We start from the raw sequence: 112,008 nt of genomic DNA, 5'->3' as shown, positions 1-112,008 counted from the left end.
ATTCGGTGTCCGCGACTTACTGAAATCTTTGTCCGGGACTTTGTGAAACCCGCACGATTGTGACCAAGCGGAAGATCTCTGGCGGCACGATGAGCCGAGACGGTCGCATTGCACGCGATACAATGCTCGGTCTGATGCAGACGTGCCGGAAGCTCGGCATCTCATTTTACGACTATCTTGGCGACCGGCTCGGCATTGGTGGCGAGGCCATCCCGCAATTAGCAGGCCTTGTCGCGGCGAGAGCCTGAGCGTTGCTAACGGCTGCCGGGCTTCGTGAATGGCAGCACGCGCCCATCCTTGGGCGTCAAGTCCTCCAAAACATTCCGCCCGATCAGCCTAACGAGCGTTGGTGAGACATTCCAGTGCTTCTCGTCATCAGAATGGATCGTCACGGTCTTGCGATTGCGACGGATGACGATACCCGTGATCGTTCTGCCGTCGTGTGTCTCGAACATCACAGCACTGCCGATTTTGATCTGCTGCAACGCTTGGTCTGTCTTTTGCCGATGCAGAAGATGAAGCCGTTCGACGATACGCTCGTTCAACGCTAGCAGTTCGGTCTCATCGAGCGTGTCGATATCGATGTCGGTCATGGCGCAGATCCATCCTCCAATGGCAGTCTTCTTCAAGGACGATGCCGATTATGATAGAAGAAAGTCAGCGACACAATTGCCTGACAAACCGGCAGCGCCACCAAATCTGCCCCACGTACCGAAATCAAACGTTATTTATGCGTATTCCCGGCGCCTAGTAAGTTGATTTTACAAAACACACGGCATTTGGCGGCATTGAATATGATCTTTGCTTCCGTAACCAATTATTAACCATAACCGCGTGTCTAACCATCGATAAGTCTCCCTTATCGAACATGAGCCATCTGGCTCTCTAATGTTGCCATCTTGCCCGCCAAGGGCTATGTTTACGTCAACAGTCGTCGAGGATCACCATGTCCGAACCCCAGCTTTCCATCCGCAGCGCCAAGGCGCGCGACTTGGCCCATGCGCTCGCCCGGCGCACCGGCCAGCCGATCAACAAGCTCGTCGAGCAAGCGCTCGAGCGCTACGACCAGGAACTGCGCGAAAAACAAGCCAAGACGCCGGCCGATATCCTTTGGGACCTGATGGCGGAAGGGCGCCGCTCGGTGCCGGCAGGTACAACGTCGGCTCATGATGATCTCTATGACGAAAACGGCCTGCCCAAATGATTGCTCTCGATACGTCAGCGATTGTCGCCACAGCGCTGGGCGAGCCTGAGGCCGGACTTTTCCACGCCCTTATGAGCCGCGAAGAAATCCTCGTGGGTTGGCCAACCCTTCTCGAGGCTCGGATGGTGTTGGCGGGAAAGCGCTTTCCAGGTGCTGCGGCCGTCATCGCTCAGTTGGTCGTGCTGCCCAATGTCACCGCCGTCGCGTTTGGTGAGCGCCACTATCATGCCGCAGAGCTCGCGTTCGAGCGGTTCGGAAAGGGGCACCATCCAGCGAGCCTCAACATGGGTGACTGCTTCTCCTATGCGGTGTCTGCGGTGGCTAAGGCGCCGCTCCTGTGTAAGGGCCGGGACTTTTCGCAATCCGACCTGAAATTGCATCCGGCGTCATCGACGGCATGAGCGGAACAAGCGACAAGGCCCTGAACCGCCGGCTCGAAGAGCTCGACACGATCGCCGCCGTCCTGCCGATGGGGCGACGGGACGAACACGCCGAAATCCTGTCGGATGAGGACGTCAAAACCCTTCGCCATCTGGTCAATGAAGGCATGGGTGCCAACTCCTTGCGCGCCCTCACCTCGGACCTCGCCTATCTGCAGGCCTGGTCGCTTGCGGCCACCGGCAAATCCCTCCCCTGGCCAGCCCCAGAGGCGCTGCTCCTGAAGTTCGTCGCCCATCATCTCTGGGATCCGGAAAAGAGACTGACCGATCCACAGCATGGCATGCCGATCATCGTCGAAGAGATCCTTCGCAGTCAGAGCTTTCTCAGAGTGGTGGGACCACATGCACAGGATACCGTTCGCAGACGGCTTGCCACATGGTCGACCCTGACCAAATGGCGCGGACTGAGTGGCTTGTTTGCCTCCCCTTCCCTGAAGTCGGCCATCCGACTGGCTGTTCGCGCCAACCCACGACCAAGAAAACGCAAGAGTGCCCAAGCCGTTACATCAGATGTGCTGGCAAAACTGCTCAACACCTGTCGCAGCACAAGTCTTCGCGACGTCCGCGACCGGGCCATCCTGATGGTGGCCTTTGCCTCCGGCGGTCGGCGTCGCAGCGAAATCGCCGGATTGCGGCGCGAACAGTTCACGATCGAGCCTTTGATCGCCGTTGAAGGCGCCCCTCCCCTCCTGTCGCTCTCCATCCATCTTGGACGTACCAAGACCAGTAGTGCCGACACCGATGAGGTCGTGTACCTCACCGGCCGGCCGGTCGATGCTCTGAATGCGTGGCTTGAAGTGGCACGGATCGACAGCGGTAGTGTGTTTCGGGCCATTGATCGCTGGGGCAATATATCCCGTCGCGCGCTTGATCCGAAGGCAATCAATGATATCGTCAAGCATCGAGCGGCGCTCGCCGGACTGGATGCTGGGGAGTTTTCGGCGCATGGCTTGCGATCAGGCTATCTGACCGAGGCTGCCAATCGCGGCGTCCCCCTTCCCGAGGCCATGGAACAGTCGAGGCATCGTTCGGTCCAGCAGGCATCAAGCTATTATAACAATGCGACACGGCGCACCGGACGGGCCGCCAGGCTGCTTTAATAGCGAGCCGTTCAACGAGCATATTGCGGACGGGTGATTTCTGTCCAGGCTATCGTGAACTCCGTCGAATCTTTGCAAATGCGAAGAAATCATAACCTGTCGAAACTACCCACCGCTCTTTGAGGCAGCCTCTTAGCAACCCCTCACAGAGCTTTGGATGGTCAAGATGCGTGCCGGATCTGTGCCGTGTTGTGGAGACTATTTATTTAACACGTACCTATACCATGGATGATCAATTAATTCTTTAGAATGCAGATATATACAGGAACCAAATTTGTCTCTGGTGGCAAGGTCACATTTTGCTGCTTTGTCTGGAGTCTCCCATTCAGCAAAACAATCGTCGCACGAGACAAATAAATTACCACTCGCACTTTCTTTTGAAACAAATTGAGTGCCCTGCCCACAACATGGGCAATTTTCACCGATCTTGGCAGAGTGAATGTATTTCATGGCTTAGTCGTCTTTATCAAAGGTGTGCGCTTGCCAGGATAGGCCTCATCCAGGGCCTCATGTTCTCGTTTCACAAGCCAATTGATAGCTTGTTTTGCAATTTTCTGGGTTTCCGCAAGCTGTTCATCATCATTTACGGTGAATTTAATTAATTCGAATCGCCCTTCGAGGTTGGTGAGAAATTCACGGATGTCGCTTTCTTCAACGGCAACAACTACCATTTCTGCCTTTTGAACCGCCCGTTGCAGCTCATCAGCGGAGACCCGCCCTTCTAAGTGCTTCGAGCATGCGGTCCTCAACTCAGTTATTGCGGCTGGATAAATTAAATTGGAGCTCATCGCGAGCTATTCCTTAAAATCGTAATTATTGTTCTAGTGACCTGCCACTGAAGTTTCATCCGGCTGCGATTTGTGATTCGGCATACAGAAATGACCCTATCAACTTGAGGAATAACAAGCGTTTATCATGCGTATCGGCATCGGGACCCCTCGCCGATTTACAGATAAATTATCGGCGATATTTCCAGCACAAACGGAATGTTTGCAACAGAGCCGGCCAAAATCACATTGCCAAACGGGCGCCATCCAGACATGACGATGCCGCCACATCTAATTGACAGCCACACTCGCGATATCAGCAGTTCAATCAAGAATACTAGGTCGTGAACTCATAAACGGGCGGCGAGGCAATTATGGGCGGCGGTCCGCCTGTAAGTACCAAATAAAGCACATGCGGTCGCGGACGCTGCCACCGGTAGCTTCGTAAGCAGCAAAAGGGCCTGCGAATGCTTTGCGTCCTTCTGCGATAAAGTCGTAATATCGCGTGATATCAACCATCTGCCGTCGTGCGTTTTTGGCGGAAAGCGCTACGCGCTCGCTCCAGGTTAACCCGACTGGCTCGCCCTTCAACGCATTTACCTCAACCCAATAACATTCGCAGGTGCCTTCTGGCATAAGGGATTGCAGTTGCCCGCCAACGTTGAGAAGGCCCAATTTCTCGGCTTCATCGATCACCAGAGGTATTGTTTCAGGTTTCCAACCCCATTCACCGCCGTTGCGACAAGCAACGGATCGCAGCGTGTCGGGGAGGAGCATCTCAGGATCGTCTCTCATTCAACAAAGCTATACGTCTTCCACCAGCGGTCAACATCTGATTCAGTGTCGGCATGAGCCAATACGATCTGACCGACCCTGAGTGGCGCGTGATTGAGCCGCTGTTGCCCAACAAGCCGCGAGGCGTGCCGCGTGTTGATGACCGCCGCGTGCTGAACGGCATTTTCTGGGTTCTGCGATCAGGTGCTCCTTGGCGTGATGTGCCACAGCGATATGGCCCCTTAACTACCTGCTACAATCGCTTCCGACGCTGGATGAAAGCGGGAATCTGGGACGGTTTGATGGACGCCATCACCAGCGCATCGCATGATCGGATCACGATGATCGATGGCACTTCAATTCGCGTACATCATTCAGCGGCGACATTGAGGGCGGATCATCCAGATCGCTGCCTTGGAAGAAGTCGACGGCAGCGAGCGAACTACTCGATAATCTTCCGTCGGGTGCGATGCTTCTTGCGGACAAAGCCTATGATGCCAACTGGTTACGCTCAAAGTTGAGAGCGGAACGTTCATGGGCAAACATTCCGCCAAAGTCTAATCGAAGCGAGCCAATCGTCTTCAGCCCTTGGCTTTACAAAAAGCGCAATCTCGTTGAGCGCTTCTTTAACAAGCTCAAATATTACAGACGGGCTGCAACCCGATATGACAAGCTCGGAATGACGTTTCTCGCGATGACGAAGCTAGCTTGCATCCGCATCGTACTCCGTCATAACGAGTCCACGGCCTAAAGCAACTATCTGGCTTTAAGTCTTCCGGGCTCGCCACAGCATCCGCGCCTCAGTGAGACTGACCTTATTCGCGCCATTGACATATTGGGCATCTTCAGATTGCAGCGGATCATCTTCCCAACCACATACTTTGCAGACCTCATAACACCCAGGCTCAACAAGCGTGTCACAATCGCAGCATGGACACGCTGCGGAGCCTGATAGGGCATCTTCGCCAAGACGCCTTATTGCCGCGACTGTCGCAGGCGGCCTATCGTAAATCTTCCTTAGCTCTGTAAAGCGTGCAAATGCAACGGGATCAGTTTCAATTAAGACATCAAGTAAATTCTCAGTAATTATCTCTGCATAGTAGACACCAACCGCCCCTCCCTCAAATTCAACATAGCTTGTATTATAATTGAAATTTCCGTCCAATACATCACACTCTTCGAACCCGCAAGTTAAAAGACCCCTATACCCAGGAGGTGACGTATGAAAATACGAGCCATTATTGTGAACAACAACGCCATATACAAACAATTCTTGATTATCATCTATTTTCCGTATTTTCAATTTTGCACCATTAGTTATTTACTTGAAATTGGCAGATTTACAATCTTAACATCCGCAACAGTGCCGGTACTAGAATTATACTGATAGTGAACAGTTATCGCGGAGCCATTTGATAGAGTCGCTTTAGCTTCCATCTTCATCCAGCCCAAGCTCTGCGGGAAGACTGGATCGCCATTTAGATTCCCCAATGCCTTACCCGCCGCTGGATCGGCGAGCACTTTCTCCAGCACAATTTGCTGAGTAGGCTCTGTGCCTCGGCGGATTGACCTACGCCTGCCGTTGAGGACGTACCGTAGTTAAAATACCTCGCATTACCGTTGGCGTCGACAACAACGATACTGTTGTCACCGGCAACTCCCGACGGCGCATAATATCCACCATTGCCATCCGTGAAAACCGGTTTTCCGCTGCTGGTATATTGACCAGTGGCCGTCAGCCCATCGGGCGCAGCGTAAGTTGGCGCTGGAAGCACTTTTGGCGATGGGCCTCGGCCGCCTTTACGAGCGCCCGATCGAGAGCTTCCTTTTCGATCACGCTGATGCCGGCGATTCCGACGCCAGTACCGCCAAGCTCAGGAATAGAGGCGACGATCTCTTGGAAGATCAGATTAGCCTGTGCCGCGCAGGCCTGCGCTCCCAAGCGGCACATGGCGGCAAGCTCTTGCGCCACCGGGAGCGCTGCGGCGCCTCCGACCGCGATCATATATTCGACCTGGATGAGCTTGCCGGCCGATTGCGCGAAGGCCGCATTTGCCATCAGTCCGTCGACGTGTGCGGCGTTTTGAATTGCAAACTGCCGGAGCGCGGACTCGTTGGTGCCCGCTGTCGTCGAGATGGCGTTGGTGAGGCTTTGGAGAAGTTGGAGATAGGTCTGTTCCGAGCCGGTCAGCGCGTTTTCGAGACCTGTCGCGTTCCCCTGGCCCTGCTCGACCACACCGATAGCGTCCTTCAGGCCGTTCAGAACCGCTGATGCCTGGGTTGGCGTCGCGTTCTTAAGATCGTTGGTGTCGTTTGCGGCCGAGACCAGTGCTGCAACATAGTCCTTGCTCGAGGCCCGCAACGACGGGGTGCCGCTGGAAATGGCGGTCGCCAAATCGGCGGAGTGGGGCCGGCTCGAACAACTGGTCGCGACCGGTGCCCAGCTCAGCAATACGCTGGCGGACGATCCCTTGGCTCATGTCGGGCACGGATATCATCGCTTCCGCCGTTACGCGCCACGCATGTTGCGGTGCCTGAAGCTCAAGGCAGCATCGGTAGCCCAGCCCTTGATTGCGGCGGCAAAAGCCATCGGCGAAATGCAAGCGTCACCACCGGCGACCGACAGCTTCTTGCGGCCGGATTCGAAATGGCACCGACATTTGAGAGCACAACATCAGGGTGACAATCGCCTTCGGGAGGTGGCGGTCCTGTTTCACCTGCGGGATGCCTTCCGATCCGGTGACATCTGGCTCGACCATTCGCGCCGCTATGGCGATCTCAAACAGGTGTTGGTGCCTATGATTGCGGCACAAGCTAATACAAGACTGGCTGTGCCCCTCGATCCGCTGGGATGGCTGACTGATCGAAAGGCTCGGCTCGCCGATGGCCTGAAGAGACTTGCGCGAGCAGCGCGCGACGGGACCATCCCCCGTGGCAGCATCGAGGATGGGACGTTGCGGATCGACCGACTGACGGCTGACGTTCCGGACAGCGCCGAGGAGCTGATACTCGATCTCTATCGCCGGATGCCGCCAGTTCGGATCACCGACATCTTGTTGGAGGTCGATGCTGCGCTCGGGTTCACCGAAGCATTCACTCATCTGAGAACCGGGGTTCCATGCGGTGACCAGGTCGGCCTGCTCAATGTGCTGCTCGCAGAAGGGCTGAATCTGGGATTGCGGAAGATGGCGGAGGCCACGAACACGCATGATTACTGGCAGCTATCGCGCCTTGCCCGGTGGCACGTCGAAAGCGACGCAATGAACCAGGCGCTGGCGATCGTGGTGGCTGCGCAAGCAAAGCTGCCGATGTCCCGGTTCTGGGGCATGGGAACGACCGCATCGAGCGATGGCCAGTTCTTTCCTTCGGCCCGGCATGGCGAGGCGATGAACATGGTCAACGCTAAGTATGGAAATGAACCAGGCCTCAAGGCTTACACTCACGTCAACGACCAGTTCGCGCCGTTCGCGTCACAGACTATTCCCGCGACAGTCAGCGAGGCCCCGTACATCCTTGACGGCCTGCTGATGAATGATGCCGGTCGTCAGATCGGAGAGCAATATGCCGATACGGCCGGCTTCACCGATCACCTGTTCGGGACCAGCGGCATGCTCGGATACCGCCTTGTCCTGCGCATCCGCGAGTTGCCTTCGAAGCGCCTTTACGTCTTCAATCCCGCCGGGACACCCAAGGATTTGCGCAAACTGGTCGGTGGCAAGATCCGCGAGGAATTGATCATCGCGAACTGGCCCGACCTGTTCCGCTGCGCAGCGACATGGCTTCCGGCAAGATCAAGCCGAGCCAGTTGCTCCGCAAGCTTGCCTCCTATCCACGCCAGAACGATCTAGCGGTTGCGCTGCGGGAGGTTGGCCGGGTGGAGCGCACACTCTTTATTATGGAGTGGATCCTCGACACGGACATGCAGCGGCGTGCCCAGATCGGTCTCAATAAGGGCGAGGCCCACCACGCTCTCAAGAATGCGCTGCGCATTGGTCGCCAAGGCGAAATCCGTGACCGCACCACCGAGGGGCAGCATTACCGGATCGCCGGCCTCAACCTGCTCACCGCAGTCATCATCTACTGGAACACCCTCCATCTCGGCCATACAGTCGCAAAGCGCCGGAATGAAGGACTTGATGTGCCGCCCGAACTTCTGGCGCATATCTCTCCGCTGGGTTGGGCGCACATATTACTGACCGGCGAATATCTCTGGCCCAAGGGGGCAACGGCTTAGAGTGTCATTCCGCCCCCAGCCGGAACCGACCCCTCAAATGACGCCTCAACTTCTGGGGAAACGGATGTGCTTCCTGGATCCTCCCAGTTCAACATGGCATCAAATTTCTCAGCCCAGGTCCGAAGTTCGGTTGCCAAGCTCGGTGTAACGCCGAGGCTGACAGGGTCGATATCACCCATCTGACCATCCCGAGCATACCACACGGGATGCTCACTATCCCACCATAGCGGGTGGCAACCATAATCTGCCATGACTTTGATCGGTAGCGCCGTAGATGTTCCCATTATTGCATACCTTTCTTTCGATTACGGGTCAGCAATCGCCGTGCCACCTAGAAAGCATTTAACTCGGAGGTCCTCTCTGATAGTCCTCAAACTCCCATCGAAGATACCGAGACAGTTTTTCGGCGATTTCGCCCCATGTATCGCCTGAGGTTTTTGCGACTAAGTCCGCAATTATCATTTTTACTGCCTGCTCGTCGTACTCAGGTACAAAAACTATACCCCTAGTAAACGTTGCTTTGGCGAGTCTATTTTCAGCAAACCACTTTGGCGTACATATTTCAAAGCTAAAAATTTCAGCCCCGTCATTTTCGACAGGTCCAATCATGGCTTCCGCTGCTGCGCAGAAGTTCTTAACGTCGTCTGGCCAATAGTTCCAGTTTTCGTAGTCGATTAGCTCGATGGATTTTGCGGTGGCAATCATGGTGACACATCCATATGGCCATTTGCGCCCCACGCTCCGGTGGCACCCGATCTCTGCTCAAAGTTTGCTTGAGTGCCTGTCGTTGCCAACTGGCTGTTCGGTTTTGTCGACGGAGGTCTGAATTGCCTTAGCCCATCTACACTTTCATAGTATCCGCGCGAAGTCACGCGATACCCGGGTCCGACCCATGCTTCACCCATGGCCATAGTCTGCTCACGATTGAAAGTTCCCATACCAAAGTTGATCGGCCCTTCACCCTTAAGTGCCGCTGCAGCAGAATTTGAACCTTCACGCAAAGCGCCGCTCAATTCTGGCCAGTCAGTTTTACCTGAATAATTGGCCGTAATAGTTGCCGCCTTTTGTGCTTCGGCCACATCATCATAGATTGCGCTATTTGGCCCTGCAATGACAGTATTTCCTGCATCGTCAGTGACCCGGACATACCCTTGTGGTAGGCCCCCTACATCACTGGCGGCGGGTCCAGCAGAGGTCAGCGGCTTATACCCAGCGGGAACTATAACCGTTGTGCCATCAGATGCGACAATCGTGCGGGTACCGGCCGCTTTCGCTGCAGCGGCTGCGGATTGCTCGAGCTCGCCGGCGACCTTTGTCGCCGCTGTAGCCGTTAAAACACCCCCGGCGGTGCTCGTGCAGGCGATGGTTACCGTACAATCCAGCAGCTCCGTGACCGTGTTCGCGCATGCAGCGCTATTGGCTGCGCAGTAGGCGTACACCTCCGGACCAACCGTAACGCCCACAGCAACGAGCACGGCCAGTGCAGCGACGCCAGTTGTTATCTGCTGGTGCGTGATCAACGCCTGTTGGTATTGCGCGGCGATTTGATCGGATGCAACATGGCCTGCGGCCACATCGCTGAGCACGCCGAGCAGCAAAGCATCCGGCGTATTGACAGAGCTCGTGCCAAGAACGTGTTGCTGGAGCCCTGGTTCCTCGTCGACGGCGTTTGCAAGATCGGCTCTGCCAGCTACGCAGGCTGCACTGGAAAAGGATGCCGCACAGGCCTTTACTAAGGACGCGTTATTCGCGTCAGAGAGCTGCCGGTAGTAGGCTACGCTGAATTGCAGGTTGTCTTCGAGATCAGAAAGCGTCTGAGCCGAGCAGCCGTTGCCCAAGGACGCTTGGCAATTGGCAATCTTCTTTTGAAGGTCAGCACGCTCTTTGTTGGCCTCATCAAGTTCCTTGTGGGTGAGATAATTAAATTGATACTGCGCTCCGCCGTATGATGCTCCTTCTCCACCGCCGACGGCGCCAGCAACCGCTGAACTGAGGCTTGTTCCGATCAGATTGGCAAGCGTCTGCTTGTCTTGATCCGACAGGGTGCTGTCCTTCAGGATACCCTTGACGAGTGCGGCGATCGCCGGTGTAAGTAATGACGACGTTCCTGCACCGAGGGCACCCTTGATTGCCCCCTCCCAACCATTGACTCCGCCCAGGATACCGCTGCCGATCGCATGTAGCAGCGCCCGGCCTTCGCCACCTTCCTTCCAAAGATCAGCCGCTGCGTCGTCTCCACGTTGGAGAGCCTGCTTGTACAGGTTGCTGGAAATATCCCCGACCAGCCCAGCCATTGTTGCTTGTGCCGCCTGCAAATCAGCCTGCGTCTTGTACTGTTCGCGCAGGATATGCTCAAGATCCGGGAGGCCGGGTAGCGACGTATTGGTGTTGTCAGTATCGCGACGGATCGTGCCGATATCCTGTGTCTGGTGCGCCGGATCGGTGATGGTGATTGGGATATTGCCACCGATGGCCGAAAGCGCCTGACCGGTTTTGTTTTCGCTCTCTTTGACAGGAGGGGACGGCACTATGCCGCTAGTACCGATCGAACCGCCGTAGGTGTCGGCTTTCCAGGTCGAGTGCGTATCGATATCGGCGACCGTCAGCGTCCCGGTAGAGAAGCTGTTGCGTCCTTCCCCGGCCTCACTGGTGATCAAACCGCCAATGAGCGACGATTGACCGCTGACATCAATATCGAGGCCCCCCGCCCCCGCGTGAATGCCGGACTGCTCGGTGACCACAACCGCGTCGCCGCTGGCCTTCTGGGTAACGCCGGAAACGCTGGTCGAGCCGAAGCCGGTCTGGGCCGATAGACTGAGTTGGTCCGCCTTGGCCTTGGCGGTGTCTACCTGGCTTTCGATCGTCAGGTTCTTGACGTCGGCGGTGACCGAATTTCCGGTGATCGTGGCGCCGCGCAGGGTCAGGTCATTGGTGACGATTGTGATGTCACCAGTGCCATTGACGTGGGTGTTCGTGTGGCTGACGCCGCTGGTATCGGCGCTGCCCTTGCCGTAGCCGGCGTTGGCAACCAGACCCAGATCTTTGGTGCCTTTGCCTCCGCCGCCAAAAGTCGCACCGACACCCACCGCAGCACTCCAGGAGGAGTTGCTGCTCGCGCTGTCCGTCGTGCCTGTCGCAGCGTTGAGATTAATGTTGCCGTTGGTTGCCGACAGAAAGATATCGCCGGTCAGCGGATCGCCTGAAACCGTTGGTATGCCGTTCTTGTCGTAGCCGGCCAGGATCTGCGCACCGTCGCTCGTGATCGAGCCGTTCTCTGCCTCCATCGAGATCGACCGACCAGCACGAATGTCGGTGACGACGGGTGTCGAGGTGGAGGATGAGGACTGGCTTTCCTGATGGTTGGCGCCGACCGTCAGAGTGACGTTAACACCGATGTCGCCGGACTTTTGATATTGGCTGTAGACACCCGTCAGATCCTTGTAGGCCTGGTAAAAGCCAAGGCCAGCGATGGCGGTGTTGGTGACGGCATTGACGCCGCCGCTGTCCGACAGACGCTCGGCCGAGTTCATGATGCTCTGAGCTGCCTTGCCAACCTGGCTGGACACCGTAAGCGTCACGCCAGCAAAGGTCTTCTCGTGCATTTCCTCATAATTGGTGACGTCGTTGGCCGAGAGCAGGTTGATGTCGTTGCCGGCAAAAAGATTGACGTCACGCTCGGCAGACGCGCTGGTCGCCTGCGGGTTGACATTGTTGCCGGCCGAGATGTTGAGGTCGCGACCTGCTGACAGCGCCGACATGGCATTTGTGTCGGATTGCTGGGCCGAACTGTCCTTGGTCGACTGGGCGCCGATGCCGAGCGAGAAGCCGCCATTGCCGGACGAGAAGGCGAGACCAAAGCCGGATTTCTTCTGCTGTTCGGATTGCGCCGCACTTTCTGCCCCTGGCGTGACATTGACGTCACGGGCCGCCGACAGGTTGATGTCACGGTCGGCGGTGACCTGCGAACCCATGATGTTGAGATCGGTGGCGCGCGCCGTCAGGTTGACGTCTTGCCCGGCCGATAGCTTGGAGCCGACATTGTCGGTCGAGGATTGTGCGCCCTGCTTTTCGTTCTTGCCGTAAAGCGAGATGAAGCCGCCACCGGAACCGACGAAGAGGCCGGAATCCTTGCGCTGGCTGTCGGACTGGTGGTTCTCCTGAGCACCGATGATGCTGACGCTTTCGCCGGAGACATTCAGCGACCCATCGGCATTGACCTTCGAGCCGACGATGACGGCCGCCTTGCCGGCGTCGAGATTGACATCGCCGGAGGCGGAAAGCTCAGAGCCGACCGTCGTCTCGTTATAGCCCTGATAGCTGGAACTGCCGCTGCGCAGGAAACCCTTGCGCTTGGCACTGTCATTCTCGGTCTCGGTGTCCTTGGCCGAGGCGACAATGAGGTTGCCGCCGGTCTGGACGTTGAGATCCGAGGAATGGGTGGCGTCGCCAGCCGTCACCTTAGATGCCGACACGGTGGTATCGCCGCCGGAGATGATCGTCACACCATCCTTGCCGGAGAGCGTTGAGCCTGCCGCTGTAGTGGTCTCCAGATGGCCGGAGGCGTCCTTCTTGGTCGATCCGAAGAAGCCGCTCTTCTTGCTGGAGCTCTTGGTGTCGAGCGTATAGCCATCGGTGGCTTCGGCGATGGTGACGTTGTTTTTCGCCTGCAGGCCGAGTATGCCGTCGGCTGCCAGCGTCGAGCCGATGACGTTGATGTCGTTGTTGGATTTTGCGACGAGATCACCACCGGCGGTGATGGTGGAGCCATTGTTCGTGATCGACGATGACGAATTCTTTCCGAAGACAGAGGCACTCTGGCTCTGCGCGGTGGTAACGTTGATGTCGCCGTTCGAGCTCAGACCGACATCACCCTTGGCCGACAGATCCGAGCCTGAGATCAGGACGCCTGTGTTGCCGCTAATCCCGAGATTGCCGCCGGCCGTGAGCTTCGATGCCTGCTGATCGGTCCCGGAGGTCTTGGTGTAGCCATCGTTCGTCTTGCGCGCGACATCGGTGGAGACGACGTTGACGGCGCCGCTCACGGCCTTGATATTGAGATCGCCACCCGATTTGGCAGAGGAGCCGATGACATTGACATCGTTGTTAGCGGCAATGGCAAGATTGCTGCCAGCGGTGACCCGTGCACCTGTTGCATTCTCTTGGCCGCCATTGTCGACCTTGACCGCAGCGAGGTTGACATTGTTGCCGGAGAGCTGAGCCGATCCGCCAGCCTTGACGCTGGCGCCATTGACATTGAGATCGCTGTTATTGGCGGCGAGCAAGAGATTACCGCCGGCCGAAACCCCCGCATTCGTGTTGACCACGTTCTGGCCGCCGATGGTCATCGTCTGGGCGGCAAGCGTGATGCCGTTGGAAGCGGTCAGGTTCGCGTTGCCACCGGCATAGAAGGTGCCGGTGGATTTGATCGAGCTGGCAGCGATGTTAAGGCCGCCGGCGGCGGCGACCGCGCCGGAATTGTTGAGGTCGCCGACGTTGAGATTGACGGAGTTGCCGGCGATCATCGCGCCGGCGCCAGACCCTGCCTTGGCCCGGTCGGCGGCCGACAGGTAGACGACGGGAGCCAGCACCTGGGCCCCGTTCACGGTCTGCGTCTGGTAAAGCACGATGGATTGCTGCAGATTGGCCGCCTGCTCGGGCGTCAACCCCTGGCCGAAGGCCAGACCATGGGCCTCGGCGTAGGCAGCCCCATTGTCGAGCAAGGTCTTCATCTGCTCGATGGCACTGTTGCCTGGAATGAAGGAACCGTTTCCGAGCCCGTCGCCGACCAACTGGCGCAGTTGCGTGTCTATCAGCTGGTTGTCGAAATAGGCGTCGCCGAGGAACGGAATACTGGTCTCGGGGTCGTAACCGGCCCGACTGATGAAGTAGCTCGATCCGTAGAACTTCGAGACGTCGAGGAAGGCTGCTCGGGTCTCGAAGATGAAGGCCTGGCCGGGTATCGTGCCCCCGACACCACCGGATTGCGGCTTCGCCAGTGCAGCGAGCTGCGCGACATTTGCTGGCGAGATCTGGGTGAGGTTGCCAAGCGCGGCGGTCAGGCCGCCACCGGCGGTCGGCACGCTGTTGCCAGCTACATTGGAGAGCGCGCTATTGACCGTGAAGAGCGCGCCGCCTGCAGTCAGGCCGCTCAAGGCAGATAGCGGATCGCTCGATGTCGAAGGCGTACTGACGGCCGCGCTGCCGCTGGTCGAACCAAGGGATGTGTTGTTGACCGTGCCAAAGTTGAGGGTCAGCGCGCCGGCTGCCTTCAGGGTACCAGCCGCACCGCCAATGACCTGCGAACCCGATACGACAGATGATCCGTTGGCGATATCGCGCGATGGATCGGCCGTGCCATCGGCATTGTAAGCTGTACAGGCGCTCTGGGCGTTGCAGGTCGTCATCGTGGTGCGATTGAGGACGACCCCTTCGTTGGTGAGTGTCGACCCTGAGAGCGTCGCGTTGCCACCCGCTTCGATCCTGCTGTAGGAATTGGTGAGATTGGTCGCATCGATGGTCAGATTGCCACCGGATCGGATCACCGCTTCGGGGGTTAGCGTGCTCGTAAACCTGTCTTCGTAAACCGACTGGCTGAGATTGCTGGTCGGATCCCAGGTATAGGTCGTGCTGGTGTCGGCGACCCCGCCACGAATGACCTGGTCGACGATGAAGTACTTGGATGGGTTGGTGGGGTCGAGGACCGGGGTGCCGTTGGCATCGACCGGGACACGGGCCTTGATCCAGTCGTAGATCGGTCCAACTGCGGTCGGCCCGTTGGCGGAGGTCCAGGTCCAGGCATGATAGCTTGTGCCATCCGCAAGCGTCGCCTGAGACCAGAGCAGCGGCTCGTAGTCCTGCCAGGCCGGCGGATCAACACCGGGGTAAAGCTGGTGGATATTCTGGTCGCTGGTTTCGAGATAGGCAAACGGCTTGCCGGCGACATCGGGGTTGAGCACGAAGGTGCCGACGACATTGCCCGATGAGACCAGCTGACCGGTTACCCAGGTTGGTGTCGTCGACCGCTTGTTGACGAGATTGGAGGTCAGGATAGACATGTCACCACCCGCCTGGATGAGGCCGGAGATGTTGGTGGTGGCAGCGTTGCGTTGGCTGAGGTTACTTCCCGCAATCGTCAGGTCATTGCCAGCGAGAATGGCGCCCTGATCGTTGGTCAGCGCCCCCGCGACAAGGAGAGAAGCGTCACGACCGGCATAGAGAAGACCGGTCGATGTATTGGTCAGATCGCCGCTGGTATTGATCGTCAGATTGTTGGCAGCGGCAATTTGTCCGCTGTTGGAGAGGGTGGGAAGGGTGAGCGTCAGGTCATGGGCGGCCAGCAGCGTCGTCGTGTCGCTGATGGCAAGGCTGCCTGCAGTGATGGCAATATCGCCGGAGCCGCCGGCATTCATGGCCGTCTTCACGGCCGCACCGGTCAAATCAGCCTGGCCGCTGAGGTCGAGCGCCAGTCCGCCGAGGACGAGGCTGCTGCCGGTGAGGTTTGCGGATGTGGCCGTGATCGACAGCGTGCCGCCGACAGCCAGCTTGGCGCCGCGTGTTCCCGAGAGATCGATCGTACCGGTATTTATCGTAAGGTTGCCGGTGACGTTGCTGTTGTTCGTGTAGGTGATGGTGCCCGGCGCGCTCAACGAGGCGTTGGCAAGGCTTTGCAGCAGCGCATAGCTGATACCGCCGCTCGTCGTTGCCGAGAGGTTGCCACCGGACAGCAGCGCATTGCTGGCGGTTATGTCGCCATTGGTGGCCGTGAGTGTCATTGTGCGTGATTGGGCATTGCCCTGTTTCAGCATCAGCGCGCCGGTGCTTGAGGCACGCGTCGCAGCGAAATCGACGCCTGACACCAGGCTAGCGACTGAGATCGACTGACCTTGCAGGTTGACACTGTCTGCTGCCATGGATTGGCCGGCCAGAGCGATTGTGCCGCCGGCGGTCATCGTCAGGTTCTGATGGGCAATAACGTTGACGGGCGTTATATTACCGATGTCACCGCTCGCCGTGGCGCCGATCCCGCCGGCCGCCAGCAGATTGGACGCGTTGATATTGCCTGCGGTGGCTTCTAGGGTGAGTGTGCCAGTTGAGCCGAGCACAACGCTACCGTCCGTAGATTGGTTTGTAGCGACAAAGTCGACGCCAGAGACAAGGCTGCCCGCCGTGATGGACGAGCCGGTGATTGCGACATTGCCTGCTGCCAGAAGCGTTCCAGAAACATTGGCGGCGGCATCGACGGTGACGGCACCATGACCGGTGACGTTGGACGCTGCGAATGACCCGGCCGTGATATTGAGATCGCCGGCGACCAGCAGCGCCCCGGTCGTGGCGCTGCCGAGACTGCCATTGGTGGCGCTGACGGCATTGATCGTCAGGTCACCATCTGAGCCGATGACGATAGCGCCGGTCGAAGATTGCGCCATCGCAGCAAAATCAACACCCGTCACGACTTGGCCGGTCGAGATCGTGCCACCCGACAACGAAACATCGTTGGCCCCGAGGGTTTGGCCAGTGACGGTCAGGTTGTTACCGCCCGAAAGCGAGATGTCGTTATGCCCTGTTACAGTGCCGAGGCTGAGATCCGCGGCTGTCGCCGTGATGGTTCCGGCCGCAAGCAAAGCATTTGCCGAGAGCTGACCGGCGGCCTGTAGAGACAGGTTACCGGTCGTGCCCAAGGTGACATTGCCGCCATTGGCTTGTGTTGCGGCAAAGTCCAGACCGCTGATGACTTGATTGAGGGAGACCGAGCCGCCAGAGATCGAGACCTCCTTTGCTCCGAGAAGCTGGCCGGTGGCCGTGAGGCTGGAGCTGCCGGACAGGGTGACGACTTGGTGGCCGGTCACATTCCCGACGTTGAGATCTGCGGCCGTGGCAAACATCGTTCCTGCCGCAAGCAGCGTATCTGCTGACAGACTGCCAGAGGCCTGCAACGTCATATCGCCGGCATTGCCAACCACAAGATTGCCATTGGCCGCAGCGGTTGCCGCAAAATCCACGCCGGATACGATGGCGCCGGCTTGAATGGTGGCGCCCGAGATCAGGACATTGCTGCTCCCAAAGATCTGGCCGGAAACGTTTGTCGATGCATCGACAGTGAGTGTTCCGTGGGAGATCACTGTGCTTGATGTCAGCGACGTCGCAGCCACCGTCAGATCGGTGGTCGACTGAAGGCTGCCGGCCGTCATGGTGCCGGCCGCCGTTGAAGTGAGCGCTCCGGCAGACAGAAGGTTGCCCGTCGCGATATTGCCGCCTGTGGCCGTCAGGCTGAGATTGTCAGCGGAGCCGAGAACCACGTTGCCGTTTGGATCGGCACTGGTAGCAGCGATATCGATGCCCGAGACGACCATGCCCGTCGAGACTGACCGACCGGCGGCAGTGAGATTGCCCTCAGCCAGCACGTTACCGGCGACAGCAATATCCAGCCCGGCATTCAGCGCGATGTTGCCGTTGCTTAACAGGGAAGCGGCCGAGAGCGAGCCGGCCGTCGCGGTCAGAGTGAGATCACCGACGCTGTTGGCAGCACCTGCGATCACGATATCGCCGGAGGTGGCGACAAGCGTTGCCGCACCATTGCCAGCGGTGACGCTGCCGGCAGCAATGCCGCCGCCGGAACTCATCTGCACGGCCGTGCCGCTGGTGACGTCTTCCACCACGCTTATGAGGCCGGCTCCGCTCACCAGGGCAATATCGCTGTCAGCCGCAACCGACTGCAAGGTGATGCCCTCGTCGGCCTGGACATTGACTTTTTGCTTCGACGCAACCTTTGCAGCGGTGACCCGGTGTTTCGAGGTGATGGTCACGCCATCGCGTGCCGACGCATTGCCGATCGAGATCTTGCCGTCAGCCGAGAGGGACAGTTCACCGGCATTGGCGGCCATGTCGCCGCTCATCATGACGCCGGCACCCTTCTCGGTGACGACGATCTTGATGCGGTCGGCCTGCATGGCGCCGAGCGCCGAGCCATCGATCGCATATTCCGGCGTGCCGGAGGTCGCCGCCAGCGCGGTTGCCTCGCCTGTGGCATAGTCGTATTTGCTGGCGCCGCCCGTCAGTCGGATTACCTTGCCATAAAGCGGCGCGTTGACGTGGATCTGGCGCGAGACGACGTCGAACAGGTCGACGGCACCGGGGGCAGCCGCGAGATTTGCCCCTGCCCCTTCGAAGGTGACATCGCCGCCATTTACGGCAAACCCTGTCAGACGACCGTCAGCCCCGATCTCTGGAACCCCCGTGGTGAGCGTCGCGCGCGGGGTGTTGATGAAACCGCAGCCCGAGCACGTGATCCCGTTCGGATTGGCGATGATCACATCCGCCCTGCCGCCGAAGACTTCGGTCGGACCGTTGAGCGCCGAGCGATTGCCGCTCGTCACCTCGTTGAGGATGACGGAGGCCGGACCGGAAGTCTTCAGGTTCGGATTGCCCGGCGTGACTCCGCCAAGGTTCGATGTGCCGACCTCGCCATTGAAGTTGTTGAGGATGAGGCCAGGCGTGCCGACATTATAGTTGTCGTATTTGTTATGGGAGAGACCGGTCGCGTTCGGCGTGACGATATCGACGAGCGGGACACCGTTCGGCGCTGTCCCAACGCCGGGCTGATTGGCTGCGGGGGCTGATCCTGCAGCGGAGACGGACTGGGCATTGGCCAGCATCGGCTGGAAAACCAGCAGGCCGCTCAAGAGCATCGCAAGCGATCGTCCGGCGATCACACGAAAACCTTGCCTGGTGCGCTTTGAAAAGCCAGCGCTTCCCAAAATCTTGATGCGATCAGTCATGGTCACCACCTCACGGATGTGCTGGCGAACAGAAGCCCGGCGTCGTGCCGGTCAACCGTTCCGCCGAATATGTCCGAATAGCCGATATCGAAATTGACATGGCCGCCAGCGAGCTTGGCGCCCACCGTCCAGCCAAACATGTCGCCACCCTCGATGCGGTAGCGTGATTGCGAAGGGATGCGCCCGTAGTCAAGACCGACATAGGGACGGAACTCGCCAAATAATTTTACAAGTTCCGCATGATTGGCGAAGGGCTGTGTGCGCCAGGCCAGATCGTTGCGGACAAAGAAGCCGTTATTGCCGTAAAGCATGGTCTCGCGCGTGCCACGCACGTTGGAATATCCGCCAATCGAGAATTGTTCGGCGCCGAACAGATTGTCCGGGGAATACTGTCCAGTGATGATCGAGTTGACCTCAAAATGCTGTTCGGCGAGCTCAAACGGCTTGGTCATCGTGATGGTGCCGGTAAATTTGGAAAACCGGGGATCTGCGTCCCCTGCCCCGACGTCGCCCGGCCCGACGGCGTCAAAGAGATTGAGCCCCTGGCTGTAGGACAGGTCGAAGACCCAGAGCCCTCCCAACATTCGGCGCGAATGCGAAATACCGAGATCGCCGACCGTATATCTGCGGCTGCCGACCTCGATCTTGTTGCCGAGCAGGAAATTATTGGTTTCCTTGTAGGTCAGGCCGCTATTGAACGTCGTGATCGAATCCTTGTCGCGGAAAATCACCCGGTCTGCGCCGATGCCAGCCTGTTTGCTGGTACCAGACGTTTCCAACGGACCGAAATTGCCGGGGACGGAGCTGTCGTAACCATACCAGGAACCGTTCAGCGACAATGTCCAATAGCCGTAGGGAACGCTGACATTGCCGGAATAGCTGTTGCTCCTGCCTTGCCCGTCATCAGGCCAGGGATAGTCCGGGCCACTATGCTCGTAGGAAAAATTCCATTGATCGTTGATGCCGAAAAGGCTGTCATAGCCGACCGAGGCAGAGGACTTGGAATATCCCGTCTGCTCCTGGCCGAGATTGTTATTGCCGAAGGACAGGTGCCAGGGATGGTCCGGCTTGTTCTCGATATTGAGGATCGTGGTTCCATCCGTCTTGCCCGGCAGCATGGCTGTCTTGGCGTTGTTGGACGGGAGACGGTTGATCTGGTCGAGACCCTGCTCGATATCACGCAGGTTTGTGATCTGGTCCTTCATGCCGGGAAAGGCAGTCGCCAATACGCCGGAGCCGGGGGCCGGTTTGCCATTGATGTAGATATCCGACAGCGTACCTTCGACGGCGACCAGGCGCAGCATCTTGGTCCCGGCGATATCCTGTGCGGGCACGTAGACGCGCGAGGCTACGAAGCCCTTGTCGAGGTAGAGATGCGTCAGGTCGCGCAGCAGTCCATTGATCTCACCCATGCCGACACAGCGGTTCGCATAAGATGACGTGACCTTGGCAATGGCAGTGGCCGGAAACTGCTTCACTCCATCCACCTCGACATGGGTGATCGCAAAGCACGGGCCAGCCTTCTGACTGCTGGATGGTGCTGGTTGCGGAGCCCCTGCGGGCGCCGGCTTCGGCGTCATCTGTCCCAAGGTCTCCAGACGCTTCTGTTCAGCCTCTTGCGCTTGCCGGCGCGCAAAGTCGTCATTGGGCGTCTGGGCGGCGACCGGCGATACGGCAAGAGCTGCCGTCAGCAAGGCGCTGGCGGTCAAAACGAGATTGCGGCGGGGAGCAGCTGGTGGGGGCCGGGCGGACTTCATAACTCTGTCTGCCTCTTGCCTTAGGGAGTATCAGTCTTCTGCAAAGCATCCAAAGCCGCCGACAATCCTTTCAGCGAGAATTTGATGTTGACCTTCTGCCCATTCATCATCTGCACGTGACCGGTGCCATCGGCTGCCTTGGAAAACGCCGCGATCATGCGGGCGTCCAATTTCTGCTGAGACCAGCAGCCGGCCTGAGTGCAATTGCGGTAGGCCAGCTGCACCACAGGCTTGTCGGCCGCGTCGATGCTCAGCCCAGACGGCAGATACATGTTGAGCGGCACAAGGGCGGTGAGAACGAGATCACTTGCCGGCGGCTTTGCACCCTTTTTGCCTGATGTGGCCGGTACATCTGCCTTGGCGATGGCAAGCGTCAGTACGTTAACGTCCTGGTCGCCCTGCTTTACCGTCGCAATCTGCGCGACCTCACAGTTCGTTGTCGCAGCGCCATCGGTAGCCTTGCCGTCGATGCAGCGGTAATACCAGTCGTCGAATTTCTGGACGCGGGCTTGGGGCGCGGGTGCCGGCTGTGCAGGTGGGCCCGCGGTGGTCGTCTGCTGGCCATTTGTGTTTGCCGGAGCGGTCTGCTGGTCCTGCGCGAGGCTGGAATACCCGAACAAGGTTGATGAAAACAGCAACGTGGATGCCAACGCCCGCACTGAAAATGCTCTATTTAAAGCCGTTAAAATCATGCAATCCCCACCAGCAATGCATTTGAATGTGCAAGTCGACCCGATCAATCGACTGTCCATCAAAGTTTTAAAAATACAGGTTTTTAGAAATACGAGGCCACTCATTGGCTGCGTCCGAGATATCAGACTAAAAGCACTATGGGCACACTCAGTCTTTCGCGCGCCGGTGTATTTGCGACGTTTCTGACGGGACGTGCTAATTCTACATCACCGACCCCTGCAGATTGATGGTAAATCCCACTGCTGTTCTCGCTGAGTGCACCCTGAGATTTTTAAAGCATAGGGCCGGACAACCCGGTTCGTTTCATCGAAGCTTTTGTTGACGACATTGATCTTACGACCCCAGCTTCGTTCAGGCGGCAGCCAAGGACACGGGTCGGCCAAGCTTTGATCCGCCCAATTGGACACCTCTATTTTCCGGGTGCGGCGGGCAAAATGGCCCCGTGGATGCATCATCCGCGATGACCTCGCGCGGATGACCACCCATCTTTTGTGATGATTGCCGCATCTGCCGCATACATTTCGGCCTTCCGGCCAGCTGCGCGTTATGCGGTCCGTGGTTTTCCAGTCAGCGTTGGATCTCCTGGGAGAGCATGAGCCGCTGTTCCTGCCGCTACAAGGCGGCAAGGTGCTGGCTGCTCCTGTCGGCAGTATACTGCCACTCATCAGGACGTTGTTCGATCTGTTCAATCTGGCTGGAGGTGTGGTGCGGACGGGCGACTGCGGTTGTCGTCGCTTGATGCCGCAAGCCTTGCCGATCTGGAGGAAGCCGCCGGCGCCGTCTGGCAGGGCGGTCAAAGAGTGCTTGCGCTGGGGAAAAAGCTACGCGGCCACGACGGCATTCCTGCAGTCGACCTGCCGCCGTGGCTTAATGCGACATTGCGGCCCTATTAGGCGCACGGGCTGGCATCGTTGGCGTTTCTCAAGGGTGTTGGGCTTGGCGGCATCCTTTCGGGTTGGGTTTCGGAAAAACGGTCCAGGCGCTAGGCCTGATCGCCATCGAGAAGCCACTGGGCGACTATCGACCCGCGTTCTAGTCGTCGCTCCCACCAGCCTCATGGTCAATTGGGCGACGGAACCCGGAAAATTTGCGCCGGAATTATCCATACTCGTTCTGCAAGGTGCCGACCGCAAGAAGCATTTCCAAAGCCTTGAGGCTGTTGATCTTATGCTAACCACCTATCCGCTGCTGGCACACGACCAAGCCATCCTTGCCGAGCGCGGTTGGCACATGGTCTTCCTTGATGAGGCGCAGGTCATCAAGAACGCAAATGCCGCGAAGACGAAGCTGGTACATGGGCTAAAATCGCCGCATCGCTTTTGCCTAAACCGGGACGCCGCTGGAAAATGACCGCGGCGAAGTATGGTCGCTGTTTCACTTCATTGCGCCGGGGTTTCTCGGCGATTTGAAGAGTTTTACCCGTCAGTGGCGGACGCCGATTGAAAAGAAGGGTGACACGGCAAGCTCGCGGCTGTTAGCAACCCGTATCAAGCCCTTTCTGCTGCGGCGAACGAAGGAAGAGGTGGCGGCCGAATTGCCGCCAAAAACCGTGATAACCGAAAAAGTAGAGCTTTCTGCAGGTCAGCGGACGTTTTACGAATCCATCCGGCTAGCGATGCATGCAAAAGTTCAGGCGGCAATCGCCGAGAAAGGCCTCGCCCCCAGCCATATCGTCATTCTGGATGCCCTGCTGAAACTGCGTCAGGCCTGCTGCGATCCGCGCCTCTTGAAGCTCGAACAGCTGATCGAGTTGGTCGCCAATCTGATCGATGAAGGCCGCAAGTCATCGTATTCTCCCAGTTCACATCTATGCTGGAGTTGATCGGGAAGCGATTAGATGACGCGGGCATCGCCTATGCCTTGCTCACCGGCGATACCATCGATCGTGCAGCGCAGGTAATGTCGTTCCAAATGAAGAAATGCCTGTCTTCTTCATAAGCCTTAAGGCCGGCGGTGTCGGACTGAACCTGACCGCCGCCGATACAGTGATCCTCTACGATCCCTGGTGGAACCCGGCGGTCGAGGAACAAGCTCTCGACCGGGCCCACAGGATCGGCCAGGCTAAGCCGATCTTCGTCTACCGGCTGGTTGCCGCCGACCCGATTGAAGAAAAAATGGACGTGCTCAAAGACAAAAGCGTGCGCTGGCCACCAGCATCTTCGACCATGACTGCCGCCCGACACTCGCGACGACCGAGCCGGATCTCGACTTGTTGCTCGGGGTAGCTGATCGGGGGTGAGTGGATTATGGTCGCAACGCTTAATCTCACCCTGGATGCGGACCTCAGCGCCGGCGTTTCCCGTCCCGCCGAGTTTAAATGACGTCTTCCCAGAAATCGCCCGTCAATCCTCAGCTGTAAATCTCGACACCAATGTTTCGTGGTCGAAGCTGTATCATAAACTCCCTTGCGGGAGACGGCGAAATTCTTCGCGCTTGAGCCGCAAGTCGCAACTAGGGTCGAGACCGCCTCTTTGCCTGCACAGAAGTTGCTCCGAAACGCAGCAGCGGACCCGCCAACAGCGCCCGACCCAAAGCCTTTATCATCCGAAACTATTAAAGCTGCTTATTTCAGACTTAAGTCGCTGTTTCTCGGCTGCCGAACAAGCGGCGGGGTATACGTCGTAAACAGCCAGGGTTTCTTCAGCATCGGTACGCCTTTGGGCCTGCTCGTGGTTGAGGTCATTAAACTGGTACCATGCTTGTGTCGCCGGCCTCGGCATGGTGCTGGGGCCGACTTTCCTGAGCGGCCGGGAAATGCGATCCGGCGTGATCGTAGCGCTTTCGGGACATGAGCCTGTCGAAACCGGAACTTATCGGTACTAGCGTCGCTCGGAATCGCGCGGTCCGGCAATTCTGCGGCAGGGTGGGTGCCGAAATGCGGCGACTGGAGTGAGAGCAGGTTACGATGACGCACCCGCGCCCAAAATTCAGGGATGTCATTTTAGCCGATAAATTGAAAACGCTCGACGTCTTAGTCGCCCAAACTCTCTTTCGCGCAAGGGCGATTTTGCTTGATCGCCGATTCGCGCACTAGCCGATAGACTCTTTCGGGGACAGGAAGGTTTGCGCAATCGTATAAATCGCGGTCTGCACAATGGCCTTTCCGCATCACCGATCCGCTTATTCGCCAAAAAACCCGTTCGCTTAGAAATGGATACGCCTGTCCCATTGGGTGAGAAGCTCCCTGCGGTGAACAAGAACCAGCGTGTTGCGGCTTCGATGTGCAATGAGTGCAGCAGCGACAACTGTCTTGCCGAAGGCGGTCGTCGCGGCGAGCACGCCGTTGTCGTTGGCGACAAGAGCAGCAAAGGCCCGCGATTGTGGCCGTCGCAGTTCCCCTTGGAACGAGACGCCGGCGGGTAGCGCATCTCCGTCTTCGCGGTGATCCTCCAAAATGGCGGTCGCGCCATGGCTCTTGACGAGCTCAATTGCTTCGTCGAAGCAGCCTCGTGGCAGCGCGACATGGCGTGGATGAAGCTCGGCACAGGAGATGATCCGCGGCTTGCCGAATGTCGGCAATCGCATTGCTTGCGCACGATAAAATTCCGGGTTCTGGAATGCTGCCAGGCGCACGAACTGCGCAATCAGCGCGGACGGAAGCTCGGTCCTATCGATATAAACCTGATCGGCGATCACGACCTTGATGCTTTGCGGGATCGCAGCCTCAATTCGCCGCGGCTCGCTCCGACGTGACGGCAACATCATCCACGGCTCATCGGCATGTTCGTCATCGACCGGCATCCGGACGCCCAAGACCCGCCCCGACAATTCGGCTTCGTCGGCGATCCTGAAGACTTCGTCCGCCGACAACCTGGGTAAAGACGACAGGTATGCCCACTGGTCATCGTAGGGTTGCAGGTCGCCATCGATAAAAACGCTGTTTCCATTTTCGCGAGCTTTCCTTTGCAGGGGAAGCGCGATCAGATTGCCGAAGCCGCCAAGTGGCATGGTATCCTGGTTGGGAAAGAAACGGTCATAGGACGTGAAGCCGATCTCGGGGCGGTTCTCCATCGTCTCTGTGATCAGTGCGGCCCCCAGTTGTCGGGCGACCTTCGCGGGAACGGGTTCGGAGAAGAATATCCAGACATGGCCGCCGTTTCACGACCTCGACCGTTCGAGGGCTGCGGCAATTCCTTTTGCGTGACAGGTTGCCAGCAACGCTCTGGTATCGTCCGCCCAGCTTTCCTTGTCGAAGTCAGCAGCAAGGAACCAGCATGTTTCGTCTTGCAGCAATGGATATACGCCGGCAACAAAGTCGCTTGAACGGGCATCGCCGCCACGAAGGTGCTTTTCGATGATATCCTCGGAATACGGGATGAACGCCTGATGCGGGCAGTCCCCACATTTCACCTTCGGCTTGCCGCAGATTCCTTTCGCCCACTCGTTGGAACAGGATGGCGAATAGCCGGTGCGTCCATCCTTTCTATTTTCCCATCGCACCGGAAAGACATCGGGGCGCCCGGCAAACAACTGCCGGAATAACTCCACCTTCTCCATCGACGGCGAGCTGTTGGTAACAGGGGCATCGGTGAAGGCTGGCTTTTCGGCGGCAATCTGGCTATCGGAAATCAGCTGTTGCTCAAACACTTCCAGCTCACGCTCAAGCGCCATCCGCTCTTCATTCAGATCGGCTAACCGCCGTCGAATGCGAGCAATGTTCTCCCAAGCATCATTCTTTTCCGCCAACTTTGAAGCTTCCGCCTAAATGATCATGCGGATCAGCATAGGCCAAAGACGTCCGCATTTTAAGACGCACTATCCATCTCAGCGGCACAGAAGGCTCCGGAATTATGCGGAGTAAAATCCACCGCGAGCATCGGCAAAAGCAGGCTTCAGCGACCAACGCTCCGCATAATCCCGCTCTATGCATAATCGACCTTATGCGGTGCACCGCATAATGTCGAATTCGGCGCAGGCTGGCAGAAGCAGGCCCGGGAAACCGAGCGCGCCTGCATCTCGGTCAAACTTGACGATCCGAGTTTTCCGGCCCCGATCTACGCGACGCTCAGTGAAATCCAGGGACACGAGGGACTGCAGCTCATCTGGTCGCGCAACACCCGCCGCTGATCAGACATCGAAGCCCCGCTCGATCCGGGCGGGGCTTTCCTCAGATCACTTGTTGAGCGCATCCTTCAGCGCCTTGGCTGGTGTGAACACCAGCTTCTTGGCGGCGGCGACCTTGATGGCCGCTCCGGTCGCGGGATTGCGCGCCTCGCGCTCCGGTGTATCTTTCACCTTGAATTTTCCGAAGCCGGGAAGGCTCGTTTCGTCGCCGGCAATCGCTGCCTCTATGATCGATGCAATCACCGCTTCGACGATCGCCTTTCCCTGGGCCTTCGTGAGACTGTGCTCGTCGGCGATCTTGTCGGCAATTTCATTGGTGGTCGTCATATCGTTCTCCCCATTGTCATTCGTGCGAAAATCCCTGACAGAGGATCACAGCCCTGTCATCGACCCACCCCGCCAAGAGCAGCGATTTGCTGATTTTTCCACAGCTACCGCGTATTTGGCGCATCACGGTGCATCTGTATTGGTGGATCCGCACGCGGGCATCGAGCCCACTTGCGGATCAATGGGCAGTACGGAGAGGGAATGTCTGCTGCGTCCAACCGAGGATGCCATGGCGGCATGAAGGCCTAGGACGAGCGGGTCCCCGAAATTTCTTGCCCGATCCTGAGGCCCGACCACAGAAGTTCGGCTCACCCTGCCGGCTCCGCCGGTCTCTATCGCGACCGTTGACCCCTCCATCCCTCCATGACCGCGGGCGTCGTCTTTAACAAACGTCAAGGAGACGACGATGGCAAACGAACTGGAACGGAGCATCGTGGAACTGCAGGCCGAGTTGCGGAACGCACACCCGGACGAACGTACACCCGGACGAACGTCGCCGGATCGAAGCGGAACTCGACCTGGCGCTGGCTGGGCGCGAAGTCCTGATGGCCGAACGGGAAGTCAGACTCAGCGCCGAGCCACCCTTTTTAGGGTGGCTTTCACCATATCGCCAAGGCCACCCTGCCGGATCGACCGGCATGATAGACTGGAAGCTCCATGACGACCAAGACCCGTTCCGCCTGTCCGTCACGGAAGTGATCAGTTCCCACACGGCGCCTTTCGACGCTCTGTGATCGAAATCAAGACCGCGCTGCCGGACGTCGTGCCGCAACGCGACGCCGATAGAGTTTCCTGCGTCTTCGACTTCCTCACCGTCCATTGGCGCCGCGTCCTACGCTTGCACTACGGTCCTATTTCGCGGACTGCCCGTTATTCCGCAACGACAAATTTGGCCTGAAGCTCGCGATCAACAGTCCGTTCTTCGCCGAGATCAAGATCACGTTTGAATCCAATGGGCGAGACCCCGTCTCACGTTTACCGGAAGGCACGCCCTGGCGGTCCTCCTCTCGCAGCCGATCAGATGACGCTCTCCGGGCGGCCATGGGGCTTCGGTTCGTATCCATGAGATCGCCTCTTTCGCAGCAGTTCAAGGAAGAGGTTGCCAGCCTCCTCCTCCGGCGTGAAATGATGCACTCGGCTATGACCACCGGTGCCAAATGCGACCCCATCGGCGGATAAGACAGACCTCGCCGAACAGATTCGGCTCAATCGACATAGAATAGTAACAGGCCATGTTTTTGATGGGGGCCCTGCGTTCGACGTAGAGCTGATTTGGCTGGATGATAATGACAGGCAGAACCGGACACGGCGGATTAATATTAGATGGGATGGCAGGCCGATGATCCGGGCGATCCGCCTGCGGCGGACGTCTCAATTCACCTCGCGAACGAAGCCCGCAAGCGGGTCTCCGCCGTTCCCGGTGACGATGCTCTGGCAGCGATGCATCGTCGTCGCTTGGCGTCGAGGGCGTTGATTAGCGCTGCGTATTGTCGGCAAACTGCGACGGCATCAAGATCTATCCGACACCCGCCCGGCCTGTCTGGCCGGTTGGCGGACGCAGCCCCGACTTACTCAAACACGACGGAGAGGCGGAACGCTTTGCACTATGCCCGCATTCTTCGGGCATGCGCTGAGGGTGGTAATCCTCTCCTGCGTTGCGCTAGCCGTTGCCTCGTTCGGATGTTATTGATATCTCACCGTTTCGGTCACCGACATTCCGACACCTCACGACGACGGCCCGCTTCAGCATCTTCCACGAAATCGGTCTGGTCGCCATGTTATAGTAGTTGCGCGTTAGCACAGTGGTCAAACTGATTTGGTCAGAGAGCAGGATAGGCTAACGGTATACCGTGCCGTTTCGCCCGCGGGGCGCAGTCGCTTTGGCGCGGCGATGATGCTCAATATGGCGGACGTACGCTGGCGATCAGTTGGGGAAAAATCGACGGTAATACCGCCCGTTTGTACGCAGATGCCTTACCGCAAAGGAAGGGCATCGCCGCCATGGGCGCGTCCTGGTGCATCAGAACAACCAATTTGGGAATAGGCGAATGGGCTGAGTAGCAAGATGGCAATCCGGTGTCAGTCGTGATAGAGCGTCTGAGTTCCTTCCTGAGCATCGACCCAAAGCAGATCGGCATCATCGGTGGCGGGAAAAGGAAGCCAACAGGGATCATCGATGTGGCGCTGATCCAAAGCCTGGTTCGCAATGGCGAGGTCGATGACATCGTGGGAAATTACGGTCATCTGATTGTGGACGAGTGCCACCATCTGTCCGCTGCAAGTTTTGAACTTGTCGCTCGCAGATCCAAGGCGCGATACGTGGTTGGCCTATCAGCGACGGTCGCCCGAAAGGACGGCCATCATCCGATCATCTTCATGCAATGCGGTCCCGTTCGCCATCGGGTCGATGCAAGAGTTCAAGCTGCCGAGCGTGGTATGCGCCACCGTGCCCGCGACCGTTCGACGAAGTTTGAGTTACCAGCGTCACTCGTCTCGGCAGAGCGCCCGTCAATGCCAGCGATCTATGCGGCCCTTGCGCAGGACCAAGGCCGAAATGACCTGATATTCGATGACGTGTTGAAGTCCCTCGAGGCCAAACGTTCGCCCATCCTGCTGACGGAGCGTAAGGATCACCTTGATTATCTGCAGCAGAAGTTCTCACCGTTTGTAAAAAATCTGGTGGTGCTACGTGGCGGCATGTCGGCGAAGGATCGCAAGCAAGCCAACACGGCGTTGAATGTCGCAGACGATGATGAGCGTCTGATACTTGCGATAGGCCGCTATATCGGGGAAGGCTTCGATGACGCCCGGCTCGACACGTTGTTCCTCACCATGCCGATCGCCTGGAAAGGCACTTTGGCGCAGTATGTCGGACGTCTGCATCGTCAGCATGACGGTAAGAAAGACGTCTTGGTCGTCGATTACGTCGATAGCACCGTTCCCGTTCTGGCCCGGATGGCGGCAAAGCGACGAGTGGGTTATCGCGCGCTGGGCTATGTGATCGAATGAGGGCGCCCCGCTGTGGGCGGAGCGCCGTGTTTCTGGTCAGCGGGACCAGATGAGCTTGTGCTCGCCTTTGTCGCCCTGGACGAGGGAGGCATAGACCGGAGCTGTGAAGGACGGATCGTCGAGCTTGAGCGAGAGGTATTCGGCGCCGGTTTCCCGGGCGGTCCGGCTCCAGCCGGCTCCGAACTCGACACCCGTTGCTGTGACCCGGAAGTCCGGGGCGCGATCGTTGTCGCGGTCGCAGGGTTTGATTGATGCCTTGACGTTGAGGGTGAGGGTCTTGATGGTACCGTTGTAGGCGCCGGTTTCGTCGCGGGTGAAGGTGCCGATCTGAGCCATTGTCGTTTCTCCTGAGAGTTGTTCGAAGCCGCCCGATGCGGCCTCGATGGCGGTCGAGAGGCGACGGGTTGGCCTGCTGCATCCAAAGGACCACAGCGCCAGCGGAGGACGGCGGTAGCCGAGCTTGTTGGCTCGCGAGGAATGGCCGCTTGCGGTCAGGGGAAGAAGGTCGGCGAAGCCGTTGCAGGCCAAGGCCGGACCGGCGCCAGACCATCCGAGATGAGAGGCCGTATCGGGGCTTCGCGGCATTGTCGGCCGAGAACGACGTGGATGATCGCCTCATCATCAGCAGGAACACCGCTGTCGCAGCGTCATCGCCCCTACCGATGTCATTGCCATTGCCATCATCTTGAGGACCGGCAGCAAGACACGTGGGCCTGTGAGGCCAAACTCGCCGTGCCGATAACGGATGAGCTGCATACCGACTGCTGGAATGGATTTTAAACCTCCGATTTGTTCAATACGCCGGACTTCTCCGGAGCCGACAAGCAACTGGAGGTAATAGTGACAAAGCGAAAGTACAGACATCGCCACAGTAACTGATGCTCGCCATCAACACGTACTTTGCCCAGACTTTCGGCGGACTGCGACAGACGCGAACACAAGTACTGTCGACCATCACTATGTCTCCATCTTAACGCTTTGAAACGGCGTCCGGAAGACGATCCCAGACGCCCGCCTTGCGCCATCGGGAGAACCGATTGTAAAGCGTCGTGCGCGGGCCATAACGCTCCGGCACATCTCGCCAAGTTGAACCAGTCCTGAAACGCCAGAGGATACCGTTGATGACCCAACGGTCATCAACACGTTCAATTCCACGGCTGTTGTTCGGCAGCAGAGGTGCAATGATAGCCCATTCCTCGTCGCTCAATTCGTGACGGCGCAGAGCAATCTCCTTTCAAGAAAATGAGAATCTGCAATGAGCTCAGTGCAAAGCACGGCCTCGTGGTTTTCCATCCAACGCGCAGCTGTTGATCGGCGCCCACGGCATTGCGCCGGCAACGAACAGCGCGCGAAAGGTCTCCCCCTTGTCGACCGACCGTTCCGGCCCGATGTCGTCGGCCTTGTTTTGGCTTGCCAGCATGACATGGAACTTGCCGGTCAATTCACTGCCGCCATCGAGACACTGAAAACTGATGGCACGCTGCAGGCGGTGAGCCTAAAATGGTTTGGAACGGATCTCGTGTCAGATTGAAGTGGTGGCTCATGCCGCAAGTCCGCAAAAAAGGGCCGGCGGCGGGCAAGGTGGCCTTATATCTGAAGGATATCGCTAAGCCGCAATCTTCCCGATTTCCCGCTTTGATGCCTGAACGAGAAATCCTGACCTGGTCAAACCATGTGCTTCTGCGTAGGCATCCACCTCCTGCAAGACATCCTCGGGCATCGTGATGTTTACGCGGACGGCCTTTTTCGTTTCTTTTTTAGCGAAACAAGAATGGCGGCACCTGAGGAATTATGAGGATCAGCCATAATGTCGGTGAGGGAAGATGCTTCAGGGACAGCCTCTCCATCTTCGACAAGACCGTCGACGTGAAAAGCCAAAGCCTCTTCGGCCATGCGACGGGCGTCAACCAAATCAGTGCCGGCTGTTACGACACCTGGGAAGTCAGGAAAGGAAACACCGTAATCGCTTTCGGCTTCCTTGTGGATCAGTCCGATATAGTTGCGCATAGTGATTACCTCAGTTTTAGCCCAGATTGCTTTTCGATGCTCTTGAGCGTCAACGGGATATCTTGCTTAGGATGAGGAACGGTTACCCGGCGTAGCTTTGACGGGTGTTTGAATTGGACGTGGCTGCCCTTCTTGGCAACCTTAAACCATACATCAATCGTCAAGGCAGAGTTAATATCGACGCTCTTCGGAGAGAGAATACACACACGAAATGTGTATAAATCAAGATTGCACAGCGTCGCTTGGAATTTACGGTAAGGCGAGAGCCATTCCGCGAACAAAGCGTGATTGGCGGCGTCCCGGACGAAATGCAGGGTCGCCGCCTGCCACGGCGTGGTGAAACGCCCGCAAATTGGCGTTAGCGGCTGAGGATACAGGAACATGTCAAGCTCCCAACGGTTTAACCCCGTCAATTGAAGGAGTTCTACATGGCATTCGTCAAAGCAAAAGATGGTACGCAATTGCATGTCAAAGATATGGGCCAGGGACGTCCTGTCCTTCTCATCCATGGATGGCCACTGACAGGCGACATGTTTGAATACCAGACGCTGGCACTTCTGGAAGCCGGATACCGGGTGATCACCTATGACCGGCGTGGTTTTGGTCAGTCAGGCCATCCGGCGGACGGCTATAACTATGATACCTTCGCCGACGATTTGGCGAGTGTCCTGGAGGAACTCGACCTACAGCAGGTCTCGCTGATCGGGTTTTCGATGGGTGGTGGCGAAATTGCCCGCTATCTCAGCCGCCATGGTGTGTCACGCGTTGCAAAGTCGGTGTTGGTTTCTTCTGTTGTCCCGTATCTCCTGAAGGACGGGAGCAATCCCGATGGCGTGGATGCAAGTGTATTTGAGGATATGAAGGCACAGATTCGCAAGGACCGCTTCGCCTTCCTGCAGGCCTTTGCGAAAACTTTTTACGGGGTCGGGATGCTGACCAATCCGGTTAGCGAGGGTGTGCTCGATTGGTCGTTTGCGCTCGGCATCATGGCAAGCCCCAAAGCCACGATCGAGTGCATCGATGCGTTCGGTAAAACGGATTTTCGCGGCGATCTCTCAGCGTTTACCATGCCGACGTTGGTCATTCACGGGACGGGCGACAAGACAGTCCCGATCGGTCCGTCGGGTCGTGCTGCTGCAGCCGGTATTACCGGGGCGACCCTAATTGAGTATGACGGCGAGCCTCACGGCCTGTTCGCGACGGTCCCCGAGCGTCTCAACAGGGATCTGCTCGAGTTCTTAGCTTAGCTGTCGGAATGCGTGAGTAGGTACAGCGAAAGGCGGGCTGGTCCTGCCTTTCGTATTTTTCATGAAAATATTTTGATCAGCAACCATCCTCGCCCGCAAAGGGAAGCCTCACGGAGGTGCGACCTCACCGACTTTGGACTTGCAATGCCGAGGCGGAAGAAGGCCCACGTACTTTTAATTCGTTGGGGGACGGAAGGTGGGGGTGGTTGCTCCATCAACAGGAGTTGGACAGGATCAAGGTTCGTTAATTGAGTAATATAATGCGTTTCCCTGCCCCCGCCATTTCCCGAGTCCGCCTTGAGCAGTTGCTTTCTCTCAACGCTCAATCCAAGCCGATTTCGCCTGAAGTCAGGCTGGGAAGCCCCGCGCCAGAGCAGGCAAGCCTAGATCTTTCCCGGCCAACGGGAGGTACCTCACGCCGAGAGCCAGAAGAAACTTTTTTACATCATTGACTTGGAAGAGATTGCGTCATGCGACTTATGGAATCTGGGGTTTTCATAGCGCGAAAAAAAAGAATTTTACCTAATCGCTTGAATGTCAGCACTCACCGTCGGACAGCTTCGCTCTCAATCTTAATCAGAGTGGTCTGAATTGATTGCCACCATCAATTGCTTTTGATGGCTCGAACCTGTCTCACCCACCACTCCGGATAAAATCTAGAAGAAAATGATGAGCCCGACGGCTCTCACCGCATTTCCAGAATACCTAAGAGCTTACCACGATAGCTATCGCCGATCACAGCGAGGACGATAACGGCACCGATCACGATAGGTTTGACATTATCGTCGGCGCCCAGAAGTTGCAAGCCGGTCGACAATACCTGCAGAATGCACGCGCCGACCAGTGTTCCGACAATTGAGCCTTTGCCACCCGAGAGACTTGTCCCACCGATGATGACGGCCGCAATTGCATTTAGCTCATAGCCAATCCCTGCGACAGGACTGCCGACGTTCAGCCGGAGCAGATAGACCATAGCGGCTATCCCGGCAGTCAGCCCCGAGATTGCAAAGACTGCAATTTTGTAGCGCCGCGGCGTATGGCCGGAAAGGCGCACGGCCTCTTCGTTGGTGCCGATGGCAAACACGAAGCGCCCGAAAACCGTATATTTCAGGATGAACCATCCGATGAGAACGACGACGATCGCGATCAGGAAGATCGACGGCAGCACGCCCCAGAAGATGAGATTTCCGAAATCGACGTATGGCTGCGGCAGGCCCGTAATCGTGGAGTTATCGCTGACCACACGCGCCAGACCGCTGGCGACATTGAGCATTCCTAGCGTGACGATGAAGGAGGGAAGCTTCCACCTCTCGCAGATCCAGCCGTTGAGCCCGCCAAGAATGAGGCCAACGCCCATGGAGGCAACTGATGCCAGAACGATCGCTTGCCAAGGGGACAGACGGGGATCGATCATGATGGTGGCGCCAACCACCGTGCAAAGTGCTAGAAGCGAACCCACCGAGAGATCGATGCCCCCGACGAGGATGACGAAGGTCATGCCGGACGCCAGGACGGTGTTGATCGCCGTCTGAACGAAAATCTTCAGGAAGTTCTCGGGCGTCGCAAAATAGGGGGCTGCGGCCGAGAAGAATATGACGAGGACGACGAGTGCAATCGCAACACCGGCTTCCCGCATTGCAATACGCAGGATGGTATCAACGAGGCGCACCCGTTTCACGTCACTCGTGGTTTCAGTGTTCTCGGACACGACTATACTCCTTGTAGGCCAGTGAGAGGATCTTGCTCTCGTCAAACTCTTCACGTGTCACTTGACCAGCAATCTTTCCGGCTGAAAGAACGATGATGCGGTGGCAGATGCCCATCAGCTCAGGCAGATCGGAGGAAACCACGAGAATGCCCTTTCCCGTGGCAGCCAAGTTCCAGACAAGCTCATAGATCTCGGCTTTGGCGCCGACATCGATCCCGCGGGTGGGCTCATCGAAAATGAGCACCTTCGGTCCGCGGAAAAGCCATTTGGCGATAACCACCTTTTGCTGGTTGCCGCCGGAAAAGGTTCTGACGACCTGTTTGATCGAGGGCGTCTTTATGCGCAGTTCTTGCACCAGACGCCTGGCATTGCTGTCTTCCACCGTCTTCAGGATCAGTCCGTTGCGGGAGATCTTGCGCAGGTCGGTTATCGTCGAGTTCTGGGCGCAGGTCATGTCGAGCATGAGCCCCTGTGTTTTGCGGTCTTCGGTCGCAAGGCAAAGGCCCGCGTTCACCGCATCCTTCGGGGATCTGATCTCGACCACTTTTCCATCGACCCTGATCTCCCCGGCGGCTTTCAGATCGGCTCCGAAAATGGCTCGCACGGCCTGCGTGCGGCCGCTGCCGACAAGGCCGGCGATGCCGACGATCTCCCCGCTAGCAACGGAGAACGACAACTCCGGGCTATCGCGGCTTACCCTGAGACCCGACACTCCGAGGGCTTCGCCATAAACGGTGCTGTCTTTGCGGAACACGTTGAGATTGGCAATCGTTCGGCCGACCATGAGCTCAACGATTTCAGGAATGGCAAGTCCGGCGAGCGGCCGGGTAATCACGTGCTGGCCATCGCGCAATATGGTCACGTCGTCGCCGACTTCAAAAATCTCTTCGAGGCGATGAGATATGTAAAGCGTTGTTACGCCGCGGTTTCGCAGGCGTCTGAGAATTTCGAAGAGGCGATCGACCTCCTTTGAGGTCAGCGTCGCAGTCGGCTCATCAAGCACAAGGAATTTGCTTTCGTAGCAAAGCGCCTTTGCGATTTCGAGCAATTGCAACTGTGCGACACTCAAGCGGCCGGCCTGCATTGTTGGCGCTATGTCGAGGCCGACTTCGGCGAGCAGTTCAGCCGCGCGTCTGTTCATCTGCTTGTAGTCGACCAGTCCGTGGCGGCGCGGCAGGTTCTCGAACAACAGGTTTTCAGCAACCGTCAGATTCGATAGTGGATGGAGTTCCTGATGGACGATGCGGATGCCGGCGCTGAAGGCCTCAAAGGGCGACTGAGGCTCATAGCGCCTGCCGTCGAACCAAATCTGCCCGTCGTCGGGTTTGAACACGCCGCCGAGAAGATTAATGAGCGTAGATTTTCCGGCGCCGTTTTCCCCAAGCAGCACATGTCCCCTGCCGCGGGAAATTTCGATGGAAACGTCCTTGAGCGCCACAACGCCGGGAAACCGTTTGCCGATCCTGTCCAGCCTCAAAATCGTTTCTTCGGTTTCATGTACCAAGTCGATCTCATGCATCGTTCGATCCGGATGAGGGTCAGCAGCACTTCGACGGTTCTAAACAATCGACGCGGCTAGTCATAAGCGGGAATTTTTGCAAATGCCTGCCGGGGAGATGATGCGCCAGCCATGAGCCAGCGCATCCGGTTTTGTTTGGACTACAAAGTGACAAGCTACTTCGTTATGAGCTTGATGTCAGTCTTGACCCAGCCGGTGAACTTCTCGCCCTTCATTTCACGAAGACCGTAATCGATGCCCATGGCAGCCATCTGGGCACCATATTGCTCAACGGTTGCCAGCACCTTGCCATCTTTGATCAAAGGTTGAACGGCTGGAATATTGTCGAAGCCGACAACTTTGATCTTGCCGCTCACGCCAGCCGCATCAAGCGCTTTCACAACACCAAGCACCATCGAGTCGTTGGCAGCCATGACGCCCTGAATGTCATGATATTTGGTCAGAAAATTCGTCATGACAGTGTTAGCTTCTTCGGTCTCCCAATGCGCGGTTTTGCTGTCGAGAAGCTGCAGACCACCGGCCTTGATCGCGTCGGCAAAGCCTTTCGCCCGCTCCTTGGCATTATCGGCTTCCGGGTTGCCTTCCAGGACGACGACCTTGCCACCCTTACCGAGATCCTTAGCAAGAGCATCGCCGGCCAGCTTGGCGCCATCCCTGTTGTCAGGACCGAAAAAAGCGAGATCGATACCGGCGGCCTTCTTCGCACCCTCATCGAGCGCAACATCAATATTGATGACCTTTACGCCCGCTTTTACCGCCTTGGCCAGCGGTGTTACCATGGCCTTAGAGTCTGCCGGAGCAACGACGATGATGTCGTACTTCTGCGTCACAAAGTTTTCGACGGCATCGACCTGCGATGCGAAATCACGCTCGTCTTTCATGCCGACGGCCTTGAAGTCGAACTTGTCCTTATTCTTGGCGGCGTAATCGTCGGCGCCAGCCTTCATCTGCTTGAAAAATTCGTTGGAAAGCGACTTCATGATGAGGCCAACTTTCGGCTTGTCAGCGGCGAAGGCCGGAGCAGTGCTCATCGACAATGCGACGGCCACAAAAAGCGAGCCAGCCGCACTGAGTTTCAGCACGTTGCGACGGGTTTTGATATGAAAAGCACTACGAATTCGTAGATTCGACATTTTAAACCTCCCCAATGTCTTGGAAACCAGGGCCTCCTCGCCCGTATGAACCGTTTCCAATCGTCGACGGATACCAAGTCATATATACGCTGTCAATGCCGTATCCTCGCGCAGTTATGCAACTTGGAGATGTATCTGGCCAGGAAATTGACAGCGTGACATGAACCGGTTCTATATTGCGCGAAGCAAAGTTCGCTCTCAAACTCAGGTCAAATGACGGCTATTGAGCGCGCGGATCTCCATCGATATGAGACAGGGTAAATCGGACGTTCGGTCTCCGAAGCACATAGGCAGAGCCTGAAAATGAAGAAGGTCGGGATACGAGACGTTGCCAAGCGCGCCGGGGTCGCGACTGGGACTGTTTCCAGGGTGCTGAATGGCCACGCTTCCGTGGCGCAGGACGTGCGCGACAGCGTTGATAAGGTCATTGCGGAGCTTGGCTATCGACCGGACCCCCATGCTCGCAGCATGCGAAGCAGAGTGAGCAGGCTGATCGGAATCGTGATCCCGAATTTGTCCAACCCTTTTTTTGCCGAAGTTGTGCAGGGTGCGGAGCAGGCCGCAGCATCGTTCGGCTACAATGTCATCTTCATGACCTCGCTCGATGACGTTGCAAAGGAAGCAGACCGGCTGGAGCAACTGGTCGGACGCAAGGTCGATGGGATCATCCTTGTTCCCAGTGACGGCTTTCACGCAACGAAACCTCCTCTTGGTTTGCCGCTCGTCGTGCTCGACCGGCTAATTAAGGATTATCCGGGCGTTGCTGCCAACCATCGTCAGGGCGCGAGGCTTGGCGCGGAATATCTTTTGAATTTGGGCCATCGCAGTATCGGTATCGTATCCGGGCCGTCCGACTCTGTCCCTGCAAATGATCGTCTCAGTGGCTATCTGGAGGCCGTTGAGGTTTTCAACGGCAGCAGCGGCCAATCGTGCAGTACCATGGTCGTGGAGGCCACATTCGATTATGAAGGTGGCTTGCGGGCCGGGAGTTATTTGCTGGCACAGGCACGCAACGAGAGGCCGACGGCGATCCTGGCGAGCTCAGATCAGCAGGCAATCGGCTGCATGCGGGCTGCCTACGACCTCGGCATTCCCATACCCGCTGCCCTTAGCATTGTCGGGTTCGACGGCATTCCTCTTTCTTACATGACGACGCCACGATTGAGCACTATCCGACAGCCGATAGCGGCGGTCGCTGCCGCGGCGGTGGAAATGATCTTGGGCCGCCGCGAGTTTTCCGAAGCCGATAAACCCCTTCTTCTGAAGTGTGCGCTCCTTGAAGGTGAGACCGCATCATCGCCTAGCCAGGTCCCGATGCTAAGAAATACATAAATCAAAAAGCATGTGCTGGACGTTTAAACATTTCCATATTAAATACCTGTCGACAGATTGCACGCAGATTGCCACTGATCGCATTCTCCGGCTGCATTGACATAACGGGAACGCTATATGGAATTGGTCCGCACACGCGGTTCTGGCACCCAGACAGTCTACGCGACCATCAGGCAGGAGATTCTTGCCATGACATTGGCGCCCGGCTGTCCTCTCGACGAGGTCAAGTTGTCTGAGCGCTTTGGAATGTCGAGGACGCCGATCCGGGAAGCCCTTTTGCGGCTGTCTGCCGATGGACTGATCACCACCTTGCCGAACCGCAGCACCATTGTCGCGGCCATCGATTTCGCGACGCTTCCCACCTATTTCGAAGCACTGACATTGATGTATCGCGTGACGACACGCGGTGCCGCCCACAAGCGCAATTCTACCGCCATGGCCCACATCCGCGCGTGCCAAGCGGATTTCGCTCAGGCTGTGGCGTCCAGGGATGCCTACGCGATGATCGAGGCGAATCGCGACTTTCACGTCGCAATCGCGGAACTGGCCGGCAACCACTATTATACGACCTTCTTCTCCCGGCTGCTGGATGAGGGACGCCGTATCCTGAGGCTCTACTATTCGACGTTCGACGACCGATTGCCACGGCAATATGTCGATGAGCACGAGGAGACGATCGCCACGATCGAGGCCCAGGACGTCGAGAAAGCCGATGCGCTGGCAACCGGCCACGCGGACCAGATTGTTGCGCAGATCCAGGAATATGTTGCCCGCGATGCCGGCAACGCCCGTCGCATCACGATCGTCTAGCGTCACCCGCCGCACGGGTGATCCGCGTGTCGAGCGCTGCCGAAAACCCGTTTCGGACTGGACGCTTTTCGTAACGGTCCATTCCAAACCGCCATTACCACCACGTCTTCAAATCATTGATTGCCGAACGCTGCAGGAGCCCACACATGGAATGGAATTTCCCCGTCGCAAGGATCGATGACCCGGAGCGCTTGCAGCGGGTTGGGCTATTGCAACAGGTGCTGGCGGCTGCCGATTGCGGCGGCATCCTGCTCGGCCCGACAGAAAGTCTGCGTTATTTTACCGGCCTGGTGTGGCATCAGAGCGAGCGTTTGCTGGGAGCGCTGGTGACGCCCAGCGCTCTCTACTACATCGTCCCAGGCTTTGAGCTTGGCCGGGTGGAGACGTTGGCGAGGTTGCCGGGCGAGGTCGTCGTATGGCAGGAGGAGGAAAGCAGTGCCGCCCTCATCAGCGCGTTGCTTCCTCCGAACAGCCGCCTGGCGCTCGACGACGCCTTGCCGCTCTTCGTCTATCACGCGCTTGCACAGAATCTTGGTGCGGAACGCCTCGTCGATGGCGGGAGGATGATCCGCGACCTGCGCCTGTGCAAATCCAGCGCCGAGATCGACCTCATCCAGTTCGCCATGAACCTGACGCTCGAGGTGCAGCGACGCGCGAATGCCTTCATCAAGCCGGGCATCCGCGCCTCGCAGGTTGTGCAATATATCGATGAGCAGCACCGGGCGCTCGGTGTCCCCGACGGATCCAGCTTCTGCATCGTGTCCTTTGCCGAGGCCACCTCCCTGCCCCACGGCGTCGATGGAGACCAAGTCTACCATGCCGGCGACGTCGTCCTCGTCGATACGGGTTGCCGCATCGACGGCTATCATTCGGACCTGACGAGAACCTACGTCTTGGAAGACCCGGACGAAGACTTTGCCCGGGCCTGGACAATCGAGCGGGAAGCGCAACAGGCGGTCTTTGATGCCGCGAAAATCGGCGCGGCGTGCAGCACGCTCGACGACGCCGCGCGCGCCGTACTGTCGAGATATGGTCTTGGCCCCGACTACCGGCTGCCTGGCCTTCCGCATCGCGCCGGCCATGGGCTTGGGCTGGACATTCATGAAGAGCCCTATCTGGTCCGTGGCAATGCGACCGTTCTCGCACCTGGAATGTGCTTTTCTAACGAGCCAATGATCGTCTTTCCGGAGCGCTTCGGTCTCCGGCTGGAGGACCACATCTACATGACGGAAACCGGGCCGCGCTGGTTCACGACCCCCGCAAAAGGACCGGCCGAGCCATTCGCCAATTGACAGCAATCGTCCATGATCGCCGGCCGGCCTGCGGGTGATTGTCGGCACCGGCGCCGTCAACACCAAGATCGCCGCCGAGCATGCGGCCCACGCCCAAAAGGTCGGCGGGCATGGTCTGATGGTCATTCCAAGGGTCCTGTCGCGCGGCACCTCGGCGTCTGCCCAGCGCGACCATTTCAAGACCATCCTGTCGGCGGCACCCAACCTTCTGGCGGTGATCTACAACAGCCCCTATTATGGCTTTGCGACCCGCGCCGAGTTGGTCTTCGATCTTCGCAACGACCACAAGAACCTGATCGGCTTCAAGGAATTCGGCGGCCCCTCAGACCTGCGCTACGCTTCGGAAAACATCACCAGCCGCGACGATCAAGTGACGCTCATGGTCGGTGCCGATACGGCTGTGTTCCACGGGTTCGTAAACTGCGGCGCGTCCGGCGCCATCACCGGCATCGGCAATGTTCTGCCCAAGGAAATCCTGCATCTGGTCGCGCTCGCCCAGGCGGCGGCAGGGGGCGATGCGGTTGCCCGCGCCCATGCGCTGGAACTCGAAAGCGCCCTCGGCGTGCTCTCTTGCTTCGATGAAGGCCCGGATCTGGTGCTCTATTACAAGCACATGCTCGTTCTCACCGGCAATCCCGAATTTACGCTGCATTTCAACGAGACCGACAGCCTGTCGGACAGCCAGCGCGATTACGTCGAAAAACAGTTTGCCCTGTTCCAGGCCTGGTATGCGGATTGGTCGAAGCAGTTCGCGTCGCTGGAAAAATCCAAGGCAGCGTGAGGCAGTAGAGCCAAGCCGACGCGCAGGACACCGGATCGAAGCGGCCAGAGTCGCTTTGATCCCATACCACAAGAGCGGGACGGCCTAGCCTTCAGTTTCGGCCGCTGCTTTGACGAACGACGAGCCGGCAGGCAATGCCCCGCTCACCGGGCGCAATCGCCTCGCCCTTGGTGAGGCCCAGAATGGCAAGGCCCGCCCGCCGCCCGAGCTCCTTCAACTCCATGTCGATCGTCGTCAGGGCCGGCCGCGTCTGCTCGGCAATGACCTCCCAATTGTCGAAGCCAACGACCGCGACGTCCTGGGGAACACGCACCCCGCGGTCGCGCAAGGCATCGATCACCCCGCGGGCGATCTGGTCGTTGCCACAAAAGATCGCATCGGGCGTCGCGTCTCGCTCGAAGATCATGTCGATCGCCGCGTGCCCCCACTCCTCCGTCCAGTCGCCGAACAGCACTTCCGCCCCCGCGCCATAGCTATCCCGGTAGGATCTGGCGCGTAGCCGGGCCGCCAGATAATCCTCGGGACCGGTGATGTGGATGATGGTCCGTCTCGACAACCCCACCAGATGGTCGACGGCAAGTCGCGCGCCTTGCACGTCGTCGGGCAGGAATGACAGACTTCCGGCCGGACCCTTCGCAAAAGCATAGACGACCGGGATCGAAAGATTGAGAAGCTCGACTGGCGGAACGACATCCAGCCGGGTCGCCGTGAAAATGATGCCGTCGACATGCTTGTCCAGCAGCGCTTCGAGATGAAGTTTCGCAAGAGCGGGGTCGTTGTTGGTGGCGCAGAGAAAAACCGAAACGCCCTGGCTGACAAGCGCCTCCGACACACCTGCCGTCATCGGCAACGTCAAGCGGCCATAGGTGTCGTTCGTCAACATGCCGATCGTCGAGGTTCGCTTGCTGAGCAATCCCCTCGCCAGCGAACTTGGGCGAAAGCCGATCTCGGCGGCTATCTGCTTTACCCGTAGGCGCGTTTCCTCGTTCACGCGGCCGGTGTCGTTCAGCGCATTCGAAACGGTCGAGATGCTAACGCCGGCGCGCTTGGCGACGTCTCGGATGGTGCGGCGGCGATGGGCGAGGCTTGTCAAAATAGGGGTCCCGGATTTTCGTTGCCAAAAGGTTTTAGCAAAGGACATATACTTTGCAAAAAGGTTTTTGCATATTTTTGCACACACAATGTCGACATACCGATTTTTCTCGAATAGCGTCATGGCAACGTCAAACAAAGGTGCTTGACGGCAACGAAAAAAGGGAACGCTTATGCACAAAATCAAATTGGCGCTCATAGCACTTTCGCTTTTGGCGAGCACGTCGCTTGCAAGCGCCGAAGACATCACCCTCTGGGTTAGGACCTCGTCCGGCGCCGTGCTTCAGGCGCTTGCCGACCACTACAACGCGTCCCATGCCGACAAGGTCAACGTCACGCAAATCACCGCCGAGCAGATGGTGCCGAAACTCGGCGCCGCCATCGCCGGCGGCGCTGCCCCCGATGGCGCTGTCCTCGATTTGATCTACCTGCCGACATTCGCGGCGGCCGATAGCCTCGAAGACATCAGCGACTTCGTCAAGTCCGCCCCTTACGCAAGCGCCATGAGCCCTTCGCATATTCGCCTGGCCACCTATAACGATAAGGTCTACGGCGTCCCGGCCCTGCCCGACGCCTCGATCATCGCCTACAACACCGACCTGTTCACCAAGGCCGGCCTCGATCCGTCCAAGCCGCCGGCATCGCTCGACGAGATCGCTGCGGATGCCAAGAAGATCACGGCGCTCGGCAACAGCACCTACGGCTTCTATTTTGTCGCCAATTCCGGCAGCTGGCTGATCTATGACTTCCTGCCGCATATCTGGGCGGCGGGCACCGATATCCTGAGCGTCGACGGCAAGACCGCCACGGTCGACACACCGGCCATGCGCGAGACCATCGCCGCCTACCGCGACATGTGGAAGGCCGGTGCCATCCACCCGACCTCGCGCTCGGGCAATGGCAACAACGCCGTCGAAGCCTTCGCCTCCGGCAAGGTCGGGATCCTGATGACCGGCTCCTATATCGTCAATCTGCTGACCAGCAAATATCCTGACGTAAAGTTCGCGGTGGCGCCGATTCCCGGCCCGAAGAACGGCGCGTCCAGCTTTGCCGGCGGCGATACCTTGGCGCTGATGAAGGGCATCGCTCCTGCGAAGAAGAAGGTCGCCCTCGACTTCGTGAATTTCTACATGCAGCCGGACCAGCAGGTGTTCATCACCCAGGAATCCGGCATGCCGTCGCGCACCGACCTTGCCAAGGAAGCCTATGCCAAGTTCGACCCGCGCAACCTCACTGCCTATGATGTGCTTGCCAAGGCCCGGACGCCCTACACCTTCTCGTCCGACGAACTCTTCGTCAGCCGCACGGGGCCGTTCGTCAACCTGATCCAGGGCGCGATCTTCGGCGATGACGTCAATGGTTCGATCGCCAAGACGCAGGACGATTTCACGAAAATCCTGAAGCGCACCAACCCGAACTGATGTTCCAATCACAGGCGCAGGGCGGCACCCTCCGTCCTGCGGTAGCACACCATCCCCATTGAATGCTCTCAACGAAGCGGAAACTCAGTTGTCTTCAAACCCAGGCATGCGGGCATCTGCAGATCACGGACGCGCCAACAAGCCCGAGCCGACGGGTTGGCTGGGACTGCTGTTCATCCTACCAAGCACGCTCTTCATTCTGCTGCTGTTCATTCTGCCGTTGATCATGACGGTCTGGATGAGTTTTTATAACTGGCCGCTACTCGGTAGGACGAAGTTCATCGGCCTTGCCAATTACATCGAGCTCGCCGGCGATACCCAGCTCTGGCATTCGCTCGGCTTCACCATGCTGTACACCTTTCTGGTGACGACAGCCCTTTTCTTGGTCGCCTTTCCGCTGGCGCTGCTGGTCGATCGCCCGATGCGGATCGCCGGCTTCTTTCGCACCATCTACTTCCTTCCCGTGGTCATCGGCTTCGGCGCGGCATCGACGCTGTGGATGTGGCTCCTCAATCCAGACAATGGCGTTTTCGCTGAACTCCTGCAGGCCGTCGGCCTGGTCAACAGCGCGCCAAGACCACTGGAAAGTTTCTGGACAGCGCTTGCCGTCATCATCCTGATGGTCGTGTGGAAAACGGCGGGCTTCACCATGGTGATCCTGCTGACGGGGTTGCAAGGCATTCCCGACGATATCATCGAGGCAGCAAAGATCGACGGCGCCAGTCCTTTCAGCCGCTTTCGGCGGATCACCCTGCCGCTGATGCGCAATTCGATCATGCTGGCGTTGATCCTCAACATCACCTCGTCGATGCTCGCCTTCGATCAGTTCTTCATCATCACCCAGGGCGGGCCTCAGAACAGCACGATCTCGGCGGTCTACTCGATCTATCTGGCATCCTTCTCCTCCTACCGTCTCGGATACGGCTCGGCGATCTCCTTCTCGCTGCTGGTCGTGCTGGTGGCGATCAGTTCCATCCAGTTCGTGTTCCTGCGCCAAGGTCCGGAGGGCGAGCGATGACCCCGGTGCCTTCGACCGTTGCGCCGAGGCGGCGCGCCGACGGGACCGCGAAGCTCGCCTTTCTGGCTGTCTCGATCGTGTTTTCGATCTTCTTCATCATGCCGATCGTCTGGTCCTTCGCCAACTCCTTCAAGCCAGCGGCAGAGGCGCTGGCCCATCCGGTCGCGCTTTTTTCCAAGGCTTTTTCGCTGGAGAACTATCGCCGTCTCGAACACGTCGGCGCCGGCTGGTATGTCTACGCTCTCAACTCCGTCGCCATCGCCATCGGCACGGTGGTGCTGACTGTGCTGATATCGGTGCCGGCCGGCTACGGCTTTTCGAAATTCCGCTTTCCCGGCCAGTCGCTGATCTTCATCATGGTGATGGCGACGATGATGATCCCGTTTCAGTCGATCCTGACGCCGCTGTTCCTCATCCTGAAGGTCATCCACCTGCAGAACAGTTTGGTCGGCCTGGTGCTTATCTATGTGACCTTCCAGCTGCCGTTCTCGATCTTCATGATGCGCAACGCTTTCGATGCCGTACCACAGGCGCTGATCGAGGCCGGCCGCATCGATGGCGCGTCGCAGACCACCATCCTGCGGCGGATCATGCTGCCAATCGCGCTTCCGGGCGTCGCGACCGTCGCGATGTTCGCCTTCCTCAATTCCTGGAACGAATTTCTGGCGGCGCTGATTTTCCTCTCGGAGCAAAACAAGTTCACGCTTCCCATCATGCTCGTCAATGTCTCCTCCGGGATGTACGGCATCATCGACTGGGGCGCCCTGCAGGCCGGCATCACCGTGACGATGATCCCCTGCCTTCTGCTGTTCTTCCTTCTTCAACGCTATTACGTGCGCGGCCTGACCGCCGGCGCCGTCAAGTAAAGTTCGCGGCTTCCCCCGCCAGGAGTTTCCATGTCAGTTTCCGACAAGACAACCGCGTCCGCGCCAGACGGCCGTCCAGCCCGCTTCGTTCCCGCCGACCACAGCCGCGTCGAATTCAGCGGCGGCTTCTGGCAGAGCTGGACGGAGACCGTTCGCAGCGTCACCATTCCGTCCCAGCACGATCGGCTCGAGGAGGAAGGATTTCTCGAGGTTCTCGACTTCGGAAAGCCGCCGGGTCCCCTTGCGCGCCCGATCCAGCCCAGCGGCCTGTCGATGCAGCATTTTTTCGATTCCGACTTCGGCAAGTGGATCGAAGCCGCCAGCTACACGCTCAAGGCTCATCCCGATGTCGAGATCGAGGCGAAGATCGAAGCGATCGTCGAAAAACTCGAACAGGGCCAGATGGCCGACGGCTATCTCAACAGCTGGTTCATTCGCCGCGAACCTGAGAAGCGCTGGACGAACCTGCGCGACCTGCACGAGATGTATTCCATGGGCCACCTGTTGGAGGGGGCCGTAGCCTATTTCGAGGCGACCGGAAAGCGGCGCTTTCTCGACGTGATGATCCGCGCCGTCGATCATATCATCGACACTTTCGGCCCCGAGCCCGGTAAACTGCGCGGCTATGACGCGCATGAGGAGATCGAGCTTGCGCTGGTCAAGCTCTACCGCGTCACCCGCGACCCCCGTCATCTCGACCTTGCCGTCTACTTTGTCGACGAGCGCGGCGCCATGCCGTCCTATTATGACGAGGAGGCGCGCAAGCGCGGTGAAAACCCCGACGACTACGTCTATCAGACCTACGCCTACAGCCAGGCGCACATCCCCGTGCGCGAGCAGACGCAGGTGGTCGGCCATGCCGTTCGCGCCATGTATCTGTTCTCGGCCATGGCGGACCTGGCGCATGAGAACAACGATCCCGCGTTGTTTGCCATTTGCGATCGGCTCTTCGACAACCTGACCAGCCGCCAACTCTACGTCACCGGCGGGCTCGGGCCATCGGCATCGAACGAAGGTTTTACCCGCGAGTACGATCTTCCCAATGAGACGGCTTATGCAGAGACATGCGCCGCAGTGGCCTTGGGGTTCTGGGGCCATCGGATGGCACAGATCGACCTCGACAGACGGTTCACGGACAGTCTCGAAACCGTGCTGTTCAACGGCGCTCTCTCCGGCATTTCCCGCGATGGGCAACATTATTTCTACGAGAACGTGCTCGAAAGCCACGGCCAGAACCGTCGTTGGAAATGGCACTATTGCCCATGCTGCCCGACGAACATTGCCCGTTTCATCACGTCGCTGGGCCAATATTTTTACTCTGCCAGGGCCGGCGAACTCGCGGTTCATCTCTATGGCGCCAATACCGCGGAATTGTCGGTCGGGAATGCTTTCGTCCGTCTCACGCAGGAAACCCGCTATCCCTGGGATGGCGACATCGGCCTTCGTCTTGGGCTCGAAAACGCCACGCCGCTGACCGTGAAGCTGCGGATTCCGGGCTGGTGCCTTGACGCGACCATCGCCGTCAACGGCGAGCCAGTCGATCTTCGAGCGTGTGTCACCAAAGGTTATGCGTATATCGCCCGGGAATGGCGGGACGGCGACGAAATTCGCCTTTCGTTCGACATGCCGGTGCAGCGGCTCTATGCCCATCCGGCGGCAAGCGAAGACAGCGGTCGCGTGGCGCTGCGGCGCGGTCCCGTTGTCTATTGCGTCGAGGAAACCGACATCGGCGGTGAACCGCAGCGGCTTCGTCTGCCTGCCGATGCGGTGATCGGTACGCGTTTCGATGCGGAGCTTCTCGGCGGCGCCATGGTGCTGGAAGGCGAAGCGCTGGAAGCGGACGCCAGCGACTGGAGCGACAGCCTCTACCGTACGTCTCCGCCAGCTTTGGTTCCGAAACCATTCAAGGCAATTCCGTATCATCTCTGGGCGAACCGCGAGCCGGGTGCGATGCTCGTTTGGCTGCAGGAAAATTAGGAGAAGAGCGATGGCAAGGCTTCAACTCAAAAGCGTCTTCAAATCCTACGGTATTTATGAAGCCGTGCGCGGCATCGATCTCGATATCGAGGACAACGAGTTCGTCGTCTTCGTCGGCCCTTCCGGCTGCGGAAAATCGACCACGCTCCGGATGATCGCCGGGCTGGAGCACATCACCGCCGGCGATATCGTCATCGGCGACCGTGTCGTCACCAATCTCGGTCCGGGCAAGCGCGATATCGCCATGGTGTTTCAGAACTACGCGCTCTATCCGCACATGTCGGTCCGGGAGAACATCGCCTTCTGTCTGCAGCAGCAGAAACTCGCAAAACCCGAAATCGAGGCCAGGATCAGACGCGCATCGGAAACGCTGCATATCACCGAACTCCTGGATCGGCGGCCCGGCCAACTGTCCGGCGGTCAGCGTCAGCGCGTCGCCATGGGCCGGGCGATCGTGCGCAATCCGAAGGTGTTTCTGTTCGACGAGCCGCTGTCGAACCTGGATGCGAAGCTCCGCGTCCAGATGCGCACCGAAATCAAAAGGCTTCATCAGATCCTGCCGACGACCACCGTCTACGTCACCCATGACCAGGTCGAAGCGATGACGATGGCAGACCGTGTCGTGGTGATGAATGCAGGACTTGTCGAGCAAGTTGGACCGCCGCAGGAGTTGTACCACAGCCCGGCGAGCCTGTTCGTCGCCGGGTTCATCGGCTCGCCATCGATGAACTTTCTTGAAGCAGAACTCATCGACCGCGACGGCGTCCCGGCCGTGCGGCTGGCGGATGGTACGCTGCTGGCGATACCGGCACAACGTCTGGCCGGCTATGCGCCGCATGTCGGGAAAGCCGTTACCTTCGGTATCCGTCCCGAGTCGATATCCCCTCGACAGGAGCGCGAGGGCTTTGCGAGTATCGACGTGATGGTTGACCTGGTGGAGCCGCTGGGACCGTCGACGATGATCTATTTCGATGTAGCAAATATCACGCTCTGCGCCAGCATCAGCCCTGACAGCGGTGCGCGGCCCCAGACGACGATGCCGATCTCGGTGAATATGAACCAGATGCATTTGTTCGACCGGGAAAGCGGACGATCCTTGCGTACCTAAACGAGGCCGCACTGTCGCCCGTGTCTACTACTTGCGCTTGAACAGATACGAACTGCCGACCCGCAGAAAATAAAAAGGCAAGCAACATGAACGGAGTAAGCTACGCCCATTTATGAAACCTACCTGGGCGGTGCCGCTACATCAAAGACGGTCAGGGCGCGGAGATCAAAGGACCTTCATCGCAAGTTGAAGGCTAAGCTTTTCAACACGGCCAAGCGGTAAGCCTAGATTAGCGCGTACTCAGCCGCGTAGATATCATGTTCGTCTCAAGGCAGTTGCGAGTCAATTAACAGCGACGTCTGTCAAAAACCACCCGCGCATCGAACGCGTCTAGCGTAACTCGCCCTCCTCACTCGCGCCGCTATGATTTTAACTTAAATCTGATACTTATCTGATCAGCAGGCGTGTGTTTTCTTGCGGGTTTGAAGCGCCATTCGGGCCCGGAGACGAAGCATAGGCCTGAATGGCATTCTACATGATCAACTGAATATGCGACCAGATTCGTTAAGAGCCGAGAACGAAACGAGAAAATGCGAGTGCATTTCGCGCATCTTCATCCATTTTGGCTTCGTCTGCACCATCGCTCAGATCGCGCCACACCCTGATGTCGGAGCCTATCGTTCCACCCGTTTTGACAAAAGGCTCCATCACGACGGCACCAGTGTAATTGATGTCGCGCAGTGCGAGACTGATCTCATGCCAAGGTAGTCGGCCTTTGCCCGGGACACGGCGATTGCTTTCGCCGGTGTGGAAATGCCCGAGTAGCGGGCCCGCGGTGCGGATGGCATCGCCAAAGCTGTCCTCCTCAATGTTCATATGGAATGTATCAAGCATCACTTTGACATTGGGCTTGCCGACATCGTTGATGAAGGCCACGCCTTCTGCCGCGGTGTTGAGAACGTGGTTCTCGAAGCGATTCAGCACCTCGATGCAGAGGTTTATGCCCAGGTCGTTGGCAAAGTCCGCGATACCGTGAATGCCCTCGACCCCGCGTGCACGGTCGCCTTCCTTGTCGACAGGCGTTGAATAGTCCACCGGCCAATAGGAATGGAGCGCACCGCCGATTGTCTTGATATCAAGCTTTGCGACGTTCTTGAGCGTTTGCTGGAAAAATACCTTACCAGCTTGCCGCACGGCAATATCAGGGGACGACAGGTTCTTGGCCTTGGAAGGCCCAATGCCGGCGGTTAGAATGATACTGTTGTCTGCCGCGCTCTGTTTGATCAGGGCAAGATCTGCGTCGCTATAGTCGTTGATGTGGTGCGCAGCCACTTCGATGACATCGAAGCCAAGCTTCGCAACCTTCTCGATGTATGGAGCAAAACTGGCGCTCCACTCATGTTCCCAGTAAGAATAGTAAATTCCATGCTTCATTGGAGCCTCCTTGAGTTTTCAGATGCAGATGTTCAGAACGACCAGCCGTCGAGAAAATTTGATCGGGTTAATATTCGTCGTCTCCTCCTTGCGAATGGAATTACCTTCCTGCCTAGAAGCGTCGCATGACAGCCGGACCGTCCGTCTTTGCCGGAGTGCAAGCTGCGATCGCCGGCGGCAAATGCCGGCTTGACTTCAACGGGAGAACAATCCGTATTGCGCGGCCTTACCGCGCAGAAAAGACAAACCGTCGCCCATCACCTGTTCAACGTCGCGCGCGACCGGGCGCCATGTCGATATGTCACCCGCCATGTCCGCTGGCATGCCGACAAAACTTTCCAGCGTCAGGACTCCCTTGAAATCGACCGCGGCGAGAGAAGCGAAAATAGGATCCCAGGGAACGTTTCCGTAGCCGGGCGTGCCTCTGTCGCTCTCCGACATATGCATGTATTTCAGATGATTGCCGGCGTTCAGGATGCCGTTTCCGGCGCCCTTCTCCTCGATATTCATGTGGAAGGTGTCGAGATGGATGAAGACGTTGTCCAGACTGATCCGTTCGACCAAGGTGACGGCCTGCTCGGCGGAGTTTATCAAGTGGCTTTCATAGCGGTTCACCGCCTCGACACCAAGCTGGATGCCATGAAGCTTCGCATGGGTGCCGGCGGCGTGCAGGGCGCGCACCAGATTGTCATATTCGGCCTGCGTCGGGGGCAGCCCGGTCCGCTCGTTGGTACCACCGTATGTTACACCAGTCAGCGCTTCGCCCCCCAGCGCTGCCGCCGTGTCAATTGCAATCTTGAGATGTTCGATCGCCGCATCCGGTCGAACCGAAGCCCATGCCGCCTGCGGCAACACCAGGGAGCAAGCAGCGCGCAGGGAATGTCTATCGAGAAGTTGGCGCGTGTGTCTTGCATCAACCGACGTCGCGTCCAGTAGTGGTATTTCGATGAAATCCAGCCCGTACTCGGCCGCGCCGGCTATCGCTTTCTCCGCACCGGGGCGGTCCCACTTCATCGTCCATATGCTTGCATGAATGCCGAACCCTTGCATATGCCTAACCTCTTCTGCTGCTGAAAACTTTGTACTGCGATGCGGCCCATCGAAGGATCATGACGCCGACAAGCAGCAGGCCCCAGACGGCGGTTGCCAGATGCTGATTTGCGCCCATCAGGTTCAGGCCAGAAGACAGAAGTTGTAAAACGACGAGAGCGACGAAGACTGGAATGACCCGGCCGAAACCGCCGAATGGGTTGATGCCGCCGAGAAAGCATGCAAGCACCGTAATCAACAGGTAAGATTCACCATGTCCGACCCGGACGGAGTTGAAACGCGCCATCATGACGATACCGGCGATGGCACACATCGCTCCGGACAAGGTGTAGACCAGGATAACCACCCTGCGAGTGCTGACGCCGGAATAGCGGGCGGCCTCGATATTGGAGCCAATCATGTAGGTGTTGAAGCCAAGCTTCGTGCGCGTCAGCAGCACGTGCCACACCAGCACGCAGCCGAGCAAGACGATCAGCGGGATGGGAATCCCAAGCCAGCTGCCGTGACCCAGCGGCTGAATAAAATCAGGAAAGCCAGAAACATCGCCACCGCGCGTGAGGAATTCGCCGAGACCCCGAACGAAGATCATCATGGAAAGAGACACCAGGATCGGGTGCGCCCGCGTGTATGCCACGACGACGCCCATGATCAAGCCGGTGGAAGCGCCGGCTACCACCGCACATAGGCAGCCGACCGCGAATATGAAGGGGTTGGCATCCACGCCGCCATTTGCCTGCAGGATCCAGGCGACGGTCAGCCCGGCGAAGTTAGCGGTGAACGTGACCGCCAGATTGAGCCCACCGGTCAACACCGGCAAAAGCATCGCCAATGTTAGCAACCCCAATTCCGGCAGTTGGAACGCAACGGAACCGAAGGTCGCCTGGCTTAAAAACTGCGGCGACGCGATGCTGAAGAACAAGAGCACGGCCATCAACGCGAGGAAGGGTCCAACCATCTCCTTGCCGAAGCGCCTATAGAAAGTTTCAACGATAGCGGTCATTGCGTTTTACCCTCCTTGCGAAGGAACGGCATGAGCCGATCGATGCGCGTGTTCGACACGGTGATGGCTACCAGAATGATGGCGCCAATGATCATCTTGAAGGCGAAGGGCGACACGCCCATCAGGTTCAGTCCGTTTTGTATGATGGCGATCATCAGGATCCCCAGCACGCAGCCAAGCACCGATCCTTTTCCGCCACCAAGGCGCGCGCCGCCAAGCACAACCGCCGCCAGCACATCGAGCTCGCGGCCATACAGAGCGTTCGGAACCACTTCTTGGGCGTAGTGCGCCTGGACAAGGCCGCCGATGCCGGACATAAGCCCCAGCCAGCCGAAGGCGATGAACTGCATCGCTCCGACATTGATGCCGAACCGTCGCGCGCCCTCCGGGTTGTCGCCAAATGCGTAGAGCTGGCGTCCGATCGTCGTGCGGGTGATCAGCAGCCAGGTTGCGATGACGCACAGCACCATGACGAGAACCGGAAGCGTGATCTCGATCCAGGTACCATTGGGCATCTCGTGTTCGAAAAGCACCACCCGGCTGGTCAGCCAATCCGGCAAATTGTAGATTGACACGCCGCCGGTAAAAAACATCAGCAGGCCAAAATAGATATTGAAGGTTGAGATCGTCGCAACGATGGAAATGATGCGGAAGCCATGGATCAGAAAGGCATTGAGCGCGCCAAAGAATTCCGACCGAACCGGCGATAATGAGCCCAGACACCCAGCCGCCGCCGCCAATCCAGCCGAGCGCGATGACGGTGACGTATTGCACGACGGACGCACTAACCGCGAAGGATATGTCGATGCCACCGGCGATCAGGACGACCAACAGGCCGACCGCGAAGATGATGTTGACCGAGCTTGTGTTGAGCAGATCGAACGTATTGCCGAGCGAGAAAAAATTATCGGTGGCGAACGACAGATAAATGCAGATGACGGCAATGACGCCGATGAGCGCACTTTCGGTCGCGTGAGTACGAATAAAACTACGCATAAACAGCCGCCTCGATTTCCTGGAGTGAGCAATGCCGCGGATCGAACGAGCCGACGATCTCGCCTTTCGCCATGTGCAGCACCCGGTCTGCGTTGAAATAAACCTCCGGCACCTCGTCCGAAATCAGAATGATCGCCAGTCCGGTCTTCGCCAATTTGGCGACGATCTCGAAAATTCCGGCCCGAGCACCGACATCGACACCAACCGTCGGCGAATCGAGAATGAGCAGCTTCGGCTCGGTCGCCAGCCACTTGGCAATCGCAATGCGCTGCTGGTTACCGCCTGAGAGCGTCGAGATCGCGTCTTCCTGAAGCCCTATCTTGACACCGAGTTCGCGGATCCATCCGGCAACGAGATCGTGCTTCTTTTTGTCCGAAAGAAACCCGCCGGATCGGATTTTGTAGAGTGACGAGATCACCAGATTGTCGGCGATCGACTGCGGTTGAATGAGACCAAGAGACAGACGGTCCTCCGACAGATAGGCAATTCCAGCATCGATGGCGTCCCGATTGGACGAAAACCGGACAACCGAGCCTTCGAGCGTCACAGTGCCGGAGTCTGGCCGGTTCATGCCGAACAATGCGAGCGCCAATTCCGTCCGCCCGGCGCCCAAAAGCCCGGTGATGCCAAGCGTTTCGCCACGTCGAACGGTGAGCGAGATATTCTCGAACTGACCGCGACGACTAAGCGACTTGACCTCAAGAACGGTCGGCTGGTCTTCTTTCAAGGTGGCCCGAAGGTGATTGTCGAAATTCTTGCCCGTCATCAGTTCGGTGATGCGAGACTGGGTCATGCCCTCCGTCGAGTAGGCGCCGACCAGGGCTCCGTCGCGAAGGACGGTCAGGCGGCCCGAAATCTCCAGCACCTCGGCTAGGCGGTGACTGACAAAGACGACGGAAACGCCGTCGGCGGACAGAGTGCGCACAATATTCAGAAGATGATCGGTCTCCGATTGCGTCAGCGACGCGGTTGGTTCGTCCATGAAGACGATCTTCGCCTCGCCGACTAGGGCGCGGGCAATCGCGACGATCTGTCTCTGCGCTATGGGAAATTCCTTGAGCGGCAGATCGATATTCAAATCGACTCCAAGCCGCTTGAGAGCGCTCAATGCCAGCCGCCGCATGTGGCGATAATTGACGAATCGAGGCCAGCGACCGAGAACGGTCTGGAAGGCAATGTTTTCCGCGACGGTCATCTCCGGAAAAAGTGCAAGATCTTGCCAAATGACCTGGATGCCCTTTGTCTGTGCCGTGACCGGCGACATATCCGGGTAGGCCTGACCATCGAATTCAATGATTGCCCCAGGCGCCGGACAATATACTCCAGTGATGATTTTGATCAGGGTGCTTTTGCCAGAGCCATTCTCGCCGGCAAGGCAATGGACTTCGCCCGGCAGCACATCAAAGGAGACATTCTTCAACGCATGGACGCCGCCAAACGTAATATTGATGTCGCGCAGCGACAGCAGCGGTCGGCTGCCCGCAGTCGCACTATCGATCTCATGCATTCAGATGTGCTCGCCCGTTTTGGTGGATGGTCAACGAGCCGGGCCAGCCCAAGCAGGCCCAGCTTGCTGGGAGGAACAAGTGTCCTAGAGGCCCATGGCGGCCAGACCAGCGACCGTGTCCTTGTTGATCTGGACAAGCTGGTCGACTATGATGTTGTGGTTAGTGAAATCAGGATGGATGACGCCGAGACCCTCGATCGTATCGCCGTCCTTCAGTTGCTCGCCCTTCATCAATTTGTCGGCGAGCGTCACGAAAACTTCGCCGGCTTGCTTCGGATTCCACATAATCCCGCCCGAGATCGCATCCGATTTCAGTAGCTTCTCGCCCTGACCGGGCGAGAAGGGACCCAGGACAAAAATCTTGCCGGTCTTGCGCCGCTCTTCAACAGCACGGCCGGCGCCGATTGGCCCTTGGCTGCCGAAAGCCAAGAAACCCGTCAAATTCGGGTGTGCGGAGATCAGATCCAAAGCGGTGCTGCGACTTTTGTCGACATCCTCAGCCACGCCGTAGCGATCGCCGACCAGCTTCATGTCCGGATTATTTTTCTTCAGATAGGCAATGGCCGCATCGGCCCAGGCATTGTGCAGGGGAACCGTCAGCGAACCGACAAATACCGCGTATTCGCCTTTTCCGCCCATCTTGTCGGCGAGCAGCTTTCCGTAAGCCTCGCCGAAGCCCTTCGAAGAGGCGAGTTCGAAGTCCCAATCGGCGCCTTTCTGACTGGGCGACTCATGGGTGATGACGATGATGCCCTTTTCTCGCGCCTTGGTGAGTACCGGCTCCAGAACCTTAGCGTCGTTCGGCACCACACCGATGACCTTCACACCCTGGGCAATCAGATCCTCTATGGCGCGAACCTGCAGTGCGGGGTCAGAACTCGTTGGACCGACCATCGACGCATCAATACCGAGCTTCTTGCCTTGTTCCTTAATGCCGGCTTCCATCGCATTGAACCACGGGATGCCGCCAATCTTGACGACCAGGCCGACTTTGCCGGCGTCAGCGGCAAAGGCGGCTGCAGCCGTTGAAAGCGCCAGCGACGCGGCCAGCGCGGCAACGATAAATTTGGTCATTATTTCTCCTCCACAGTTCCCGCAGGAACACGCAGACGCCCACGAAGGCGCCCTCTCCTCATCCCTGACGACGGCCGAAGCCTTCGCCACCTCATTCCCCACTTCCCGATGGGGCCACCAGAAGCACAATCGATATTTCTTTTTGCGCAATCGATGGTGCAAATATCATCTATCTAATGTGGGCTTTCGTCAAGAGGGGACGGAGGATAAGAGAAAATTAAGGAGCGACCATGAAAGACGACAGCAAGAAAAAGGCCACGATTTACGATCTCTCTGTGCTTTCGGGAATCTCCGCCTCGACTGTCAGTGCGGTTCTCAACGGCACGTGGCAAAAGCGGCGCATCAAGGAAAGTACGGCGGCGCTCATTCGCGGCCTCGCCGACAAGCATCAATATACCGCCAACCGCCAGGCACGAGGCCTTCGCAGCTCCAGGTCCGGCTTGGTGGGCCTTATGCTTCCGGTCTACGACAATCGCTATTTTTCGTCGATGGCTCAGGCATTTGAAGCGCACGTGCGGCAACGGGGCCAATGCCCGATTGTCGTAAGCTCGGGTCGCGATCCTCAGGAAGAACGCGAGACGGCAGAGGATCTCATATCCTATTCAATCGACGAGCTGTTTATTTGCGGTGCCACCGACCCTGATGGTGTGCATGATGTCTGCGAAGCCGCAGGGTTAAGACACGTCAATATCGATCTGCCCGGGTCGAAGACCCACTCGGTGATCAGCGACAACTATCAGGGTGCGAGGACGCTTACCGAGGCAATTATTCGGCACTTCCCTGCGGACGATCCGTTGCGAGCTGACGAGATCTTTCTGTTCGGCGGGCGTGACGATCACGCCACGCGTGAGCGTATACGAGGGTTTCGAGATGCTCGCGGTGAACTGCTCGGCGTTGGAGTGGAAGACGGAACCCAATCTACCGGCTACTCTCCGAACGCAATGCAGATTGCCTTTGAGTCATATTTTCAGCGTACGGGGAAACTTCCAAGGGCATTGTTCGTCAACTCTTCTATCAACTTCGAGGGTTTGCTGCGTTTCATGTCGGCTCACCCGCACGAACTTTTCGCTGATTTGGTGGTCGGGTGCTTTGACTATGACCCCTTCGCTTCATTCCTTCCTTTTCCGGTGTTCATGATGAAGCAAGATGTAGAAGGGATGCTTTCCAAGGCCTTCGAGCTCATCAAACAGCCTTCTACCCACCCGTTGATGCATCTCGTTGCATCGCAGTTAGTTCCTCCGCGTACTGCACTCCTTGGCCCATTGGACAACCTCAAAGATGCTCTCTGAAAAGTCGCCAAACCTTGTTGTCGAGTTTGGCGGCTTTGAAATTACCTAGAAACGCACGCCTTTAAAGGATTCGAACTGGCGTGCTTGTAGCGAGAGAAGCTAAAATATTGATCTTTTGGGTTGCGCGGCTCTCCAACTCGATCGCTCAGCTGATGGATGGAGCGGGAGAAAAGGCCAATACGGGAAACGCCAAGCGTTACCAGCTCACGAACCCATTTGGGGTTATCACACCCTTCCCTCTGCGGACAACGGTCGATAAACGAGCATCCAGCGGGCAGGTGTCGGTTGCTTGGCAATTGGCCTGTCTCGGCATTCGGCCAATCACCATGAGGCATCGCAGATGCGTGACGTTATCCACGTGGCCAATCAGTATTAATCCAACGCTTGCAGATACCGGTGAAGTTGGATCGTGACGTATCCGGATAGAAGGGTTGCTGGGAGCACTTGTTGCGCGAGATATACGATGAATTGGCCCCACACAAGTGGGGCCAGCCGCGCATCAATAATCGCCTGGGGGCGGTGGTGCAAACCCCGGCGGTGGCCGTGGTGGTGGCCCGCGCCTGAAACCAGGCAGTGGTTCGTCGTCATAGCCGTTCCAGTGCCGCCGCGGCGGGGGTGGTGGCATACGATTAAAATAGCACGGCCCGTCAGGACCCAGGTGTCAGCCTCGCCCGAAAGCATAGTCTACATGCAGCACGAACAATGACACGCCCGCTGGGCTAACGGTACCAGGCACCGCCACTGAAGCGGTCGAAGCAAGGCCTTATATGGTCAGTCCTATAGTCAAGAACATTGTTTTCATAAGGTGTTCACATAGGTTTTGAGGTCCAAACGACATGATGGAAGAAGCCGCTCGGTGTCTGGCCCCGACTAGGCGGGGCCATCTCTTTTAGTTGTCGTCGCCGGGTGGCGGCGGCGGTGGTGGCAAGCCACGATCATCGCCAGGGCGCGGATGGTTGAGATGGCGACGCGGCGGTGGCGGTGGTGGGCCATTCCGAATGCAACGGCCGTCGCGTCCAAGATGGCGACGCGGGCCACACTCACGGTCAACCAAAACAACCGAGTTCGATTGAGCGACCGAAAGACCGGCCGCAGGCATGGCGTAACTGGCTGAGGCGGACATACAGCTGGTTATAGCGGTGAACACCAATATTAGCTTTTTCACTTTCTCTCCTAAACTGCCCCACGTCGGATCAGTTAGCGCATCCCGGGTGAATATCCAGTGGATCATAGAGACAACTAGAGGAGCCCTGGTGGAACGACCTCGTTTCGATCTCGCGGCCCCTGCTATCGAGATGACCCCACAGAACTGGAACTGTGAGGATGTGGACGATTGCAGTCACAAAAAAATGCAGCCTCCTCGTCGCCGAGCACGCATCCGGACAGCAAGCTCGGCTCATTCTTGCTGTCATTGTCGCGCCATAACTCGGGAGCCCCTTCAAGAACATCCTAAAATACCCTCGAGCTTCCTCGAACCTGCCGTATGGCCGGGTTGGCTGTGACGGCAGAAGTCAGTTCCGGCATTGACTAAGGTCAACTTTGGCCTCCTCAACGTAACCCGCGCCGTCCTGCCCTTCATGCGCCGGGCACGTTCCGGCCGCATCCTGAATATCTCGTCGATCGGCGGCTATCGCGGCGTCGCTGGCTTCGATGTTTACCCAACGAAATTCGCGGTCGAAGGGCTGAGCGAGGCTCTACATGACGAACTTGCACCGCTTGGCATTCAAGTCACCGTCATCGAGCCGGGCTATTTCAGCACCGACTTCCTCGACAGCTCATCCTTGTCCGTCAGCGGTAATATCATCGGCGATTATGCAGACACTTCCGGCAAGGTGCGAACCATAGACCGCCGGTCTCAGCCATAATCAACCCGGCAACCCTCAAAAGCTGGCAGAGGCGCTCATCGCCTTCACTGACGCCCCCAATCCGCCGGTCCGCCTGCCGCTCGGTAGCGACACGGTCGCCGCGATCGAGAAAAAGCACGCACAAGACGCTGCCATTCTCTCCGAATGGCGCACCGTCTCGTTCTCGACCGACTTCGCCGTTGACTAACGACGGCGCTCGTCTGATTAACTTCGTGAAATGGGAGGCCGCTTTCGGGGCCTCTCATCGCCTTAAAAGGTATCGAACCGCGTTTTTCAATTCTCGGCGATTTAAGAGACTGAAGACCCTTCCAGTGACTAAAAAACCCCGACTTAAGGATAGTCCCGTACTGAACTGAACCGTTGCCAACGCCGCGCCGCATACGCCGTATGTGGCCACAGCTGCGTATCCCCGGGCAAATATTTCAATTCATCTGCGTGAAAATCAGGGTCCGCAGCTCTGACCGCACCGTGTTGTGCAAAAACAAGGATTTCTCTAACAGCCCCCGCAATCATCTTCTTTCGCTCAGCCGTCGCGCGCTTTCTCCTTGGCGACCTGCTGCACAAAATCGAGGAAAGCTCTGACCTTTGCCGGCGGCAGATGGCGCGCTGGATGGTACGCGTAGAGGGGATAATGTTCGTCCGACCAGTCTTTGAGAATTTGTCTTAGTCCGCCGCCTTTCAGCCAGGGATCCAAACCGATCTCCAGGCTCTGAAAGATACCTTGGCCGGCAATGCAGGCGGCGATCGCGGCGGATGGGTCGTCAAAAATTATCCTGCCGACGACTTTTACGCTGACAACTTCACCACCTCGATGAAATTCCCAAGGGAAAGCTCGGCCGGTCTCGGGGTCTCGGAACAGAATAACTTCGTGTCCACCTATCTCCTCCGGCCGGACCGGCTCGCCGAATTTCTCGAGATAGGCGGGGGCCGCGCACGTGATGACGCGGATATCCAGAAGCTTTCTTGCGATGAGTGACCCGGCATTGGTCGATCCAAATCGGACGGCCACATCGAACCCGCTCATCATGTCGTCACGGGCGTTCGTCGTCATAAGATCGATTTTCAGATCCGGATATTTCTCGGTGAACCGCGGAAGCTGGGGCGCTAATACCATCCTTGCAAACCAAGGGTCGATCGATACGCGCAGCCTCCCGCCGACCGCTGCTGCCGATCCCGAGGCGGTCGCAGCCGCTTCTTCCAGGCCCGCCACGAGCGGCACCGCTTGTAGACGAAACAAACGACCCTCTTCGGTCAGCGCGACAGAACGGGGTGTGCGGTCGAAGAGACGCACGCCCATCCTTGTTTCCAGTCGTCCGATTGCTCGGCTGATGCCGGAAGGGGTCACTCCCAATACGTCCGCGGCCTTGGCAAAATTGCCGGCGTCGGCAACTGCCAAGAATACACTTACCCCAGTAAGAAGACGTCCGTCGAAGCTCATGACAAAGCTTTCGCATTCCGGGAAAACGAATAACAGTGATTTTTTGTCATTTTGAATATGACTATTATGATCTTTTAGCATGGCTCGGCTGTTGGTAGGTATTCGCCGTCAGCCTTTCGAAGGCGAGCGGTTTACCAGACCCGCGATCCGTCTGGATTCAAGGTAAACAATCATGAGTGAGATCACGAGAAGAGCGGTGCTGACACGCGGCACCATGGCCGCCGCCGCGGCATGTCTTGGGGCAAGCGCTGTTCAGGCGGCCAGCCAAAGCCCGCGCCTCAAAAATGCGAAGTTTAACTCGATCGATGCCGCGATAGAGAAGGCAGTCAATGACCGCACGGTCGCTGGTGCGGTCGCTATGGCTGCAACGCAGAAGGGAATCGTCTACGAAGGCCTTTTCGGCAAGGCAAACGTGGACACCGGTACCGCAATGCGGCCTGACACGGTCTTTTGGCTTTTGTCGATGACGAAGGCGATCACAGCGACAGCATGCATGCAGCTGGTTGAGCAGGGCCGCCTCAAGCTGGATGATGACGCATCGAAATACCTGCCGCAGCTTGCTGCACCCAAAATTCTGGTAGGTTTTGATGCCAACGGTCAGCCACAGCTGCGTTCCGCCAAGAACTCAATCAAGGTTCATCACCTTCTGACGCATACCTCCGGCTACACCTATGCGAACTGGAGCGATGTGATAGTGCGCTACGAGACCGCCACCGGTTTACCCGATATCGCAACCTGCCAGAACGCCGCCTTCAATGTGCCGCTCGAATTCGAGCCGGGGGAACGATGGCAGTACGGCATCAGCATGGACTGGACTGGTAAGCTGGTCGAAGCTGTCAGCGATCAGTCGTTGGAAGTCTATTTCCGGGAGAACATTTTTGCGCCTCTCGGAATGAAGGATTCGGGATTTCTGATCAGCAGCGAGCAGAAGCGCCGTGTCGCGACATGTTTCAGCAGAGAGACTGATGGCGGCTTGAAAGCAATGCCGTTCGAGATGCCTCAGAGGCCGGAATTTTTCATGGGCGGTGGCGGCGCATACAGCACCCCGCAAGACTACATGATGCTCCTTCAGGCATTGCTCCATGGAGGCAAGTTGAACGGGGTTCAGATCCTCAAGCCTGAGACCGTCGCGATGATGATGCAGAACCAGATCGGGGATCTGAATGTTCGCAAGATGGAGTCGGCCGCACCGGCCTATTCGAACAGCTTCGATCAGTTCCCGTATCAGAAGCACAAATGGGGCTACTCTTTCGACATCAACACTGAGGCTGGGCCACACGGCCGCTCCGCAGGCAGTGCATCCTGGGCTGGGCTACTCAATTGCTACTTCTGGATTGATCCGGTTCGCCGGGTGACTGGGTCCCTCTTTACGCAGCTTCTTCCTTTCTATGACGACCGCGTCGTTGCTCTCTACGGCGACTTCGAACGCGGGCTCTATGACGGGCTCGCTTAATCTCTCCTCTTTCTGAATGGAAAATCAGACATGTACGCAATCACTGGAATCACCGGCAAAGTCGGCGGCGCTCTTGCGCGGACTCTGCTCGCCAACGGCAAAGCCGTCCGTGCGATCGTTCGCGATCAGGCCAAGGGCACTTCGTGGGCCGCTCTCGGCTGCGATGTCGCTCTAGCCGAGATGGGAGACGGAAAGGCGCTTTCGGCGGCCTTTGCCGGCACTGAGGCCGTCTTCATTCTTCCGCCGTCCGAGTTCGACCCTGAGCCTGGCTATCCCGAAGCGCAAAAGGTGATCGACAGTGTCGTCGCCGCTCTAAAGACCGCACGCCCGAAAAAGGTCCTCTGCCTGTCGACGATCGGCGCAGACGCGAAAGAGGACAATCTGCTGTCCCAGCGCACGATGCTGGAAAATGCCCTTAACGAGCTTGACCTGCCTGTCACCTTCCTCCGACCCGCATGGTTCATGGAAAATGCACTTTGGGACTTAGGCACGGCCCGCGACACTGGCATTCTTCACAGCTTCCTGCAGCCCGCGGACAAAAAGTTCCCGATGATCGCAACGAAGGACATCGGCATCCTGGCGGCAGAGCTGATCCAGCAGGATTGGACCGGAAAACGCGTCGTCGAGTTGGAGGCTGCTCAACGGGTATCGCCAGATGACCTCGCGCAAGCCTTCGCAGTGGCGCTCAACAGGCCGGTGAAGGTCGAAATTGTCAACCGCGCAACTTGGGAGGAGCTGTTCCGCTCGCAGGGGATGAAGAACCCGACGCCGCGTATTCGCATGCTCGACGGCTTCAATGAAAGCTGGATCGAGTTCAAGGACAGCGGTCGCCTGGCGGAAAAGGGAAACACCTCGCTGCAGCAGGTCGTGGACGCACTCGTGGCCGGTGACAACACAGACGATCGCGCCTGATCGAACGATTAGGATGCAGGGGGGCGCCCACCTGCATCTCCAGCTTTGTTGTTGTGGAAGGAAAATATCCAATGGACACGATCGAAACGCAAGGTGTGACGATACCTCGTCTTGGCCTCGGAACGTTCCGGATGCCGGGTGCCGGCGCGCAACCGGCGGTGGAAAGCGCGCTTTCGCTCGGATATCGGCATATTGATACCGCGGCAATGTATGAAAATGAGGCGGCGGTCGGTACGGCGATTGCAGGCTCAGGCATTCATCGCCGCGAACTCTTCGTCACGACCAAGGTTTGGCACGATCAACTGGCGCCGGGTGCTTTGCAGCGAGCCTTCGCGACTAGCCTCGAAAAGCTGAAGATGGACTATGTCGATCTTTTTCTCGTGCATTGGCCGTCGGCGGACATGGACATTGCGGCGACCCTGACTGCCATGGGCCGTCTTCGTGAACATGGCTTCGCGAGAGCAATCGGCGTGTGCAATTTCAACATGCCAATGATCCGGCACGTTGTGGAAGACATACAGGTTCCGATCGCGGTTCATCAAATCGAGTACCATCCGTATCTGTCGCAGGCGCCCATGCTTCAGTACCTGCGCGCCAAGGGAATTGCGCTGACCGCTTATGCCCCTTTGGCGCAGGGCCGCGCGGCGAGCGATACGACCCTGCAGTCGATTGGCCGGAAACACAATGTTAGCGCGTCGCAAGTTGCTATCGCCTGGCTCCTTGGCCAGGACGGGGTGATCGCGATCCCGAAGGCTGGACGAACCGAGACCCAAAAGGCCAATCTCGCGGCGGCATCGATCCGGCTGGATGACGAAGACCTCTCTTTGATAGCCTCCCTCCCCAAGGACCAACGCTTCGTCAATCCCCCGTTTGCGTGTGACTGGAATGCCACCGACTGAAGACTGGGCGATTACTCAGGAGCGCTGTCAGGCACGGCAGTGAGCGAGCAGCGTCTCCACCACAGTGATTCGTGATCGCCGCGCCATGGTGGCGGGGCTGTAGCAGGCGCGATGTCCAAAACGTGGTCGCGTTTCGGCGGAGGCTTCACTGGGTCAACTGCAATCCAAGCACTTTCTTACAGCCAATAAGAATCCGATGACGAGAATGAAAGGGATAGCGTCTTGGATACCGATTTCGACGTAGCGCGACCGCTTGGCGTCGTTGAGGACTTCTTCTGGCTCTTCGATCATAGTTGTCCCAAGCATTTCTGTATCGTCGCAGAGATAAAAGGTCGAACTCTCGTGACTGATTGGAAGGCGGCGGCGGATGCATTGCAGGCACGTCATCCAATGCTATTTGTCTCGATCGATTGTACGCGACAGCGAATACCCCATTTCTACAAAGGCTCTCGGCGCCCCATCCCGCTGCGCGTCGCGCCTTCTGGAACAACTTGGGGGAGAGAAGCGGAACGTGAGATCAGTTCGCCGTTTGATCCGACGGAGGGGCCGCTTGCTCGCGGCTTGTCATCAATCTCTTTGCTGCGCGATTTACTTTCGGCAATTTCGGGGCAGCAACTGGATCCCTATGAATTCCCGCCCCCGATCGACTAGAAATTGGATGCTCCTACGCGACCATCATCGGCACCTGGCAAGAAACTCTCGCACACGCTCGCTGTCGGATGCTTGAAACAGCCAGCGGTTACCCGACCGAGTACTCAACACTCTGGTAGCCTTTGAGCTTCGACGTAGTGGTGGAGCCTGACGAGCCACTGGAGAAATGCACGGTTGCGCGTCTAACCTCGTCGGCAACCGCAGGCACAGCAGCCAACACCGCAAGACCAAACATCAGATATCCGATCATTCGCATTGCAAAGCCTTTCCGGGTTGATATTGGCAGAGGGAATTAAAGACTGGATCTGCGGCATTCGCAAAGCCGACGAGACGAGCTATCAACATGACTATAGCCGCACAGGAGGTCGCCTTGGACTTTATGAAACTGCTTAAGTCGCTCGAAGAGCTCCTCTATGAGCTGGTGTCGTGGCTAGTGTTTTACCCGCTCACCATGTGGCGCTCTGTCGTCAGACCCCTCACCATGATGCGTTATGCCGATGCTGAACTCACTGACGAGCCTGCGGATCAGTACGAAGATACACTGAGCCCACCTCTCTTTCTTCTGATCACGCTGCTGCTGTCACAGTGCCTATCAGCCGCCTTTCCGTCCATATATGACACGGCGACTGCAGCCAAGGAGCTGGGCTCGGGATCAAACCTGCTTATCGCCCGCGGCGTGGTCTTCGGGATCTATCCGCTTTGCATGGCAGTCACAGCGCTGCGTCATCAGTCGACAAAGATTACCCGGAACTCACTGCGTCCACCGTTCTTCAGCCAGTGCTATGTCGCAGCGCCCTTTGCGTTCATGATTGGCTTGGCGTTCGACTTCATGTTCATGCCCCACGAACAGGGCCTCACCATCGGGGTCCTGACGATCGCGTCGGCTACACTCTGGTATGCGCAAGCCCAGGTAAGATGGCTTATGCAGGATCTCAAAATCGGAACACTGAGAGCGACGGGTGCTTTCGTTATCGCTTTCGTCTCTGCGAGCGTCGTCGCGCTTGTACTGGCGGTCACAATCGCCCTAGAGGCCAAAAACATAGCAGCTAGCTAAATCTCGATAATCTCTTTGCGCTGTTGGACGCCTTGATGGCATTCGAACCGCAGCCGGATGATAATCAAGTTTCTAAATCATTGATACGACAAGGCTTCTAAACAAATTTACTGCATTTGGATCCATGAATGACTGTGATTTTCGCCGGACCGCTCGACCAGTCAAACAACGCCACCACGATTAACCATCCGCGCGCCAAGACCCCGGCTAATGTAGAGGCTGTCTCGTCGCAAGGGAGCATCACCACATTACGCGCGCGGGCTTCGGAGATTGCTGACACAAACTGTCAACACCACGACATAACGTATCGCTATGTTTCCTCAACGAGACCAATTTCCAATGACCCCAATCGTTATGATCCCTGGCTTGCTGTGCTCCGCAGAGCTTTACGCTCCCCAGATGGCTGCGCTGTGGCCGCTCGGCCCCGTTACGGTAGCATCGACACTATCCGGGACAACCATGCCGGAAATCGCTACAAACATTTTGAGAGACGCGCCGCCGAGCTTTGCACTCGTCGGTCTATCGATGGGCGGATATGTCGCCTTTGAGATCATGCGTCAGGCACCGGAGCGAGTCAGCAAACTGGCATTGCTCGATACGTCTGCTCGGCCGGACACCCAAGAGCAAGTTGCGCAGCGGCGCGGCATGTTAGCTCAAGCTAAAGGTGGCGATTTCGAAGAGCTTTTGAGCCAAGTAATGTCGATACTCTTGCACCCTGCCCATCGAGATGATCAGCATTTGCTGGAGGTCAATATTCGCATGGGCTTAACGGTTGGTGTTGAGGGGTTTGAACAGCAGACAGAGGCAATCATTGGACGCGCCGACAGCCGTCCGCATCTCGCTGATATTACCGTTCCAACCCTCGTTCTTGTTGGCGACTGTGATTCCATCACACCTCCTTTTCTGTCAGAGGAAATTGCAGCGGCCATCCCCGACTCCAGCCTCGTCATCATTCCGAAGTGCGGTCACGGGTCAACGCTTGAACAGCCAGAGGCAGTAAACCGGGCGCTTGTTACATGGTTGGAAGGCGCCTAATCGGAATATCCAGACCGACGTCGTCCGCTTTATCCTTCATGGCTGGAACATTTATTTCTGGGGTCAGCCTGTACCTCCTGTTTCGCCCCCGTTGGATTCCAGAAAGGCAACGAAGATGAGCCTGCCTTATCCAGAACAATCGCAATGCTCCGCTTCGCTCTCGTAACTGCGACGTAGAAGCTGGAAGCGGAATTTGCCTCTAGATAGGCACCAGATGCGATGAACTTAGCGATGGGCGCGGTCGGGACTATCAGGACGCGTTCATATGTCAGTGCTTCACTCCATCCAACCTCTGCATAATCCCTAGAACGATCCCCTCGATTTGATCGGTGTGAAGCTTCGGATGCATTATCTCGTCGCAAGTTACGGTGTTGTAGAACAGCGCCGAAAGGCCGTGTTCTACGATGTGCTTTTGGATTTCTTCTCGAAGAACGTCCAGTGACAGACGATAGACCCCAAAGTCCCGCGCGAGATCACTTTTATAGAATCTGTTGAAGAAGTCTTTGATGTTGTCTCCATCCCTGAGATTCTTCACCCCGATGATGCTCGAATCGATCATGGTCTATCCCCGAATCTTTGCGCCGCACTGTTGCGCGTCATGCCGCCGCTGGATCGGAAGGCGTTAGTTTTTCAGCCATTAGATGCCTCCCACGGATTGATGACAGTCAGGCCGGCGGCCTCGAAAGGGCTGGTGTCGCGGGTGGCGATCATCAGACCATTCGCCTTGGCCGTGGCAGCGATATAGCCGTCTGAATCGCCGATCGCCTTGCCCTTCTTCGCCGCTGCGGCCCGCAGCTCGGCATAAGCCTGGGCGGCGGCTTCATCGAACGGCATGATGCGGCCCCGGAACAAAGGCAGCATCAACCGATCAAGCTTTTCCTGCGCGGCTTGTTTCTTCTTGCCGTCAGGATGCACGGCGATGCCGTAGCGCAATTCCGCGAGTGAGATCGCAGCGACGTAGAGGGTTTCGACGGCCTGCGTATCGATCCATGCGGCCACCCGTGGATCGGGTTGCGACTTGAGCGGCTCGGAAATAACGTTGGTATCGAGCAGGATCATTCAAAGCTCACCGGCGGCGACGGGGTGCGGTCTCGCTCGATCGTCAGATCGAGGCCGCCGACTTCCTGGCCTATTTGTGTGAGCAGGCTGCCGAGTTTGACTCGGCCTTCCGGCTTGGCGGCCTGTTCCAGGATGATGCGAATTTCCGCCTCGGCGCTGCGACCGTGCTGAGCAGCGCGCACCCGAAGCGCCCGATGCACTTCGTCGGGCACGTTTCGGATCGTGATAGATGCCATGGTATTGCACCTCCTTTAACTGCTGCGAATGATATCAGTTCTTATATATGCAAGCAAGGCTGCCCCTCCCTGTCGAGACAAAAAAGCCGGCCGGAGCGGGGCAAATCATTGGGTGATGCCCCGGAACGCCGGGGCGCGGGCACTGTAGCTGGTGGCGGCTGAACTGCTCAAAAACCCAATGACCCGTTTTTTGCACATCTGTCGGCACCGTAAAGTTAAAGGGCTGCGGCCAAGATTGGCAAGTGCCGATTCCTCTCACGCAGCTTGCAGTCGCGCGACCTCACTCCACATTTGCATGGCTGCGGTTCTCAGTTCACGGTGATGGTGGGACGGGATATCGTGGCGTGGAATGTGGAAGAGATTGGCGACCGGGTCATGGATGGAGACGAAACGCTGGAGATGTCGAGCTGACGAAGCCCTTCATGATGCGCTCTCGCCGTCGTGTCGGCTGATGTGAATTCTCCGCCCGGTTGTTCAATCCCTTGTGCGAACGGTGTTCGACGCCGGGCATGATGTCGCGTTTGGCCGCGCCGTAGGATCGGAGTTCGTCGGTGATCATCACACGGGGTGCGTGACCGTGTCCTTTGAGAAGCTTTCGCATGAGACGTTTGGCTGCCTTGGTATTACGGCGGCTCTGCACCAGCACATCGAGAACAAAGCCATCCTGATCAACGGCCCGCCACAGCCAGTGCTTCTTGCCGCCGATGGAGATGACGACTTCATCGAGATACCATTTGTCGCCAAGCTTTCCGGCTGACCGACGCCGGATTTCATTGGCAAAGTGGCGACCGAATTTCTCGACCCAAAGGCGGACTGTCTGGTGCGAGACAATGATCCCGCGCGCCGCCAGTAAGTCTTCGACCATCCGCAGACTGAGCGGAAAACGAAGATAGAGCCAGACGGCCTGGGCAATCACTTCAGCCGGGAACCGGTGGCGGCGATAAATGGGATCACGAACGGCTTGGGTCATGCCGCAAAATCGCACAGGCAAATCGCCGCGCGGTTAACGTTACGACGCCCGGTTGGCGCATGTAGCCTCCTGGCCCACCGGGTAGGCAAAGGCGGTGAAATCGAGATCGTCCTCTACCGCGAAGCTATGGCCATTTTCGGAAAGAAATCGAGCGTCGTGGGCGCTGAGCTGGTCATACGCATACCGTTCTAGGAAAGCTTCGTCAGACCTGAAGTAGGCGCCGGCATCATCTGCGAACAACAAGCCCTCGCCTGCAGCGTGCCGGAATCTCAACGGAAACACCGTCATTTGCCCATCACACCTTCCATGACCCTTGTCCGAAGCGCAAGATTGTCGCTGTAGACCTTTTGCCGATACAAACCGAAATTTAAATCGCGTCGGATCGCGTTAGCATCCTCTGTGGGGCATTCGATCGCTACTTGGTTTGCTTCAACGAAGAAACGGGCCGCCGGATACAGGAACCCGAGACGGACTATTGTGTCTGCCAAAAATTGGAGAAACGAAGTTGGAACATTGATGTCCAGCTTTACGTATTCCTCGCTCCGAACGTCCACGACGTACCCCCAACCCTGACGCTCAATCGCGTCACCACCCTTGGCGGCACACTATCAGGTTGTTGACAGGTTGTTGAGAAATCTTGCCGGACTTCGAGGAAAAGTTCGTGCCGAAACATTTTTTTCAGGCCCGATTGACTCTCTCAGCGGCAGGGAACAAAATAGGAACATATTCCGCGATTGGGATTGTGTCTTACATTTTGGGGAGTGCCGACGTGTCAGCTATTGGTTGCCATGATGATATTGATTTGTTCGAAGAATGCTTGGTGAGAGACTTGGTTGCCGCTTACGGGCGGGATGCGATCGCTGCGCTTCGCGCCGTGATTGAGGACGCCACGTTCGAACAGAACGAGCTTCCGACGGCGCCCGGCATCCTCAGTAGCTTTTTCGCTCAAGGATGGCAGCCCCACTTCCAGCGGGAGGCTTGAAAATGAGACACCGTCGCGGCGTTGAGTTGGCGCCATTTCAACCTGCAATTTTTCGGGAGTTCGATGGCTACGATTTTGACACCATCCGGATCTTGAAGGAATGGGAAGTGCTGGGAGCCAAATGCGGAATATGCGGGAAGACTGTTTGGCTGGACAAAAGCGCATTTATCCAACGCTATGGGAATCAATACCTTAGGTACATGGGTAGCAAGCTTCGGTGTACCTGCGGCAACCGCGAGGGTAACCGTGTGCTGATAGGGAAGCTTGGAAGAGACTGAGATCACTACTTGCGTTTGAACGGATCTGAACCGCGACCCCGTAATTGCCGAGGGGCGTAACGGCTATTTATGGAACTCTTATGGCATGTCGAGAAGTCGCGCAGGTGGCATGCATCTGCCATCTGCATTTATTTCGTAGGAGATCCGCCGCAAGGCAATTCCCTTTGATCGTCACTCAATTAGGATGCTCACCGCATCGCATGATTGACTTCATAGGCTCGACTCCAGCGTTATACTGTTCTTCAAAACCAGTATAACCCGTACTCGGCAGATAATGTGAAATGGTCGCGCGGCGTTGCCCTGCTCACATGGGTAAGTGCCTGATAGGACAGATGTCTGTTTATACGTGTTTGATGAAATATCCCTAAATCGCGCTGAGACTTACTGAATCGGCACAGTCTGCCGTCTGTTCACAGTTTCTCAAAAAGAGCCTTGAGCTCTGAAAAGTCGATTTTTAATCTTAGCGCCATTGGTTTAGCATTAGCCGTCATACCCACCACGTGAACCCAACATCCGTTTCTACTATTTCGGATGGCGCAAATTTGATGAATAGGGATAAAATACGTCTCGACGAGGTCGCCTTTGTAGCCAAACGATTCGACTTCTAGAAGTTCACTCATTGGAAATACCTATCTCCCGGACTCGCACTTTAGCGGTATGAATAACTGAGCCAAGGCATGAGTTAGTTGCCAAATAGATGCCGGTATGCCAAGCCACCAGCACCCGGCGTACTCATCCCGTTGAGTTTATCGGGTCCTTCATAGCAACGCGCCATCAAGGAACTTAAAAAGAAGCTTTCGATCGAAAACCCCAACCTTGTCCAGCATCCAAGCTCCCGCCTTACCTTGACTCCAGGGCTTCCGGTAGGGCCTCGCTGAGGTCAGCGCATCATAGACATCACAAATTGCGGCAATGCGCGCATGCCTGCTTATCTGGTCTTCCATAAGCCCCTTTGGATAGCCGCTTCCATCCAATCGCTCGTGGTGATGTAGACAAACATCCAACACGACATCCGGCATGCTACCATTCCGCTGAAGGAGCTCGTGTCCTATAGCCGGGTGCTGCTGCATCAATTTGAGTTCGCTATCGTCAAGGGCGCCAGCCTTAACAAGAATACCGAGCGGTATTTCGATCTTTCCGATGTCGTGCAGGAGTCCGGCTATGCCGAGGAGATGAACCGTGTTTTCGTCGTATTTCAGATAGCGGGCTAACCGGATCATAAGGCTCGATACGGCAATCGAATGAAGAAATGTCGTGTCGTCCTTGGATTTCAGGCGCGTCATGCTGATCAATAGGTTTGGGTCGTCCGTGATGGATTTCACCAAGATATCGACGATAGGGGCGACTGCTTCAAAAGCGATACCGGAAATTTGTGCTTTGTCAAAAACACCTCTTAGCAGCTCAGTCGTCTGCATGATTGTCGCCTTGCCAGCAGTCGTTCTGCTCTTGGCAAGGCTCCTCTTTGGGGCTTCCTTTTGATGCTCAGTGCGCGAAGCCTGAACGTTTGGCTTCGTTCTGTTAATGGTTGGAGTAATCACTCGCTCGGGAGCCCTCAGCGCGTTGGCATCAATTTCTGCTTCAATCAGAAACCGGTGACCCAAGTTAAGGCCCTTCGTTGAGGGCAACTCGGTGACTTTCATGATCGCTCCTATTATGATCTGATGCGCTGAAGCGACTTTTACTTCACGTTTACTCTCGATATATCAGCAGCGTCGATGCGGAGCCCTAAGCCCCCCGGCATGGCATGCAGGAGGGCCAGTTGCGCCCGGGTTTCCGTACCAATTCGGCAAGTGCGATCTCATAAAACGAATAGCTTTCCGTATCATGTCCCGGTTGGTTAACCGGCGTCATCTTGACGGGAAATGCGATGATGGTCGCCATACCACTGTCGTCCTATGAGGATGGTTAAACGAGCACTATGCGGCGAGTAGGTTCGACGCTTCTGTATTCTCAAACATGCGCTCCAGATTGAGAAAACAGATCATGCCAGCCGGCTGCGTAATGATGCCGTCGGCATACCGCATACCGCTGGAAATGCTAACTTCCGGAACGGGTTGGAGCAGACTTGCCGCGATCGTCAGGATGTCGGAGACGCCGTCTACGATCAACCCCATCGCCATTCCGTGAACTTCCGCAACAACAATGGCACTTCGCTCGTTCGGTTCGGTGCTTTCCATCCCAAGCTTGTTGGCAAAGTCGATGATTGGAATGACTGTCCCGCGCAAGTTCATGACACCGATCACATCGGCGGGAGCATGGGGGATCGGAGTGGCAGGACCCCATCCGCGGATCTCGCGGATGGCTGTCGTGCGGACGCAAAACTCCTGATCGTGCAGTCGGAAGGCGATGATCTCAAGCATCTCGCCTGTGTTGATCGCGCTATAGCCCGAACCGGTCATCAAAACTCCTCCCAGCTTTCCTTGACCGCTGCGTTACCGGAAAATGCTTTGGCGACCTTTCCCGCCAGACGTTTTACCGGAGAGGTGACAGGACGATGCATGTGCCCTGCCGCCATGACCACTGCCGTTTGGCGTAACGCACTGCCAAGCTGGAACTGCGAAATTAGTTCCCGCAATCTGCCACTTTCATTGGCAAGCGACGCGCCCGCAGCGCTGGTTTCCTCGACCATAGCCGCATTCTGCTGAGTCACCTGGTCCATCTGGTTGACGGCAGTGTTGACCTCGCCGAGCCCGACGGACTGTTCCTTTGCCGATGTCGCGATCGAGTTCATGTGCTGATTGACGGTGACGATGTAACCTTCGATCGTCTTAAGCGCCGCGCCCGTGTCGCTGACCAGCTTGACCCCATTTTGGACCTCGGCCGAGGAGCTGCGGATCAACTCCTTGATCTCTTTTGCTGCTTTCGCTGACCTTTGCGCCAATTCGCGCACTTCCTGCGCCACCACAGCAAATCCCTTGCCCGCCTCTCCGGCTCGCGCCGCCTCGACCCCGGCATTCAGCGCCAGGAGGTTAGTCTGGAAGGCGATCTCGTCGATGACGCCGATGATATTGGAAATCTCGTTTGAAGACTGCTCGATCTTCTGCATAGCGTCGACGGCATCGGCAACCACCTTGCCGGATTGGGCCGCACTCTCGTTAGCTCGAACCGCAACACTGCGGGCCTCATCGGCGCGCTTAGAGGAATTCGCAACGTTGACAGTGATCTGGTCGAGAGCAGCGGCAGTTTCTTCAAGGGATGCAGCCTGCTGTTCGGTGCGCTTGGAGAGATCGTCGGCACTGGCGCTGACCTCACGGCTACCATTGTCGATGGCGCCCGTTGCTTCCGCGACGGCCCGCATCGTTTCGGCAAGTTGGCCGACGGCAGAGTTAAAATCTTCACGCAGGGTTTCGAAATCTGCAGCAAACGGTGCGGTCAGCTGGAAGGTCAAGTCACCATCAGCCAAATGCTTCAGGCCTTCACCGAGACCGGATGTCGCCTGTGACATGGCCTCACTGCGAGCCCGGTCGGTTGCCGCCTTTTGCTGGCGCTCTTCCTCGGTCAGGCTTCGTTGCGCATCAGCCTCGTGTTCAAGGCGCAGCGTGGTCACTGCATTGGCGCGGAACACCTCGACAGCGGCTGCCATCTCGCCGACTTCGTCCTTGCGGTCAGTGCCTGGGATAACAAGGTCAGTTTTACCGCCTGCAAGCATCTTCATCGTTACGTTGATACCATTGATGGGTCGTACCAAACCGAGATTGAGAATAAACATTCCGATCACAGCCACGAGCAGCATGGCAGCGCCTCCGCCGAAGATTGCTAACTGCGCAGTGGATGCGGCTGCATCCGCCGTTGCAGCGCGCGTGACCAGAAGGCCAGCTTCATCACCAGCCATCTCTTTGATCTTTGCACGAATACCGTCCATGGATGCCTTGCCTGCACCTGAGATTTCAATCTGGCGAGCTTGCTCATAGGTCGCGGCATTCTTCATCAGCGACAGTTCCGGATTAACGACCTTCTGCGTCCAGGTTTTGACCATCGCGTCGAGTTCGTCGAGGCGTCTTTGCTGAACGGCGTTGTCAGAGGTCAGTGTGCGTATCTGAGACAGACTGTCGAGATAGACGGCAGCGCCAGCCTTTTGTGGATCGAGGAACTTCTCATCACCGGAGATGACATAACCGCGCATCCCCGTTTCTTGGTTTACCATCGCCTCGACGATGTTTTGCAACACGCCAAGAACTTTATAGGTGTGGTCACTCCATCCCGCGGCCTGCTTCTGCGCCGAGAGCGACTGAAGACTAATCGCACTCACCCCAAGGCTGACAATCATCAACGCAACTAGGGTCAGAGCGATCTTACGAAGAATTCTCATATTATTGAAGAAGGCGAGCATTAGCCGAAGTCCCTTAGAGGTCGTCCCGTGAATGCTCAGCCGCAGACGGAACTCTGCTACCCAATGAGACAGGGACTTGACATGGATTTTTTGATGTTTTGGAACGGTTTGCGTCATGCATCCGAAGTGGGGCAAATCAGATGTTGAGGCATACGCGATAGGTTTTTGAGACCTAGCGAACGTTCGTGATCCGACTACCAGTACAAAACAGGAGGAGACAAATTATTTTGCCTGCCCCTGGAAATCGAAGCGCAGCCCCACTGCGACTAAGACAGAATATTGTACAGAGTACATTACTCCATAGTAAGAGTTTGACGAAAAGAAATTAATAATCAATAAAGGCAAATTTGCCGGCTAAAACATTTCTTCAAGAAATACGAAGTCATTCTGATGAATGGGAACGTTAGCGCAGTTACTCGATGTCGGTGCTTACGATAACCTATGCACACTAAACCCTTGGTGCGAATACGGGCAAAGTGTTGAACGTCGAGAACGCGGATGCTTTAACCACCTTCTCTCATCGAAAGGATGCCGCTCTATCTGACGTTGAAGGCGCCGCAGGTGGTATACGTTCCTTCGGAAGATGGCCTGCCTTTGTCAGTCAAGTGCGGCTCAAATCGCCATTCACCACCACACTACCGCGTTTAACCGACTTTGCATGGTACAGCGCGGCATCTGCGGCTTTCAGCGCCGCATCACAATTTGGCGTTCTTTCATCAGCTTGGCTTATGCCGAATGATGCCCCGATCGAAACCTCACAAATCGACAACTTAAACTTCGCTGCGAGCAAGGCTGACAGTCTTTGGCAAGCCTCTCTGGCTTCCTCGGTCGAGATACAGGGCATGAATATCGCGAACTCGTCGCCACCAAGACGGAAAATCCGATCCAAGCCGCGTGTCCCAGATCGGAGCCGCTCGGCCACCACTTGCAGCAACTCATCGCCAGTCGCGTGACCGTGGCGATCGTTTACACCCTTGAAGCCATCCAGATCGAGACATATCACCTGCGTCACACCAGCGCTCGTGCAAGCGACGAACTCCAGATCCAACAAAAATCGATTTGGAAGACCTGTAAGAAAGTCATGGGTCGCGGCATGGCGCATTTGACGTTCGCGTCCCAGAAGGGACTGGGCGGCGGAGTGGGACGTTTTGATCATCAGATACGATCCTATAATTAGGACCAGGCCTACCGTGACAATCAGGGGAGACGACTGCCACAATATATCGGTTGCCGGAGTTGGTGAACGCCATGATATGACTTCGACCTCGCCTTGTGGCCCTACCGCAATTGCAGCCCTCGCCCGGTCCGGCGAGACCTCACCCAGGGGCTCGATGCGTGCGTCGTCCAGATCGAACCGCTCCCCGAAAACGCCCTGCAGCGTGCCCGCTATCGGCATGGCAGTGATCAGAATGGGTCCACGCGGTCCCTTGGGCTTCGACGTCCCGAAGTCCGGTTGAAACAGGCTTGCGGAAAGGAGAACAGATTCGTCGCCGATGACCATGATCCGGCTTACCGCAATCGGTTGAGGAATCCCGGGTTGCTTGTGCTGCTGCTCCCTTATGCGAACGCCTTTCACCAGCTCAGCCGCGTCCTTTGCGATCGACGATGGCCCCCTGACAAAATACGACAGACCCTGCACGGTCTCATCCGTCTTAGAATAGATGATCTTATCGGTGGCATCTAGCACGATGACCGCACGTGTACGCGATGTACCGATCAAAGATGCGCCAATGTTGCGGTCAGTCCATGAGCGATCGAACACATTGTCGAGATTGGCGATTGCCTCGTCCCAGACCGTCCAGGCAGTCAGGGAAAATTCAACCTCGCTGATCCAGATAGAGACGTTCCGTTCGACCAACATTTCCTGCCGTCGCCGGGTCTCCGCATCTAGCCGCCCTACTCCGAAATAGGAAATGGCGGCCATACCGGCGATAAGGACAGCCATGCCGAGAATAGTCGGGCCAACCAGTTTGAAACGAACGAAACGCATACGAGGCCGTATCGATAAGGGATCGCTCACCCAAGAGCTAGGACTTGATAGCCGGCAGTCCTTTCAATCTAGTTATCTCAAACACGAAAGTTTGTCGGACTTCTACCAAAGCCTGTGGCCCTGAAGGGAACTGAGCTGCCGACCTTGTATTTTTAAGCACACGGCTGCTTTAGTTTGTGTTGATTTCACAAGTACACTTGTGCTCGGGCGCCATTCATAGGTCACACTGGCAGCCAATAGTGCCTGTATGACCTTGGATTGAGGCCTATTGTTAGCCCGCCAGCAGTACCGGCAGCAATTCGTCGAGGCGCTCCATGGTCGAAGCCATGCCATCTTTCATGCCCATGTCGATAACCGTCTGGAGAGCCTCTGACGAGGCGTACTGAACAACGGTTGTGACCAGCGTGCGCTGGCTGGCGCCAGCAAACCTGACGTCCCAATGCGATCCCGGCATGTCTGGGTTTACGGCGCCGGTCTCGTCGCAGAAGCCATCCAGGGCCGTGTAGCCGTCGATTGGCGTGATTGTCTTATAGTCCAAGCGGTTCCAGAATTTCTGGTTGTCAGGGGTAATCATGGCATAGTGCCAGTATCCACCCTCGCGGAAGTCCATGTGCTTCGTTTCTGTGGTCAAAGGCTTCGGCGCAAACCAGCGGTCGAGCAGTTCGCGTTTGGTGTGGCAGTCCCACACGAGCAGGTGGGGAGCATCGAACTCCCGTACCACCTTAATCACGTTGCTGGTCATGTCGGCGGAAAATTCAAAGCGTAAATCAGACGTCATTCTTGTCTCCTTTCAATGTTAGCAATAGATTGTCTAGGTTTTCGTACCGGCTTTCCCATTGCGCCCGTATGTCATCGAACCAGCGTTCGGCCGCGACGAAGTTCCCGCTTTCGAGACTGCAGGTCCGGATGCGCCCCTGTTTGCGCGAGACAATCAGATGCGACTCCTCCAGCACCGCAATATGTTTGACGAACGACGGCAGCGCCATGTCGAACGGCTCCGCCAATTCGCTCACCGTTGCCGGGCCTTTGGTCAGACGCTGGATGACCGCCCTGCGGGTGGGATCCGCAAGTGCGTGGAAGACCGAGTTGAGAGCCATAGTTTGGTTAGCCATAAAGCTAACTATGCGCGAATAAGATACTTAGGTCAATGGCTAAGTTTTGGTCAGTATAAAATTGATTGATGACGGGGATGGCTTTCGGACGCGGGACGGTCGCGTGTATGACCAATGGCCTCCAGAAGGCCTGCAAGAGAGAATAGCCGGCTTTTACCGCAAGGCCGAAATCTGTCCCAATGAAATAAGTTAGTTGCAGTTTAAGGTGAACGCCTTGAAAGGATCGGAACCTTTGACCACTCACGCATCAAACGTTTTTCAAACGAAATCAATGAATTGTACCGTAACGCCCATTTATGGAACCCTAACGGACTAACTGCCTGCCTTTCCGGGCGGACACCGACGCTGATCCTCTTCCCTCTATATTGTCCCGCACCCGCCATGGCGAAATCCGATGTGGCACCGCAATCCAACTTCAGACGAAGAATCTCTTAACCGGTAGCTGTTTAATCGGATAGGCTGCGCACCCGCGCAGCCCAACGAGGTTTGCAGGAAGGATCGTGATGATGGCCTGACAGTCGAGCGGCGGTTGGAAAGCCAGGTTAAAAAATGGCACTGGTTGCCGAAGTGTTTATTGGGGCTCTGAACGTGCGGATGTCATCATTGGCAATGAGGCTCCTCATGAGACCGTATACGTTGACGCTGACTGATCAGCAAATCGTACAATCCTCATGCAAGCGGGACGGGCCATACGTTTTCTAAGGCCCCGGTAAAGTAGCTTGACAGGTTCGACGCCTTCACACCATTATTCTTTTCCAGCCATGCCACCAGGTCGGGCATGGTTACGTCCCGTTTCGCCTTTACGTTGATGATAATAGCATCCTACTAAGGGCCCAATTTGCCACTGCCGCTGGGTTGCCCGACGCGTTGCGCCCTGCGTTATCGCATTAACGTTCCGCTGGCGAAGATCCAAAGAGTAGGTGCGTGACATGGCAAGTCCTCCTGCCATGTTGAATTATAAATCGAAGCCAAGGGAAATCGCCGGATTCAAAAAGGCCGCGCGACGCTCTAGTCATGGGATCCATCCTCATCTTCGGATGCCAAATCAGACACCGCGAGCGAGCGAATGAGTGCGAGTAGTGCGGTCCGCTGCTTTCCCGGAATAGTATCGAACAGTTTCATCGCCTTTATTGCAGTGCTGGATTGGTCCTTGGCACGGGGGGTAGTCACAGCACCCAAGTCGACGTCTTCGACACCGTAGAACAGGTGCACGATGGGGCAGCCAAACAGGCGACAGGTCATCACAATTTTGCTTGCACTGATCCGGTTCGCCCCTTTTTCGTATTTTTGAACCTGCTGAAACGCTACGCCGAGATGCTCCGCCAAGGTTTCCTGAGAGATGCCTAGGCGGACGCGTAGGAAGCGCATATTTGCGCCCACCTGCAGATCGATGGCATTGGGGACTTTGGTCATAGCGGTCGTCCTAATCTTGATGGAAGGTGATGGGTATCTACTACACTCTGTTCCGCAAAACTTCATCGATGTTGGGGACGCGATACCAATTTCATCACTTGCCAGCCGCTTCTCCCGGTCCCTTTCGGTTCACGTGAGTTGCACGGCCGCATCCCACGCCTGGCACCAAATCAAACTGCCGAAACAGCGATGGGAGGCCGTTTTAAAAAGAATACTGCGCGTCGACTGCGGGTGGAGTGACTGACATAGGATGTGGCATAAACAGCTAAGACAGAAAACCCGACTGCGGGTGTGCTAGCGCTTTCAGCAGTTGTGTCATGGAGTAACCCGAGACGATTGAGGCGAAGCCGACGCTACATCGAAGCGACGTACTGGAAGGCAATATCAGGATTCTGCTCCCTAGCCGCAGCTACTCACGTACGATCGTCTTAATGATTCTCGTGAGCACCTTGAAAGATTCGTCGGCGTCTCTGAGAGTGGCCGCTGGGGCAAAAGGATGATCAATTATAGGTCTAAGTGTCGTCGCGACTTTAGAAGCCGATTGTTTGAGGCTTTCAACTGGCGTGTCCGAATTCTCGATTTCGACCGCGACCGCGTACATGGCGCGGTAGCTGCGAACTGCCCGACAGCGGTGAAGTATATGGGAGATGTTGCTCTCGAGAGGAACGGCATCGGCTGGACGATTGGAAACCCGGAGCCGCCCCTGACGGGCAGCGCCTGGCGTAATTATCTTGCGGCTCGCAATCCAGCAGATGGCGCCGTGAGTTGACAGACAACACCAGTCACTTTGTAATCAACATGGACATCAGCCGCCATTTCGATCGCCAGGATCTGCTGTATCATCCTTGATCCAAACCCTTTTCGCTCGGGCGGCCGAACCGGTGGGCCATCATGCTCGGACCAGGTGAACCGGAACTCAGGGTCGGGAGCGCCGGTCTCAGAGCCAGAAGACCAAGTGATCCTGATACGGCCGGAGGGCTCGCGCAAGGCCCCGTACTTGACGGCATTGGTGCACATCTCGTGCAGGGCCATCCCAAGCGCCAAGGCCGCTTTGGAGTGAATCGTCAGATCCGGCCCCAAGACGCTGAACTGAGACGCCTCCGGATTATCGAAGGGTGTGACGGCTGCCGCCACGAGTTCGGCAAGACTGGCAGCTTGCCAGTCGTCCTTCATCAGCAACTGATGGGCTCCGCTCATCGCGGTCAGTCGTTTGCTGAAAATTTCAAGCGCTTCGTCCGTGCGCTCGTGGTCCCGGAAGGTCTGCCGAGCAACCGCCTGGACAGTCGTCAAAAGGTTTTTGACGCGGTGGTCGAGTTCGCCAACCAGCAATTCCCGCTGCTTCTCGGAGCGCCGCCGCTCCTGGCGGGCGGCAACAAGCTCATCCATGAACCGGTCGATCGCCGAGCCAACCACCCCGAACTCGCCATCCCGTTCGTCCATGCCGGTGCGCGCTCCCACATCATCCTTCTGCCAGGCCTTGATGGTTGTGACCAACCGGCTAACCGGCCGACGCACGAGTTGGGTGCTTGTGAACCAGGCTAGAAAATAGGCTGCAATGACACCCAGGAAAACGATCGCCAGACTGATGTAGGTCGAGCGGTTCAGGTCGGCATAGAAGTCAGCGGTAGAGATGCCGGCACTGACATAAAGGCCTGCCGCATTACTTGCAGGCGGATAATAGCCAAGGATGCGGTTTGTCCCGTCCTGGCTGCTGACTTCCAGTGTGCCGGGAGCAAAAGCGCTGACTAGCCCCAGGTATGCGCTAGGGATTAGAGTGCCGACAAACCTGTCGGGGAACGGTTCCCGCGCCAGGATGACGCCGTTGCGATCCGCGACGGTCAGTGCGTTGTTACGACCAAAATCGCGCTCTTTCAGGCGTGCCGCCAGCCAATTCAGATCCAGCGCCCCGACCACGATGCCGGAGATGCCTCCCGTGTCAGCCGTGATCGGCAATGCCAAAGGCAGAACGTTGGTGCCGGAGACCCTACCCTTGGTGAATTCGCCAACAACGAAGGTGCCTTTGCTCATGGCTTCGCGAAAATAAGGCCTGTCGCCAATTGTGATGCCCAAGCCCTTCCCGTCCTGAATACAGCGCACGGTGCCACCACTATCGACCACACCGAGGCTGGCAAACTGCGGCAGGCTCTTGCCCAAGCGCTGCAAATAAGTGTTGCAGCCATCGACGTTGAATACCTGAACCACCGGAGCAGCTGCCAGGGTGGCCATCACGTTCTGCAAGCCATCGATGATCCGCGTTATTTCCAACGAAGCCAGTTCACCCGAGCGCAGGGCCTCAACCTGAATTTCGCGCTCCTTTACTATGCGGGTAGACGCAACATTGTAGAAAAGGATCGCCATCGCCGGGGCCAGGGCCAGCGACGTCAATAGGAATAGGCGGCGAGATAGCCGAGCCTTAGCGATGTTCCCGTCCTCCCCTGAAGTAGCCAGGTCTTGTCATCCGCATTTACACGGGACAAACTCTTAAACAAGAGGAAAAACTTCCCGAAGTCAGCGCCATGGCAACGATAACGGAGGGCCCTCTCACAGGCCGTACGAAGTTTGCAGTATTTGCCGGAGCCCGTGAGGCGTGTCTTCGAGAACCAGAAAGCTAGTAACGGGCGAGCGAGTGACCATCGCTATGTTACTCATGGCAACCACGCTTAAAATGAATATACAGAAATCGCTTCGATGACCGAGAAGATGGCAAGAGACGAGATATTTGATCTATCGGCCGCTCTTAAGGATGCGAGCGCAAGGCTGACACACTATACACCGAGGTCTTCGCTCGCTGACTGGCTAAGATGGAGGCTGTTGTCCGGAAAATTATTGCCGCCGTTCAAAGGATGGAGGGAGACACGGAGCTCCCGCCAGGTGGAAAGCTGCACTCGCTAGACCATAGACGAGACCGCAGGCGGATGGGTCGGGCGCTCGGCTGCCGTTTCGTTGGCTACGGGAAGAAACTGGAAAAATCCCCGTATTCACCATCCCCATCGTGCCCAGTTGACACGCTTGCGATCTCGAATAGACAATGAGTTTTGAATTCCACTGTTCCGCCAAATGTTTTCTGTCCGCTGGCGTGCAGAACGACCTGAGCACGGACGGGAGAGTGACAGCACGGCAGTTCGCTCCCTACGCGGAATGACATCGAGCAACGGGCGTGCTTTCATAGAAGCACGGGACGGCGGGGCGACATAAGAAAGTAGGCAAGGTTGGTCAGTGAGTGGCGACCAGGATGTTCAATAGCGTACCAGCGCTGTGGTGAGTTCGTCTCGTTGAGATAGGAAGCGATGTTTCGAGGAGCAAGATTCGATGCCCGACCCCAACGCCTTAATGTTCACTCTCGATCCCGCGCCGAAGGTTATTACCTTCGATTGCTATGGCACGCTCGTGCAGTGGTACGAAGTACTTCTGCGCGAGATCGGTGCAATACTGACAGCGCATGATGCGGGCGGCGCCAGCGCAACCAAAATTCTCGAAAGCTTCTCCGCGCAAGGGCAACGGCTGACGGCGGAGAGGCCGCACCGGCTTTACAAGGATGTTTTGCGCCTCGGCTTCGCTGCAGCATTCGCCGAACATGGCCTGACGCCGACCGCAGCCGAAATCGATCGCATTGCGTCGTCACCGATGGTGATGGGTCCGCACCCCGAGGTTCCGAATGTCCTGCGTCGACTGCGCGAGCGCTATAAGCTCGCGATCTTCACGAACTCTGACGACGATCTCATCGCGCCCACCGTTGCGCGCATCGGCGTACCCTTCGACTACGTCATCACCGCGGAACAGGCGCAAGCGTACAAGCCGTCGCGCCAGTTGTTCGAGTATGCCTACCGCGAGATGGGCGTGACGCCAAGCGAGACGGTGCATGTGGCGATGGGAATGTACTGGGATATGAAGGCGCGACACGAATTGGGTCTGCGCGGCATCTGGGTGAACCGGCGGCGGGAGGTAGGCAATTCAGATTGGCGGCCCTATGCAGAGGTCTCAGATTTGAACGGGGTGGCCGCATTGCTCTTGCCAGCATGACGCTGCCCGGCGTGGAAGATCTTCCGTCTGGCGTAGATGGGGAGCCTTGGCCCTCGGCTAGCGGCGTCCGGGCTCAGGGGCATGGTGCTTGACGATATCATTCCGCAGAGCGAGCTCTTCGCCGGCAGGCTCTACAGGTCACGTGAAGACTTTTCGCTTTCAGGTGACCCGATCCTCAGGGGGGTATCTGATCGAACAACCGCAGTGCTCGTGGCAGGTTCCCTGTTTTTGCCATTTATGGAAGCCAAATACTACCGTTCAGTTCAATAACAGCTGAGGCGGAAGAGATGATAGACGAGGCCTACCATCAGAGTAAAAACAGAATCTCAGATCCAAATGATGCACTGAGCGACATCCGTCGCTCTTGGTCAGCCCTCAGCCTCTACGAGCGTTTCGAGCAACTGGTAATCGTTGCGTTGACAGCCCTGATCAGCCTCGTGGTCATCGCTGCATTGGCGGGGTTGTCGATCCGGGTTTTCCAGTTAGTTGCGCAGGGCATTATCGACCCGGCCGATCACAGCGTTTTCCAGACCGTCTTCGGCATGATCTTTACGGTGTTGATCGCGCTAGAATTTAATCACTCGATCATCAGCGTCCTCAAGCGCCATGAACACATCGTCCAGGCCCGCGCCGTGGTACTCATCGCCCTACTGGCGCTGGGAAGGAAGTTTATAATTCTGGATGCCTCGGCCACGGAACCGCTGACAATCCTGGGCCTGGCCGTCGCGATACTATCGCTTGGTGCGGTCTACTGGCTGGTGCGCGACCAAGACCGGAAGGATGCCTTGGAAGAGCGTTGCCGACCAAGTTCACGATAAGATCGTCGACCGTAGCAGGCAGACGGCGGCAACGAACAATTTTGGATCTGATCCTGTTGAACGGTAACCAAACTGTCGAATTCGGGTTCCGTGCGCTTTACGAGGAAATTCGATGTTGCGATCGAGCCCGCTCTTCCTAATTGCTGTGCCGGCGGTGACCCTGAGCGGTCTGGTCGTCATAAATCCTTCCGGCCGGAACTTGGGCAACCGAGTGGCTTCAGACACGTTCGGCAATGAGTCGCCTGATCTTGATCGCGAACGCAACACCTCGTTATTTTGATGCACGGCCTGGGTGGTGCAAGCTCGCTTCTAATGCAGGTAGCTGGGCATTGGCGGCAGGCTTTGCCTTCGACGTAGGTTGTGTTGCGCCGATTGCACCGTTTCCTTCAGCTCACGTCGCGGGACCATGAATGGTAGTGATTTCGTTTCATCACCCTTTCCTCCCGCTTTAAGGGGAATTGCGCTGTCTGAGATAGGAGTGCGCCATTTAGAAAAAAGTATTGCGGTACCGGTTGGCAACCTCTTGAACAGCCAAATTGCTGAAACTAAATCGTAGTCATCCGAGGCCCCATCGGGTCCGGTGCCGTCGCACGATGGGTTATATCCGCGACACAAATCGAAACTTGTACCCATGTTGCTTCAATGGAGGATGTGGCTATGAGAAACACTACTTTCGACTATGCACCTGTGCTTCGGTCGAGCATTGGTTTCGACCGGATATTGGATGCGCTCGGCGCAGCAAGCCGCGCCGAGACGATCGACAACTGGCCTCCCTACGACATTGCCAAGACTGGCGAGGACGACTACCGCATCAACATGGCGGTGGCCGGCTTCTCGCAGGACGAAATCGACATCACCCAGGAGCAAAACATGCTCGTGGTGTTGGGGCAGAAGGCGAGTGAGGATGACAGCCAGTATATGCATCGCGCCCTTGCCGGACGCGACTTCAGGCGCCGCATCGAGCTCGCCGATCACGTCAAGGTCATGGGTGCCAACCTGATAAACGGTATGCTGGCCATCGATCTCAAGCGCGAAATCCCTGAAGCAAAGAAGCCGCGCCGGATCGAGATCAGCTCCGCGATTGCGCGGCCCAAAGGCGAGACGAAGCAGATCGAGGCCGAGAAGCAGGCGGCATAGGCTCCCACAATAGCCTAGCTTGCAGAAACGTGCTGGGCATTGCCCGGCGCCACAGCACCGCTTTACCAAGTGAACCAAGAGAAAGGAGAAAAACCATGAGTGTTCGTGATCTGATTCCCTGGCGCCGCAACGACGGCAACCAGGCTCCCAGTCTCCTGCGAAATGACGAACGCGATCCGTTCCTGTCGCTTCACCGCGAGGTGAACCGCTTGTTTGATGACGCGTTCCGTGGCTTCGGCTCTGGCCTGCCATCCCTCGGCAACGGCGCCGCGTTCGGCATCGGCTGGCCAAGCGTCGAGATCTCCGACACTGAGAAGGAGATCAAGGTGACCGCCGAAGTGCCGGGCCTTGAAGAAAAGGACATAGAAGTCTTGCTCAACGACGGCGTGCTGACGCTGAAGGGCGAGAAGCGCTCCGAGAGCGAGGACAAGGATCGTCAGTTCTCCGAGCGCTACTACGGCCGTTTTGAGCGCCGCATTCCGGTCGGCGTCGAGGTCGATGAAGACAAGGTCGATGCCAGCTTTAGGAACGGCGTTTTGACCGTGACCTTGCCGAAGACTGAGACGGCGCAGACGCAGGTCAAGCGGATCGCCATCAAGAGCTAACCGGACCAACCAGCCCGGCGGTCAGCCTTATTGGGGGCCGCCGGCATCCTTCGCCAACAGGGAGGGATAGATGATGGAGATTATCAGAGAGACACATCACCCAAGCAAAAGACCGGCATCCTTCGGCCGGGCCTCCAATGATAACCGGCGGAATCGTCCAGCTTTCGGCCGCTCTGTATTTCCCGGAGATGCCGTCGCCCACATTTCTAAACCATCACGCTCGGCGATGACATCGAGCAAAGCGCGAATGAACGGCTGGCTGCTCGTCTTCGAGCGCCGTAGCGCGCCGTTCATCGAGCCTTTGATGGGCTATACGGGCAGCAACGACACGCTCACACAGGTAGAGCTGGCATTCCCGACCCTGCGATCGGCCATCCGCTATGCCGAGCGACAGGGTCTGACCTATGTCGTGCAGCGTCCGGTAACGCCGTCGACCAGCGCCAGGCGGATAGCTTTGGACAAGCCGGGTCTCCCGGCCGAACGCCACCTCTGTCGCCGATCGTACGAAAAGCCGGGCCATAGCGCTCCAGACAAAAGCAGCGCACGGATTTCGGTCAATTCGGCTTGTCCGCCAGAACGGCCTCGGCGAGCCCAAGCGCTAGCACCTCGGCATCCGGGCGAACGGCATAGATCGGCGTTACGACGTCCGCCACCGCGAAAGGTGCTGTCGACCATATCGGGATTCGAGGCAAGACTGTCGTGTCAGTTGATCCCCAACAGCTCGGCAAGCTCCTTGAAGAACGGTGTGGTGATAATTCCGGATCGACGCGTTAGCATTCGTGCTGCTAGCTCCTGGTTCCTCCACGTGATCACGGCGGTCGCGCCCTGGGCGATAAATTCCTGAGCGATGCCGAAGCCGACGCCCGAGTTGCCGCCGGCTATGACCGCGGGCCAACTGTCCATTGGCCCCGAGCACCAGCACTTTCGGATTACCGACGGTCATCGGTCGATCCGGGCCTGCTGCTGGGGTGAGTAGCGTTCGCCCTGGATGGCAATGCCGGCCACGGCATCATTGATCGCAGCGAGGTCGGACGCTGACAGAATGATGTCCGCCGCCGCAATGTTTTCATCCAGGCGGTGCAGCTTGGTCGTGCCGGGGATCGGCACGAACGTCCGGCTTTGCGCCAGCACCCACGCTAGTGCGAGCTGGGCAGGTGTCACGCCCTTTTCCTTCGAGATCCCGGCCAGCGTATCGACGATGCCCTGGTTGGCGGCACGGTTTGCCTCACTGAAGCGCGGGACGCAATTGCGGAAGTCGTTCTGAGTGAAGCTCGTGCCAGCATCAATCGTGCCGGTGAGGAACCCTTTGCCCAGCGGGCTGAACGGTACGAACCCGATGCCCAGTTCTTCCAGCACGGGAATGATCCCTTCTTCCGGCTCCCGCCACCACAGTGAATACTCGCTCTGCAGCGCGGTGACTGGCTGGACAGCATGGGCGCGGCGGATATTGGCGACACCCGCTTCCGACAGCCCGAAGGCGCGGACCTTGCCTTCCGCAATCAGGTCTTTGACCGTGCCGGCCACGTCTTCCATCGGCACGTTCGGATCGACCCGGTGCTGGTAGAGGAGGTCGATATGGTCCGTCCGCAGGCGCTTGAGGCTGTCTTCGACGGTGCTGCGAATGAGTTCAGGCCGGCTGTTCACGGCGCCACCGCCAGGGATATCAAATCCGAACTTGGTGGCGATCACCACTTTGTCGCGGATCGGCTGCAGCGCCTCGCCGACAACCTCTTCGTTCTTGTAGGGACCGTAAACCTGAGCGGTATCGAAAAAGGTGATGCCGCGCTCGAAGGCGCCCCGGATGAGCTTGACCCCATCAGCAACCTCGAGGGGCGTGCCGTAGGATTGGCTGATCCCCATGCAGCCGAGCCCGATGGCGGAAACTTCCAATCTGCTGCTTCCCAGAATACGTGTCTTCATCGTGTTTCTCCTTGTTTAGCGGTCGATAGCGGCATCCAGCCCTTCGGAAAGAGGTGCCCCCTGAATGTCTATGGTGGCGAACGCGTCGTTGATCTCGCGCAGGTCGTCCTCGGTCAGCTTGAGGTCTGCAGCTGGCAGGTTGTCGTCGAGATGGGCAACCCGCGTGCCGCCGGGGATCGGCACGATCCAGGGCTGCTGAGCCAGCAGCCATGCAAGTGCGATCTGTGCCGGTGAGCTGTTCTTGCGGGTGGCAAGGTCTTTGAGGAAATCGACGACTTTAAAATTGGCTTCCAGTGCTTCGGGCGTGAAGCGCGGGAAATCCCTGCGCAGGTCGTTCGGGTCATCGAACGTCATGCCGCGGGTAATGGCACCGGTCAGAAAACCTTGGCCCAGCGGCCCCCACGCCACCAAGCCGATGCCCAGTTCCTCGCAGAGAGCGAACTTGGTCGTCTCCGGCTCCCGCATCCAGAGTGAATAGTGGTCCTGAATGGCGGTCACCGGCTGCACGGCGTGCGCGCGACGGATGTTGGCAACACTGGCTTCTGACAGCCCGAAGTTCCTGATCTTGCCTGCGCCAATGAGGTCCATAACGGCGCCAGCGACCTCCTCGATAGGCACAGCCGGATCGACGCGGTGTTGATACAGCAGGTCGATATGGTCGGTGCGCAGGCGCTTCAGCGACGCATCGACAACGTCTTGAATATGATCTGGCCGGCTATCGAGGCCGACGATCTGTCCTTGGTCATCAATCTTGAAGCCGAATTTCGTGCAGATGAGAACCTCTTCCCGCACTGGCTGCAGGGCTTCACCAACCAGTTCTTCGTTGGTGAAGGGCCCATAACCCTCTGCCGTATCGAACAGTGTCACGCCCCGGTCTGCAGCAGTCCGGATGACGCGAATGGCCTCTGTGCGATCGGTGGCCGGGCCGAGGCCGAAACTGAGGCCCATGCAGCCGAGACCGATGGCCGAGACGTCGAGGTTGCCAAGTTTACGTGTGTACATGATGGTGTTTTTTCGGATTGGTTGAGTGGAGGCTACTTCGGCGCCAGTTCGCCATAGCGGTAGGAAGCTGTGACGCCGCCATCCATCAGGAAGTCGCTCCCGGTGATGAAAGCGCCCTCCAGACCCATCAGCAACGCACCGACATGGCCGACCTCATCCGGGTTCGCCGCCCGGCCGACTGGGCTCAACTCAATCATGCGGCGGTAGCCTTCGCCGCGCGGGCCGGTCAGTTCGTCGCGGGCCAGCGGCGTGATGACAATGCCGGGGCTGATCGTGTTGATGCGGGCGCCGCGCTTACCCCAGCGAACCGCTTCCGCCATGACCCGTAGGGAATTGCCGCGTTTCGAAAGCTGGTAGGCGTTGAGCGGATCGGTGACCACGTCGGCCTGCAGCCACGGCAGATCGAGCAACTCGTCAACAGGAAGTGTGGCAAGCGCCGCGTTCTGTTCCTCGCTGAGGGCGCCGAGGCGGTGACCCGACTGGGAGGCGATCACGGCCCCCGCGCCACCGGGCGCGATGACGTTGCCGAACTCTTCGAGTACCAGTGCCGTGCCATACAGGTCGACCTTGAGGATCGTCGCGGGACTGGCCTGCGACGGCGACACGCCGGCGGCGTGGATGACCCCTGTCATGTCACCAAGTCCGGCGGCGGTTTCGACAAGCGCGTGGACGGAAACGCGCGACGCTACATCGACCGTGGCCGTGCTGACCTTGAAACCCGCATCGGCGAGAACCTTCGCGGCAGCCTCCGCGTTCTCGATGCGCAGATCGGCGAGCAGCACGTGCTTGCCCGAGCTGACCCTGCGGGCGATGGCCTGGCCGATCGAGCCGGCACCAATTACAACAATGACATCTGTCATGTGACTCACTTTCCTGATTGTTCGTGGGCGGGGCCGTAGTGCTCGTCGCTAACTTGCTCCATCCACTCGACGACCTTGCCTTCGAGGGCTTCCGCGATGGCGATGTGTGTCATGGCCGCGGTGGGCGAGGCGCCGTGCCAGTGTTTTTCGCCCGGTGCGAACCAAACGATATCGCCCGGGCGGAGGTCCTCGACAGGACCCCCTTCCCGCTGCGCACGACCGGACCCAGACACGACAAGAAGTGTCTGCCCGAGCGGGTGGGTGTGCCAGGCTGTGCGCGCGCCAGGCTCGAAGGTGACCGTAGCGCCACCAATGCGGGCCGGAGCCGTAGCGGAGAAAGGCGCGTCAATTCGCACCGTGCCAGTGAAATAGTCGGCCGGGCCTTTGGCAGAGGCCTGGGATCCGTTGCGCTTGATATCCATTGTCGCACCCTTTCTGTCTGATGAGTGTAAGATACGCTTGCCCGATCATTCTAATTAGATGGTATGATCCGCATGAACATATGCCGGAGAGCCATGAATGCTGCGCGAGAACCTCATCGATCTGTTGGCCCTGCGCGCGGTGGCGCAGGATCGGAGTTTCACCAAGGCGGCAGCCAAACTCGGTTTTTCCCAGTCGACGCTGAGCCACACGATCCGGGAGCTGGAAGCTCGCCTGGGGGTCCGGCTGCTAACCCGCACCACACGCAGCGTCGCTCCCACCGAGGCGGGCGAGCGTCTGCTGCTGTCGATTGGGCCGGATCTGGATCACATCGAGGGCGAGCTGGCGGCGTTGAGCGACTTCCGCGACCGTCCAGCCGGCACAATCCGCATCACCTGCAGTGAACATCCCGCCGATGCCATCCTACGTCCTGCCCTGCAGAAGATCCTGCCGGTTTATCCCGACATACGGGTGGAGGTGATTCTCGATAACGGGCTCACTAATATCGTGGCAGAGCGTTATGACGCCGGTATCCGTCTTGGCGAGCAGGTCAACAAGGACATGATCGCGGTGCGGGTAAGCCCAGAGGTCAGCATGGCGCTGGTCGGCTCGCCCGCCTACTTCGAGAATTGCGAGAGGCCGCTGACGCCACGCGACCTGGTCGGACACAACTGCATCAACCTACGCCTGCCGACCTTCGGCGGGCTCTATGCCTGGGAATTCGAGAAAGACGGCCAGGCGCTTAACGTGCGCGTCGACGGTCAGCTGACTTTCAATACCGGAAGTCAATCGCTGAAAGCTGCCATCGCAGGGCTTGGACTTGCCTTCGTCACTGCGGATATGGCAGTGTCGGCGATGAGCGAAGGCAGTCTCATCCGCGTCCTTGAAGACTGGTGCCCGCCCTTCCCCGGTTACCATCTCTACTACCCCAGTCGGCGCTTGCCCTCACCTGCCTTTGCCGTCCTGCTGGAGGCTCTGCGTTATCGAAGCTAGCGACGCGCACTTTGCCCGCCTTGAAAGGAATCGAACCATCGACCGGGAGATTCGCCGGCTTTCAAATCTTAGCCAAGTCCAGTGCTGGTCTTGTGCGCTGAGGTCTTTCCAGCTATATTACCGGGAATAGCTAGGAGGTCAAAATGTCTAGTTCCCAGACCCGCGCAATTCAAAACTACAGATCCCGCTTGAGTGACCGTGGGCTCGCTCGTTTCGAAGTCATGGGCCGCGACGCCGATCGTGACCTCATCAGAATGTTAGCGCGCCGCCTCGCAGAAAATGGCCCGGAGTCCGTCAAACTACGTGCGGCTTTAAATGATACCATCAATGGTGAACCGCCAAAAAAAGGCGGAATTCTCGCAGCGCTTCGCCGCTCTCCACTTGTCGGCGCTAACCTTGAAATCTCTCGTCAACGTGAAGAAGGTCGTGAGATCGATCTTTAATGCGCTACCTTCTCGATACCAATATCCTGAGCAACATCACAAAGCCGGAGCCATCGGTCGCTTTGATGACATGGATGGCCGATCAGACCGACGATAGTCTTTTTATCGCTTCACTTACTGTGGCTGAAATCCATAAAGGCATCTTGGAGAAGCCCGCCGGCAAGAAGCGTACTTCTCTCGAGAGCTGGTTTGTTGGTGATGAGGGGCCGCAGCGTCTCTTCGCCAATCGTATCCTACCCTTTGACGAAACGGCAGCTCTCATATGGGCGCGATTGATGGCCGAGGGAAAAGCAATCGGGCGATCACGCGGTGGCCTTGATACCATCATAGCGGCCACCGCCCAGGCGAACGGATGCATCGTCGTGACCGACAATGAGAAAGACTTTTACGGCATAGAGATAATCAACCCGCTTCGCATCGGCAAAGGCTGAGCACGAACTACTCGCCTTGACGGGGCTCGAACCGCCGACCCCATCGTTGGCTCATTCGTTCGCGCCGAATTTCGGTGTGCGGGCAGCTATTTGCTTTCGGAAATGGCTGACAGGGGCCGCTTCGCGACTGTCCGGCTTTGGTGGTCTAGGCTAAAATAGCTGCCAAAGAGCGCGAGCTGCATCTAGGCCTGCTTCCGACTTCATCCCAGTCATAGCCGACAAGTGACAATCTCTCCGTAAGCGGACACTTGTATCTGTAGTTGGAAGTTCACGAGTGCGGATCGGGCGCATGCTCCCACCCGCCCCTTGACATGCAGGTATTTACCTGCATATTCATGCACTCGTACAGATTGAGACCAATGCACGCTGACAAAGTTTTCAAAGCGCTGGGCGACCCGACACGCAGAAAGCTGCTCGACCTTCTCTGCGAGAGGAACGGGCAGACGCTCAGCGCGCTCTGCGAAACCCTGGACATGGCCCGGCAATCCGCCACGCAGCACCTCGGTATATTGGAGGATGCTAATCTGGTGAGCACGGTCAAGCGTGGGCGCGAAAGGCTGCATTTTATCAATCCAGTGCCGCTGCACGAAGTCTACGAGCGGTGGGTGCAGAAATTCGAACGCCAGCGGCTCAGCCTGCTGCACGACTTGAAGAAAGAACTGGAAGGAGAGTAGCAATGACCAGAGAGACGACCAGCTTTGTTTATGTAACCTATATTCTCTCGACGCCCGAAAAGGTGTTCGAGGCAATAACGAAACCGGATGTCGCAAGCCGTTACTGGGGCCACGAGAATATTTCCGACTGGAAGATCGGATCGAAGTGGGAACACATTCGTGCCAATGATGAACGCTCCGTCGAACTTGTCGGCAAGATCATCGAGATCTCTCCGCCGACCCGTCTAGTTATGTCCTGGGCGAATGCTTCGCAGGCTACCGATCCGGCCAGTCACAGCCGTGTGACCTTCGAGATAGTAGAGTATGACGATATGGTCAGGTTGACTGTCACCCATGACGACCTAATTGCGGGCAGCGGCATGGCGAACGGCATCAGCAAAGGCTGGCCAACCGTCCTCTCCAGCCTGAAATCCCTTCTCGAAACCGGCAAGGGTCTGGACATCTTCGCCAAGACAAAGGCGGCCTGATTTCAGGCGGCGTCAAATCTCACTCTCAGAAAGAATAGTCATGACCAAAGCCTATACCGGCGGCTGCGCCTGTGGTGCAATCCGCTATGAAACGGCGGGCGAACCTATCTTCGAGAATCACTGCCAATGCGGCGATTGCCAGAAACGCAGCGGCACCGGGCATGGATCCTATCTGACGTTCGCGCAGCGCGCCGATGTGGCAATCTTGGGCGAGGCCAAAAGCTGGCGGGTTGCGGGCGAAAGCGGAAATGAAAAGATACACGCCTTCTGCCCGGCCTGCGGAACTCCAGTTTACCTGACATTTGCCGCGATGCCGGAACTGATAGTGGTACACGCTGCCAGTCTCGACGATCCAGGCAGGTTCAATCCGCAAGTCGTCACATATAGTGTCTGCGGCCAAGTGTGGGATAAGATAGATCCTTCGCTACAGGCATTTGAGCGAATGCCGCCCTCATAATTTTCGCCGAAATAGCCCGAATTCGCAACTGTATTAACGGGTCCGATAAGAGCTCGATCGGGACATCTAGTCATTAAAATGAAAGTCGGCTTTTCAGGAACGACTAGCAAAAGAAGACAGGCCGATTCCGTGGACCGTCAGCTTATAGGAGATCGAAAAGCAGCTCGAATGGCCAAAATGACGGCGCAAAGCTGCCATGGAGAATGGGTCGCAGCCACTATTGAGCACAAAGTCGAACCGATATTTCAGGTCTTGAAGGGATATGAACGTCCGGCTCGCTATTACGCTTGTGCGGACAGAATATCGCAATATCAAACAGAGAGGCTGAGCCAACGCTCAACAGACCTTTACGAATGGAATGTCTAAAAGCTCTGCCAGCTTTTCAATCTTACCGCCGATGTGGCCGACACCGACGGCACAATGGTGTGCTGGCCCTTGCGCGTTCCAATTCTCCGTAAACGCTCGTGCGCCAATGGAGAATTGATATCGGCTGTTGGTGTTTCCGATTTCCAGGATAGGACCCTCGACCGAAAAGCCCTCAGCGCAAAGCAGCTTGAGCGTGCCCGCGATTTCGACCACGGAAAGCAATGTGACTGGTCCGTGCTTGACGGACATTTCAACGCTGACGCCCGAGCCGACTTTACCGTGGAAAACTTGGAGGGGCCGTATCTTCGTACGGCCTTCGGCTATCTTCGTGTGACCTGGGCCATCATGGCCCATGAGGACGACGTCAGCCTTGAAGTCCATTGCGTAGTACTCTGTGAACGATCCGCCAGAGCCGAAACTGTCCATAATCTTCATCGCCTGAGCGTTCTTGATCTCGTATTCACCAGCAACCGGAATACCCTCGGCCGTCAACATCGAGCACCCGACGATAACGGATGTGATAATGTTCTCGTATTCATGGCCGGGAACGGATTCGTAGTAGTAGGCCAGAGAACCGATGCGCTTGAGTTCCACGAGCTTGCGGAGGGCAACGGCGGTCTTTGCGGCCCGCGTCAGTTCCTCTTCGTCGCAATCGGCCTGCACATCGAAATCGGACTTGATCTTAGCGAGGCATGCCAGGATTTCGCTGTCGGAGACTTCGCGCCTCAAGCGCGCCAGTTCGTCGATTTCCAAAACCTCGATATGCGTGCCGAACACGGCGCTTTGCGCGGTAAATACAGTATCGGCTTCGCCAATCTTCAGCGAGACATCGCCTTTGGCGTCCTTGTCGAAAAAGGAAGATCCTGAAGGCCATGGTTCAGGATGCATTCAAGGTCACGCGACCGAAGAATGGTAACATCAGTACCAGATCACCGTCCGGATCCAGCGGGCTCACGACTTTCTCTCCAATACCGACAAATCGATCAAGGAGATCGCCGGGCTACTAGGCTTCAACTCAGCCTTCCATTTCTCCAATCAGTTCAAACAGTCAACAGATCTCTCCCCAAGCCAATTCAGGCATGCCGTGGGGAACGCTCAAGCTTCACGAAAGTGACCTGATGAAGAATGAAATCGGACAATTTTCTCCGAAAGGAATGCGAAAACAGGGCTCCGTAAAGTAAACCTTCCGGCGGTCGAGTTGTGCGATGTTGCAGGATGACCCAGTCGCTTGTGCGGTAACCGGGAGGGTAACCGTGTGCTGATAGGAAAGCTTTGAAGAGACTGAGATCACTACTTGCGCTTGATCCGATATGAACCGCCGACCCTTCTTGCGCCGCCAAAGATATTGAAAAATCAGCTCCCGCCGCTGCCAAAGGCTTTGATTTGGAAGGGAACGCGGCTATTTGCCACCATAATGCTGTGTTGCAGAATGTAAAATCGTCAGCCCAGCCACGGATCAACGACAATCGCGCCGGTTCCGGCAAAATCTTGAACGTTACGCGTTACGACGGTCAAGCTATGAACCAGCGCAGTCGAGGCGATCAAAGCGTCAGCCTCGTTTCGACGATCTGGGATATGAAGATGAGCGCAACGCGTCGCAATCGCATCATCGATCGAGAGAATACGGCCCTCGAACTCAGGGCGGACGCGTCTGTCCATCCATGTCCGCAAGAGAGCCGCCTGAGACCGATCGCGACGTTGAAGGAGCAATATCCCTCGCTCAATTTCGAGGATCGTGATAGCAGAAATAAACAGATCGCTCGAATGCTGCGAGTTGAGCCAACGCGTAACGTTTACATCTGCCTTGCCGTCTCCGGCCTTACGCAGTTCGGAGACGACGTTGGTATCGAGCAGGTATTTCAAAACAGGTCGACCTCGCGGGTTACGATTTCTGCCCTCGGCGGATCCAGGTCGACCACCGAGAGACCGGGCATTGAAAGCGCGTCAACGAGGCTCCGCCGTTTTCCCGTCAGACGCTCGAACTCGCTGTAGGTCATCAACACATGCGATGGCTTACCACGGTCTGTGATGATAACGGGCCCCATCTGGGCAGCTTTCTTTGCCTTGCTAACGTCGTGATTAACCTCACGGCTGGACAAACTCGTCATACTCATCGAAAGCCTCCTAGTAGGTAGGTAAGTAGGTAGGTAGGTAGGTAGGTACGTACCTACATATAAGAGAGATTCGGCTTGGTAGCAACACTTTACGCGACTATAAACCCGGCGCCGTTTAAGTTTGATCGCCGACTTGGTAAAGTGATTCATCCAAATCAAGTGCTTATTCTGGCTCGGGCAAGCTCTTGTATGGGCGATGCCGTCGGCTGTTGCCGCCGCACCTTCGGTCTGATAGCGGCCAAACATCAGGCACAGGTCGAGCGCATGCCACGCGGTGTGTGCTCAAAACTCACGCAAAGGCCGCGCAAGGGAGCGCAACGCAATGAGCGGCAAAGCCGCCAAAGAGCCGAGTCCCATCGCGCTAACCGTCGGCGTGTGCTCAACAGCGACCGGATGGGCGGCCGACAGTCTTGCTATCGGATTGGATGTTGGCTCGTCTGTCGTACGATCATCACCGAGAAACCCAAGATTAGGAGAGTTCGCTTTTTGAAAGTTCGACGCAAAGATTGGATATCTATTCCAGGATTGTCAGGCAGCGGCCGGTGAGCTCAAAGGCCGCGCGTTCGCGTTCGTTCTGAAACGGGATAACTCTTCCGCGGACATCGGGCGCCCTACCATATATCCCTGAAGCTGATCACACCCGGCATCTCGAAGAAAGTCGGCCTGCCCTTCGTTTTCAATCCCCTCTGCTGTGACGGGGATTGATAGTGCCGCGGCGAGCGCGATCGTCGCCTTCAATATGTCTCTTCCACGCCCATCGTCGAATGCCCAAACCAGAGACCGATCGATTTTCATGCTGTCAAAGCCAAATTGTCTAAGCGCTCCGATACTGGCATAACCGCAGCCAAAATCATCGAGAGAAAACCGGACACCAATCTTTTTAAGCTCATCGATAGCCCTTTGCGCGTGGGTTGGGTTCGACATTAGGACACCCTCGGTAATCTCCAGGGTCAGCCGAGTGGGTTCAAAGTTCTCTTCCTTTAAGAGGCTTGCAACCCGGTGTGCGAACGAGGCATTGCACATTTGCACCGGAGAAACATTGACGGACAGCCCAAGCTCCGGCCAGTCGGCAGCCGCTCTTACAGATTGACGTAAAATCAACATGCCCAGTTGATCAATCAGGCCAGAGCGCTCTGCCAAGGGGATGAATATTTCAGGGCTGATTGGACCCGTCGGGCTCTGCCATCGAGCGAGCGCTTCTACACCGTTCAATTTACCGCTCCCTGAGGCGACAAGCGGCTGATAGGCAACACCGATATCGCCATTGACAACGGCACGTTTCAGCTCGTTTTCAAGCACGGCCATCTCTTCGCGGTCGCGGTCGAGTTCCGGCCGATACCCCACGGCCCTTCCCTTGCCGTCGTGCTTTGCCCGATAAAGAGCTAAGTCGGCACGGCGAAGCAATTCGAAGGAGTCGGTGACGTTGACCGAACGCGCGCTGCCAATGCTAACACCAACTTCTACTGTTCGACCTTCGATTTCGAATGGCTTTTCGAAAATCGACAGAACCCGCGCGCAAAAATTCGATGAAGGACCGTGGTCGCACTGGACAAGGGCAAACTCATCGCCCCCCAATCGCGCCGCGGAGACAATTTGCGGGTGGCACTGAGAAATTGTGTTAGCAACTTTTTGGATAAGGACGTCGCCGATCTGATGACCCCAGGTGTCGTTGACCGCCTTGAAGCCGTCAAGATCCAGGAGATGAAGTGTAACATCGTCCCCGTTTTCGAGTGCTTTATCCAAATCCGCCAAAAGCCCGTTTCTGTTCAAAAGGCCGCTGAGACCATCGTGGCTCGCTTCATATCGAGCCAACCGCGCCATTCTCGCCATCCGCCGGGACTCTGCACCTCCGGCAGTTACCACCACGACAAGGAAAACGACCAAGATGACGCCGGCGGCTAGTACTTCATTTCTGACCTCCTGATACACTCGGGTGCCCGGTCGAAGTCTATTCCATCCCAGGTAAGCAACGGGTAGGCCTGAGGCACTCCTCAGCGCGACGACGAGCATATTGCGAGGTGCTTCCTCGTAAAGACGCAGGCCCTCAAGCTGATATTGCTCCGCAAGCAAGCCAAGGTCAGAATCCCGCACGTGCCTGAAGAGCGACAAAACCGCATAAGGGGTACTAATTGTCGTGCCGCCGTCTGGATGTATGATTGTCGATGCCAGGATATCAACACCATCCCACGTCTTGACGAATTCGACAAGCGGCTTTCCCTCATTCTTCAGAGCTGCCGAAGCTTGCGACTGGAGAGTACCTCGGAAGCGAGTCGAGGGATCGAAGGTTGAGCCTTTGTAGCTCGCCATAGCGGTCGCACCGCTGCGCGTCGTTACGATCGCTCCATCGTAGATAGATGCGGCTCCGCTCGTTCCGCGCCATTTCTCAATGGCCCATCGAGAGAATTCCCCCGCTTGCGAAACCTGGTAAGCATCACTCGAGCCGGCATTGTCGAGAAGAGTCATAGAAACCCGGTCTTTGAGAGACCGGATTGCCGACTGGGCTGCTCGAGACGCACGCTCGTCATCACGGATATCTGCAGAGCGGCGCATGGTTGTGATGACATTTGTTGCCAGAGCGCCCAGAGTGACAAGTACTATAACAAACAAGGCAGTGGAGAGAGCAACAGGCCACTTCGAGATGTTGGTCTTCGTTATTGGCATTGGCCTCTCCCCCAGATAAAAAATATAAGCGATATTTTGTAGTTGAATCTTTCCTCGACTTTGAAAACTAACTCAGCCTTATTATCATGTGACTTACGCTTGTGGTTAAAAGCCAGTTAACTTAAATGAACTTGCAACTACTTAACCGGCGTCGGCATCTCGAATATTGGGCGTTGGTTTGTGAAGTACGTCCGGAAAGTTGCGCGGTTGCGTTACTGGCCTACAGTCGAGGGAAGGTATAGATCGAGGCTCGATCTCTTCTTTGCTAACACGAGCATGAATTGCCTTGTCGTGTCTGCGGTCTCCCACGTGACCACTTCTGACGCAGGGCATCAGATTTCGTTGGCATTTGGAATGCTATCCATGCCTTCCCTGGCCGTGACGATGAAAAGGCATCGACACTCAAGCGGGTTTGCTGCAACACCTTGGCATCACGCCGTGCGGGCGGATCGACGTCGACCAGTTGCCAGGCGGCAAGCTCCGGGTAAAAACGGCTTTACCAACCGGGACGGCACAGCCGGCAGTGAGCAAAGCGATCCGTACGCTCGAAAATCATCTGGGGGTTGCACTCTTCAAATCGAAGCACGCCGAACGCCACCTTGACGGATCAAGGGCAAAAATATTTCGACAGAATGAAACCACTGCTCAAGGCGATCGAAGCTACTGATCGAGAAGTTAAGGGCAGCGGCGCCGACATGTCTGGGTCGATCCGCATTGCAGCCCCTACCACATTCGGTCGACTTCACATTCTGCCAACCATTCCGAATTTGCTGGCCGAATATCCTCATCTCCGGGGGGGATCTGGTTTTATCGCAGCTTCGGCGGGACATGATCGATGATCGGGTCGATCTGGTGATAAGAGGAGTTGTCGAGGAGCCCGATGCCGTCGCCAGGCGCGTGACAAACCTTTCTCTGGTATGCGTAGGATCTCGCCAATACCTCGAAAAGCACGGCGTCCCGACCCTGGCTGGGTCGAACCCGAGAATCGACGCGCGGACCACTCGGCTCAGCGCCGATTTTTCCGCCAGGCCGTCCTCGTGATCACAGGATGCTTTCTGACATGCAGCCCGCCCGACATGCAGCCCGCGGCGAGGGACTTCAAGGCAGCCTCAGGCGCCACGAAAGACGCATGAGGTTGCCTGGCCCGGCGAGACCTTGTCAATCCAGCGGATTGTAGGCAATGACGTCCATCTCTACCTTGACATCGACCATCATCGGCGATTGGACGGTGGAGCGTGCCGGCGGATGATCGATGAAGTGTTTCTGGAAAACGGCATTAAAGCTGGAGAAATCGCGGGCGGCGTCGAGCCAGACATTAACCTTGACCACATGTTCGAGCGTGCAGTCGGCGAGCGCCAGGACGGACTTGATATTGGCGACCACCTGTTCGGTTTGAACAGCAATATTGCCGACTACGACCTCGCCATCGATGGTTGGCACCTGACCGGAGATGTAGATGAAATCGCCCGCGCGCACGGCCTTGGCGAAAGGTCGGCTCTGGCCGCCTGCCTGGGCGTCGGCGATATCGTAACGAATGATCTTGTTGCTTGTCATGGAAGTGTCTTTCAGTTTTATTTTACAATGCGAATTTGAACCGTTGCCCCTTGGGAGTGGCATCAGTGCGAATCCTGGATGAAATGGCCGGGCGAGACTTCCCGAAAAATGCGCTTCGGCGGAACGTAATCGAATGGACGGATAGGGCTTCTGATCTCTTCAGTCGAAGGTGGTACAGTCCGGCCGCGGCGTGCCGGATCGGGAATAGGCACCGCAGAGATCAGACGGCGGGTATAAGGATGTTGCGGGTTGTCGAAAATTGCCGCCCGCGGACCGATCTCAACGATTTCGCCGAGGAACATCACCGCGACGCGATGGCTCATCCGCTCGACGACGGCCATATCATGGCTGATGAAGAGATAGGCAAGACCATGCTTTTCCTGCAAGTCGAGCAGGAGGTTGGAAACCTGTGCCTTAACTGAAACGTCGAGCGCCGAGACAGCTTCGTCTGCGACGATGAATTTCGGATCGAGTGCCAAGGCACGGGCAATCGAGATGCGCTGCCGCTGGCCGCCGGAAAATTCATGCGGGTGGCGCTCCGCCATCGCCGCCGACAGTCCGACCTGTTCCAGCAGTTCGACGACGCGCTCCTTGGCATCCCGCCGTCCCATCAGCCCATGGGCGAGGATCGGTTCAGCAATCGCCGAACCGACGGTGAGGCGCGGATTGAGCGAGGCAAAGGGGTCCTGAAAGATCATCTGCGAGGTGCGACGCATGGTGCGCAGCTCCCTTGTGCCGGCTTTCGTCACATCCTGGCCGCCGATGACGATCGAGCCTTCGGACGGATTGATAAGCCGGATGATGGCACGGCCGGTCGTCGACTTGCCACAGCCGGATTCGCCCACCAGCGACAGCGTTTCGCCAGGGCGAAGATCGAAGGACACGTCTTCGACCGCATGGACGCGGCCGGTCGGCAGGTCGAAGCGGACGGACAGACGATCGACCTTGAGGATCGGCTCGACGCCCAACGCAACGGCAGACATCTCGCGGCCATCGTTTGCCACGCCGGTCGACGCATCGACCTCCGGGAAACGCTTTGGCGCGACCGCGGCTCCCATGGTGCCGAGACGCGGGATCGAGGCGAGCAGCGACTTGGTGTAAAGCGCCTTGGGAGCGGCGAAGATCTCCTGCGTCGGCCCTGTCTCGATCGTGTCGCCGCGAAACATCACAACGGTACGGTCAGCGATTTCCGCCACAACACCCATGTCATGGGTGATGAACAACACGCCCATGTTTTCGTCCTGCTGCAATTCGCGCAGCAGATGAAGGATTTCAGCCTGGATCGTAACGTCGAGCGCGGTTGTCGGTTCGTCGGCGATCAGAAGCTTCGGGCGACAGGCAAGCGCCATGGCGATCATCACGCGCTGGCGCATGCCGCCGGAGAACTTGTGTGGATATTCGTGGAGGCGTGCCTTTGCCGCCGGGATCCGCACCCGCTCCATCAGCCGCACGGTCTCGGCCTCGGCTTGTGCCCAGGACAGGCCGCGATGCAGGACCAGCGCTTCCGCGATCTGGTTGCCGATGGTAAAGACCGGATTGAGCGACGTCATCGGTTCCTGGAAAATCATGCCGATCGAGCCGCCGCGCACTTTGCGCATCTCGGCTTCGCTTGCAGCAAGCAGGTCCTTGCCATCGAGAAGAATACGGCCTTCAGTGCGTGCCCGACCGGCCGGTAGAAGCCGCATTGTCGATAGCGCGGTGACACTCTTGCCCGAGCCGCTCTCGCCAACGATCGCGACCGTCTCGCCGGCATCGACATGCAGGCTGATATTGCGGATGACGGCCTTCCAGCCTTCCGGTGTCTTGAAAGAGGTCGTCAGGCTCTCGACTGCAAGGACCGGCTTGTTTGTGGTCGCGTCGGTCATGATCAGCTTTCCTTGGCGAGACGCGGATCGACAAGATCGCGCAGGCCGTCGCCAAGCAATTGCAGGGAGAGAACGGAGAAGACGATGGCAAGGCCCGGAAACACCATCAGCCACGGTGCGTTGTTCATATATTCGCGCCCCGACGCCAGCATCGTGCCCCAGGTCGGCATGTCGGTGGAAACGCCGACGCCGAGGAAGGAGAGGCTTGCCTCCGCGAGCATCGCCGAGGCAAAGACGAAGGTCGACTCCACGAGGATGGGCGAGGCCAGATTGAGCAGCACGTGACGGACAAGGATCTGCCAGGTTGGGAGCCCCATGGCGACGGCTGCCTCGATATAGGGCAGTTCACGCAGGACCAGCGTCGAGCCACGGATAATGCGGGCCAGGCGTGGCGCATAGGTGATGCCAAGCGCCAGGATGACGGTGGTGAGCGACGGCCCGAGCGCTGCAACGAGCGCGATCGCCAGCAGGATGTCCGGGAAGGACATCATTGCATCCAGCAGGCGAGAGATCGGCGCATCGAGGCCGCGAAAGAACCCGGCCGCAACGCCGAGGATCACCCCGAGCACGGTCGAGATGAAGACGACGCCGAGGCTGACCAGAAGCGAGATGCGGCCCGCAAAGATGGCGCGGGAAAAGATATCACGGCCGAATTCGTCGGTTCCAAAAAAGTGGACCATGGATGGCGGCTTCAGCTTGTTGACAATCGACAGTTTGTTCGGCGCATAGGGCGCGACAAAGGGGGCCAGCAGCGCTGCGAAGACGACGACGACCAGAATGATTGCGCCGAAAAGCATGGCTCGGTTGCCGAGCAGGCGGCGTAGGCCGGAGGACAAGGGCATGGAGACGGAAGCCATGGTGATCATAGGCGCACCCGTGGATCGACGACGATATAGAGCATGTCGACGATGAAATTGATGAGAACGTAAATGGCGGCGACTGTGAGCAACGCGCCCTGAATGACCGGATAGTCCCGGCGCAGGACAGCCGAGACCACGAGATTGCCGACGCCAGGCAGACCAAAGACGGTCTCCGTGACAACCGCACCGGCGACCAGCATGGCGACCGACAGGCCGATGACGGTGATGATCGGTATCATCGCGTTTTTCAACGCGTGCTTGAGGACAACGCGACCTTCCCCGGCGCCCTTGGCACGGGCGGTGCGGACATAATCCTCACCGAGGACATCAAGCATGGCAGCGCGGGTGAAGCGGGTGATCAGCGCCGAATTGACGATGCCGAGTGCGACAGCCGGCAGCACGAGATGATGCAGCCGTTCGAGAAAGGGTGTCTCGGGGCCGCCGTAGCCGGAGGCCGGGAACCAGCCCTGACCGACGGCGAAGATCTGGATGAGCATCAGCCCGAGCCAGAAGCTTGGCACGCTGGCCGCAACCATGGTGAGCGTGACGACGATCTGGTCGAAGATCGTTCCGCGCTTGACCGCCGACAGGATGCCGACAGGCAAGGCTATGCCGACCGCGATCAGGATTGAGAAAAGCGTCAGGAAGAAAGTCGGCTCGGCACGCGAGGCAAGTGCCGTCGTCACCGGCTGATTCAGGAAGATCGACTGGCCGAGGTCACCATGCAGTATGCCCAACACGAACTGGCCATACTGGACGATCATCGGTGCATCGAGCCCCATCTTGGTGCGCAGCTGGGCGATGTCCGCAGGGGTCGCATCCGACCCCAGCATGACTGCGGCCGGATCGCCAGGCGTCACGCGAACGATGATGAAGACCACCGTTACGACGAGGGCGAGCACGACGGCCATGCCCCCCAACCGTGTTAAAAGTGCCTGTGCGATCGTAGCCATGGTCGTTCCAAGCCCTACTTCTTCGGATTGACGTTCCAGAAATGCGGCCAGTAGGTTGGCTCGTATCCGGAAACGCCGTTCGCGAGACCGGAAACCGCATTGAAGTTGCCGACTTTAAAGAGCGAGGCGTCATCATAGATGGCTGTCTGGATACCGTCCCAGGCCTTCTTCTTGGCATCATCGGTGGTTGCATCCATGTAAGCTGCAACAGCCTTTGTCTTCTGGTTGGAAACGTACCAGCCCGGATAGCTGTCGGTGATGGTGTTGATCGTGGTAGGGTCGCCCGGAAAGTTGGAATGGGTGATGAAGATGTCCCACTCCTTTGGATCGGCGCGCCGGGTGGTCAGCGTTGCCCAGTCGACAACCTGCAGGTCGACCTTGAAACCGGCAGCTTCCAGATAGGCCTTGGCGACTTCGCCGATTTTGTAGTGGAATTCGTACTGGCGGCTGGTCATGAGGCGTAGCGGCGTGCCGTCATAGCCGGCTTCCTTTAGAAGCTTGCCAGCGGCTTCCTGATCGCCTTCTCCGTACCGGGCAACGCCGGCTTCGGTGTGCCAGAAGGAGCCCTTCGGGAAAATCGAGCCGTCGACGCTGAAGAAGCGGTCATCTGAGAAGGCGGCCAGCATCATGTCATTGGCGTTGAGGGCTGCTTGCACCGCCTGACGCAGCTGCTTATTGACCAGAAGGCCCTGCTTCATATTCATGTTCATCGAAGCCCAGCCGGCATTCTTGAAGATCACGGGTTTGGCGTCGCCGCTCTTTTCGACACGCTCGTAGGCGCTGACAGGCAACGAATCCGCATAATCGAACTGCCCGGAAATCAGGCCTTCGACGCGAGTGTTGGCATCTGGAACAGGAACGAACCGGATTTCCTTGGCGATCGCCTCTCGCTTGCCGGCATAGTTGCTCGGCGTGCCCTGCGGCGACTTGTAGCCGTCGAAGCGGACGAGCTGGGTGTACTGGTCGGGCTTGCGCTCCTTCAGTTCGTAAGGGCCGGTACCGATGAAATCGGTGAGCGTATCCTTGACCTTTTCGGAGGGCATGATCACGCAGGCCTGCGACAGAGTGGCCAGCAGCGGCGCATAACGCGATTTCAGCTTGATGATGACGGCATGATCACCGTCTTCTACAAGGCTATCGATGATGGCGGCAACCTGCTTGCCCTTCGAATTGATCGCCATCCACCGCTTCAGCGAGGCGGTCACGTCCTTGGCGTCGAAGTCGCTGCCGTCGTGAAACTTCACGCCTTCGCGCAGCGGGATCCTGTAGGTCATGCCGTCTTCGGAAATCGTCGGCATGGCAGCGGCGAGCAGCGGAACCGACTTCCATTCTGCGTCATAGGTATAGAGCGTCTCGAAAATATGCTGGTCGATGGTCAGAACGATATCGGTCGGCGTCTGCATGACATCGAGCGTCGGCGGCTCGCCGATCGTGGCAACGGTCAAGACGCCGTCACTTTTCTGAGCCAATGCCAGATTGCTCGTACCGGCCAATGCCGCAAGCGTCATCAAAACAAGTGCACTGTGTTTCATCCTCATCCCCTTGTTGTTTTCGGTTCGGCCAGTTCTTTCGGCGCGGTTTCTGCCGGTCGAGAATTCAGCTATCCAGCCCCAGCGGATCGGCAACGCGCGGCCAGAGTTCGAGGCTCGCCTTGCGATAAAGCGTCGTTGCAGGATCGGTCGGATAGGAAGTCGGCGCGGCGATATAGACGATGTCTGACGAGACGGGTTGGAAACCGGCATAAAAATGATTGGTCGACTTGATCAGGAGCCAGCACTTCCCGGCGAAATCGATACCCTGGTTGAAGAAGATATCCGGCTCGTAGGTCTGCGTGCGGCTTGTGATCAGGACGATATCGATGTGGGTACCGACCGGCCTGATGACCGCGGCACTGCCGAGCGTGACGCGCGAATTGCGGAAACTCTGCCAACCGGCATCGAAGACTTTTTGCACGGTGACGCGCAGGTCGAGCGGTTCGCCGCCCTCCGGGCCGGACTTGCCGCCGACGCGCAGAGAAAGTTCGGCGCCCTCGCCCGCTGCATGGCAAAAGGTGACGGCGATGGGGTCCCAGATCGTCGCAACGGCGAAATTGTCCATGCCGCGTTCCATCATCCGGCGCAGGACATGGGTGGCGTCACCGGCGACGCCACCGCCGGGATTGTCCCAGACGTCTGCGATGGTGACCGGCTTTTCAAGATGGGCGGCGCGGATGGCGACCGCCTTGTCGAGGCCCGCCTCGGTGTCGACCATCGGCATCGCGGTCTCGCGGCGGAGGCCGTAGAGCTCGCGACCAAGGCCTGCCGCTAGTTCGTCGCCCTTTTGCCTGTCATTGTCGGTGACGACGACGATGCGGGTTCCCATATCGGGCACGTCGCCGGCCATGAAGCCGTGAATGACCGAGGCCGATAGGATGCCGTCCTTGCCCTCCATCGCCTGCATCCGATCGACGAAGGAGCGCATCGGCTCCCGGCTCGTCGGGAAAATCGTGATCATACGACAGTCGAAGGTAGAGATGACCGGCTTGATCTGTCCGCGCAGGGCCTGGAGCGCAAGCTCGACGACATGTTCCCCGCGCTGTTCGAAATCCGTATGCGGGAACTCCAGGAACGCGGCCATGAGATCGAGATTAGCAACACGAAGCGCCGTCAGATGGCTGTGCGGGTCGAATTCGGCAGCGATGAGGACATCCGGGCCGACCATGTCGCGAATATGCGAGAGGAAATCGCCCTCCGGATCGTCATACCCTTGAGCGGCCATTGCGCCATGCAGGCCGAGCACCACGCCATCGACCGGCAGGGTTGCCTTCAGCTCGGCGAGGATCTGGTCGCGCAAGGTCTCGTAGGTCTGCCGCTGGATGAGACCGGCCGGTTCCGCCCAGCATGACGTGCCTTCGATGACGGTGAAGCCTTCCTGCTTGCCGCGGCGGCGCAGGATCGGGACAACGGCGGAGCAGAGCGTCGGTGTGTCCGGATGTTCGCCTGGCCCGGCATAAAATGCCGCCTTGAAGGCGTTCATATCCGTTGGCACGGGAGAAAAGGTGTTCGTTTCAGTCGCCAGCGAGGCGGTGAAGATGCGCATGTCTGTCGCCTAAATACACGCCGGGCTCCGAGCCACCGCAAGGGGGCAGGTACCGACGTTAGATTGTCTATCTGTCTAGTTCCCGCCTGCCGGGCCGCCGTGCGCGACCGTCAGAACTGCAACTATCGAAGTGCCCCCGGACATGGGATTCCCTGTTTTCTGTAAAATTCCCGCTCACCGTTTCGGTGTAATTAATTTTCTCCAATATGCGTCAAAGCCGTTTGAAGTCAATTGACGATCTGATTTTTTGGTTATTTCTGTAATTTATTTTCTAGACAGGGGAAAACTTGGAAAAATTCTCAGACCGCGCTCGCGGCCGCAGAAACGGACATGGCGCTTCGATATCTGCGTCCTATTTTGAATCAACAGGTTCTGCCATTCGCGATAGTCTGTTGAAGAGGGCGCCGATTGACCGAGAATGAAAAGGCCACCAGCCTAAAGCATCTAATTTTCATCACTGAGCCGGGGCTGGGCTCTGGCCGGAGCCGGATGGGGATTGGGCGTGGGACGCTTCGCAGACCTACCCCTGCACTGAGAGCCCAAGCGGCTGGTTCCGGCTACGGAAAACGCCGCGGCAGCAAACGCTGGGAATGCACGCGCGCAACGGCCGGCGATAGGCGCCTGCGTTTATTATCGCCAGGCTGCCGAGTTCGATTGATGCCTACCGACATCATGCTATGAAAAATTCGCGGCGGTGAAACTGATTTTCATCGATGCCTTCTGTTTCCCTGTGGCGTTTCGAGGAAAAGACCCAATGGACCTGTTTCACGCTCTTTCCGATGAAAATGGAAAACTCTCGGGCCTGGACGCCAGGCTGGCGAAATTCTCGCTGGAGAATGTGGATGCCGTCGTCAATTTCTCGATCATCGAGCTCGCAGCACGCGCGGGCGTGTCACCACCGACCGTGACGCGGTTTTGCCGACGGCTGGGCTGCCAGGGCTATTCCGACTTCAAGGTACAACTCGCCAAGATGGCCTATGTCGGCTTGCGATACCTGAAGCCCGATGCACCGACGGCGACCGTTGAAGAGGTTGCACACGATATCGTCTCGAAGGCCCAGAATTCGCTGTTCGAGCTTCATCGGCAGCTTGACCTTGCCGCCATCGAGAAGGCGGCTCAGATGTTGCGGGCTGCCGAGTTCATCCAGGCCTTCGGTGCGAGCGGCAATTCGGCTATGATCGTCAACGAATTGCACAACCGCCTGTTTCGTCTCGGCTGCCGCATCCATTCATCCAACGACCATGGCATGAACCAAATGATCTCTGCCTCGGCACAGCCGGGCACCGTCGTTTTCGGCTCGTCGTTCACCGGTCGCGACATGGAGCTTGTCCGCTGTCTGGAGCTTTTGCGGGAGCGCTCGATCCCGACCATCGCGATGACGCAGGGCGGTTCGCCAGTCGCTGCTGCGGCCGACGTGGTGATCGCGATCGAAATGCCGGAGGGCAAGAACATCTTTCGCCCGACCTCCACCCGCTATGCCTATCTGGCAGCGATCGACATCCTAGCAAACATGGTCGCCTATGCCGACCGGACCACGGCCCTGAAATCGCTGCGCGCGATCAAGGAGCAACTGGTGCGCAATCGCGACGGCGACGACCGCCAGCTTCTGGGCGATTGAAAGCGGCAAGGTGGACTGACCGCTGACGGCATGCTGGAGCAGCCCGACCAGAACTGATCCAGATATCCGACGCTCTCTCGCCGCGACGTCGAACATCGTGTTCAGGAGGACTGATCGGGCCTGCAGGGCCCGATCGGCAACGCTTATTTATTCCGCAGCGACAATCTTGCCGCCGTCCCACTTGAAGAGGGAGAAGCTTTGCGAGGTGAGGTCGCCTGTCTCGCCGTAGGTCAGATTGCCGATTGCGGTCGCGATAGGCTGACCGGACTTGATGGCCTTTGACACCGCATCGACGTCTTCGGCACTGCCGGCCTTCTCGATGCCTGCCTTCAGAACTTGAACGGCGGCGTAGGCGTTCAGGGTGAAGGCCTCGGCAGGAATGTTCTTGGCCTTGAGCGCATCGGATGCGGCCTTTGAATCGGGGCTCCTGATTGCGTCCGCCGCATTCGTGAAGATCGTGCCAGCGGCAGCCTCCGTGCCTATCTTCCAAAATTCCGTGTTGGAAAGGCCGTCGCCGCCGATCAGCGTTGCCTTGACCGACAGATCGGCTAGCTGCCGGACAAGCAGGCCGCCTTCGGGATGGTATCCGCCGAAATAGATCACGTCGATCTTTTCCGACTTCAGGCGCGTGGTCAGGGCCGAGAAATCCTTATCGCCCGGATTGATGGCATCATCGATGACTTCCTTGGTGCCGGCCGCATTTAGCGTCGCCTTAAAGGCATCCGCCAGACCTTTGCCATAGGCACCCTTGTCGTTGATGATGGCGATCCGTTTGCCGCTGAAGTTCTTAAGGACGTAGCGGGCTGCAACTTCGGCTTGCTGGTCGTCGCGTCCGCATGTGCGCAGGACATTCGTCAGGCCACGCTTTGTCAAGTCGGGTGCCGTTGCGGTCGGCGTGACCATCAGGACGCCGTTTTCGGAGAAGACGTCGGAGGCAGGGATGGCAACGCCCGATGTGACCGGACCGACGACGAAATGGATATCCTGGCCGACGAGCTGGTTGGCGCCGGAAACACCCTGCTTGGGTTCGCCCGCGTCGTCAGCGGTTTCCAGCACGACTTTCTGGCCCAGAATGCCGCCGGTCTTGTTGATCTCTTCGATAGCGGTTTCAACACCGTTCTTCACCTGATCGCCGTAGGCGGCGACGGGGCCGGTCAGGGGCGCGATCAGTCCAATTGTTACGTCTGCGTGGGCCAGGGGCGCAAATGCAATCGAAGCGGCGAATGTCGCTCCTGTCAAAGTCTTGAAACCCATTACTCTCTCCTTGGGAATATGATTGCCGAGTTCGAGGCCCTGGCGCTGAAACGTCGAGCGTCGGAGCCAGCGACCGGTGAACGGTCGTTGCGGCCATTTTTGGCTTCGAAACGTCCATGCGCGTTCTATGGCGCCGGTCGGATTTGCGCAAGAAGTTACCCATTCGAATGAATGGCATATATTCAGCGCTTACGAAGGAATGCGACGCGCAACCGGAGGGCAGTGCGGTTAGGGAGCCGAGAGCTTCATCCCTGAGCTTCGCCTTGGGACGTGGAGCACACGAGGCGTTCAGACCGTCTCGCCCGCCCCCATCTCTTGCCAGGCATCGTAGCAAGACAGCACGGTTTCCATCTGCGCCGTGTGGCCGGCGATGAATTCGTCACCATAGATGGTTTCGTCGGGATATTCGGTGATCAGCGTCATCGGTACGGTGTGGCGGTCGTCGACCGAGCACAGGCAGGGAAAGCCGTTGATAATCTGAAAGCCGGTTTCGCCGGCATGGATCTCGTAGAGCGCAATCTGCCGGTCGTTATACGCCAGTAGGCCTGGGATCTGTCCGAGATGGCGTGTAACCCGATCCAGCAGAATTTCAGAGCGCTTTTCCCACTCGGGATGGTGGCGCATGATGAGGAAGAACCCCTTCGGCAGTGTCCACATGCCAAAGCCGCGCGGCACATAGCCGGAGAGCGGCCTTGTCCATTCGTGGCTCGGATAGCCGTGCAGGTTGACATGCAACTGAGCGTTGCTCAGCGCCTGCGCTTGGATCCTGATCTGCTTCTCATTCAGATGGGGGCCGGCGGTTTCCACCGTGCGGTATTCCAGATCGTCACCGAGTGCCGTGTAGCGGGCAGCGTGATGCATGTGGCAGGGATTGTCGTGCCGCAGGCGTTGATGCACCGCGTAGCCATCGGGGTTTTCGAGAGGTGACAGGGTAAAGTGGGCACCTCGACGCGCCTGCAACCGCGCGGCTGCGCGCAGCGCGCCGACGATGCCGGATGTCTCGTTCGGATGCTGGCCGGCACTGATCATGACAGGCAGATCGCGACCCTGGATATATCGCGCCGACACCGCGCGGCCGGAGCGGGCGCGTGCCGCAAACGCCTGCCCTCCAATCGCCTCCAGTCGGTCGGCGATTTCGCGTGCGGCCAGTGGTTCCCGCGCGCTGTCGATCGCCTGATCGGCCCCGTCTTGAAAATCCGTCGACAAGGAGCGCGTCGAGATCGTCACGGAAATAGCTCCCTTGCTTTTGACGATTTCAGGGACGATCTGGCCGGGCTTCAGGCCCCGGTCGCCAAGCGTGCGGCCGGACTTCTGCTGAAAGAACTCCAGCAGGGAAAAATAGAGATCCTCGTGCAGCGCTTCGCGAAGGCTCAGAACCTCGTGGCTGATGTGGAGCGGCTCGTCCTCGGCCGGATGGTCGACGCGGATATTGAGCTCCTCGAAATAGGGCTCTTCCACCCCCCAAGCATGCCCGGTGACGGCGCCGACAGCCGCTTCGAACAGTACCTCGTAATCGGTCTCCAGCCGCTCTCCCGGGTCGGTGCCGGCGTGACGCAGCCAGCCGGTTGGCGACAGGTTGGTTTCTCCCACGGTGTCGCGGTGGACGCGGTTCGGGGCGAGCACGTGGTGGGTTTCCGTCTTGCCAGCGCGCAGCAGCGTGACATTGTAGGCAAGGGTGTCGTCGGTGCTCGGGATGAAATCGATCTTGGCATCCCCGACCAACGCCGCCAGCGGATAGGCTTCCAGCCGAAAACGGTTTTCTGGCGCTGCCGGATGCACGGGGTAGCGGATCTCTATGCTCTCGACGCCGGAAAGATCGACGTCCTCGAGAAAGAATGTGAGCAAGGGCTTGTAGGCACTGCGGATGCGCGCGGTGACGCCCAAGGCGGACAGCCGTGCTTCCTCAGCCCTGCGGCTTTTGGCATCGTCGAAGGTCCAGGCCTCGTAGCGGGCGCCGGGGGTTGCGGGAAGCCGGTCCAGCGTGCGCATGATGCTGTGCTTAAAAATTTCGGTCAT

92 protein-coding genes and 13 pseudogenes are annotated in these 112,008 nt (G+C 57.6%); 45 read left to right on the top strand and 60 right to left on the bottom strand.

Annotated elements, in window-relative coordinates; all coding sequences use genetic code 11:
- Positions 1 to 254: 254 nt before the first annotated feature.
- Complete coding sequence (locus EQW76_RS20025; RefSeq protein WP_143123097.1) at positions 255 to 593, bottom strand: hypothetical protein; 339 nt, start codon at positions 591 to 593, stop codon at positions 255 to 257.
- A 353-nt stretch (positions 594 to 946) separates the two neighbouring features.
- Here EQW76_RS20025 and EQW76_RS20020 point away from each other — a divergent pair, with 353 nt between their 5' ends.
- The 3 genes from EQW76_RS20020 to EQW76_RS20010 are packed head-to-tail and all read left to right on the top strand — an operon-like array spanning position 947 to position 2,744.
- Positions 947 to 1,204, top strand: coding sequence for a type II toxin-antitoxin system VapB family antitoxin (locus EQW76_RS20020; protein ID WP_143123096.1), 258 nt, complete (start codon positions 947 to 949; stop codon positions 1,202 to 1,204).
- Positions 1,201 to 1,605, top strand: coding sequence for a type II toxin-antitoxin system VapC family toxin (locus EQW76_RS20015; protein WP_143123095.1), 405 nt, complete (start codon positions 1,201 to 1,203; stop codon positions 1,603 to 1,605). Before EQW76_RS20020 ends, EQW76_RS20015 begins: the two co-directional genes overlap by 4 nt.
- The gene (locus tag EQW76_RS20010) at positions 1,602 to 2,744 is read left to right on the top strand and encodes a site-specific integrase (protein ID WP_143123094.1); all 1,143 of its coding nucleotides are present in this window, start codon (positions 1,602 to 1,604) and stop codon (positions 2,742 to 2,744) included. The genes EQW76_RS20015 and EQW76_RS20010 overlap by 4 nt, the downstream gene beginning before the upstream one ends.
- A gap of 446 nt (positions 2,745 to 3,190) precedes the next feature.
- On the opposite strand, the gene EQW76_RS20005 is transcribed toward EQW76_RS20010, so the two are convergent.
- Complete coding sequence (locus tag EQW76_RS20005; protein WP_142831573.1) at positions 3,191 to 3,532, bottom strand: hypothetical protein; 342 nt, start codon at positions 3,530 to 3,532, stop codon at positions 3,191 to 3,193.
- A gap of 351 nt (positions 3,533 to 3,883) precedes the next feature.
- Positions 3,884 to 4,288, bottom strand: a complete 405-nt coding sequence (locus tag EQW76_RS20000) for a hypothetical protein (protein ID WP_142831574.1) — start codon at positions 4,286 to 4,288, stop codon at positions 3,884 to 3,886.
- 71 nt (positions 4,289 to 4,359) lie between these two features.
- Here EQW76_RS20000 and EQW76_RS19995 point away from each other — a divergent pair.
- A pseudogene (locus EQW76_RS19995) lies at positions 4,360 to 5,036 on the top strand (IS5 family transposase).
- Between the two features lie 15 nt (positions 5,037 to 5,051).
- Here EQW76_RS19995 and EQW76_RS29445 read toward each other — a convergent pair.
- Both EQW76_RS29445 and EQW76_RS19985 read right to left on the bottom strand, forming a co-directional pair.
- Positions 5,052 to 5,588 (bottom strand): CPCC family cysteine-rich protein, encoded by a 537-nt coding sequence (locus EQW76_RS29445; protein WP_202617185.1) that lies wholly within the window; start codon positions 5,586 to 5,588, stop codon positions 5,052 to 5,054.
- A gap of 432 nt (positions 5,589 to 6,020) precedes the next feature.
- On the bottom strand, positions 6,021 to 6,647 hold the full coding sequence (locus EQW76_RS19985; protein ID WP_142831575.1) for a hypothetical protein: 627 nt from the start codon (positions 6,645 to 6,647) through the stop codon (positions 6,021 to 6,023).
- On the opposite strand from EQW76_RS19985, the pseudogene EQW76_RS19980 reads away from it, so the two are divergent.
- Positions 6,586 to 8,519, top strand: a pseudogene (locus EQW76_RS19980) (Tn3 family transposase); the annotation flags it as partial. The gene EQW76_RS19985 and the pseudogene EQW76_RS19980 sit on opposite strands and share 62 nt — an antisense overlap.
- Positions 8,520 to 8,861: 342 nt before the next feature.
- On the opposite strand, the gene EQW76_RS19975 reads toward EQW76_RS19980, so the two are convergent.
- From EQW76_RS19975 to EQW76_RS19960, 4 genes are read right to left on the bottom strand one after another with little or no spacing between them, the layout of a single operon-like run.
- Positions 8,862 to 9,224 (bottom strand): Imm8 family immunity protein, encoded by a 363-nt coding sequence (locus EQW76_RS19975; protein WP_142831576.1) that lies wholly within the window; start codon positions 9,222 to 9,224, stop codon positions 8,862 to 8,864.
- Positions 9,221 to 19,294: a hemagglutinin repeat-containing protein gene (locus EQW76_RS19970; protein ID WP_244616989.1), complete on the bottom strand. Its 10,074-nt coding sequence runs from the start codon at positions 19,292 to 19,294 to the stop codon at positions 9,221 to 9,223. The genes EQW76_RS19975 and EQW76_RS19970 overlap by 4 nt, the downstream gene beginning before the upstream one ends.
- A gap of 2 nt (positions 19,295 to 19,296) precedes the next feature.
- Positions 19,297 to 21,051 carry a ShlB/FhaC/HecB family hemolysin secretion/activation protein gene (locus EQW76_RS19965; RefSeq protein ID WP_142831577.1) on the bottom strand — a complete coding sequence of 585 codons (1,755 nt, stop codon included), beginning with the start codon at positions 21,049 to 21,051 and terminating at the stop codon, positions 19,297 to 19,299.
- A 20-nt stretch (positions 21,052 to 21,071) separates the two neighbouring features.
- Positions 21,072 to 21,743: an invasion associated locus B family protein gene (locus EQW76_RS19960; RefSeq protein WP_142831632.1), complete on the bottom strand. Its 672-nt coding sequence runs from the start codon at positions 21,741 to 21,743 to the stop codon at positions 21,072 to 21,074.
- A 726-nt stretch (positions 21,744 to 22,469) separates the two neighbouring features.
- Between EQW76_RS19960 and EQW76_RS29895 the strand changes: the two genes are divergently transcribed.
- The 4 genes from EQW76_RS29895 to EQW76_RS30260 all read left to right on the top strand — a co-directional run bounded on the left by EQW76_RS29895 (position 22,470) and on the right by EQW76_RS30260 (position 23,969).
- The gene (locus EQW76_RS29895; protein ID WP_244615507.1) at positions 22,470 to 22,637 is read left to right on the top strand and encodes a hypothetical protein; all 168 of its coding nucleotides are present in this window, start codon (positions 22,470 to 22,472) and stop codon (positions 22,635 to 22,637) included.
- Positions 22,615 to 23,094: an SNF2-related protein gene (locus EQW76_RS30270; RefSeq protein WP_341799007.1), complete on the top strand. Its 480-nt coding sequence runs from the start codon at positions 22,615 to 22,617 to the stop codon at positions 23,092 to 23,094. Before EQW76_RS29895 ends, EQW76_RS30270 begins: the two co-directional genes overlap by 23 nt.
- Positions 23,084 to 23,566, top strand: coding sequence for an SNF2-related protein (locus tag EQW76_RS30265; RefSeq protein WP_341799006.1), 483 nt, complete (start codon positions 23,084 to 23,086; stop codon positions 23,564 to 23,566). The genes EQW76_RS30270 and EQW76_RS30265 overlap by 11 nt, the downstream gene beginning before the upstream one ends.
- 97 nt (positions 23,567 to 23,663) lie before the next feature.
- Positions 23,664 to 23,969, top strand: a complete 306-nt coding sequence (locus EQW76_RS30260; protein WP_279621455.1) for a C-terminal helicase domain-containing protein — start codon at positions 23,664 to 23,666, stop codon at positions 23,967 to 23,969.
- Positions 23,970 to 24,888: 919 nt separating this feature from the next.
- On the opposite strand, the gene EQW76_RS29890 is transcribed toward EQW76_RS30260, so the two are convergent.
- Together EQW76_RS29890 and EQW76_RS29885 are read right to left on the bottom strand one after the other, a co-directional pair.
- Positions 24,889 to 25,755, bottom strand: coding sequence for a DEAD/DEAH box helicase family protein (locus EQW76_RS29890; protein WP_244616987.1), 867 nt, complete (start codon positions 25,753 to 25,755; stop codon positions 24,889 to 24,891).
- 87 nt (positions 25,756 to 25,842) lie between these two features.
- Positions 25,843 to 26,430, bottom strand: a complete 588-nt coding sequence (locus tag EQW76_RS29885; protein WP_244616985.1) for a hypothetical protein — start codon at positions 26,428 to 26,430, stop codon at positions 25,843 to 25,845.
- A gap of 210 nt (positions 26,431 to 26,640) precedes the next feature.
- Here EQW76_RS29885 and EQW76_RS29880 point away from each other — a divergent pair.
- Positions 26,641 to 26,811, top strand: a pseudogene (locus EQW76_RS29880) (DUF736 family protein); the annotation flags it as partial.
- 45 nt (positions 26,812 to 26,856) lie between these two features.
- On the opposite strand, the gene EQW76_RS19935 reads toward EQW76_RS29880, so the two are convergent.
- Positions 26,857 to 27,135 (bottom strand): HU family DNA-binding protein, encoded by a 279-nt coding sequence (locus EQW76_RS19935; protein WP_142831578.1) that lies wholly within the window; start codon positions 27,133 to 27,135, stop codon positions 26,857 to 26,859.
- Between the two features lie 406 nt (positions 27,136 to 27,541).
- On the opposite strand from EQW76_RS19935, the pseudogene EQW76_RS29875 reads away from it, so the two are divergent.
- Positions 27,542 to 27,722, top strand: a pseudogene (locus EQW76_RS29875) (hypothetical protein); the annotation flags it as partial.
- 430 nt (positions 27,723 to 28,152) lie between these two features.
- On the opposite strand, the pseudogene EQW76_RS19925 reads toward EQW76_RS29875, so the two are convergent.
- A pseudogene (locus EQW76_RS19925) lies at positions 28,153 to 28,423 on the bottom strand (WGR domain-containing protein).
- A 797-nt stretch (positions 28,424 to 29,220) separates the two neighbouring features.
- Here EQW76_RS19925 and EQW76_RS19920 point away from each other — a divergent pair.
- Positions 29,221 to 30,144 carry a DEAD/DEAH box helicase family protein gene (locus tag EQW76_RS19920; RefSeq protein ID WP_244615500.1) on the top strand — a complete coding sequence of 308 codons (924 nt, stop codon included), beginning with the start codon at positions 29,221 to 29,223 and terminating at the stop codon, positions 30,142 to 30,144.
- 36 nt (positions 30,145 to 30,180) lie between these two features.
- On the opposite strand, the gene EQW76_RS19915 is transcribed toward EQW76_RS19920, so the two are convergent.
- The 5 genes and pseudogenes from EQW76_RS19915 to EQW76_RS29870 form a co-directional block, all read right to left on the bottom strand.
- The gene (locus tag EQW76_RS19915) at positions 30,181 to 30,480 is read right to left on the bottom strand and encodes a DUF736 domain-containing protein (RefSeq protein WP_024318408.1); all 300 of its coding nucleotides are present in this window, start codon (positions 30,478 to 30,480) and stop codon (positions 30,181 to 30,183) included.
- A gap of 637 nt (positions 30,481 to 31,117) precedes the next feature.
- Positions 31,118 to 31,372, bottom strand: a pseudogene (locus EQW76_RS19910) (transposase); the annotation flags it as partial.
- Between the two features lie 33 nt (positions 31,373 to 31,405).
- Positions 31,406 to 31,585, bottom strand: a complete 180-nt coding sequence (locus tag EQW76_RS19905) for a hypothetical protein (RefSeq protein ID WP_142831579.1) — start codon at positions 31,583 to 31,585, stop codon at positions 31,406 to 31,408.
- Between the two features lie 165 nt (positions 31,586 to 31,750).
- Positions 31,751 to 32,151 (bottom strand): annotated as a pseudogene (locus EQW76_RS19900) (type II toxin-antitoxin system HicB family antitoxin).
- Positions 32,152 to 32,156: 5 nt separating this feature from the next.
- On the bottom strand, positions 32,157 to 32,351 hold the full coding sequence (locus EQW76_RS29870) for a type II toxin-antitoxin system HicA family toxin (RefSeq protein ID WP_244615502.1): 195 nt from the start codon (positions 32,349 to 32,351) through the stop codon (positions 32,157 to 32,159).
- 228 nt (positions 32,352 to 32,579) lie between these two features.
- Here EQW76_RS29870 and EQW76_RS19890 point away from each other — a divergent pair, with 228 nt between their 5' ends.
- Positions 32,580 to 33,398 (top strand): alpha/beta hydrolase, encoded by an 819-nt coding sequence (locus tag EQW76_RS19890; RefSeq protein ID WP_142831581.1) that lies wholly within the window; start codon positions 32,580 to 32,582, stop codon positions 33,396 to 33,398.
- 685 nt (positions 33,399 to 34,083) lie between these two features.
- Here EQW76_RS19890 and EQW76_RS19885 read toward each other — a convergent pair.
- From EQW76_RS19885 to EQW76_RS19875, 3 genes are all read right to left on the bottom strand, one after another.
- Positions 34,084 to 35,034, bottom strand: a complete 951-nt coding sequence (locus EQW76_RS19885; protein ID WP_244615503.1) for an ABC transporter permease — start codon at positions 35,032 to 35,034, stop codon at positions 34,084 to 34,086.
- A gap of 55 nt (positions 35,035 to 35,089) precedes the next feature.
- On the bottom strand, positions 35,090 to 36,625 hold the full coding sequence (locus EQW76_RS19880; protein WP_142831583.1) for a sugar ABC transporter ATP-binding protein: 1,536 nt from the start codon (positions 36,623 to 36,625) through the stop codon (positions 35,090 to 35,092).
- A gap of 155 nt (positions 36,626 to 36,780) precedes the next feature.
- The gene (locus tag EQW76_RS19875; RefSeq protein WP_142831633.1) at positions 36,781 to 37,758 is read right to left on the bottom strand and encodes a sugar ABC transporter substrate-binding protein; all 978 of its coding nucleotides are present in this window, start codon (positions 37,756 to 37,758) and stop codon (positions 36,781 to 36,783) included.
- A 303-nt stretch (positions 37,759 to 38,061) separates the two neighbouring features.
- Between EQW76_RS19875 and EQW76_RS19870 the strand changes: the two genes are divergently transcribed.
- From EQW76_RS19870 to EQW76_RS19855, 4 genes and pseudogenes are all read left to right on the top strand, one after another.
- Positions 38,062 to 39,090 (top strand): LacI family DNA-binding transcriptional regulator, encoded by a 1,029-nt coding sequence (locus EQW76_RS19870; protein WP_142831584.1) that lies wholly within the window; start codon positions 38,062 to 38,064, stop codon positions 39,088 to 39,090.
- Between the two features lie 117 nt (positions 39,091 to 39,207).
- Positions 39,208 to 39,900, top strand: a complete 693-nt coding sequence (locus EQW76_RS19865) for a GntR family transcriptional regulator (RefSeq protein WP_142831585.1) — start codon at positions 39,208 to 39,210, stop codon at positions 39,898 to 39,900.
- 146 nt (positions 39,901 to 40,046) lie between these two features.
- Entirely contained in the window at positions 40,047 to 41,192 is a 1,146-nt protein-coding gene (locus tag EQW76_RS19860) for a Xaa-Pro peptidase family protein (protein WP_142831586.1), read from the top strand.
- Between the two features lie 22 nt (positions 41,193 to 41,214).
- Positions 41,215 to 41,973: pseudogene (locus EQW76_RS19855) on the top strand (dihydrodipicolinate synthase family protein); the annotation flags it as partial.
- A gap of 91 nt (positions 41,974 to 42,064) precedes the next feature.
- Here the strand turns inward: EQW76_RS19855 and EQW76_RS19850 are convergent.
- Positions 42,065 to 43,066, bottom strand: a complete 1,002-nt coding sequence (locus tag EQW76_RS19850; protein WP_224128873.1) for a LacI family DNA-binding transcriptional regulator — start codon at positions 43,064 to 43,066, stop codon at positions 42,065 to 42,067.
- A 172-nt stretch (positions 43,067 to 43,238) separates the two neighbouring features.
- Here EQW76_RS19850 and EQW76_RS19845 point away from each other — a divergent pair, with 172 nt between their 5' ends.
- The 5 genes from EQW76_RS19845 (at position 43,239) to ugpC (ending at position 49,455) form a co-directional block, all read left to right on the top strand.
- Positions 43,239 to 44,486 carry a sugar ABC transporter substrate-binding protein gene (locus EQW76_RS19845; RefSeq protein WP_142831589.1) on the top strand — a complete coding sequence of 416 codons (1,248 nt, stop codon included), beginning with the start codon at positions 43,239 to 43,241 and terminating at the stop codon, positions 44,484 to 44,486.
- Positions 44,487 to 44,592: 106 nt separating this feature from the next.
- Entirely contained in the window at positions 44,593 to 45,504 is a 912-nt protein-coding gene (locus EQW76_RS19840; protein ID WP_142831634.1) for a sugar ABC transporter permease, read from the top strand.
- Positions 45,501 to 46,370, top strand: a complete 870-nt coding sequence (locus EQW76_RS19835; protein WP_142831590.1) for a carbohydrate ABC transporter permease — start codon at positions 45,501 to 45,503, stop codon at positions 46,368 to 46,370. Before EQW76_RS19840 ends, EQW76_RS19835 begins: the two co-directional genes overlap by 4 nt.
- 30 nt (positions 46,371 to 46,400) lie before the next feature.
- The gene (locus tag EQW76_RS19830; RefSeq protein WP_142831591.1) at positions 46,401 to 48,347 is read left to right on the top strand and encodes a beta-L-arabinofuranosidase domain-containing protein; all 1,947 of its coding nucleotides are present in this window, start codon (positions 46,401 to 46,403) and stop codon (positions 48,345 to 48,347) included.
- 10 nt (positions 48,348 to 48,357) lie between these two features.
- Positions 48,358 to 49,455, top strand: coding sequence for a sn-glycerol-3-phosphate ABC transporter ATP-binding protein UgpC (gene ugpC / locus EQW76_RS19825; RefSeq protein WP_143123093.1), 1,098 nt, complete (start codon positions 48,358 to 48,360; stop codon positions 49,453 to 49,455).
- Positions 49,456 to 49,959: 504 nt separating this feature from the next.
- On the opposite strand, the gene EQW76_RS19820 is transcribed toward ugpC, so the two are convergent.
- The 6 genes and pseudogenes from EQW76_RS19820 to EQW76_RS19795 all read right to left on the bottom strand — a co-directional run bounded on the left by EQW76_RS19820 (position 49,960) and on the right by EQW76_RS19795 (position 56,456).
- Positions 49,960 to 50,829, bottom strand: coding sequence for a sugar phosphate isomerase/epimerase family protein (locus EQW76_RS19820; protein ID WP_143123092.1), 870 nt, complete (start codon positions 50,827 to 50,829; stop codon positions 49,960 to 49,962).
- A gap of 195 nt (positions 50,830 to 51,024) precedes the next feature.
- Positions 51,025 to 51,879 (bottom strand): sugar phosphate isomerase/epimerase, encoded by an 855-nt coding sequence (locus EQW76_RS19815; RefSeq protein ID WP_142831594.1) that lies wholly within the window; start codon positions 51,877 to 51,879, stop codon positions 51,025 to 51,027.
- Positions 51,880 to 51,883: 4 nt separating this feature from the next.
- Positions 51,884 to 52,879 (bottom strand): ABC transporter permease, encoded by a 996-nt coding sequence (locus EQW76_RS19810; protein ID WP_142831595.1) that lies wholly within the window; start codon positions 52,877 to 52,879, stop codon positions 51,884 to 51,886.
- Positions 52,876 to 53,875 (bottom strand): annotated as a pseudogene (locus tag EQW76_RS19805) (ABC transporter permease). Before EQW76_RS19805 ends, EQW76_RS19810 begins: the two are co-directional and overlap by 4 nt.
- On the bottom strand, positions 53,868 to 55,382 hold the full coding sequence (locus EQW76_RS19800) for a sugar ABC transporter ATP-binding protein (RefSeq protein ID WP_142831597.1): 1,515 nt from the start codon (positions 55,380 to 55,382) through the stop codon (positions 53,868 to 53,870). The pseudogene EQW76_RS19805 and the gene EQW76_RS19800 overlap by 8 nt, the downstream one beginning before the upstream one ends.
- An 84-nt stretch (positions 55,383 to 55,466) precedes the next feature.
- Entirely contained in the window at positions 55,467 to 56,456 is a 990-nt protein-coding gene (locus EQW76_RS19795; protein WP_161991069.1) for an autoinducer 2 ABC transporter substrate-binding protein, read from the bottom strand.
- A 230-nt stretch (positions 56,457 to 56,686) separates the two neighbouring features.
- Here EQW76_RS19795 and EQW76_RS19790 point away from each other — a divergent pair, with 230 nt between their 5' ends.
- On the top strand, positions 56,687 to 57,745 hold the full coding sequence (locus tag EQW76_RS19790; RefSeq protein ID WP_142831598.1) for a LacI family DNA-binding transcriptional regulator: 1,059 nt from the start codon (positions 56,687 to 56,689) through the stop codon (positions 57,743 to 57,745).
- 1,514 nt (positions 57,746 to 59,259) lie between these two features.
- Positions 59,260 to 59,797: pseudogene (locus EQW76_RS19780) on the top strand (SDR family NAD(P)-dependent oxidoreductase); the annotation flags it as partial.
- Positions 59,798 to 60,133: 336 nt separating this feature from the next.
- Here the strand turns inward: EQW76_RS19780 and EQW76_RS19775 are convergent.
- Entirely contained in the window at positions 60,134 to 61,129 is a 996-nt protein-coding gene (locus EQW76_RS19775; RefSeq protein WP_307877507.1) for a LysR family transcriptional regulator, read from the bottom strand.
- A gap of 91 nt (positions 61,130 to 61,220) precedes the next feature.
- Between EQW76_RS19775 and EQW76_RS19770 the strand changes: the two genes are divergently transcribed.
- The 6 genes from EQW76_RS19770 (at position 61,221) to EQW76_RS19745 (ending at position 67,052) form a co-directional block, all read left to right on the top strand.
- Positions 61,221 to 62,501, top strand: coding sequence for a serine hydrolase domain-containing protein (locus EQW76_RS19770; RefSeq protein WP_143123091.1), 1,281 nt, complete (start codon positions 61,221 to 61,223; stop codon positions 62,499 to 62,501).
- 30 nt (positions 62,502 to 62,531) lie between these two features.
- A complete protein-coding gene (locus EQW76_RS19765) occupies positions 62,532 to 63,413 on the top strand; it encodes an NmrA family NAD(P)-binding protein (protein WP_142831600.1) in 882 nt (293 codons plus the stop codon).
- 71 nt (positions 63,414 to 63,484) lie between these two features.
- A complete protein-coding gene (locus EQW76_RS19760; protein ID WP_142831601.1) occupies positions 63,485 to 64,312 on the top strand; it encodes an aldo/keto reductase in 828 nt (275 codons plus the stop codon).
- 222 nt (positions 64,313 to 64,534) lie between these two features.
- The gene (locus EQW76_RS19755; protein ID WP_142831602.1) at positions 64,535 to 64,963 is read left to right on the top strand and encodes a hypothetical protein; all 429 of its coding nucleotides are present in this window, start codon (positions 64,535 to 64,537) and stop codon (positions 64,961 to 64,963) included.
- Positions 64,964 to 65,342: 379 nt separating this feature from the next.
- Positions 65,343 to 66,017, top strand: a complete 675-nt coding sequence (locus EQW76_RS19750; protein WP_244615504.1) for a permease — start codon at positions 65,343 to 65,345, stop codon at positions 66,015 to 66,017.
- Between the two features lie 459 nt (positions 66,018 to 66,476).
- Complete coding sequence (locus EQW76_RS19745; protein ID WP_244615501.1) at positions 66,477 to 67,052, top strand: alpha/beta fold hydrolase; 576 nt, start codon at positions 66,477 to 66,479, stop codon at positions 67,050 to 67,052.
- 268 nt (positions 67,053 to 67,320) lie between these two features.
- Here the strand turns inward: EQW76_RS19745 and EQW76_RS19740 are convergent, their stop codons facing one another.
- The 5 genes and pseudogenes from EQW76_RS19740 to EQW76_RS19720 all read right to left on the bottom strand — a co-directional run bounded on the left by EQW76_RS19740 (position 67,321) and on the right by EQW76_RS19720 (position 69,605).
- Positions 67,321 to 67,611: a hypothetical protein gene (locus EQW76_RS19740; protein WP_142831605.1), complete on the bottom strand. Its 291-nt coding sequence runs from the start codon at positions 67,609 to 67,611 to the stop codon at positions 67,321 to 67,323.
- 71 nt (positions 67,612 to 67,682) lie between these two features.
- Entirely contained in the window at positions 67,683 to 68,111 is a 429-nt protein-coding gene (locus EQW76_RS19735) for a type II toxin-antitoxin system VapC family toxin (RefSeq protein WP_142831606.1), read from the bottom strand.
- Positions 68,108 to 68,347 carry an Arc family DNA-binding protein gene (locus tag EQW76_RS19730; RefSeq protein ID WP_142831607.1) on the bottom strand — a complete coding sequence of 80 codons (240 nt, stop codon included), beginning with the start codon at positions 68,345 to 68,347 and terminating at the stop codon, positions 68,108 to 68,110. The genes EQW76_RS19735 and EQW76_RS19730 overlap by 4 nt, the downstream gene beginning before the upstream one ends.
- A 255-nt stretch (positions 68,348 to 68,602) precedes the next feature.
- A pseudogene (locus EQW76_RS19725) lies at positions 68,603 to 69,317 on the bottom strand (IS6 family transposase).
- Positions 69,318 to 69,356: 39 nt separating this feature from the next.
- Entirely contained in the window at positions 69,357 to 69,605 is a 249-nt protein-coding gene (locus tag EQW76_RS19720) for a hypothetical protein (RefSeq protein ID WP_142831608.1), read from the bottom strand.
- 349 nt (positions 69,606 to 69,954) lie between these two features.
- Here EQW76_RS19720 and EQW76_RS19715 point away from each other — a divergent pair, with 349 nt between their 5' ends.
- Positions 69,955 to 70,299 carry a hypothetical protein gene (locus tag EQW76_RS19715; protein ID WP_142831609.1) on the top strand — a complete coding sequence of 115 codons (345 nt, stop codon included), beginning with the start codon at positions 69,955 to 69,957 and terminating at the stop codon, positions 70,297 to 70,299.
- Positions 70,300 to 70,987: 688 nt separating this feature from the next.
- Here EQW76_RS19715 and EQW76_RS19710 read toward each other — a convergent pair.
- From EQW76_RS19710 to EQW76_RS19670, 9 genes are all read right to left on the bottom strand, one after another.
- The gene (locus tag EQW76_RS19710) at positions 70,988 to 71,197 is read right to left on the bottom strand and encodes a hypothetical protein (RefSeq protein ID WP_142831610.1); all 210 of its coding nucleotides are present in this window, start codon (positions 71,195 to 71,197) and stop codon (positions 70,988 to 70,990) included.
- A gap of 138 nt (positions 71,198 to 71,335) precedes the next feature.
- Complete coding sequence (locus EQW76_RS19705; protein WP_142831611.1) at positions 71,336 to 72,217, bottom strand: HD-GYP domain-containing protein; 882 nt, start codon at positions 72,215 to 72,217, stop codon at positions 71,336 to 71,338.
- A 276-nt stretch (positions 72,218 to 72,493) separates the two neighbouring features.
- The gene (locus EQW76_RS19700) at positions 72,494 to 72,976 is read right to left on the bottom strand and encodes a chemotaxis protein CheW (protein ID WP_142831612.1); all 483 of its coding nucleotides are present in this window, start codon (positions 72,974 to 72,976) and stop codon (positions 72,494 to 72,496) included.
- A complete protein-coding gene (locus EQW76_RS19695; RefSeq protein ID WP_142831613.1) occupies positions 72,976 to 74,907 on the bottom strand; it encodes a methyl-accepting chemotaxis protein in 1,932 nt (643 codons plus the stop codon). The genes EQW76_RS19700 and EQW76_RS19695 overlap by 1 nt, the downstream gene beginning before the upstream one ends.
- A 601-nt stretch (positions 74,908 to 75,508) precedes the next feature.
- Positions 75,509 to 76,897 carry a diguanylate cyclase gene (locus EQW76_RS19690; protein ID WP_142831614.1) on the bottom strand — a complete coding sequence of 463 codons (1,389 nt, stop codon included), beginning with the start codon at positions 76,895 to 76,897 and terminating at the stop codon, positions 75,509 to 75,511.
- A 271-nt stretch (positions 76,898 to 77,168) separates the two neighbouring features.
- The gene (locus EQW76_RS19685; RefSeq protein WP_142831615.1) at positions 77,169 to 77,675 is read right to left on the bottom strand and encodes an SRPBCC domain-containing protein; all 507 of its coding nucleotides are present in this window, start codon (positions 77,673 to 77,675) and stop codon (positions 77,169 to 77,171) included.
- Positions 77,665 to 78,009 carry a metalloregulator ArsR/SmtB family transcription factor gene (locus tag EQW76_RS19680; protein WP_142831616.1) on the bottom strand — a complete coding sequence of 115 codons (345 nt, stop codon included), beginning with the start codon at positions 78,007 to 78,009 and terminating at the stop codon, positions 77,665 to 77,667. Before EQW76_RS19680 ends, EQW76_RS19685 begins: the two co-directional genes overlap by 11 nt.
- 1,008 nt (positions 78,010 to 79,017) lie before the next feature.
- Positions 79,018 to 79,422, bottom strand: a complete 405-nt coding sequence (locus tag EQW76_RS19675; RefSeq protein ID WP_142831617.1) for a helix-turn-helix domain-containing protein — start codon at positions 79,420 to 79,422, stop codon at positions 79,018 to 79,020.
- A gap of 726 nt (positions 79,423 to 80,148) precedes the next feature.
- A complete protein-coding gene (locus EQW76_RS19670) occupies positions 80,149 to 81,780 on the bottom strand; it encodes an HWE histidine kinase domain-containing protein (protein ID WP_142831618.1) in 1,632 nt (543 codons plus the stop codon).
- 951 nt (positions 81,781 to 82,731) lie between these two features.
- On the opposite strand from EQW76_RS19670, the gene EQW76_RS19665 reads away from it, so the two are divergent.
- The 5 genes and pseudogenes from EQW76_RS19665 to EQW76_RS29865 form a co-directional block, all read left to right on the top strand.
- Positions 82,732 to 83,442, top strand: coding sequence for a haloacid dehalogenase type II (locus EQW76_RS19665; RefSeq protein ID WP_142831619.1), 711 nt, complete (start codon positions 82,732 to 82,734; stop codon positions 83,440 to 83,442).
- Positions 83,443 to 83,729: 287 nt separating this feature from the next.
- Positions 83,730 to 84,260, top strand: a complete 531-nt coding sequence (locus EQW76_RS19660) for a phosphate-starvation-inducible PsiE family protein (RefSeq protein WP_142831620.1) — start codon at positions 83,730 to 83,732, stop codon at positions 84,258 to 84,260.
- 657 nt (positions 84,261 to 84,917) lie between these two features.
- Positions 84,918 to 85,397, top strand: coding sequence for an Hsp20 family protein (locus EQW76_RS19655; protein WP_143123090.1), 480 nt, complete (start codon positions 84,918 to 84,920; stop codon positions 85,395 to 85,397).
- 95 nt (positions 85,398 to 85,492) lie between these two features.
- Positions 85,493 to 86,002 carry an Hsp20/alpha crystallin family protein gene (locus EQW76_RS19650; protein WP_143123089.1) on the top strand — a complete coding sequence of 170 codons (510 nt, stop codon included), beginning with the start codon at positions 85,493 to 85,495 and terminating at the stop codon, positions 86,000 to 86,002.
- A gap of 73 nt (positions 86,003 to 86,075) precedes the next feature.
- Positions 86,076 to 86,420 (top strand): annotated as a pseudogene (locus tag EQW76_RS29865) (NADH dehydrogenase ubiquinone Fe-S protein 4); the annotation flags it as partial.
- A 284-nt stretch (positions 86,421 to 86,704) separates the two neighbouring features.
- On the opposite strand, the gene EQW76_RS29860 reads toward EQW76_RS29865, so the two are convergent.
- From EQW76_RS29860 to EQW76_RS19625, 5 genes are read right to left on the bottom strand one after another with little or no spacing between them, the layout of a single operon-like run.
- Positions 86,705 to 86,905 carry a hypothetical protein gene (locus tag EQW76_RS29860; RefSeq protein ID WP_224129430.1) on the bottom strand — a complete coding sequence of 67 codons (201 nt, stop codon included), beginning with the start codon at positions 86,903 to 86,905 and terminating at the stop codon, positions 86,705 to 86,707.
- A gap of 36 nt (positions 86,906 to 86,941) precedes the next feature.
- The gene (locus EQW76_RS19640) at positions 86,942 to 87,922 is read right to left on the bottom strand and encodes an aldo/keto reductase (RefSeq protein WP_143123087.1); all 981 of its coding nucleotides are present in this window, start codon (positions 87,920 to 87,922) and stop codon (positions 86,942 to 86,944) included.
- A gap of 15 nt (positions 87,923 to 87,937) precedes the next feature.
- Positions 87,938 to 88,924 carry an aldo/keto reductase gene (locus tag EQW76_RS19635; protein ID WP_143123086.1) on the bottom strand — a complete coding sequence of 329 codons (987 nt, stop codon included), beginning with the start codon at positions 88,922 to 88,924 and terminating at the stop codon, positions 87,938 to 87,940.
- A 32-nt stretch (positions 88,925 to 88,956) separates the two neighbouring features.
- Entirely contained in the window at positions 88,957 to 89,784 is an 828-nt protein-coding gene (locus tag EQW76_RS19630) for an SDR family oxidoreductase (protein WP_143123085.1), read from the bottom strand.
- 5 nt (positions 89,785 to 89,789) lie between these two features.
- Positions 89,790 to 90,206, bottom strand: coding sequence for a cupin domain-containing protein (locus EQW76_RS19625; RefSeq protein WP_143123084.1), 417 nt, complete (start codon positions 90,204 to 90,206; stop codon positions 89,790 to 89,792).
- A 97-nt stretch (positions 90,207 to 90,303) separates the two neighbouring features.
- Here EQW76_RS19625 and EQW76_RS19620 point away from each other — a divergent pair, with 97 nt between their 5' ends.
- The 6 genes from EQW76_RS19620 (at position 90,304) to EQW76_RS19595 (ending at position 93,669) form a co-directional block, all read left to right on the top strand.
- Complete coding sequence (locus tag EQW76_RS19620; protein ID WP_143123083.1) at positions 90,304 to 91,197, top strand: LysR family transcriptional regulator; 894 nt, start codon at positions 90,304 to 90,306, stop codon at positions 91,195 to 91,197.
- A gap of 143 nt (positions 91,198 to 91,340) precedes the next feature.
- Positions 91,341 to 91,640, top strand: a complete 300-nt coding sequence (locus EQW76_RS19615) for a hypothetical protein (RefSeq protein WP_142831621.1) — start codon at positions 91,341 to 91,343, stop codon at positions 91,638 to 91,640.
- The gene (locus tag EQW76_RS19610) at positions 91,640 to 92,071 is read left to right on the top strand and encodes a type II toxin-antitoxin system VapC family toxin (protein WP_142831622.1); all 432 of its coding nucleotides are present in this window, start codon (positions 91,640 to 91,642) and stop codon (positions 92,069 to 92,071) included. Before EQW76_RS19615 ends, EQW76_RS19610 begins: the two co-directional genes overlap by 1 nt.
- Before the next feature lie 359 nt (positions 92,072 to 92,430).
- Entirely contained in the window at positions 92,431 to 92,745 is a 315-nt protein-coding gene (locus EQW76_RS19605) for a metalloregulator ArsR/SmtB family transcription factor (RefSeq protein ID WP_142831623.1), read from the top strand.
- A gap of 2 nt (positions 92,746 to 92,747) precedes the next feature.
- Complete coding sequence (locus EQW76_RS19600) at positions 92,748 to 93,212, top strand: SRPBCC family protein (protein ID WP_142831624.1); 465 nt, start codon at positions 92,748 to 92,750, stop codon at positions 93,210 to 93,212.
- Positions 93,213 to 93,252: 40 nt separating this feature from the next.
- Positions 93,253 to 93,669, top strand: coding sequence for a GFA family protein (locus EQW76_RS19595; protein ID WP_142831625.1), 417 nt, complete (start codon positions 93,253 to 93,255; stop codon positions 93,667 to 93,669).
- A 336-nt stretch (positions 93,670 to 94,005) separates the two neighbouring features.
- Here EQW76_RS19595 and EQW76_RS19590 read toward each other — a convergent pair.
- A pseudogene (locus EQW76_RS19590) lies at positions 94,006 to 94,827 on the bottom strand (arabinose isomerase); the annotation flags it as partial.
- Positions 94,828 to 94,963: 136 nt separating this feature from the next.
- Between EQW76_RS19590 and EQW76_RS19585 the strand changes: the two are divergent.
- The gene (locus EQW76_RS19585; protein ID WP_142831637.1) at positions 94,964 to 95,149 is read left to right on the top strand and encodes a helix-turn-helix domain-containing protein; all 186 of its coding nucleotides are present in this window, start codon (positions 94,964 to 94,966) and stop codon (positions 95,147 to 95,149) included.
- A gap of 326 nt (positions 95,150 to 95,475) precedes the next feature.
- Here EQW76_RS19585 and EQW76_RS19580 read toward each other — a convergent pair whose 3' ends face one another.
- The 3 genes from EQW76_RS19580 to EQW76_RS19570 form a co-directional block, all read right to left on the bottom strand.
- Positions 95,476 to 95,898, bottom strand: coding sequence for a type II toxin-antitoxin system VapC family toxin (locus EQW76_RS19580; RefSeq protein ID WP_142831626.1), 423 nt, complete (start codon positions 95,896 to 95,898; stop codon positions 95,476 to 95,478).
- Positions 95,895 to 96,149, bottom strand: a complete 255-nt coding sequence (locus EQW76_RS19575) for a type II toxin-antitoxin system Phd/YefM family antitoxin (RefSeq protein ID WP_142831627.1) — start codon at positions 96,147 to 96,149, stop codon at positions 95,895 to 95,897. The genes EQW76_RS19580 and EQW76_RS19575 overlap by 4 nt, the downstream gene beginning before the upstream one ends.
- Positions 96,150 to 96,677: 528 nt before the next feature.
- Complete coding sequence (locus EQW76_RS19570) at positions 96,678 to 98,810, bottom strand: bifunctional diguanylate cyclase/phosphodiesterase (protein ID WP_142831628.1); 2,133 nt, start codon at positions 98,808 to 98,810, stop codon at positions 96,678 to 96,680.
- Positions 98,811 to 99,333: 523 nt separating this feature from the next.
- Between EQW76_RS19570 and EQW76_RS30255 the strand changes: the two genes are divergently transcribed.
- A complete protein-coding gene (locus EQW76_RS30255) occupies positions 99,334 to 99,477 on the top strand; it encodes a hypothetical protein (RefSeq protein WP_348539569.1) in 144 nt (47 codons plus the stop codon).
- 491 nt (positions 99,478 to 99,968) lie between these two features.
- On the opposite strand, the gene EQW76_RS19560 is transcribed toward EQW76_RS30255, so the two are convergent.
- The 6 genes from EQW76_RS19560 to EQW76_RS19535 form a co-directional block, all read right to left on the bottom strand.
- A complete protein-coding gene (locus EQW76_RS19560) occupies positions 99,969 to 100,364 on the bottom strand; it encodes a RidA family protein (protein WP_143123082.1) in 396 nt (131 codons plus the stop codon).
- A gap of 62 nt (positions 100,365 to 100,426) precedes the next feature.
- Positions 100,427 to 102,229, bottom strand: a complete 1,803-nt coding sequence (locus EQW76_RS19555) for an ABC transporter ATP-binding protein (RefSeq protein ID WP_142831630.1) — start codon at positions 102,227 to 102,229, stop codon at positions 100,427 to 100,429.
- A 2-nt stretch (positions 102,230 to 102,231) separates the two neighbouring features.
- Complete coding sequence (locus EQW76_RS19550; RefSeq protein WP_143123099.1) at positions 102,232 to 103,086, bottom strand: ABC transporter permease; 855 nt, start codon at positions 103,084 to 103,086, stop codon at positions 102,232 to 102,234.
- Between the two features lie 5 nt (positions 103,087 to 103,091).
- The gene (locus EQW76_RS19545; protein ID WP_143123098.1) at positions 103,092 to 104,033 is read right to left on the bottom strand and encodes an ABC transporter permease; all 942 of its coding nucleotides are present in this window, start codon (positions 104,031 to 104,033) and stop codon (positions 103,092 to 103,094) included.
- A gap of 23 nt (positions 104,034 to 104,056) precedes the next feature.
- Positions 104,057 to 105,574, bottom strand: coding sequence for an ABC transporter substrate-binding protein (locus EQW76_RS19540; protein ID WP_143123081.1), 1,518 nt, complete (start codon positions 105,572 to 105,574; stop codon positions 104,057 to 104,059).
- Positions 105,575 to 105,638: 64 nt separating this feature from the next.
- Complete coding sequence (locus EQW76_RS19535) at positions 105,639 to 107,120, bottom strand: M81 family metallopeptidase (RefSeq protein WP_143123080.1); 1,482 nt, start codon at positions 107,118 to 107,120, stop codon at positions 105,639 to 105,641.
- A gap of 754 nt (positions 107,121 to 107,874) precedes the next feature.
- Between EQW76_RS19535 and EQW76_RS19530 the strand changes: the two genes are divergently transcribed.
- Entirely contained in the window at positions 107,875 to 108,738 is an 864-nt protein-coding gene (locus tag EQW76_RS19530; protein ID WP_143123079.1) for a MurR/RpiR family transcriptional regulator, read from the top strand.
- Positions 108,739 to 108,885: 147 nt separating this feature from the next.
- Here EQW76_RS19530 and EQW76_RS19525 read toward each other — a convergent pair whose 3' ends face one another.
- Positions 108,886 to 109,992, bottom strand: coding sequence for a branched-chain amino acid ABC transporter substrate-binding protein (locus tag EQW76_RS19525; protein WP_143123078.1), 1,107 nt, complete (start codon positions 109,990 to 109,992; stop codon positions 108,886 to 108,888).
- A 288-nt stretch (positions 109,993 to 110,280) separates the two neighbouring features.
- Positions 110,281 to 112,008, bottom strand: coding sequence for a peptidase M14 (locus EQW76_RS19520; protein ID WP_143123077.1), 1,728 nt, complete (start codon positions 112,006 to 112,008; stop codon positions 110,281 to 110,283).

The organism is Rhizobium sp. rho-13.1 (genome assembly GCF_007000305.1).
Classification (GTDB): domain Bacteria; phylum Pseudomonadota; class Alphaproteobacteria; order Rhizobiales; family Rhizobiaceae; genus Rhizobium; species Rhizobium rhododendri.
Note: the sequence above shows the minus strand (reverse complement) of the source record. Positions and strands in the feature narration are given on the sequence as shown.

What these genes read in the sequence shown, in the direction of transcription:
- EQW76_RS20025 (WP_143123097.1), bottom strand. Translation starts at nt 593, where the DNA reads ATGACCGACATCGATATCGACACGCTCGATGAGACCGAACTGCTAGCG.
- EQW76_RS20020 (WP_143123096.1), top strand. Translation starts at nt 947, where the DNA reads ATGTCCGAACCCCAGCTTTCCATCCGCAGCGCCAAGGCGCGCGACTTG.
- EQW76_RS20015 (WP_143123095.1), top strand. Translation starts at nt 1,201, where the DNA reads ATGATTGCTCTCGATACGTCAGCGATTGTCGCCACAGCGCTGGGCGAG.
- EQW76_RS20010 (WP_143123094.1), top strand. Translation starts at nt 1,602, where the DNA reads ATGAGCGGAACAAGCGACAAGGCCCTGAACCGCCGGCTCGAAGAGCTC.
- EQW76_RS20005 (WP_142831573.1), bottom strand. Translation starts at nt 3,532, where the DNA reads ATGAGCTCCAATTTAATTTATCCAGCCGCAATAACTGAGTTGAGGACC.
- EQW76_RS20000 (WP_142831574.1), bottom strand. Translation starts at nt 4,288, where the DNA reads ATGCTCCTCCCCGACACGCTGCGATCCGTTGCTTGTCGCAACGGCGGT.
- EQW76_RS19975 (WP_142831576.1), bottom strand. Translation starts at nt 9,224, where the DNA reads ATGATTGCCACCGCAAAATCCATCGAGCTAATCGACTACGAAAACTGG.
- EQW76_RS19970 (WP_244616989.1), bottom strand. Translation starts at nt 19,294, where the DNA reads ATGACTGATCGCATCAAGATTTTGGGAAGCGCTGGCTTTTCAAAGCGC.
- EQW76_RS19965 (WP_142831577.1), bottom strand. Translation starts at nt 21,051, where the DNA reads ATGAAGTCCGCCCGGCCCCCACCAGCTGCTCCCCGCCGCAATCTCGTT.
- EQW76_RS19960 (WP_142831632.1), bottom strand. Translation starts at nt 21,743, where the DNA reads ATGATTTTAACGGCTTTAAATAGAGCATTTTCAGTGCGGGCGTTGGCA.
- EQW76_RS30270 (WP_341799007.1), top strand. Translation starts at nt 22,615, where the DNA reads ATGCGACATTGCGGCCCTATTAGGCGCACGGGCTGGCATCGTTGGCGT.
- EQW76_RS30260 (WP_279621455.1), top strand. Translation starts at nt 23,664, where the DNA reads ATGCCTGTCTTCTTCATAAGCCTTAAGGCCGGCGGTGTCGGACTGAAC.
- EQW76_RS29890 (WP_244616987.1), bottom strand. Translation starts at nt 25,755, where the DNA reads ATGGAGAACCGCCCCGAGATCGGCTTCACGTCCTATGACCGTTTCTTT.
- EQW76_RS19935 (WP_142831578.1), bottom strand. Translation starts at nt 27,135, where the DNA reads ATGACGACCACCAATGAAATTGCCGACAAGATCGCCGACGAGCACAGT.
- EQW76_RS19915 (WP_024318408.1), bottom strand. Translation starts at nt 30,480, where the DNA reads ATGGCTCAGATCGGCACCTTCACCCGCGACGAAACCGGCGCCTACAAC.
- EQW76_RS19890 (WP_142831581.1), top strand. Translation starts at nt 32,580, where the DNA reads ATGGCATTCGTCAAAGCAAAAGATGGTACGCAATTGCATGTCAAAGAT.
- EQW76_RS19885 (WP_244615503.1), bottom strand. Translation starts at nt 35,034, where the DNA reads ATGCGGGAAGCCGGTGTTGCGATTGCACTCGTCGTCCTCGTCATATTC.
- EQW76_RS19880 (WP_142831583.1), bottom strand. Translation starts at nt 36,625, where the DNA reads ATGCATGAGATCGACTTGGTACATGAAACCGAAGAAACGATTTTGAGG.
- EQW76_RS19875 (WP_142831633.1), bottom strand. Translation starts at nt 37,758, where the DNA reads ATGTCGAATCTACGAATTCGTAGTGCTTTTCATATCAAAACCCGTCGC.
- EQW76_RS19870 (WP_142831584.1), top strand. Translation starts at nt 38,062, where the DNA reads ATGAAGAAGGTCGGGATACGAGACGTTGCCAAGCGCGCCGGGGTCGCG.
- EQW76_RS19865 (WP_142831585.1), top strand. Translation starts at nt 39,208, where the DNA reads ATGGAATTGGTCCGCACACGCGGTTCTGGCACCCAGACAGTCTACGCG.
- EQW76_RS19860 (WP_142831586.1), top strand. Translation starts at nt 40,047, where the DNA reads ATGGAATGGAATTTCCCCGTCGCAAGGATCGATGACCCGGAGCGCTTG.
- EQW76_RS19845 (WP_142831589.1), top strand. Translation starts at nt 43,239, where the DNA reads ATGCACAAAATCAAATTGGCGCTCATAGCACTTTCGCTTTTGGCGAGC.
- EQW76_RS19840 (WP_142831634.1), top strand. Translation starts at nt 44,593, where the DNA reads ATGCGGGCATCTGCAGATCACGGACGCGCCAACAAGCCCGAGCCGACG.
- EQW76_RS19835 (WP_142831590.1), top strand. Translation starts at nt 45,501, where the DNA reads ATGACCCCGGTGCCTTCGACCGTTGCGCCGAGGCGGCGCGCCGACGGG.
- EQW76_RS19830 (WP_142831591.1), top strand. Translation starts at nt 46,401, where the DNA reads ATGTCAGTTTCCGACAAGACAACCGCGTCCGCGCCAGACGGCCGTCCA.
- ugpC (WP_143123093.1), top strand. Translation starts at nt 48,358, where the DNA reads ATGGCAAGGCTTCAACTCAAAAGCGTCTTCAAATCCTACGGTATTTAT.
- EQW76_RS19820 (WP_143123092.1), bottom strand. Translation starts at nt 50,829, where the DNA reads ATGAAGCATGGAATTTACTATTCTTACTGGGAACATGAGTGGAGCGCC.
- EQW76_RS19815 (WP_142831594.1), bottom strand. Translation starts at nt 51,879, where the DNA reads ATGCAAGGGTTCGGCATTCATGCAAGCATATGGACGATGAAGTGGGAC.
- EQW76_RS19810 (WP_142831595.1), bottom strand. Translation starts at nt 52,879, where the DNA reads ATGACCGCTATCGTTGAAACTTTCTATAGGCGCTTCGGCAAGGAGATG.
- EQW76_RS19800 (WP_142831597.1), bottom strand. Translation starts at nt 55,382, where the DNA reads ATGCATGAGATCGATAGTGCGACTGCGGGCAGCCGACCGCTGCTGTCG.
- EQW76_RS19795 (WP_161991069.1), bottom strand. Translation starts at nt 56,456, where the DNA reads ATGACCAAATTTATCGTTGCCGCGCTGGCCGCGTCGCTGGCGCTTTCA.
- EQW76_RS19790 (WP_142831598.1), top strand. Translation starts at nt 56,687, where the DNA reads ATGAAAGACGACAGCAAGAAAAAGGCCACGATTTACGATCTCTCTGTG.
- EQW76_RS19775 (WP_307877507.1), bottom strand. Translation starts at nt 61,129, where the DNA reads ATGCTAAAAGATCATAATAGTCATATTCAAAATGACAAAAAATCACTG.
- EQW76_RS19770 (WP_143123091.1), top strand. Translation starts at nt 61,221, where the DNA reads ATGAGTGAGATCACGAGAAGAGCGGTGCTGACACGCGGCACCATGGCC.
- EQW76_RS19765 (WP_142831600.1), top strand. Translation starts at nt 62,532, where the DNA reads ATGTACGCAATCACTGGAATCACCGGCAAAGTCGGCGGCGCTCTTGCG.
- EQW76_RS19760 (WP_142831601.1), top strand. Translation starts at nt 63,485, where the DNA reads ATGGACACGATCGAAACGCAAGGTGTGACGATACCTCGTCTTGGCCTC.
- EQW76_RS19750 (WP_244615504.1), top strand. Translation starts at nt 65,343, where the DNA reads ATGAAACTGCTTAAGTCGCTCGAAGAGCTCCTCTATGAGCTGGTGTCG.
- EQW76_RS19745 (WP_244615501.1), top strand. Translation starts at nt 66,477, where the DNA reads ATGCCGGAAATCGCTACAAACATTTTGAGAGACGCGCCGCCGAGCTTT.
- EQW76_RS19740 (WP_142831605.1), bottom strand. Translation starts at nt 67,611, where the DNA reads ATGATCGATTCGAGCATCATCGGGGTGAAGAATCTCAGGGATGGAGAC.
- EQW76_RS19735 (WP_142831606.1), bottom strand. Translation starts at nt 68,111, where the DNA reads ATGATCCTGCTCGATACCAACGTTATTTCCGAGCCGCTCAAGTCGCAA.
- EQW76_RS19730 (WP_142831607.1), bottom strand. Translation starts at nt 68,347, where the DNA reads ATGGCATCTATCACGATCCGAAACGTGCCCGACGAAGTGCATCGGGCG.
- EQW76_RS19720 (WP_142831608.1), bottom strand. Translation starts at nt 69,605, where the DNA reads ATGACGGTGTTTCCGTTGAGATTCCGGCACGCTGCAGGCGAGGGCTTG.
- EQW76_RS19710 (WP_142831610.1), bottom strand. Translation starts at nt 71,197, where the DNA reads ATGAGTGAACTTCTAGAAGTCGAATCGTTTGGCTACAAAGGCGACCTC.
- EQW76_RS19705 (WP_142831611.1), bottom strand. Translation starts at nt 72,217, where the DNA reads ATGAAAGTCACCGAGTTGCCCTCAACGAAGGGCCTTAACTTGGGTCAC.
- EQW76_RS19700 (WP_142831612.1), bottom strand. Translation starts at nt 72,976, where the DNA reads ATGACCGGTTCGGGCTATAGCGCGATCAACACAGGCGAGATGCTTGAG.
- EQW76_RS19695 (WP_142831613.1), bottom strand. Translation starts at nt 74,907, where the DNA reads ATGCTCGCCTTCTTCAATAATATGAGAATTCTTCGTAAGATCGCTCTG.
- EQW76_RS19690 (WP_142831614.1), bottom strand. Translation starts at nt 76,897, where the DNA reads ATGCGTTTCGTTCGTTTCAAACTGGTTGGCCCGACTATTCTCGGCATG.
- EQW76_RS19685 (WP_142831615.1), bottom strand. Translation starts at nt 77,675, where the DNA reads ATGACGTCTGATTTACGCTTTGAATTTTCCGCCGACATGACCAGCAAC.
- EQW76_RS19680 (WP_142831616.1), bottom strand. Translation starts at nt 78,009, where the DNA reads ATGGCTAACCAAACTATGGCTCTCAACTCGGTCTTCCACGCACTTGCG.
- EQW76_RS19675 (WP_142831617.1), bottom strand. Translation starts at nt 79,422, where the DNA reads ATGACCAAAGTCCCCAATGCCATCGATCTGCAGGTGGGCGCAAATATG.
- EQW76_RS19670 (WP_142831618.1), bottom strand. Translation starts at nt 81,780, where the DNA reads ATGGCGATCCTTTTCTACAATGTTGCGTCTACCCGCATAGTAAAGGAG.
- EQW76_RS19665 (WP_142831619.1), top strand. Translation starts at nt 82,732, where the DNA reads ATGCCCGACCCCAACGCCTTAATGTTCACTCTCGATCCCGCGCCGAAG.
- EQW76_RS19660 (WP_142831620.1), top strand. Translation starts at nt 83,730, where the DNA reads ATGATAGACGAGGCCTACCATCAGAGTAAAAACAGAATCTCAGATCCA.
- EQW76_RS19655 (WP_143123090.1), top strand. Translation starts at nt 84,918, where the DNA reads ATGAGAAACACTACTTTCGACTATGCACCTGTGCTTCGGTCGAGCATT.
- EQW76_RS19650 (WP_143123089.1), top strand. Translation starts at nt 85,493, where the DNA reads ATGAGTGTTCGTGATCTGATTCCCTGGCGCCGCAACGACGGCAACCAG.
- EQW76_RS29860 (WP_224129430.1), bottom strand. Translation starts at nt 86,905, where the DNA reads ATGGACAGTTGGCCCGCGGTCATAGCCGGCGGCAACTCGGGCGTCGGC.
- EQW76_RS19640 (WP_143123087.1), bottom strand. Translation starts at nt 87,922, where the DNA reads ATGAAGACACGTATTCTGGGAAGCAGCAGATTGGAAGTTTCCGCCATC.
- EQW76_RS19635 (WP_143123086.1), bottom strand. Translation starts at nt 88,924, where the DNA reads ATGTACACACGTAAACTTGGCAACCTCGACGTCTCGGCCATCGGTCTC.
- EQW76_RS19630 (WP_143123085.1), bottom strand. Translation starts at nt 89,784, where the DNA reads ATGACAGATGTCATTGTTGTAATTGGTGCCGGCTCGATCGGCCAGGCC.
- EQW76_RS19625 (WP_143123084.1), bottom strand. Translation starts at nt 90,206, where the DNA reads ATGGATATCAAGCGCAACGGATCCCAGGCCTCTGCCAAAGGCCCGGCC.
- EQW76_RS19620 (WP_143123083.1), top strand. Translation starts at nt 90,304, where the DNA reads ATGCTGCGCGAGAACCTCATCGATCTGTTGGCCCTGCGCGCGGTGGCG.
- EQW76_RS19615 (WP_142831621.1), top strand. Translation starts at nt 91,341, where the DNA reads ATGTCTAGTTCCCAGACCCGCGCAATTCAAAACTACAGATCCCGCTTG.
- EQW76_RS19610 (WP_142831622.1), top strand. Translation starts at nt 91,640, where the DNA reads ATGCGCTACCTTCTCGATACCAATATCCTGAGCAACATCACAAAGCCG.
- EQW76_RS19605 (WP_142831623.1), top strand. Translation starts at nt 92,431, where the DNA reads ATGCACGCTGACAAAGTTTTCAAAGCGCTGGGCGACCCGACACGCAGA.
- EQW76_RS19600 (WP_142831624.1), top strand. Translation starts at nt 92,748, where the DNA reads ATGACCAGAGAGACGACCAGCTTTGTTTATGTAACCTATATTCTCTCG.
- EQW76_RS19595 (WP_142831625.1), top strand. Translation starts at nt 93,253, where the DNA reads ATGACCAAAGCCTATACCGGCGGCTGCGCCTGTGGTGCAATCCGCTAT.
- EQW76_RS19575 (WP_142831627.1), bottom strand. Translation starts at nt 96,149, where the DNA reads ATGAGTATGACGAGTTTGTCCAGCCGTGAGGTTAATCACGACGTTAGC.
- EQW76_RS19570 (WP_142831628.1), bottom strand. Translation starts at nt 98,810, where the DNA reads ATGCCAATAACGAAGACCAACATCTCGAAGTGGCCTGTTGCTCTCTCC.
- EQW76_RS19560 (WP_143123082.1), bottom strand. Translation starts at nt 100,364, where the DNA reads ATGACAAGCAACAAGATCATTCGTTACGATATCGCCGACGCCCAGGCA.
- EQW76_RS19555 (WP_142831630.1), bottom strand. Translation starts at nt 102,229, where the DNA reads ATGACCGACGCGACCACAAACAAGCCGGTCCTTGCAGTCGAGAGCCTG.
- EQW76_RS19550 (WP_143123099.1), bottom strand. Translation starts at nt 103,086, where the DNA reads ATGGCTTCCGTCTCCATGCCCTTGTCCTCCGGCCTACGCCGCCTGCTC.
- EQW76_RS19540 (WP_143123081.1), bottom strand. Translation starts at nt 105,574, where the DNA reads ATGAAACACAGTGCACTTGTTTTGATGACGCTTGCGGCATTGGCCGGT.
- EQW76_RS19535 (WP_143123080.1), bottom strand. Translation starts at nt 107,120, where the DNA reads ATGCGCATCTTCACCGCCTCGCTGGCGACTGAAACGAACACCTTTTCT.
- EQW76_RS19530 (WP_143123079.1), top strand. Translation starts at nt 107,875, where the DNA reads ATGGACCTGTTTCACGCTCTTTCCGATGAAAATGGAAAACTCTCGGGC.
- EQW76_RS19525 (WP_143123078.1), bottom strand. Translation starts at nt 109,992, where the DNA reads ATGGGTTTCAAGACTTTGACAGGAGCGACATTCGCCGCTTCGATTGCA.
- EQW76_RS19520 (WP_143123077.1), bottom strand. Translation starts at nt 112,008, where the DNA reads ATGACCGAAATTTTTAAGCACAGCATCATGCGCACGCTGGACCGGCTT.